This window comes from Exiguobacterium sp. s59 (genome assembly GCF_018617475.1).
GTDB classification, from domain to species: domain Bacteria; phylum Bacillota; class Bacilli; order Exiguobacteriales; family Exiguobacteriaceae; genus Exiguobacterium; species Exiguobacterium aestuarii.
Map to the genome: position 1 here is coordinate 115,344 of NZ_JACSKG010000003.1, position 115,343 is coordinate 230,686.

Below are 115,343 nucleotides of genomic sequence, written 5' to 3' on the forward strand. Positions count from 1 at the left end.
TGCGTTTGATCAACGAATCGTTCAACAAGGAAGCGTGAATAATTCGGTCACGCGTCCCTTTTTTAGCAGGATACTTCTCAAGTAGGCTGACAAACTGTTCGACGGCTGCATCCCCAATGACGTGGGCCGCGACATTCATCCCGTATGTTCGCGCCTTTTTCACGAGAGCCTCTAGATGATCCGGTCGGTGGACTTCGATTCCACGCTGTCCCCGGTCGTCTGCGTATGGAGCGGACAAGAGGGCAGTGCGACCACCAAATGAACCATCCACGAACAACTTCATCGCCCCAAAATCAAATCGCTTTCGCTTTGTCATCGCGTCATGTTGAATCACACGGTCCACGACTTGCTCATGAACGAGAAGGTGCGCTTGGAATGGCGTTTCACCCAGTACATCCTCATACGCTTGAATCGTTTCAAGTGGGTCTCCATGATAGAACAAGTCTTCGGTATGGGCTCCGACGATACCGTGCGCGAACAACGAGTCGATCGCCCGTCGCAGCGACGCCGCATTTTTCTTTCGGTTTCCACTCAACTCTTTATATAAGAGGTCGAGCGCAGCATCATATAAGACACCATTCAACTTCCCTTCGTCGTCCCGACCAAGTTTTCCACCTTCGATGACCGTGTGATGGATCAAACCAAGTCGCTCAAGTCCTTTCGAGTTCACGACGGCCACATGTCGGCACACACGCTTCAAAACGACAGGACGATCCGAAATGACTTCGTCAATCATGTCACGCGTCGGCATTTCACCAAGTAACCGATCATCAAATCCTTCAGCCACCACCCAGTCGTCATCCGACCCTTGTTGTTTCATCGTCTCAAGTAATTCTCGAAGGTTGGTCGCCTCGCTTGCATCGACACGATCTAGCGCTTCTCCGTAGCCGACGAGGTGAATGTGTGAGTCTGTGAAGGCAGGATAGACACTCTTTCCTTCTAAGTTCACAATCTCCTCAATTCGACCGGCGTATGTACGACGGAGATGTCCTTCTTCCCCCATTTTTAATATACGACCATGTTCTACAAACATGGCACGCATCATCTCACCCGGTTTATTCAACGTATAGATGTTTCCATTAACCCATAACGTACCCATCTGACGATTCCTCCTCGATTGAAAAAAGATTGACGTCTACGTTTTTCCCGTTTCCGTCAATCTTCATGCATTGTTTATTTTTTTAGCAACTCTTGCTGTTCCAATCCTTGATCGACACGGCGACGAATCTCGTGCGCGCCTTCCTCTTCGAATCGACCAAGCACACGCTCACCGATTTCAACGGCAGTTCCGTACTCACCATGCAAAAACTTGTTTTCTGCAAGTGTCAAAGCGATGTGTACTTCGTTGTCACGACGACGGAATCGGTTGGCGTATTGTAACAACTGTTCAGCATACGTCACTTGACGAATGAGCGCATGGACACGGTCGCGGAAATGATCCATCATTTCTTCCACATCATGACTGAGCCCTACAATATAAGTCATATTGAATGGCGCTTTGTCGAACTGTTCATCTAACGACTGGACACCTTTTTGCAGTTGGCGTAAGTCGTTGGATAAGTCATTCGGGACGACAGGCATCGCACTTTTCGCCAAGAGGCGTCGATGCGCTGACAATTCTTTCTTCCATGTTTCGAGCTTATGTCGTACTTCGAGTTCTTCTTTTCGTAACGAATTCGTATCCTCGATGAATCGTTCATGCATGGCATTGAATTGATCGAGCGAACGTTTCGCTTCTTGGACTTTCGATTTAATCATGCTGAACGGTAACATTTGGGCGACAAGCGCTTGTTCGATATCAAGTACGTTCGCAGTGAGTGTCGTCCGCTCGCGCTCGAGCTGTTCAAACTCTTCACCGACGCGAGCGTTAATCTCATAGTTACTGACGAGTCGAGACATTTCCGATTGCAGGTTGTTCATGACTTCAGCAGACTGACGCTCACGCTCCTGAATCGTTGCAAATTCTTTTTTCACGTATTGGCGTGCATCGACTTCCGTTCGGAACGCTTCAAACAGCTGGTCGATATCGGAACTCAACTGCTGCATATCCTCTTCAAAGTGATCGAACTCCAATCGTTCGATTCGAGCCATCAGTTCTTCACGACGCTCTTCCGCTTGATCGATTTCATCCATCAACCCGAGCGGTTCGAGCGCGTACCCATCCATTTGCATTTCCTTATGTCCAGACCGTAACTGTTGAAGCTGTTGCTTTAACTCCACTTGTACCGTACGTACGAATTGTGGAATGATTCGAATCAATTCACGAATGTGACCGACTTGATCTGACAAGGATTGTCCAGTCTCAAACGCTTCAGATACTTGACCGATTTGTTTCAAGTTGATCATTTCACTGCGTTTCGCCTCGGCGGCGGCAATTTCTTGTTCAACAAGTGTATATGTCGGTCCGAACGCATGATTTTGTGAATTCAATGTTTTGCGGAACTGATACAATTCCTTTTCGTCTTGCTTCACAATGTCCATAAGCGAAGTGTGGTGTGTCGTGAATTCATCCATCTCATCGAGCATGGCGTGTACCATCGTCTCGAGTTCTTCGATGAGTTGCTCTGTCGCATTCAAGTCTGCCTTCACTTTCATAAAGCGATATTTATCCAAGTCTTCCTCGGCCCGGTATAACGCTTCATCGATTTGACCTGCATGCACACTGACCAACTCATCCCAAGATTGATGCCAACGATCAAACTTTTCTTTCGTTTCCCCTTCCATTGGCCACTGCTTGAACTTTTGAAGTTCAACCGGTATGCTCGCGCTGAGCACACTTTGTTTCCTCATATCCAAGTCATCGATTTTTTGGTAAAAATTCCTTCGAATGAGCATACTCCCCAACATACCGCCTAATACGACGACGATGATTCCAATGATTAATCCATAAATTCCGTAATCCATCTTTGTCACAACCTCCAAGCCGCTTTCGTGGACTTATGTACCTTATATAAAAAAGAAGTATTTTATAAGAATAGATATACCTAATCATATTATAGAACCAATGATTTGCATAGGTTTTCCAATGGTTTCAGTGGAGATTGTTCATTTTTTCGGAACTTTCAGGCAAGACAAATCCGAAATTTGCGTGTACCATAATGCTAAATTCTAAAAACAAGAAAGATGGAGGGGATTCAACATGTTCCAAACGACATCCTATTCTGGCGATTTAGCGGCCGGTTATGAACTCTTAAATAAACAACTCGCTGCTTTATTAGAAGGCGAAACAAATACGGTTGCCAACCTTGCCAACGCTAGTGCTTTATTGAATCAATTTTTAGACCGAATCAACTGGGTCGGCTTTTACGTAACAAACTCTGAGGATAGCTTGATTCTCGGTCCTTTCCAAGGTCTTCCAGCTTGTGTGCATATCGCATTCGGAAAAGGCGTGTGCGGAACAGCCGCGGCTACACAAGAAACGCAACTCGTCGCTGACGTCCATCAATTCCCGGGACACATCGCTTGTGATGCGGCTTCGAACTCTGAAATTGTAGTCCCGCTTGTACGCGATGGGAAAACAATCGGCGTCCTCGATATCGACAGTCCAGAATTTGACCGCTTCTCTGAAGTCGACCGTGAAGGCCTCGAGCGTTTTTGTGAGACGTTACTTCGCTTTATTTGATTGACAAGCGATTACTTTCATCGTATACTCATCTTTGTGCATGAAATGACGATAGCAGTCATTGACAAACGTATCCACCTTTCGGGCCTCGACTTTTGTCGGAGGGGCATCTCGTAGCTTCGCTATCAAGTGAAGGTGCTTGCACCTTGAAAGGGGCGTTACTCGTCTTTGACACCGTTGTTCTTTTGTGCAAAATACATGAACAACAAGGAGGAGTCCAATCATGGCTCGTTACACAGGTCCAGCTTGGAAACTCTCGCGTCGCTTAGGCATCTCGCTTAGCGAAACGGGTAAAGAATTAGTAAAACGTCCTTACGCACCAGGTCAACACGGAAATGGTCGTAAGAAAATCTCAGAATACGGTCTTCAGCTTCAAGCGAAGCAAGCACTTCGTCACATGTACGGAGTGAACGAGAAGCAATTCCGCCGCATCTTCAACGATGCTGGTAAAATGCCAGGCATCCACGGTGAGAACTTCATGTTCTTGCTCGAATCACGCCTTGACAACCTCGTTTACCGTTTCGGTCTCGCTCGCACACGTCGTGGAGCACGCCAACTCGTCAACCACGGTCACATCACAGTTGACGGATCACGCGTAGACATCGCGTCTTACCGCGTAAAACCAGGTCAAGTTATCGCAGTTCGCGAAAAGTCGAAAAACGTTAAAGCAATCGCTGAAGCTCTTGAAGTAGCACCAGCTACAAAAGACTTCGTATCGTTTGACGCTGAGAAACTCGAAGGTACATTCGTACGTCTCCCAGAACGCGCTGAACTTAACGACCAAATCAAAGAGCAATTGATCGTCGAGTACTACTCACGTTAATGCTTTTAATCCCCTTCTTCCGAAGGGGATTTTTTTATTTCTTTAATATCTCATGTCGAATGCGTCCCATCTGTGTATCGAGGGCATCTGCCATAAGTGCTGCCTCTATTAACTCTTCTTTAGATGATTCCGGTACGTCATGCTGGTATTTATATTGAAGCTTATGTTCCGTCGCTGCCCAAAAATCCATGGCGAGCGTACGAATTTGAATCTCAGCCGGTACCCAGATGATTCGTTCCGCCAAATAGACTTTCGTCTTCACAATCAGATGTAAACTCCGATATCCGCTCGGCTTCGGATGTTCGATATAATCTTTGACTTCGATGATGTCTAAATCATCTCGTGCCTCAAGATGTCTCAAAATCTCATAAATATCATCACGGAAGCTCGTGACAATTCGGATTCCTGCCACATCGTGTACATGTTCCCAAAGTGCAGAAACCTCTAACGGTAAATCTTTTCGCTTCATTTTGCGCACGATGGACGGTAACGTCTTCATTCTGGTCTTCACGTGTTCAATCGGTGAATAACCGAGTCTCGTCTGCCAATCCAAGTCGATGATTCCAAGGTCGCTCTCGAGCTCCGTGATTGCCATTTCGTAATAGCGGAAGTGCTCGCGCCATTGCTGGAATTGATCGCCGAAAAATTCTTCGATTTCCATCTTCAGCCCTCCTCTTTCTCCATTTTATCAAATTCATCCTGCTCGTCATGCATCAAAAAACGTCCATTCCTCAACAAATGAGGAACGGACGTAGTCATCATACGTGACGAATCACAAAGTATTTCTTCTTACCGCGACGAATGATTGTAAATTCACCGAGCGTGTCTTCGCGTGTCACGACTTTATCGAGCGCTTGTTCACGTTCACCGTTCAAGTAAATCGCTCCGTTCGTCACGTCTTCACGTGCTTGACGTTTCGATGGTGAGATTTTCGCTTCGACGAGGAGGTCGACAATATTGCGCTCTCCGTCGAGTTCGAATTGTGGCATTCCTTTAAATGCGTCTTCCATGTCTTCCGGTTGGAGCGACGTCAAATCTCCGCTAAAGAACGCTTTCGTGATGCGTTCCGCTTGCTCAAGTCCCGCTTCTCTGTGGACGAGTTTCGTCATTTCTTCTGCAAGACGGCGCTGTGCCACGCGTTTCTCAGGCGCTTCTGCCACTTCAGCCGCGAGCGCTTCAATCTCTTCATGCGACATGAACGTGAAGTATTTGATGAACTTGATAACATCCGCATCGTCGACGTTGATCCAAAACTGGTAGAACTCGTATGGTGATGTCTTGTCAGCGTCTAACCAAACCGCACCGCCAGCCGTCTTCCCGAACTTTTGTCCGTCTGACTTTGTGACAAGCGGAACCGTAAGACCGAACGCTTTTTCTGAATGGCCAAAACGACGAATCAATTCAAGACCTGCCGTAATGTTTCCCCATTGGTCACTTCCGCCGACTTGAAGACGGCATTTCTCTGTCTCGTATAATTTCAGGAAGTCGTAAGATTGAAGCAACATGTATGAGAATTCTGTGTAAGAAATTCCGTTCTCCATACGCGAGTCGACCGAATCTTTCGCAAGCATGTAACTGATCGGGAAGTGCTTTCCGATGTCGCGGAGGAAGTCGATGATTGACATCTCTTCTGTCCATTCGTAGTTGTTGCGAATCGTGATTGGGTTTTCCCCTTCAAGTGGAAGGAATCGGCTCAACTGATCCTTGATGCGATCTGAGAAAAGTTTGACCGTATCCAATGTGTTCAATGAACGTTCATCCGAACGACCAGACGGGTCTCCAATCATACCTGTCGCCCCACCGACGAGCGCGATGACCTGATGGCCTGCTTGCTGGAAACGTTTTAGCGTCAAAATCGGGAGCAAGTGCCCGATATGAAGCGAGTCTGCCGTCGGGTCAAACCCCGTGTACAACGTCGTTGGTTGTTTCAATTGTTCTTTTAAACCTTCTTCATCTGTCATTTGGTTGACAAGCCCTCGAAACTCTAAATCTTTTAATAGTTCCATCTGTTCCACTCCTTCAATTGACATAAAAAAACGTCCCTTCTCATATGAGAAGGGACGGAGATTCCGCGGTACCACCCTACTTGTCGCAATTTGCGACCGCTTGAGCGAGAGATAACGGTCTCGAACCGGCCCGAAGGCACGCTCTGAAAGTGTAATTCATCGTTTGGCATTGGCTAGTTCACAGCAACCACTAGCTTTCTGGACAAGAGGCCCACCGACTACTTCGCTTTCTTCATTGCGTCATCATATCGTTGACTATGCTATTCATTTTATAAGCATCGTTTTCAACTTGTCAACTCCCATATCGAAACTTGCACGATACATCCGTTTCACGATAAGGTGTAGATTGAAATTGTGCTATAATCGAATATATTACTGTCTAAAATAGTTTTACACCATATTAAGGAGGCTGTCATGCTGCAGAAGATTCGAGACTTATGGAATAATCCGACGTCCATGAAAACACGTCGTTATGCCAATGTGATTTATGATGTGTCGTGGAACGTTTTACTCCTCACCATCATTTCTGTTGTACTAATCGGATTTTTAGGTGCCGGAATCGGTGTCGGATATTTCGCATCCCTTGTTAAAGATATGCCGACCCCTGCCTATAAAACGATGACGTCACAAATTAATACGTATACGTCGACGTCGAATATTTATTTTGGGAGCGGAGAACGAATCGGGAACTACACGACCGATGAAGTCCGAGTTCCAATCCCAATGGAAAAAGTATCACCATATGTCGTTGACGCGCTTCTCGCGACAGAGGACGTCGAGTTCTATGAACACGACGGAGTCGTGCCGAAAGCAACACTACGCGCAATCTTACAAGAAGCGACAGGGTCAGAGGATCGTACTGGTGGTTCGACCTTGACGCAACAATTGATCAAAAACCAAATGCTGACGAACGAAGTATCATTCGAACGCAAAGCAAAAGAAATTTTACTTGCCCTCCGTCTTGAAAAAGCGATGGATAAAGATGAAATTTTAAATGCCTACTTGAACGTCGTCTCATTCGGTCGTAACTCGATGGGACGCAACATTTCAGGAATCGAAGCCGCTGCGAACGGCGTCTTCAACACTTCTGCTGAGAAATTGACGCTTCCACAAGCAGCATTTTTAGCAGGTATTCCAAAAAACCCGTTCTTCTATACGCCTTACTACCAAGGCGGAGTCATTAAAGAAGATGTGTCAGGTGCGGTCAACCGAATGAAGACCGTCTTGAACCGGATGTACGTCGCAGGGAAGATTACGCAAGAAGAGTATGACGCCGCTTATAACTATGACATTACGCAAGATTTCATGAAGACGCAGTCGAAGCCGCGGGATAAGTATCCGTATGTCGTGCAGTGGGCGGAAGATGAAGCTCGCTTGATTGTACGTGATCACTTGTTGGCACAAGACGGGGTAGACGTCAGCGAATTGAACGCTGACGACCGACAAGAAGTACTCAGCACATATGCTCGTCGTGCGCATAATGCCCTACGTCAAGGCGGTTACAACATCAAGTTGACGCTAGATAAAGGAATTTATGAGGCAATGCAAAAACCGGCGAAAAACGATGGAAACTTTGGTCCAAACAATGTGAAAGACCCTGAAAACGGACCCGAACAAACATCGTCAATCATGCTTGAGAATAAAACCGGAAAAATTCTCGGGTTTGTTGGTGGACGCTATATAAATGGTAAGACAGATGATTTTAACCGCGCTTACCAAATGGAACGCCAAATCGGTTCTACTGCGAAATCAATTCTTGTATATCCAAACGCAATCGAACAAGGATTAGTCACGCCAGCAACAGTTGTCGTAGACGAAGAATATAAGTACCAACATGGATCTGAACCAAATACAGTTTCTGTCGGTAACTACTATTTTAATCCCCCTTATCGCGGTGCGATGACTGTTCGCGAAGCGCTTAAAATTTCTAGTAACGTACCGGCTGTAAAAATTTATGAAGAACGAGCTGCCTTTAGACAAGATACTGAAAAGCTGATCCAAATGGGGATCGATGTACCTGACGAAATGCGTGATGCTCCGTCAATGGCACTTGGTGTTAACTCAGTGAAGCTTAAAGATCTTGCTTCTGGTTATGCCATGCTTGCAAACCTTGGTGAACACGTCGAACCTTACATGGTTGAGAGTGTCGAGTATCAAGGCGAAGTCATTTATCAACATGAACAGAAAAAGACAAGAATTTATCAAGATCGAACCGCTTACCTCGTTGTAGACATGCTTCGGGATGTCTTTAAATCAGGTACAGCAACTTACGCAAATTCATTGTTAAACGTACCAGGAGACTGGATGGGTAAAACCGGTACAACACAGGATGTACGTGATTCTTATTTTGTCGCTTCGACTCCAGGTATTACACTCGCAGTGTGGACAGGATACGATCAAGAAGCTAGATTAAACGAAAAGTATCCATATGGCGGAGCGTATCAACGTACACAGAATATGTGGTCGCAACTTATTAATAATGCTTACGGTGCAAATCCTGAAGTGTTCGAAACGGATGCTCGTTATAAACAACCTTCTAGCGTAACTGCGAAAGACTTCAAAGATTCTGGTTCATTCTCTGAGAAGAAGAAAGTAGAAGAGAAAGAAAAAGAAGAGGAAGAGAAGAAGAAGAAGGAAGAAGAAGAGAAGAAACGAGAAGCGGAGGAAGCGAAGGAAGAGGCTGAAGAGAAGAAACAAGAAGCCGCTGATGATGCTGCCGCTAAGAAAAAAGCTGAGGAAGAGGCGAAGAAGAAAGCTGAAGCCGAAGCTGCCGCTAAGAAAAAGGCCGAGGAAGAAGCGAAGAAGAAAGCTGAAGAAGAAGCTCAACAAGAAGCCGATCAACCAGCTGAAGATAACGCCGATTCGGACGGTGCATAAACAAAAGGTCGACACATCGCGTGTCGACCTTTTTCATATCTCAATCTTCCATCGTCGAGAGGTCACCTGTCTCGAGGTTCAACTCCCAAGCCTTCAAGACACGACGCATGATCTTACCACTTCGTGTTTTTGGAAGCTTGTCTTTGAATTCGATTTCACGTGGTGCCGCATGGGCAGCTAATCCTTCTTTGACGAATTGCTGAATTTCTTGTTTCAATTCATCCGACGGCTCATAGCCTTTTCGAAGCGCGATGAACGCTTTGATGATTTCGCCTCGGATCGGGTCCGGTTTCCCGATGACACCCGCCTCAGCGACAGCCGGATGTTCCACGAGTCGACTCTCCACTTCAAATGGTCCGACGCGTTCTCCAGCCGTCATGATGACGTCATCCACACGTCCTTGGAACCAGAAGTATCCGTCTTCATCCATGTAAGCCGAGTCGCCCGATACGTACCAATCTCCCCAGAAATAGCTCTCATACTTCGCATCATTCTTCCAAATCTTCCGCATCATCGAAGGCCAAGGCGTTTTGAGTGCCAAGTTCCCCATTCGGTGCGGCGGAAGTGGTTGACCCCGATCGTCTAAAATGGCAGCTTCGCATCCCGGAATCGGTTTCCCCATTGAACCCGGTTTGATGTCCATCGTCGGGTAGTTACAAATCATCATCGCACCCGTTTCTGTCATCCACCACGTATCATGGATTCGGAGGTCGAACGCCTCGTGTCCCCAACGAATGACTTCAGGGTTCAACGGCTCACCGACCGATAAAATATGACGCAATGACGACAAATCATACTTTTCAAACGCCTCATCCCCCGCACCCATGAGCATGCGGAACGCCGTCGGTGCACTATACCAGACCGTCACACTGAATCGTTCAATGACCGAATACCAAAATTCTGGATTGAATCGTCCCCCGACGATAACGTTCGTCGCCCCGTTCAAGAACGGTGCAAAAATACCATAGCTTGTCCCTGTCACCCAGCCTGGGTCAGCGGTGCACCAATAGATATCGTCTGGCTGAAGGTCGAGCACCCATTTACCTGTCATCATATGTTGAATCATGGCGTTATGAACGTGGAGAACCCCTTTTGGCTTCCCTGTCGAACCTGATGTATAGTGTAAAATCAGACCGTCTTCTCGGTCGACCCATGTCAATTCAAGATCTGTCGTCGCATCGTTCGCCAGTTTGCGATAGTCGAGCACTTTCCCCGACTCTTCGACATCGTCACCGACGAGTAAAATCGTCTCAAGGTGTGGCAACTGGTCGACCGGTACACGTGGTAACAGTTCTTTCGTCGTCACGATCACTTTTGCTTCAGAGTCGAGCAATCGATCATGTACCGCCTGTTCCATGAACGCCTCAAATAACGGCCCTACGATTGCACCGAGTTTGATGGCACCGAGTAAAATAAAATAAAGTTCTGGCTGACGTGGCATAAAGATAAAGACGCGGTCGCCTTTCTCCACACCAATCGACTTCAGAACATTACCAGAACGATTACTTTCTTGCTTCATATCTGCATACGTGTAGCGCTCTTCCCGATCCCCATCGAAATAGAGCAATGCCACTTTTGTCGCCAATTCACTTTCTGCATGGCGATCGATTGCTTCGTACGCCAAATTGACTTTCCCCGTCAAGTTCCAAGAAAATAAAGCTTCTGCTTGTGTCCATTCAAACGACTGACAAGCCTCTTCATACGACGCTAATTGATGTTCCCCTGTTAACGCTTTCAATTTTTCCATCGTTAAAGATTCGCCTCCCCTGTAAAGATTGGTATAACCACTTTCAGTATAGTGTTAAAATTATGACAAATCAATGAATTTCCAATTTCATCAAAACAGGATGATTCCTACTTGATGAAAGCGCTATAATAAGAGGTGGAAAAGGTGGTGACCCTATGGAAAAACAATATCATTCAAAAGTGTGGCAGACCTCACAAGGTGACGTCACGATTGACGGTCCGGTGGCACCTGACGTGTTGCGGACGTATCGTCTTGATGAAGGATTGACAGCTTTTCGTGAACCGGAAGATCAGCACGAGGCACTCGTCGATATTGCTGGGTTAAAAGAAGGAAGAATCATCGTCGCCAGGCAAGACGACCTCGTGATTGGATACGTGACGTTCCTCTACCCCGACCCTTATGAGCGTTGGAGTGAAGGAAACGACCCATACATCCTTGAACTCGGGGCAATCGAGGTGAGTCCTCGCTTCCGTGGTCAACGAATCGGCAAACAATTACTCGAAGTATCGATGATGGACCCACATATGGATGACTTTTTAATTTTGACGACCGAATATTATTGGCACTGGGACTTGAAGGGTAGCGGACTCTCGATTTGGGATTATCGCAAAGTCATGGAGAAGATGATGAATCACGGTGGACTTGTTTTCTTCCCGACAGACGATCCTGAGATTGCCTCCCATCCTGCCAACTGTTTAATGGCTCGTATCGGAAAAAACGTGCGCCAAGAATCAATCGACCATTTTGATTCACTTCGTCTTCGCCGACGATTTATGTACGACTAAGGAGGGGATTTCATGTTAATCGAACAAATGATGAATCGACATGTCGTGACGATTCAACCGACCAATACGATTGCCCATGCCGCAAAATTGATGCGTGAACATCGTGTCCGACATTTGATTGTGACAAATCCTGCTCGACAAGTCGTTGGGATTGTCGGGCAATTCGAGATGAGTGGCGCGACGAGCGTCTTTCATCCAGAAAGTGAAAATGCGGACTTTCAAAATCCTGTATCGAGTATCATGCGGTCCGAGGTACCGACCGCGCATCCTTTTGATTTCTTTGAAGATGCAGCTGCGTTATTTTATGAAAACCGACTAACCTGTCTCCCAATCGTCGAACAAGGGAAACTCGTCGGTGTGTTGACGGAGACCGATTTATTGCGTTATTTCGTACAATTGACCGGCGCACTCGAACCGAGTTCGCAAATCGAGATTCTCGTCGAAAATACGACCGGCACACTCGAAAAAGTGACCCGACTCCTCGCCAAAACGAACGTCAATATCATCAATGTCTTCGTTCATCCGACGAGCGATCCGTATAAACGTATCATCTCATTCCGTGTCCAGACGATGAACCCACTCCGAATCATCGAACGCTTGAAACGTGAAGGTTATGATGTACTCGGTCCGGAGATGTCGCGATGAGACCGATTTACATATTTGGCGAAGACGAGACGTCTTATCGCTTTCATGAGGATCATCCGTTCAATCCGTTACGACTGGAATTGACGACATCCCTTCTGATTGCAGCCGGAAAACTTTCCAAATCGGAATGCGTGCCCCCTCCACTCGCTTCGGTGGATGAGTTAGCGCTCGTTCATGACCTCGACTACATCGAAGCCGTCCAAGCTGCGGCAGCAGGAGAACTCTCTACATTGAAAGCAAATAAGTTTGGTCTTGGCACGGAAGACACACCCATTTTTCCGAGCATTCATGAGGGCGCGGCCCGTCTTGTCGGCGGGACGATTCATGCGCTCGATCTCGTGGCGAGCGGGAAAGCAGAGCGGGCCTTTCACGTCGGAGGCGGGTTACATCATGGTATGCGACGCAAAGCATCAGGATTTTGTGTATACAACGACGCAGCCGTCGCGATTGCACATGTCAGGAAACAATACGGGTCTCGCGTCCTTTATGTCGATACCGATGCGCATCATGGAGACGGCGTCCAGTGGCTCTTCTATGACGATGATGACGTGATGACACTATCGATTCACGAGACGGGACGTTACCTCTTCCCCGGTACCGGAATGGTGACAGAACGGGGGAACGGCAAAGGATATGGCTACAGTTGGAACGTACCGGTCGATGCGTTCACCCAAGATGATTCGTTCTTGAAATGCTATGAAACGGTTTTACGAGAGGCGTGCGAATGGTTCAAACCCGATATCATTCTGACCCAAAATGGTGCCGATGCCCATGTCTTTGATCCGCTCACCCATTTGGCGTCGTCAATTCGGACATTCGAACAAATTCCGCAGATTGCCTCACGCCTAGCCGATGAATATACAGAAGGTCGCCTCGTCGCGCTCGGTGGTGGCGGCTATGATTGGTACCGTGCCGTACCGCGCGCATGGGCACAAGTATGGGCCGGTCTGACGAGAGAGGCACCCTACTCTGGAGATATTCCGCGCGAGTGGATTGAGAAGTGGTCAGGTATCGCTGGTCAACCGTTGCCTACTCGGTGGGACGACTCTCTATATTCGTTTGACCATATCCCGCGACGTCAACAAATCGAAGAAAAGAATTGGGAAGTCACGAAGCGTGCCTTCTGGCCATTCATCTCAAATGATCGAAAATCAATTTACCTATAAAAATAAGCCTCCCCTTCCACACATGTTGTGACGGATGGGGAGGCTTTCTTTTAGTCTTGGCGAAGGGAGTCACGACGTTCGATTCGGTGAGGAAGAACGACGTTTTTCTCTTCAATTTCTTCCGCGTTCAAGATTTTCGTCAAGAGACGCATCGCGACGGCTCCGATGTCGTACATCGGTTGAACGACTGTCGTCAATTTCGGACGAATCATCGTCGCGAGACGCGTATTATCGTGACCGACGACTTCAAAGTCGTTCGGAACTGAATAGCCAGCATCTTGAATCGCGTGGATGACACCGAGGGCCATCTCATCTGTCCCAGCAAAGATGGCTTTCGGGCAATCATCTCGTTGCAACATTTTTTGCATCGCTTCGAGACCTGATGCGTACGTGTAATTCCCAAGAATCATATCGTTGTCGTGGAATGGAAGACCTGCATCTTCAAGGGCACGACGATATCCCGCGAATTTCTTCTCGCCATTAATCTGTTGCTCGAGTGGTCCCGTGATAAATCCAACACGGTCATGTCCGTGGTTGATCAACATCTGTGTCGCGTCATAAGCCGCTTGTTCATAATCGATGTTGACGGCCGGGAGATCATATCCTTGGTTCAACGTCGCTGCGAGAACGATTGGAACCGGCGATTTTTTAAACTCTTCGACGAGATCCTCATGCAAACGTCCACCCATAAAGATGATGCCGTCCACTTGTTTTCCTAACAGCGTATTCAGTAAATGCACTTCTTTGTCACGACTTGAATCCGAGTTTCCAAGGATGATGTTGTATTTGTACATCGTCGCTACATCTTCAATCCCTCGCGCTAAGTCAGCGAAGAAAATGTTCGAGATATCCGGTACGATGACACCGACCGTTGTCGTTTTCTTGCTTGCTAGTCCACGCGCGACGGCGTTCGGACGATAACCAAGGCGATCAATCGCATCTTGTACTTTCTTACGTGTCGTCGGTTTGACGTTCGGGTTTCCGTTGACGACACGAGAGACGGTCGCCATAGACACCCCGGCTTCTCGTGCGACATCGTAAATCGTTACGTTATTACTATTCATAAACTACTCCTCCTACAAGTCCTGATTTTCAAAAAGTTTTCATAAAACGTCTTAAAAAAGGAAGACAGGTATCTGTCATCCATTTACCCTGTCTTCATGCGATATAAAACGTTTCCATTTGGAAAGCTTACTTTTTCACCAAATCAAGTTGGGGAAACTGGACCGTTAGTCCTTCCACAAATTGATCGAATTGATCGAAGTCCAATTGTTGTTGCGCATCCGATAATGCGATGGCAGGATTCGGGTGCACCTCGACCATGACACCGTCCGCCCCGATGGCAAGCGCTGCTTTCGCAGCCGGCAACAACAAGTCACGACGACCTGTCGAATGGGTGACGTCTACCATAACCGGTAAATGCGTCTCTTGCTTCAAAATCGGCACCGCCGTGATATCTAACGTATTGCGTGTCGCACGCTCATAGGTCCGAATTCCTCGCTCGCACAAGATGACTTGGCTGTTCCCACTCGCCATGATGTACTCTGCCGCATAAATGAACTCTTCGATTGTAGCGGATAATCCACGCTTCAACAAGACCGGCTTGTCTGTCTTACCGACTTCTTTCAACAAATCAAAGTTTTGCATATTCCGGGCACCGACTTGAATGATATCGACATATGGCAATGCCGACTCTACGGCACCCGGGGTCATGATTTCCGTGATGACGCGTAAATCATGACGGTCCGCTGCTGCCTTCAACAATTTCAATCCTTCAAATCCTAATCCTTGGAAGTCATATGGTGATGTACGTGGCTTGTATGCTCCGCCTCGCATCACTTTCACACCCGACAAGGCTAGCTTCTCTGCGACCGCGTTCACTTGTTCGAACGATTCGACGGCACAAGGTCCCGCAATAAGCTGCGGTCGCCCGTTCCCAATCGTCACGTCCTTCACATGGACCAACGTATCTTCCGGTTGACGTTTACGTGAAACAAGTAACGTCTTATCCCGGTCTTCGCCTTGAAGTTCAGCAGACGCTTTAAATACTTCTTTAAAAATATGTTGAAGACGTGACGTTTCGAACGGTCCTTGATTCGAAGCTGCGATGAAATCGAGCATCTCTCGTTCCCGGACCGGATCGTATCGTTCGACGCCTTGAAGACGTTTGATTTTTCCAATTTCGACGGCAAGTGCACCACGCCGACTCAGCAAGTCGAGCATTTCATGGTTCAATTCATCCATTTCTCGACGTAATCGATTCAATTGATCTTGTGGACTCATTCGTTTCCCTCACATTCTTAAGCCGTTCTTTCCAGAAACCTAATTATATCGAACTTTGTGCACTTTGTCATAAGGAAACCTTCTACGTCACAAAATCACCAAAAAAAGGACCGAACGTATTCGGTCCTTCTGTATTACTCTTCTTTCTTAAGGTCTTTCTTCAACTCATCGAGTTCTTCTTTCGATTCATCATCGAGCATCTCATTGACAGGTGCTTCGAGTGAATCGTCTGACTCAGACTCAAGCGATGAGTCCATCGTCTCTTCTTCAGCCGCACGGTCCATCTGTTCTTTCACTTCAGATTCCGCTTCCGCGACGAGTTGATCGGCTTTCTCCATCGCCTCTTCAATCGAGAGGTCATCCTCGTCCATCTGTTGTTTCAATTCGGCCGCTTCACGCGCCTTATCTTTTACGATATTGAGGACCGGTGCCGCTTTATCGCTCGCCACTTTAATCCATTCACCGACGACTGGTTCTGCCTTCTCACGCATTTCTTTCGATTTGACAGTCAATCGTTCACGCGATGTAGATGTCTTTTCGTCTAGGTACGTTCGCACTTCACGTCCGCTTTTCGGTGATGTCAACAATGCGACAGCCGCTCCGACAATCCCTCCGAGAATGACACCCGTCAAAAATCCACTGCTTGATTGATTCTGTTCTGTTGGTTGCTTTTGGTCTGTCATGTGTGAGTTCCTCCCCGATGTATCGTTATTTGATTGTATCGTCCGTGTTAATCATGTCGGGCGATACAGGTGTTTCCTCTTTCTTTTCGCGTCGTGTACGACGACGTGGACGTTCTTTCGTAGTTGATGATTCTGGTTTGTTTTTCTTGAACAATTCTACCGCGACCGATCCCCATCGAACCGCTTGAGCAATCTGTTCTTTGTTTTCGTCAGCTGCCGAGTGGACAGAAGTCGAGACGGTACGGACCGATTCGGTTACCTCGTTCAGTGAAGTTCCTAATTCATCGAGTGCATGGGCAACAGGTGCGAGCAACTCTGTCTTTTCTTCCACATTGTCGACGAGACGGTTCGTCTTATGTAAGAGCGCCGTCACTTCCATTGTGATTCCGTCGAGCTGGCGTTCTAAGTTTTCTGTCGTATTGGCGACGCTACCGAGTGTACGGTTTACATTCGATAAGACACGTGCCAAGAAGATGACGAGTACGACAAACGCGAGGGCCGCAATCAGGCCAGCGATGCCTCCTAATGTGATCTCCATTCAATCCATTCCTCCTATTCAATCGTTTCTTGTTTCATTATAGCACCATTATGACTGAAAAGATTTGCTACAACCGTTTTCGCCATTCGGTCTGATTATTCCTTTACCCGTTTTTATGTTTTCGATTACACTAAAATAGAAATTCATAAAAATAATTAGGGGTGGTCGTGTGAGAGATCCAAGAATTACACAATTAGCAGACGGTTTAATCAATTATTCCGTCAAGTTACAACCGGGGGAAAACGTCCTGATCGAGAATTTTGGTGTAGAGGAATCGCTCGTCGAGGCACTCGTTGAGAAAGCATATGAGGCAGGTGGTCATCCGTTCGTCTTACTAAAAGAAAGCCGGATTTTACGAAAATTGTACACAGGCGCAAGCCGTGAACAACTCGAACTCATGGCCGACATCGAACGGAAACAGATGCAGGCAATGGATGCGTACATCGGGTTACGTGCCGGTGATAACATCAACGAACTCTCTGACGTCCCGAGTGAGCAACAAAAACTCGTCGGCGCCACACTCGGCAAAATGCATACAGAGGACCGTGTCAAAGGGACGAAATGGGTCGTACTTCGTTACCCTTCTCCATCAATGGCACAACTCGCAGGTAAATCGACAGAAGCGTTCGAAGACTTTTACTTCAACGTATGTACACTCGACTACGGCAAAATGGACCGTGCGATGGACGCATTGGTCGAACTGATGAACAAGACGGACCGTGTCACATTGAAAGGTCCAGGAACGGACCTCTCGTTCTCAATCAAAGATATTCCGGCGATCAAGTGCTCTGGTCAAATGAACATCCCAGACGGGGAAGTGTTCACGGCACCGGTAAAAGATTCGGTCAATGGTGTGATCACGTATAACACACCATCTCCATACCAAGGGTTTACGTTCGAAAATGTGAAGTTGACGTTCAAAGACGGTAAGATCGTGGACGCGACGGCCAATGATACAGAGCGGATCAATGAAGTGTTCAACACAGATGAAGGGGCTCGATATGTCGGTGAGTTCGCGATCGGTGTGAACCCATACATCCAGCATCCGATGAAAGATATCCTCTTCGATGAGAAAATTGACGGTAGCTTCCACTTCACGCCAGGTCAAGCGTATGATGATGCTTATAATGGCAACAACTCATCTGTCCATTGGGACCTCGTCAACATCCAACGCCCGGATTACGGCGGTGGTGAGATCTGGTTTGACGATCAACTCATCCGAAAAGACGGACGTTTCGTCATCGATTCATTGCAACCACTTAATCCAGAAAACTTGAAATAACATAAAAATGGTGTGCCTTCATCAGGCGCACCATTTTTATGTTTATAATTTTGTTTTTTTGCCGAGTGCGGCAGACATCATCCAAATCTCTTTCTCGAGTCGCTCGATATGAGAGACGAACGTATCTTCAATTGCCTCATCCCCGTCTTCGAAGTTTTCCATCGCATCTTGCATTTCTTGGCGAATTTGTTTGAAGTCGTTGATAATATCTTTAATCATTTGATCCGTTTCCGCATGACGATCGCCTTCATTTAGCGTCGAGTGTTCCAAGTACTCTTTCATCGTCGCGAACGGTTCCCCGTCGTTCATGAGAAGTCTCTCTGCCACGTCATCGTAGAGTTCCGCCACTAAGTTATAGAGCTCTTCGAGTTTCTCATGATACGTAAAGAAGTGAGGACCACTAATATACCAGTGGTAATTATGAAGTTTCACAAACAATAGACCATAGTTTGCGACTTCCTTATTTAACGTATTGAGTGCACCTTGACTAGCCATTCCAAACATCTCCTTTGTCTTATTCATCGATACTACTATTACCGAGATTTTGGATCGCTAAACATAAAAAAGGAGAGACATTCGTCCCTCCCCTGTCTTATGCTTCAAGTTTTACGATTTCTTCATATTCACGTTGATACGTTTGGATATCCCCCGCACCCATGAACAAAAGTACTGCCTTGTCATGGTTACGTAAGACACTCGTCCCACCACGTTTCAAAATATGTGCACCGTCGATTCGTGACTGAAGGTCCTCGATTGTGACAGTCCCTTCTTGTTCACGTGCTGAACCGAAAATATCACAAAGATAGACCGTGTCTGCTTCAGCCAATGCCGTTGCAAAGTCATCCATGAATGATTTTAGACGTGTGTACGTATGCGGTTGGAAAATCGCAACAACTTCCCGCTCTCCATACTTCTTCCGAGCCGCTTCGACCGTTGCACTAATCTCACGTGGATGGTGTGCATAATCGTCAACGAGTACTTGATTGTTAAGCGTTGATTCACTAAAACGACGCTTCACCCCGTTAAATGATGCAAGACGTTCTTTTACCAACTCTTTTGGTAAGTTCTCATAATCACACGTAGCGATTACAGCAAGAGCGTTCAACACGCTATGGTCGCCGTATCCAGGAATGCGGAATGTTCCATAGAAATCGTCACGTAAGAAGACGTCAAACGTCGTTCCGTTTTCTGTCGACGTAACGTTTTCCGCACGAAAATCGTTATGCGTTCCGAATCCATAATAGACGAGTGGAACGTTCGCTTGAATGTGCTGAAGGTTTTCATCATCGCCACAGGCAATGATACCTTTCTTCACTTGCTTCGCCATCTCCTGGAACGCATCGATGACATCGTCTAGACCAGAGAAATAGTCTGAATGGTCGAAGTCGATATTCGTCATGATGGCATAGTCTGGTCGGTAATATAAGAAGTGACGCTTATATTCGCAAGCCTCGAAGACAAAGTTCTTCGAATCAGCGACACCTTCACCTGTCCCATCACCAATCAAGAATGATGTCGGCTCGATTCCACGCATGACATGTGCAAGCAACCCAGTTGTCGATGTTTTACCGTGTGACCCCGTAATGGCGACACTTGTGTAATGGTTTGCGAGCTCACCTAAAAACTCATAGTACTTATAAATCGTTAATCCAAGTTCACGCGCGCGTACGATTTCTGGATGATCGTCGCTGAACGCGTTTCCTTGTACGACGATTTGATCTTCAGAAATATTTTCAGGGTCGAATGGCAAAATTTCAATCCCTTTGCGTTTCAATGCTTCTTCTGTAAAAAATGCTTTTTCAACGTCCGATCCACGGACCTCATTATTCATATCAAATAAAATTTGAGCTAAAGGACTCATGCCCGTTCCTTTAATTCCGACGAAGTGATAACGGTTCATCTGTAAATAGCCCCCCTAATTCATTGCGGCTCGTCAAAATGCGACAAACCTTTGTCATTATAGCAAAACTCACTGAGTCGTGCTATTACAGATTATTGTTTTTTTGTGCAAGTCGTCGGCTACGGTACATCGCCATGCGATCTTTTGGCGTCATCATCACGTTTACGGGCGGTTGATCGGCTTTAAACGAAACGTGAACAGCCGGTGTCAAATCGGTGTCAACCGGTAATTCTTGTTGTTCAGATGGCGTTTGTAATTTTTCTGCAATCTGCTCAATCGATTCCCCGATTTGTTCTACAGACCCATCGATGTCTAAATCTTCACCTGGCGCTGCATGTTGATGAACTTCCACGACTTCTTCTTTTTTCGATCCGGAGAGATCCGTCGATTGCATAAAGACGGACGAAAAACCGTTATCTAGAATCGAAACCTGACCAAGAATTGATTTTTCTTCTTCGATTGTTTCCTCGGAAATTTCTTCGACATGTTCGTCCTCTACTTCAGGAATAGGGCTCGATTCGTTCTCATCCTCTTGAAGTGACTCTTCTGTCAAGACCACTTCAGGCTCTGTGCTCATTTCGAACGGTTCTCTCGTTTCAGGAGAATGCTCGACCGGTAGTGCAATCTTCGGTTTTGGACGAGCATATCCGTAAATCGGTGAAGGGACATCAGTCGGGATGAATTCATCTGTGATATCTACCTTCGGGGGTGGTGAGACCGTCTGTCCTTCTCTTGAAAGCTCTCGCTTGATTCGATCTGCTTGTTGTTTCAGTGAACGTTCATATGCATCCATACTTGATTCCTCGCTTTTTCACTCAATCCATATTTAACAAAAAATCGGTCGAGTTTAGCGACCGATTTCAAATGCTGTACCTACTTCATATTCGTTATCTAATACTAAAATTCCTTTTTCTTGCGGGGCATTCGGAAGATTTAATTCACGCGCCGAACAAATCATTCCATGCGAGCTCTCCCCACGAAGTGCGGACGGACGAATAATCAAACCGGTCGGCATAACCGCTCCTGGTTTTGCTACGACTACCTTTTGTCCCGTTGCCACGTTTGGTGCGCCACACACGATTTGAACTGTGCCTTGGTCGATTTGAACTTGGCAAACCGACAACTTGTCAGCATCCGGATGTTTTTCCGCACTTTCGACATACCCAACGACAAACTTCGGTGTCACATCTACCCATGAGAAGTCTTCTTCAATTCCATGTTTTTTCAAAACAGTTCGAATCTGTTCAACCAATTCTGTTGTCAAATCAACTGGTCCATTCCAACCTGTGACGTCAAAGTGCTCACTTGCTTGGAACAAGTTGTATCCGTTGACGCTTCCGTCTTCAGACTTGACGATGGCCACGTCACCTGTCCGCTCTACAGATTGATGGTGACGTTCTCCCTCTTTTAATAACACCATGAGTACATCGCCGATTCCTTCTTGGTTATAAAACACATTCATTTGCATACGTTCCTACGTCCCTTCTTTCAAACTCATCTCACTTATTTTATCAGATTATGTGTTCGATGGCGGGGTCTTTTTTCCGACAATAAAAATCGGTTCAAGTTGCCCTGCCTCATAATGAAAGGCGAGTGCAGTCACCGGGACACGACCATTCGTAAAGAAATCAAACATCAATTGTTGCATCGCATCATAGCCTTGGTCGTTTCGGATATCAGCGATAATCATGACATCCTGATGCGGAACACCGACGAGCATGTCCCCTTCGACTCGGCGCTCCATCATTCGAAGAAAGTCATCATTTAGGATACGCGACGCCTCATAGCCGTCTCGCGTCGACAAAAAGTAAAACGGGTTTCCGGCAACCTCATCTTGCTTCATCTCGGTCGGGAGTTTTTTGACATTCTCACGAGCGATGCGCTCAATCGTCTCAAGGTTCAGCTCACCTGATACATGTTTTTCCTCGATTAAACGATAACCATTTCCACGATCTAATGCATAAAAGATGGCCGTTTCCGCCGTATGAGGAGTAAAAATAAGCGGTTCACCGCTTTTCGTCGTTTTAGCAAACGAGTTCGAACGAATGACTGGATAGATCGCATCTAACTTTCCGGCGAGTGAAATATCATCATCTGCCTTCATTGCCGACTCGATGTACTCGATTACTTCATCGACAGCCACTTTGCCTCGCGTTTTCGCTTTTGCGACAATCGGCGCGAGACGAATATTCACACCGAAGCGGTCTGACTTTCGTTCGACGCGCAACACCTCATTCTCACGGTCGTAAGATGTGCGATAATCTTCTTTAAAATTCGCCTCTAAATAGCGTCTCAATTCATTCCGTTCCATAAAGGTCACCCTAATCCGTTCAAAAAGGCTTCGACCTGTTCTGGTGTTTTACGTTCACGACCAACGTACCGATCGATTTCTTTACCGTTTTCAAATGCGACAAAGCTTGGGATTCCGAAAATATCAAGTTCTTGCGCGAGTTCCATAAACTCGTCACGATCGACGTAATAAAACGTCCAGTCTTCAAATTTCTGTTCGATTTCTGGCATGAACGGGTCGAGGAAACGGCAATCCCCACACCATGTTGCCGAGAACATGAAAATACTTTTCGCTTCTTTCGCTTCCATATATTCTGTCGTTGTTGATAGTTGTTTCATGATTGACCACTCCTGTTCGTTTTTTCCTCACTTATAATAGCATAAGTCTAGTCACACATTCTGCTCTGCTGTTTGTTATAATCAAAGCCGAAACTAGTTGAAACAGGTGAAACCAAATGAAATTGACACGAGAAAAATTAAACCCTGAAATGAAACATCCGCTCGAACAGATGGTAGGCGTTTTCGGTATGCTCGCCATTTTGCGCTATGGATATTTGTTTATTGATACGGATAAGACGAGACTTGAAATTTTGATTTGGCTTGTTGTCGGCTTTGCCGTCATTTATGTTCTCGAGAAGTGGCTCAAGCAACTAGCCCGACACTTACCGATTGTACGAAAACGATATTTAATCCCAATTTACGTGATTGTTCTCTTACTGTTCCTCATTAGCTTCCGTGTGCCCCGCGAAACGGTAGATTCCGTCAAAGTATTTTTCGGAATCGGATGACGATGAAAAAGCGCCGTTTTCTCCAAACGGCGCTCTTTTTAATAGTCAATTTTCATGTCATTCGGCTGAATTCGTCCAGTCCTTGTCAATACAGCATAGACCGCATAACTTAACAAAGCAGGTCCGATGATCAAGAACCCGAGGACAACCATGAGTGTATACCAACTAAAGCCCATCGTTTCAAGCATCACAATCGGACCGACAAGACCGCTCGTTCCCATCCCTGCACCAGCTGCCACACTTTCTAGGTTAAACAATAAGATGGAAATAGGTGCTAAAACCGCTCCTGCCAGCGTTGGCGGTAAAAGAATCCACGGATTTTTCACGATATTCCCGACTTGAAGCATCGATGTGCCAATACCTTGGGCAATCGCCCCACCGACTCCGTTATCACGATAACTCGTAATTGCAAATCCAATCATCTGAGCCGCACATCCGACCGTCGCGGCACCAGCCGCAATACCGTTCAATCCAAGCATTAAAGCGATGGCAGCACTTGAAATCGGTGCGGTCAATGCCAACCCCATGAGTGTCGCCACGACGACTCCCATGAACAACGGTTGTTGCTCAGTCCCCCATTCAATCCAACTGCCGAGCTGCGTCATGAACAACCCGACATATTTTCCGATATATGTGGCGCTAAAGAAACCGACTGCGATTGTCGTAAATGGCGTCACCAAGATATCAAGCTTCGTCGATTTCGATACAAGTTTTGATACCTCCACTGCTAAAAGTGTGGCAACGTAACTTCCAGCAGGTCCAAACTCATATCCAAACGTGCCGACAACGAGTGCAGAAAACAAAATAAGAGGCGGCGCCTCGAGAGCGTACGCAATCGCAATCCCGATGGCAGGACCCGTCAGGCTCATCGCGACTTCTCCAATTTGAATGAGCGTGCCGCTTACTCCTGCGAGCGCCGTCCCGTCAAGTTGTCCACCAATCGTTTTCATAATCAGACCAATAATCAACGTGCTGAACAATCCGAGCGCCATATAACTAAGAGCCGTCACGAAATAAATAGACGGGCTAAGTGAGATTCCTTTTTTCTTGAACATGTCATATCCTCCCTACACTTATACAGGTGTCTTGTCATAAGTAAATAACGTGTATAAACACCTCTATCAGTATAAGGCGTTTTTTTGAAATAGCAAGAACAACTAGACAAAAAACCGTCCACTCATGACCATGAGTGAACGGCACGTTCAAATTATCGGGAAGGACGAAGCGTTTCGAGCGTCGAACGGTCAAGTCGTTTGACCAACGCTTTGAGTAACGCTTTCGCCGCATCGTAATCGTCTGTATGAAGAATGGAAGCATGTGTATGAATGTAACGTGATGCGACACCGATGACGGCAGTCGGAACACCTTCACCGCTCATATGCACACGTCCTGCATCCGTACCACCTGGCGAGACGAAGTATTGAGTTTTAATGTTTTCGTCAGAAGCCGTGTCAAGCAAGAAATCACGCATCTCAGGCGACATGACCATGACCCGATCTAAAATTCGAATCAAGGCACCCTCACCGAGCTGTCCAAATTCCGTCTTGCTTCCTGAAGCGTCGTTCGCTGGTGAAGCATCGAGAACGAGTGCAACATCTGGTTGAATCAATTCAGATGCCGTCTGCGCTCCACGCAATCCGACTTCTTCTTGTACTGTGGCGCCCGAGAATAAAATGTTCGGATGGTCCGCTTTAGTCGTCTCTTCTAACAATTCGACAGCAAGACCGACCCCGTAACGGTTGTCCCATGCTTTCGCCATAATCTTTTTCGGGTGGTGAAGTGGTGTGAATGCGCTCGATGGTACCGCAGGAACTCCTGGACGCACTCCCCATGATTCCGCCTCTTCTTTTGAATCGGCTCCGATATCGATGAACATTTGTTTGATGTCCATCGGTTTACTCATCGCATCTGGTCCGAGTAAGTGAGGCGGTGTCGAAGCGACGACGCCTGGAATTTTCCCGTTCGATGTGATGATGTCAAAGCGTTGTGCCATGAGCACTTGGCTCCACCAGCCGCCGAGCGGTTGTATGTATAGCATTCCGTTTTCCGTGATACGCGTCACCATGAAGGCAACTTCATCCATGTGACCGGCTACCATTACTTTAGGTCCCGCTTCGTCCCCGACACGCTTCCCAAAAATTGATCCGATGCCATCCGTGACGATTTCATCTGAGTGTGGTTCGATTCGTCCACGAACGAACTGACGAACTTCTGACTCGAACCCAGGAGCTCCTGGTAGTTCTGTTAACGTCTTGAATAAATCTCTCGTCTTTTGATCCATCTTTTATCATCCCTTCTTAACCGTTCTTGTCTCATTATATACAAAAGTTTTGACAGGATGCGAATGCTTTTCATTCCATTCGGGTACAGGTTTTGGTACGATGTACATGATAGCCATAGTTCAAGGGGAGGTAGTCATATGAAAAAAAGGTATTGGTTTATTGGAATCGGGGTTGCCGTCATTGCCGCACTTATGACGAAAAAGGCTTTAGATGAACGTAGCTTATCTGCAGAAAACGCGTTGGAATATACAAAACGTGCTTTCTCAGCGAAAGGTCATGTCCAAGGGGCATGGATTTCGGCATCACCTGAGATTTACACGTACGATGGTCGTGAATACGATGTCTACAAAGGTGGAATCTCAGTGCTTGAGAACGATGAAGAGAAAACGTATGAGTTCACAGTCGACTCTGAGACTGGCGCTTTACTCGAATATGCATGACACGAAACCGACGAATGATTCGTCGGTTTTTTTGTTTAGTTACCGCGAAAGAGTGGAAAATTGAAATTGGTAGTTTTCAATTTAAAAAAGGAGTGATCTCGCGTGAAAAAGCTAATCGGTGAGGCAAGTGAACTCGTATCGCAAATGGTTGAAGGAATGGTCCATGCCCATCCTGAACTGTATGGTCGTGTTGAAGGTGTCAATGTCATCTGTCGGGCAAACGGAGCGAAATCTGGTAAGGTCGGCCTCGTCTCAGGTGGCGGTAGCGGACACGAACCCGCACACGCTGGCTATGTCGGAGACGGCATGCTCGATGCGGCAGTTTGCGGAGAAGTCTTTACATCCCCTACTCCAGATATGGTGCTTGAAGGAATCAAAGCAGCTGACGGTGGCAACGGGGTCTTGTTGATCGTGAAAAATTACTCGGGGGATGTTATGAACTTCGAACTCGCCGCTGAGCTTGCTGAAGGAGATGGAATCAAAGTCGACCATGTCGTCGTCGCTGATGATGTCGCGATTTCAAATAAGGAAGACCGTCGTGGTGTTGCCGGTACCGTCTTTGTTCATAAAATCGCAGGTGCCGCCGCCGCTAGCGGTAAATCACTCGAGGAAGTTAAATCGATTGCTGAAAAAGTCGCTTCACATGTCCGCTCGATGGGGATGGCGGTAGAGCCTTGCTACATGCCAGTGAGTGGAAAGCCTGGTTTCGACTTGAATGAGGAAGAGATGGAAATCGGGATCGGGATTCATGGGGAGCGCGGTGTCGAACGTAAACCGACGAGCGATGTCGACCAAATCGTCGATGATCTTCTCAGCCATTTGAAAAAAGAAGTTGAGCCTGGTGAAGTCGCCGTCATGGTAAACGGAATGGGGGGAACCCCACTATCCGAACTATACGTGACATACCATTTCGTCGCTCAAAAACTCGAAGCTGCAGGATATACGCTGAAACGGAAATATGTCGGTAACTATATGACATCACTCGAGATGCACGGATTCTCGATTACCCTATTACCGCTTGATGATGAGATGACCAGTTACCTAGATGCGCCATCGGAAGCACTTGGATTTAAACTTTGATGAATGAGGTGTTTGGTTTATGTTGACGATTGATCGGATGAAGCAAGCATTACGTGACACACAAGTTGGGATTGAAGACCAAAAAGACACGCTGACAGATTTAGACCGGGCCATCGGGGATGGAGATCACGGAATCAACATGTCGCGTGGTTTCGACGCGGTCTCTTCCATTTTAGATGAGGAGTATGACTCCCTTGGCGCCCTCAGTAAAAAAGTTGGTATGACACTTATGTCAAAAGTCGGCGGAGCGGCTGGTCCATTATATGGTTCTGCTTTCGTCAAGATGGCGACCAAGTTCGGGGATGCGACCGAAGCTGACTTTGACCTTCTCAAAGAAGCACTCCAAGAAGGTTCCAATTCGATTAAAGCGCGAGGAAAGTCAGAAGTCGGTCAAAAAACGATGGTCGATGTCTGGGACCCGTTCCTTGAACATGTAAAAAAAGGGGACGACTACAAACAACAGTTAGACGAACTCGTGCAAAAAACGGAAGATATGGTGGCGACGAAAGGTCGGGCTTCTTATTTCGGTGAGAATTCGCGTGGAACGGTCGACCCGGGCGCACTCTCCAGTTCGATTCTGTTAGCCGCGATTATGAAGGAGGTCGATTGACATCGTTGAATTGATTATCGTCTCGCATAGTGCAAAAATTGCGGAAGGTATCCAAGACCTCATGAAGGAGATGGCGCCATCCGTCCCCATTCATTTAGCTGGCGGTCTTGAAGACGGTTCGATTGGAACAGACGTCACCCGCATCTTAGCGGCACTCGACCAAGTTGAAGGGGAAGCGCTTCTTCTCAGCGATATCGGTTCGGCGACGATGAATGCCGAACTCGCCATCGATATGTACGAAGGAAGTAAAGAGGTCGCATTTTTCGACGGTCCGATTGTCGAAAGTGCCTTCATCGCTTCGGTCTCCTCAGGAAATGACATGTCTCTCACAGACATCGTCGAACAGTTGAAGCAACAGTGAAAAAGCACCCCGTTCAGGAGAACGGGGTGCTTTTATGTCTTAACGTGGGTTGTCATTCTTTTCATATACAGCGTTCATATATGAGCTTGTTGAATAGAAACGTGGTACGACCAAGAACAAAATGAGTGCTGGAATCGCAATCAATAGAAGCAATACCAATACCGGCAACCAGTAGACAATTTCATGACCGAGCATATCGATGTTCGCATCTGCGAATTCGGCTGCTCCTTCAACTTCTACGAGGTCTGCTGATGAGAGGATCTTGTTGTCTGTCGCATCAAAGTAATGGTACTCGGTTTTACGTGTGATGAAGATCCCATCACGAATCGTATCGAGTTCTACGACAGCCGCGATCACTTCGTTGCCATTTGAATGGCGAAGCGTCTCTTCTTTGATGATTTCAGCTGTTCCTTCTTTATAATCGTAATGCGTCGCTTTCAAATCCTCTTCGAGTGCGTCTAAGAACGCTTCGTTCGCTGAGGTATTCATTGGTGCGATTGTTAGAATGAAGATTACTGCAAGCAGGCTTGCCCATGCTTTTTTCAACATCCCCATGTTCCCCCTTCTCTTATTCCAGTTTAGCGTCATTCCTATTGTACCAAGAAGAAAGAAAAAAGTGTGAAGAAAATACTATTAAAATAAGAAAAAAGCGTGTCAATTTTTCGGACGGAATACAGCTTCCATTCGATAGATTGGCTGACCGAGTGCGCTAAAGCGCTCTTCATACTCTGTTCGAATATTATCTTCCGGTTCATTTACATGCAAATCAAGTGAAATTTCTGTGAAGAACATCCCGTATTGGCTCATGCTTTGAAGAGAATATTCAAAGAGTCCGCGGTTGTCCGTCTTGAAATGAATCTCCCCTGCTTTCGGAAGAATCGCTTCATATGTCGCTAAAAATGTCTTATACGTCAAGCGACGTTTCGCATGGCGTGTCTTCGGCCATGGGTCTGAGAAGTTTAAGTATACGCGGTCGACTTCTCCTGCTTCGAAATAATCGACAAGTCGTTTCGCATCAACCGTCAACACTCTCACGTTCGGCATCGGTGTTTCGACGAGCTTTTGAACGATTGAGACGGCTACGCTTTCAAATAGTTCGATTGCGATAAAGTTCACGTCCGGATGTTGTTTCGCCATTCCTAAAATGAATTGGCCTTTCCCTGAACCGACTTCGATAAAGAGTGGGTGATCATTGCCAAACTCTTCGCCCCACTTCCCTTTCAGTTGTTCAGGATGTTGAATAAATACGTGTTCTTGGGCTTCCATATATCCTTTTGCCCAAGGCTTATGTCGTAAACGCATGAAAATCCTACCTTTCGTTCATCAAATGTTCAAGTTTAATGGGAATATGCACGTTACGTACGAGCAGTCCTCTTGCGATTATACACGAAATCATAGTTTAATGAACGTGAATCATCCTTCACAAGGAGGTTATATACGATGAGTACATTAGATCAATTCCTTATTTTTTATGCGGCTCCACTTACGTTTTTCGCAGGCGTCATCGCAACGTTCGTTTGGGCTTACTTCATGAATCCAGACGACATTTAAACACATTCAAAAAGGGGTGGCGCACAGCCATCCCTTTTAATTGATTCGTTCATACGCCTCGTCGATCAATTCGCGTAATACATGAAAACCTTCTGTTCGCGCTGCAGCGTTCTGCTCCCCATAGATTGTTAAAATCGTCTGGGCAATCGCATACCAATGCATTCGATTATGAAGCTCACTCGAAACCTCAACTCCATAATGCGTGAACCAACGCTCCCATTCCGCTTCTTCGACATAGCTATAGACTACCATCGCCAAATCAAACGCACGGTCCGCGATGATGGCATCATCCCAATCCGTCAAATAGAGAAGACCGTTTTCATCTTCAATCCAATTGTTATGATTTAAATCAGAGTGACATACGACAAATTCCTGCTCGTCGACTTTCGGTAAATGGTGTTTTAACCATTGAATCGCTTCACCAATCGTCGGGTCCGTCTCATCTTGTTCATATGCCTCACACTGACGGAGCAATAGATGCGGTGTCATCGGTGTGTGATTTAATTGTTGTAACATGAATAATAGCTCTTTCGAATCATGAATCTTTCCGAGTTGTGCCGCGACATCTGGTCGCTTCATATCTTCTGGTGAAAGTTCGCGGCTCTCAATGAATTGTTGGGCACTTAATACGTCCCCGTTAAACATCCGCTTTGTCCAAAGAAGTTTCGGAACAATCCCTTCTGCTGAAAGAATCGCCAAGAATGGAGAAGAGTTCCGTTTCACAAAAATCTTCTGTTGGCGCGTCGTCGCTACATACGCTTCGCCCGTAATACCTCCGGCAGAAGCGACTGTCCACTCTTTACCGAGCGCACCGACTATATCTGAATACATATTCATCACGCTCAAATCTTACTTGAAATTAAAGAGATACAATCAACATCTTAACACGCGAGAATCGTCATTGACAACGACTCGACTTGAATGTGTGACGGGTTTCTTTCGAGCGGAACGAGGCTGGCCGTTTTGCCTTGCACGTAGACGTTCCATTTCGCATCGCTCTCAAAGGATAGATTTTCAAACGTTCCATTCACATATACACGTACTCGCTGCCATGCATCATACGAGTGACTTGCCGTCAGTTCGTAAATAATGACGCCAGGCGGCGACGGTAGGAATGTGAAATGGTCGATGACCTCTTGACGAGAATCGTAGCGGAAACATGTATGCAGTCGTCGCAGTTTCAAAAGCGTCTTCACATACTCGATCTCATTCATTCGCGCATCGCGTAAATCCCAATCAAAGTGATTGATATGGTCTGGTGAGTTATAGCTATTCTCAACACCATGCTTTGTTCGACCGAACTCTTGACCCGCATGGATAAACGGGATTCCTTGGGACGTGATGACGACCGCATTGGCTAGTCGCTGCATCGCGAGGCGCGTTTCTTCATCGATTCCTTCGCAAGACAACTGTAATTTATCATAAATCGTGTAATTGTCGTGGGCTTCGGCATAGTTGATGGAATAGGTCGGGCTCGGGAACCGTCCGACCGTCACGTTCGGGATATGGACGGCTCCGGTGAGGCACTCACGTAGTTCCCATTCTCGCCACTCATTTCCTGATATGAATCCGCGTTCCCGGTCATTAAAGGTCGAGCCTTTCAGGGCATCTCGAATCATATCGTTAAAGTGCCCGATTCGAGGCATTCGGGCAGCATTTTGTGAAGTCGCCTTTAACGACTGACCGAGCGGTGTCGCCAAGTCCCACCCTTCTCCATAAACAAGGATAGAAGGGTCAACTTTATCGAGAGCGGCTCGTACTTGATTCATCGTCTCGACGTCATGGATGCCCATCAAGTCGAAACGGAACCCGTCCACTCGGTAAGTCGTCGCAAAATACGAAACGAAGTCAACAATCATCCGTCGCATCATATAACGTTCCGAAGCGGTATCGTTCCCGACACCTGTCCCGTTCGCGACCGTCCCGTCATGCTCATAACGAAAATAATAATAAGGGACGAGCGCCTCGAGCGGTGAATGTTCGCGGATATAGATGTGATTCATCACGACGTCTGTTACGACGCGAAGACCTGCCTGATGAAGGTCCGCAACAAGTGACGCGTATTCGAACACCCGACTCATCGGCACATCTGGACTCGAGGCGTAACTGCCTTCAAGACTGAACCAATGAATGGGATCGTACCCCCAGTTATATGGCATTCGTGTCGCTTCATCGACACTTCCAAAATCATGGACCGGCAATAACTGGACATGCGTCACACCGAGTTCTTTCAAATAATCAAGTCCGGCACTATGACCTTCCTTCGTCTGAACGCCTTTTTCCGTCACCCCTCCGTACAGACCTTTCAGTCTACTCTTCGACGAAGGATGGCTCGTAAAGTCCCGAATGTGCAGTTCATAGATGACGGCATCGGTCGCTTTCCAGAGAGCGGGACGCGGAGCCTGTTCGACTTGTTCATTCACAAATCTTTCTACGTCCATCAACACCCCGTACTCTCCGTTCAAGCTAACCGCTCTTGCATAAGGATCAACGACTTGTCTCGTATCGACGGGCGTCTTGACTTCCAAACGATAAAGCATTCCTTCGAACGCTTTTGGTACCTCCCCATTCCACTCCCCGCGAGAACCTCGATGCATATGGAATCGTTCAAGTTCACGATGGTTCGTGTCGTCATGTACGGTAATCCACATCGAGAGTGCGACTGGTGACCAGACCGTCACTTCCATCCCGTGTGGCGTAAAAGATACACCGAGTGGTCCGTCATAGGAGAACCGACGCTCGAACTCTTCGGAGCGCACAATCTCTCGTGGAACGATCACCGTCGTCTTTTGTCCTGGGTGGAACACCGTATACATCGTCTCTAGAGATATTGGTTCATATAATCGTAGAATTTGTTCGATCATCCCTGATTCAGTCACATGTTGTTGTTCGACCATGTAGTCGATCGGGCGTCCATTCTGTTCGATTTGTACTGGAACGGATTCATATTCGCGCACAATCTCAAGTTGTATAGTCTCAAATGATACGAAAGACGCGCTTTCAATGGTTATATGCGAGGCGGTCTTTTGATCTGGTGTGTGATGCATATGCGTCCCTTCCTCTCAATCATTGGTCCATAAATTGACGAAACGGCATCTTGGCAGTCACTTCTAATAATGTAGCGACATCGCGGATTTGCTGCGCTTTAACAATCGGCGCACGTCCATTCACTTGTTTCATCCATTCTTTATACTCATTTCGTCCCACATAATGCGTCGTTCGAACGCTCGGGACGTTATCAAAGTAACCATCTGCTGCAATGACGACCTTTTGGAGTACACCCGCATAGTTCGGTACAATTTGACGAACGAGTTCTTCGGTTCGTGTCAACGCGATGAGCGGGTTCACTACACGAGTATTTTCCCCTTTCAGCGGTTGATGAACCCACGTCTTCTCTTTCGATATGTGATAGATGCTTCGATCCCCCTCAAGCCACTCCACGATATAGAGATGCGTCGGACCGACGAGGACATGACTTAATTCAACGGTCGCACCGTTCCACTCGATGACAGGACGATAAAAGAAGAAGTGTCGTTCATTCCATTCGGAACGCATCACGCGATATGCAAAATCGCGAGTGAACGCCAAATGCGGTAAATCTGCCTCAAGCACCCCTTCGCAAGCAAACTGAAGCTTTTGAATGTGTCGGCGCTCTCGAAGTAGCTTTTGATATTGTGATTCGGCGAGCGGTTTCGGTTCTAGTTCAATCCGTTCCGACTTCGCCCAAAATTTCCACCACGGGCGGTCGATCTCAAGCACTTCGACCGGGCTCAGTCGATTGTTTTCATGAAGACGCTGCAGACGAGCCGTATCGGATTCTACATATTCTAAATAACGATTATATTGGTCTAATACATCTCGTTCATATTTTGAAATTACGTCAAAAATTTTAACCGGGATTGCCATATGTCCTCCTCTGGCCGTCTTAACGGAAATACTTCAACCGCCCGATAGGACGGTGTATGATTCGGCTGCACTTCATACAGAACGACCTCTTCTACCGATTCGGTTATGTTGAACTCAGGTGGAACGTAATCGATTGGTTCCCCTGTGTCCCACTTTTTAGCGAGTGTCACATGAGGGACAAACGCTTTTCGGTCCAGCCTTGGAATCAATTCGACGAGCTCTTGACGGAGCGCCACCGCCAATCGTTGAAGAGAATCTGACGCATCAGGTACAATCGTCAAGACACGTGGACGGTCCGCTCTTCCGAAATGATCGATTGTGCGAAAGGTCAAGGTGAACGGCGAGATGTCCTGACAGATTCTTCGTGTGATTTCTTTCACTTCATCGAGTTCTTCTCCATCGATATCTCCTAAAAATTGAATCGTTAAATGGAACTCGTCGGGTCGATAAATCCGCCGATACGAGTAATACGGTAAGATGGCTTGTTGCACAGCGACGAGTTCGGTCGCCTCGATCGGAATCGCAATAAAATAATGCGTGCTCATCTCATTCATCCTTTCATAGCGCGACGTGACATACTACCCCAAATAAACGCCCCGATTGCGGTGACGACAGTATACATCCAAAATACACCTAAGATGTCATCAAGCTCGATGATTTTACCACTCAACATGTTGAATCCTGCTGTCGCAAGTCCTGAAGTCAATGCCATATAGACGCCGATTGCCGTTGAAGAAACTTGGCGATCGACGAGTGTCCGGACGAATTGAAGCGCGACCGGGATTAAGAGTCCGACGACAAGTCCTTGTGCGATGGCGAGAAGCCAAACGACCCAAATCGGTGGTTCTAAAGCTAAGATTCCATTTCGCACGGCTGAGATGACTGCCGCCCCGACGAGTACAGGAACACTACCGAAGCGCTCTACAAGTTGTGACGCCACTTTCATAAATGGGATTTCAAACAATACCGCGACAAGAAATAATGTTCCGACCAATGTCGTCGAGCCCCCACTATTTGTCACGTACAGCCCAAAATAATAATTGTTCGCATAAATTGGTCCGAAGACGAGCATGCCCCCGAGCAGGAAGAATAAGAACGACCTATTCCATACAGCCGTCCATGAGAGTGGGGCTAACGTGACGTCACGAATCGAGCTCTTTTCCGGAATCATTCGAACGAACACACTTCCGATGATCAGAATAACCGCACTCAACACGAACGTACTGGCTAATCCCCACGTTGTGTCGGAAATCCGTCCCATCGCGAATACCGCAATGGCGAAACCTGCCGATCCGTATAGACGAATCGCACCGTAATCAACTTTCGAACGTGCCGTAAAGTCAAGTGTCATCATATCGACGAGAGGAATGTGCGCGCATTGGAACACAGACCAAATCACCATGAGTACCACAATCCAAATATATGAGGTTGCCACTAAAAAGGTGAACGAAATGAGAGCGGCGCTTAACATCGCTAAAATGAGCCATGCCCGAACCCGCCCGGTCCGATCAGTCAACATTCCCCAAAGTGGTTGCACCCCAATCGATAGAATCGGAAGGATGGCTACAATAATCCCCACCTGACTCGGAGTGAGTCCAAATTGATCTTGCGAAAAATATAAAGTCATATAAGGGATCAATGCCCCTTGTGCGAAGAAAATAGCGACGTACACAGATTGAAACAATCTTTTTTGCGAATCCAATGATAACTTCCTTCCTAAAGGACAGAGAGCCGACTACATCAGTCAGCTCTCCTCATTTCTTATTTAGCGAGCTCGTAAATCGCTTCAGCATAAATGGCTGCTGCGCGTAATAAATCTTCTATCTCCATATATTCATCGACCTGATGCGCCACATCTTTAGCTCCTGGGAACAATGCACCAAATGCGACACCGGCTTCGAGCGAACGGGCATATGTCCCCCCGCCAATCGCCATCAAGTTCGCATGTTCTCCCGTTTGACGTTCGTACACACTAGCAAGCGTCTTCACGAGTGGATGATCTTCAGCCACGTGATGTGGTGGCATATGTTGACGCGTCTTCAATTCAAATCCGAACGACAATGCGATTTCACGTAAGTTTTGCAACCGTTCTTCGAATTTCGCCGTATATGGATAGCGAATGTTAACCGTAGCCGTACGCTCGTCGTCATTGTAACGGAACACACCACCATTGATCGTCAAATCACCTGTCTCGTCACTCGCCTCAATCCCGAGCGAAATTCCACGAGAATCGGCAAATACGTGACGAACGAATTCAATATAGCGCTCCCCTTGAATATCAAGAGGAAGGTGCAACAAGAATCCAGCGAGGACATAGGCCGCATTGATCCCATTGTCCGGTTCCATCGCGTGCGCCGCTTTCCCTTTCATGGTAAACGTATACGTTCCGCGGTCATACACACACGTCCCGTCCGCTTCATACTTTGCTAGATATGCCTCAAACTTCTCTTCAAGCACTTCGTCTGTCTTCAGTTCAGCTTTCGCGAAGTCCGGCACCATATTCGGACGCTCCCCACTCGTGAACGAAAGGAGATGGTATGCAGACTCTGGTGCGCGTTGAATCGGTAGTTGCGTCAACACGCCGTCATATAGCCCTTTCTCCGCGTTAATGATTGGGAAGTCAGCGTCAGGTGCGAAGCCATATGTCGGCATCTGTTCTTGTTTAAAGTATTCGCGGACACAGCGCCATTCGCTCTCCTCGTCGCAACCCGCGATCAGGCGGACACGTTTCGAGAGCGGTAACCCGAGTTCTTTGACGATGCGTAAACCATAGTAAGCAGCCATCGATGGTCCTTTATCATCATTGCTTCCGCGAGCGACGATTTTTCCGTCTGTCGTAATCGTCGGATTGAACGCACCATACGTCCACCCTTCGCCTGCAGGAACGACGTCCAGGTGACATAAGATCCCGACGATTTCCTCACCATCCCCATATTCCAAGTGTCCGGCATATCCACCGACGTCTTTCGTTTTAAAGCCATCTCGCTCACCAAGTTCAAACATGTAGTCGAGCGCTTTTCGGACCTCTGGCCCGAACGGCATGTTCGGTGCGGCATTTGATTCATCGAGCACGCTAGGGATTTGTAATAATCCTTTTAAATCCTCTAAAAATGCATCTTTACGATTGTCGACTTCTTGTCTCCAATTCATGTTCATCTCCCCTTTTGCGAATGTTCTCTCCCTTACTAGTATATCCAAATGAATGAAAGACGAACATTCATTTAGAAAAGTTTTTTTCGTTCGTGTTTGAGCCTGATTTAAATCAAAAAAAACATTCCTCATTCGATATTTACGTTCATAATCAAATCTTTACAAACAGATTGTTCGTGCTTTCTACTTGCATTTTTGTACAGGAGCGGTATACTAAAGGTGTAATTTTAGAAAATAACAATTTTATATTTCATTTTGTCGTCTGTAGGTATGGTTTGTCATTATTCTACGCATTGGGAGGTTATCCAATGAAAGGCTCAACAGATCGGATGTTAACGCGCATCAAGTCCATTTATTTGTTCATCAATGAAAGGGAGACAGTTACCACTTCAGAACTAGTAGAAGAGTTCGGCATCACGTCGCGTACCGTGCAACGTGATTTGAACGTACTTGAGTACAATAATCTTGTGGAGAGCCCTAGCCGTGGCACGTGGACTTCATCAAAACGTTCACTCAAGACGGCAAATTGAAACGTATATGTATATCCAAGAGACCTGGCGTTCAGGTCTCTTTTTTCTTACTTAACAAAAAAGAATCCGCCCTATCGGACAGATTCTCTCATCTTACTCATGATTGAACAAACAGTTGAACTTCTTCCTCGGTCAATTCACGATATGCACCGAGTTCAAGCGTCTCATCGAGTTCAAGTTCCCCGATTTGCACACGCTCTAATCGCTCGACGTGTTTGCCTACCGCCGCGACCATTCGCTTCACTTGGTGATATTTTCCTTCAGACAACGTCAGCCGGATGACAGACCGACGCCCGCTCCGGCTCAAAATCTCGAGTCGGGCCGGCTTCGTCGTATATCCATCCTCTAATTCGACTCCGTTCGCGAACGTTTTGATGTCCTCAGCCGTCATCTCTCCATCGACTTCGGCGATATATACCTTGTCGACATGTTTACGAGGTGACATGAGCGCATGATTGAACGCGCCGTCGTTCGTGATGAGGAGAAGTCCCGTCGTATCTTTGTCGAGACGTCCGACCGGAAAGAGGTCATAATGGGCGTACTCCGGATCAATCAATTCGATGACTGTCGTCTCGACTTGGTCTTCCGTCGCACTGACGACCCCTTCCGGCTTGTTCATCATGAAATAGATGTATGGACGATATTCAACGACTTCCCCGAACACGGTCACCCGCTCGGATTCTGGGTCGACGTGACGTTTCGCATCTTTTACAGGTGCATCGTCGACTCGGACTGCACCTTGTTTTAATAGGATTTTCACATCTTTTCGTGAACCATATCCCATGTTCGATAACAATTTATCAATTCGCATTACACGTTCCTCCGATATTCAAAGCGTTTCCCTAATAATTTCCCTGCGAGATGACTCCGCCAGCCGAGATATCCATACACGATCATCCCGACCATGACACCGACGATCGTCGCGAAGATGTCATTCCCCCAACTCGATTCTTCTTGTAACGTGACGAGAAGAGAAAGATAAACAGCCGCAAACATCGCCGCTCCCATCAAGAACATCAAGATGGTCCGACGAAGCAATTGCTTGTATGGGAAATGAAGAGACCGCTGAATCATCCATACCATGAGAACAATGGCCACGATATACCCGGCAATCGTCGCATAACCTGCACCGATACCACCGAGCCAATACACGAACGGTACGTTCAAGGCAAGTTTCGCCAAGAGCCCCATCGATGTGGCAAAGATCGTGAAGTACTGACGGTTAATCCCTTGAAGAATGGCAGCTGCGACCGAGTAATACGCCAAGAAGAAAGCACTCGGTGCATAGTGTAGTAAATACACCCATCCTTCACGGTCTCCCGGGAACAACGTCCCAAATAGCGGTTCTGCGAGAGCGACGAGTCCAATGACGGCAGGAATCGTCACGAAGAACGAGACTTGGAAAATATGATTGACTTGATTCCGTACCTTCTGCATGTCTCCCGTCGTAAATGAACGGGTCACGAGTGGGATGGTCGCCATCGAGACACTCGCTGCAATCGAAACCGGGATCAATACAATTTTATGGGCGTTTCCGGTCAAGAATCCATAAGCTGAAGTCGCTTCGGACACGGTCGCACCAGAGCTGAGTAACGTGTTGACCATCGTCAACTGATCAATCAACTGATAGAGAGGGGTCGATACCCCGACCATCACGATTGGGATCGAGTAACTGAGCAACTCAAGTAACAGCGATTTCATCGAACGGACAGGTGTGCCCGCCGGATTATCGGTCTGACGATGAATGTCTTTTCGACGTTTCCAGTACATCATAAGAACCACGAAACTACCGATTGCCCCGACGAATGCACTGAACGTCGCAATCGTGACGGCGATGACTTTCAATCCATTCAATTCAGTCGTCTCGACAGATTGTGTCCCTCCGAGAGCGTTTGCGATTGGTCGAATGAAGTCAGAGTCCGCAAAGACGAACAAGACGAGCATCGTCCCGCTGAGGAGGAATAGAATACGTACGATTTGTTCGACGACTTGTGAGATTGCCGTCGGAGCCATGTCTTGATGTCCTTGGAAATAACCACGAACCATACTCATCGCAGGGATGAGCAGTAACGCAAAACTGACACTTCTCGTCACGAGTGTGAGCGAGTCAATGTATTGCTGATTGTTCTCCGAGTTTCGCACCATCAGCTCGGATAACCATGGTGCCGCAAAAAAGAGTAATAAAAAAGCGACGACACCGGTCGCAAGCATCAGCTTCATTCCTTGTCGGAACAATCGTTGACTCGTTCCGTACTCCCCTAGCGCATTGTATTTGGCGATAAATTTCGAGACGGCAACAGGAATCCCTGCCGTCGATATGGAGATCATGATTGCGTAATACGTATATGCGGCTTGATACAACGTCACTCCGGCAATCCCGACCATCGCTTGGAACGGGAATGTGTACAATAGCCCTAACATTCGAGAAATCAAGTTTCCCGCCGATAAAAGAAGCGTTCCTTTGACGAAGGAGGCTCTTCCAGAATCTTGTTTGGCGCTTGATGACATGAGGCACCTCCATCTATAAATCAACTATTCAAATGAATTCGGTTTTACAAAACAACCGCTTCTCATTATACTCTTACTGTTACGGATAATAAAGTTACGATAATTTTACTAATCATATAGATGAAGAAATGAGGAGATTTTACATGAAAGATGTCATCGTCATCGGCGGAGGTCCAAGCGGACTTATGGCAACGTATGCAGCTGCGAAGAGTGGCGCATCGACCTTGTTGATCGATAAAGGATCCAAACTCGGTCGGAAATTAGCGATTTCAGGTGGTGGACGTTGTAACGTCACGAACCGAAAACCAATCGATGAATTGATTCAGTTCATCCCCGGGAACGGTCGCTTTTTATATAGCGCCCTCGCCCAGTTCGATAACCAATCCATCATCGACCTCTTTACGGGATTTGGCATCCCGCTAAAAGAAGAGGACAACGGGCGCATGTTCCCAGTGACGGATAAGGCACAGGACGTGGTCAACACGTTGCTTCGTGCAATCGAAGACCTCGGTGTCGAGATTCGAAAAAAGGCAGAAGTCAAAACGCTACATTTTAATGAAGAAAACGAGTTTCACGCGGTCGAGTTGATGGACGGTGAAATGATTGAAGCCAAAGCTTGTGTCGTCGCGGTCGGTGGACAATCTGTTCCTCATACCGGTTCGACAGGTGACGGCTATCCATGGGCACAAAAAGCGGGACACACGATCACGGAACTATTCCCAACAGAGGTACCGATCAAGTTGAATGATGGATTCATCGGAACGAAACAACTTCAAGGACTATCGTTACGTGATGTCGCATTGACGGTACACGGTAAAAAAGGGAAGGCAATCAAGACGCACCAAGGGGACATGATCTTTACCCATTTCGGGATCTCGGGTCCGATCGCACTCCGTTGCAGCCAGTACACGATCAAAGAGCGGAAGCGCAGCAAAGAACAAGTCGTCCTCCTATCACTCGACTTCTTCCCGGACACGGCACGAGATGCGCTCGTTCAGGAACTGTGGAACCAAGTTCAGAGCCAACCGAAGCGTGCCGTCAAAAACGTATGGAAAGGCTATATCCCAGAGCGACTTCTTGACTTGTTGCTCGAAGAACTCGCATTTGGCGAGGAAGACGCGAGTCAATTGAAAAGACAATCCGTCATCGATTTCGCAAGCCGTTTGAAAATGTTCGAGATGCACGCCGTCGGGACACTCGACTTTGACAAGGCGTTCGTCACGGGAGGCGGCGTTTCCGTGAAAGAAGTTGCGCCACAGACAATGATGTCAAAGAAAGCACCCGGTCTCTTCTTCGCAGGTGAAGTGCTCGACATCCATGGATATACGGGTGGCTACAACATCACGGCCGCCTTCACAACAGGACATTGCGCCGGTTCACACGCAGCCGAACTGGCCACAGAACGTTAAAAAGCATGGTCGCAACGGCGACCATGCTTCATTTTATTTCCCTGCAATTTGACGACGCACTTCTTTTTCGAGCTCCGGTTCGGGTGGCATCCAACCCTCAGGCTTCATGACTTTATTGTCCGACTCGCGTAAGATTGGCTTCCCGTCTGGTCCGAGTTTCGCCATGTTGGCGCGTTGAACGATTTCAAACAATGGGACCGGATCGAGTCCAAGTTCGACGAAACTGCCCATCACGAAGTATAAAGCATCTGTCAACGCATCCCCTTGTCCGACGAGTCGCTCTACTTCATTTGTAGGTGGTGCGTCTTGTAACGATTTTTGAACGGCTTTCTGGAATCCCTGTTGGAATTGCTCGATCGCCTGTAAAAACTCGTCTTCTGATTGAGACGATTGATGTAAAAATTCGACGACCGCTTCTTCCGCCGTCCAAACCGACCGCTTCGTCGCACGATCAAGCGTTAACGGTTGCGGCGTTGCCGCTCCCGGATGTCCAAATGTTTCATGAAACTGTTTCACTTCTTCAAAAAAGTAACGTTTACTCATCTGTCTTTCCCCCATTGTCAGTCCACAGAAACGAACGCATCCAAATCGAATACTTCCGGGTGGACGATTGCAAAGATTTCATTGTCTTGTAAAAACATGCCGGTCGAGTCATACACACGCGGCGTCACCATTTGACCGTTAATCGTACCTTCTTCCGGGTTGACCGTATAAAGGACGAGTTCTTCTGAGTCGAGTACATAGATGCGTCCCTGTCGCTCGACAAGACCGACACCCTCGAACCGTTCAAATTTTTGTTGGATCGAGGCGCTCATCCCGTCAGCAGACAACGCTTGACGTGAATCAAGCACCCACTCGGTTTCAGGCTCTTTTTCTTCGACTTCCTCTTCTGGCACATCCTGCTCATTCTCAGGTGTCTCTTTTTCCGAAACGGCTGTTTCACTAGAGGTATCATCACTCGTCGATACATTTTCTGTCGTTGTTTCTTCTGTTGCTTCTTCCGTACCTTCCACATTTTCTTCCGGTTCAGTTGCTTCTTCTGTCTCGTTATCTGCAGGCTTTTCCGGCTCGATTTCGCGCTCCTCGATATAGAGGAGCTCAAGGTCCGGTGTGTCTGCCAATCGGTTCATCATGAAGAGACGATTCGATTCACGGTCATATCCGAGGCCAAAGATTCGGTCTTCCGACACGAGACCTTTGATTTGTTTACGCGGTCGTTCGACCCATCGTCCTTCTTCCCGCTCGATGGTGATGAGCGTCCCGCTCACTGTCACCGCATACACCAAGTCTTCTTCGACCATTCGTAAGCCGATAAAATCATCGAGTCGTGCTTGTCCCGTATTCTCGAGTTGGAGCACCGAGTTGACGCGCGTCCCGTTCCCACTCACTTCGAAAAATTCAGCTTGCTCGGTCAACACGAGATAGGCTCCGATTGTGTCGCTGTAGTACACTTCATCAATTTGGTTAATCTGTTCGAGCGCATCAGTCGTATCAATATCTTCGTCATCTTGCGCTGCCTCCACGGGTGGGAGGGATGCCGTTTGATGACTCGTTTGAATGTCGATTTTTTCAAATGTCGAGGCGACTTGTCGCTGAATCTCTTCGTCGGAAAAGACGAAGACATAGCAAAGAATCACACCGACCACGACTGCACAAAGTGTCGTGTATAGCACATATGATCGTTTCATGGACATGTCGTCCCCTTCTACTTCAGTATCGCCCTTTAGTGTATCAAAACCGACCGTAAAAGAAAATGACCTCACCAAAAAGAAAAGAATGTGCGACAATGTCACACATTCTTTCGATTATCCAACTACAATATTGACGAGTTTTCCAGGAACGACAATGACTTTACGAACCGTCTTGCCTTCTGTGAACTCTTGTACGCGCTCGTTGCCGAGTGCTTCCGCTTCAAGTGCTTCTTTTGATGCGTCACGCGAAACGTGCATTTTCGCACGGAGTTTCCCGTTCACCTGGATGACGACTTCAATCGTGTCACTCACAAGTTTTGACTCATCGTAAGTTGGCCAAGCGGCATACGTCAACTCTTCTGTCATACCCATCTTCTCCCACAACTCTTCAGACAAGTGTGGAGCGACTGGTGAGAGCATCTTGATGAAGTCGACCATTTGCGATGTTGGCAACGTCTCTTGTTTGTTCGCTTCATTGACGAAGACCATCAATTGCGAAATCGCCGTGTTGAAGCGAAGTGCTTCATAGTCTTCTGTGACCTTTTTCACCGTCTGATGATACGTGCGTTCAAAGTCAGCAGTCGGCGCCACGTCCGCAAAGTTCGTTTGGTCGAACAAGCGCCATACGCGGTCGAGGAAACGACGAGCCCCGTCAAGTCCGTTTGTTGACCACGCGATTGCAGCATCAAGCGGTCCCATGAACATTTCGTAGAGGCGAAGTGTATCTGCCCCGTGCGACTTCACGATATCATCTGGGTTGACGACGTTTCCACGAGATTTCGACATCTTCTCATTGTTCTCGCCGAGGATCATCCCTTGGTTGTAGAGCTTTTGGAACGGCTCGTTCGTTGGGACAACGCCGATATCGAAGAGGACTTTATGCCAGAAACGTGCATAGAGCAAGTGAAGAACGGCATGTTCTGTACCACCGATATACAAGTCGACTGGAAGCCAACGCTTAAGTTTCTCAGGGTCCGCAATCATTTCTTCGTTATCTGGATCGATGTAACGGATGTAGTACCAGCAGCTACCTGCCCATTGTGGCATCGTGTTCGTTTCGCGACGACCCTTTTCCCCTGTGACAGGATCTGTGTACGTCAACCATTCTTCTGCGTTCGCGAGCGGCGACTCACCCGTACCAGATGGTTTGATTTCATCGATGATCGGAAGTTCGAGCGGAAGCTCTTCGACCGGTACTGTCTTCATCGTTCCGTCTTCCATATGGACGACCGGAATCGGCTCTCCCCAGTAACGTTGACGACTGAACAACCAGTCACGAAGACGGTATGTCGTCTTCGCACGACCTGTGCCAGCAGCTTCAAGCTCTTCAATGATCGTCTTGATCGCATCTGCCTTATTGAGTCCGTTCAAGCTACCTGAGTTGACGTGTTCCCCGTCTTCGATGTAAGCCGCTTCTTCCACGTTTCCACCTTTGACGACTTCACGAATCGGAAGATCGAACGTCTTCGCGAACTCGTAATCGCGCTCATCGTGTCCAGGAACAGCCATGACCGCGCCTGTACCGTATGTCGAGAGGACATAGTCTGCTGTCCAAATCGGAAGCTTCTCGCCGTTTACCGGGTTGATCGCATAAGCGCCTGTGAAGACACCCGTCTTCTCTTTCGCGAGGTCCGTACGCTCAAGGTCCGTCTTCTTCGACACTTCCTCGATGTAGGCTTCGACCGCTGTCGATTGCTCAGGTGTTGTGATCACTTTTGTGAACGGATGCTCCGGTGCAAGTGTCACATATGTCGCTCCGTGAAGCGTATCCGGACGTGTCGTAAAGACCGTGACGATCTTATCGTGACCGTCGACTTTGAAATCGACCTCGGCACCGACCGATTTACCAATCCAGTTTCGTTGCATCTCTTTGACGCTCTCCGGCCAGTCAAGACCTTCCAAGTCTTCAAGCAAACGCTCTGCGTATTCTGTGATGCGGAGCACCCACTGTTTCATCGGCACACGGTATACCGGGTGGTTCCCACGCTCTGACAAGCCGTCGATGACTTCTTCGTTCGCAAGAACCGTACCGAGTGCCGGGCACCAGTTGACGGCAACTTCATCGACGTAAGCGAGTCCACGCTCGAAGAGTTGCGTGAAGATCCATTGTGTCCATTTATAATATTTCGGGTCTGTCGTGCTGATTTCACGAGCCCAGTCATACGAGAAACCAAGTTCCTTCAACTGACGGCGGAACGTCTCGATGTTACGTGCTGTGAATTCGCGCGGGTCATTTCCCGTATCAAGTGCGTACTGCTCGGCAGGAAGACCGAACGCATCCCAACCGATTGGGTGAAGCACGTTATATCCTTGCATCCGTTTCATACGGGCGATGATGTCCGTCGCCGTATATCCTTCCGGGTGACCGACGTGAAGGCCTGCACCTGATGGGTACGGGAACATATCAAGGACGTAGAAACAATCCTTCTCCGGGTCTTCTGTCGTTTTGAATGCGTCTTTCTCTTCCCAACGCTTTTGCCATTTCGGCTCGATTTCTTGATGTTTAAAATAGCTCAACATTCTTCCTCCTCTGCATAATAAAAAGCCTTCCGTCCCCGAAAATGGGACGAAAGGCTTGAAAGCTCTCCGCGGTACCACCCATGTTGCATTACTGCCACTTGAGACGCCGATAACGAGGCGTAACCCCGGTTTTCCCTACTCGATTCAGGAAAACAGCTCCAAGGCGAGTTCACGACCTCCATTTATCGATTCACACCAACCATCGACTCTCTTTGAAACGGAACGTTCGCTACTAATCCTCTTCATCGCTTGCTATTCATCGTAGTCTATTTTAGCCCATTCTGAAATTCAACGTCAACTTGATTTTTCAGCGACGCGAATGTCTTTCATGATGACAAATAGAGTAAGGGCAAACGTAGCGAGTAGAAGAAGCATGCCGAATACCGCTGTAATACCAAACATGTCATAGACAAATCCAGACAATGTCGGTCCAATCATTCGACCGACAGATGCTGCGATATTGACTAGCCCCTGATATTGTCCCGCCTTACCAGGAGGGGCAAGTTTCGCTGCAATTGTTGGGACTGCTGGCCAGACGAACATTTCCCCGATTGTCATGACGACCATGGCAACCATGAACATGCCGAATCCGCCAGCGAACGGCACAATCAAGAAGGCACCGAGGAAAATCGACGCGCCGATAATCAATTGACGTTTTAAATCGTCCTCAAACTGTCGCAAGACGCGGTTGAGGAGTGGTTGTGCAAATACGATCATCGCCCCGTTCACCGTCCAAAGTAGTGAATATTGACTGATTGTGACACCGAGGTCTTTTGAATGGACCGCAATTGTCCCTTGCCACTGAACATAGACGAACCAAAGCACGGCATAACCGACTGCGACATACCACATCGACTTCATCGTCGCGCTCGAGAGCGTCGTGGCTGCTGCCTCTAGTTGTGACTGAACGACCGGACGTGCCGGATTTTTCAAATAACGAAGTCCAAACAATAAGACCACGACAAATAAGACCGACAAGAAGAAGTTCGCATAAAAGATCCACTCGATGTTCAACCGCGCGATTTGACCACTCATGGCCGTTCCGAGTGCGACACCGACGTTTTGTGCAACGTAAATCGCATTGAACGAACGACGTCCCCCTTCTGGCCAAATCAGTCCCGCAAATGCATAGACGGTCGGAAAGACGAGTCCACCTGAGAATCCGATTAGACCAAGCCACACCAAATAACCGAAGAACGTGGCGTGGAACAGTAAAAAACCGAGTGAGCTCGCAAGCAACAACCCGACAGAAATCATGAGTGTCATCTTTCCACCGATTCGGTCGAATAATGTCCCTCCGATGTAGTTTCCGACAATCGCGAGTGCAGAGTTCACAAGTAGTGCCACCCCAGCAAGTGTCATCGACTCACCTAAAAAATCATGAATATACAGTGTGTTAAATGGCCATAAAAAAGACGCCGCCGTTGTATTGAGCGCCATCGCAATGACTAGAATCCATACCGAGATTGGCATTTTATTGTTCACACCAAGTCCTCCTTTCATTCCTCTTTCACATCAAAAAAAATCGGCACGAATGGCCGAATCGACAAGATTTCCTTATCAAACCTAAACGAATGCCAAAGAAGTGTCAAGAAAAATTACTTATTATGAAGTTTTGACATTTTTCATTTGTGATAGCATGAGCAAGGAAGGAGAGATGCTGAATGAATCCATTTGGTCAAAACCGATATCATACGTTGAATGAAGCGTATCGCCGAGAATATGGAGGAAAGGTTTTCAAGGTCCCGCTTGATGGCGGCTTCACCTGTCCGAATCGTGACGGCCGTGTTTCAAAAGGAGGATGTACGTTCTGTTCAGACGATGGGAGTGGTGATTTCGCGGGAAATGCTTGTGATCCGATTCCCGTCCAGTTTGCCGAAGTGAAGGCACGTCTTCACCGAAAATGGAAGAATGCGAACTACATCGCGTATTTTCAAGCATTCAGTAATACGTACGCCCCGGTCGAACGGTTACGTGAGTTGTATGAACCGGCACTTCAAGAAGATGGTGTCGTCGGTCTCTCGATTGCGACACGACCGGACTGTTTGCCAGATGACGTCGTCGCCTATTTGGCGGAGTTAAATGAACGGACTTCACTCTGGGTCGAACTTGGCCTTCAGACCATTCACGACACGACGGCGAAAAAGATCAATCGAGGGCATGATTACGAGACGTTTTTGACCGGACTTGCGAAACTCCGACGCCATAACATCCGCGTCTGTGTCCATATTATCAACGGCTTGCCAGGGGAGACATGTGAGATGATGCTCGACACAGCCCGTGAAGTTGCTAAAATGGACATACAAGGAATCAAGATTCACTTACTCCACGTCTTGAAACACACACCTCTCGCCCGTCAATATGAGAAAGGGTTACTCGAGTTGATGGAGGAAGACGCCTATGTCTCTCTCGTCTGCGATCAACTCGAATGTATTCCTCCCGACGTTATCGTCCATCGCTTGACAGGAGACGGTCCACCCGACTTATTGATCGGCCCGTTATGGAGTCGTCACAAGATGCAGGTGTTAAACAAGATCCGTGCAGAATTGGAACGACGAGATTCTTTCCAAGGAAAAAAGAAGGATGAGATATATGGGATTAATGAGAGTTCTACCGTTTGCAAAACAATTACTACATGACCACCTCGAGGAAGGGCATGTCGCCATCGACATGACCGCCGGGAACGGTCATGATACGCTATTCTTAGCGAATGCAGTTGGAGAGACAGGTCACGTGTACGCTTTCGATATCCAATCAGAAGCGGTCGCATCGACCCGCGCACGCATCGAAGAAGCCGATGTCGTTGAACGGGTGACCGTCATTCATGATAGTCACGATACGGTGCAAGCGGTCGTCGCAAACGAGACACGCCCTATCACCGCTGCCGTCTTCAATTTAGGTTATTTACCGGGGAGCGACAAATCCATCACGACGCATGGCAATACAACGATTGCCGCATTGTCTCAATTGTTAGAGGTCATGACCATCGGTGGCGTCATCGTCATTGTCATCTATCACGGACATGAGAGCGGAAAAGTCGAACGAGATGAGGTGCTCCATTATGTGGAGTCGCTTGATCAAAAACAGGCAGGCGTCCTCCGTTACGGTTTTATCAACCAAATCAACCATCCCCCATTCATCGTGGCGATCGAGAAACGGGCATAAGCAAAAGGCGGCTCTTTTAAGAGTCGCCTTTTTGTCACTCCTGAATCAATTCATAAAACGTCATCAACGTTTCCGCAAATTTAGTGTTTAAGCGTTCATATCCAAAATGCGGGAAACCTTCCAATCGACGGATATACACTTGGTCCCCACCAATCTTCCGACAGACGTTCAACGTCAACTTCACGTCCGCGAATTGATCGTCCGGAGCGTAGAAACAAGCGAGCGGAAGTCGTGGTAGGTGCTTCTTCTCCTCTTGATGCTCTACAATCTCTTCTTCAATCTCGCGATATTGCGCATACGTGATTTCACCGAAGCGGGACGATTCCTCGCCGCCACCGGTGAATGTCATCATCCCGAGCGGTAAGTCTGGACGAAAACGGTCGACAGCACTCGCGACGACTTGTTTCAACCCGCCGATTTGGCGAGTGGCATGCCAATCAAATAAAGGACAGATATACGTCAAACTCCCTAGCGGCACATCATACTCCTGTAAGAGCCGGTTCGTGAAAAGTGCTCCGAGACTAAATGCCACCACGTGAATCGGTAGCTTGTACTCCCCTGCCTCACGTAATGCTCGCTTGATGAGCTGTTTATGGTCATCTGCCGTCAATCCGACCGACTGGTCCCGAACGACAAGGACTTCATACTCCTCTTGGAGACGTCGAATAAAGTTTTCGCTAATCCGAGACGTGAACTGTAGCGGATACACGATGACGATGACCCCTTTTCGTGCTTCTTCATATGTCATGCTGCCGTCACCTCATTTATCAAAAATAATCGAGAATACTCCCACTTCTAAACGTTCAGGGCAAAGCCCTAGTGAAAGTGGGAGATGAATCGCCTTCGGGCAAGGTGTGTCTTGAGACACATCAATTGTCCGACGATCTTGGCTTAAAAATACTCGGAATCGGGAATGAAACTACGTCATGTTCTTTGAAAACTGAAGATATAGGGTTGTGACAGGAAGTTCGTCTGTCACGTAAAATCTTCAACGTTCACCTTGCGGATGACCGAAGTAGCGAAAACCAAGCAGAGTAGGCATCCGCGGAAAAGAAACTGACAAGATTGACTTTCAACCGCCGGCACGACGGGGTTAGCCTGATCAGGTTCCGAACGCTAGGTCGGATAACTCAGGAATCCTCCATCTCTAAGCAAAGCATAGGTGGAGGTAGTTCAAAGACTATGTGTATTGTATCAAAAAAACATCAGCCGCAACTGATGTTTGAAGAAAATCCGTCTGGAGGCTTAGCTTGGGTCGTATCGTAAATGAATCAGCTCCATCGGCTGGTCGTACACCTCTTCTTGGATACGATTCACTTCTTTAAACGATTGATGCAAGAGGAAAGCGATTGCTTGATCATTTGAATTTTCAACGTACACTTCCATCGGTTGTGTTTTTTTTGATTGGAAATAGTTCAAAAAAGCCGCTCCATACCCGTTTCGGTGATAATCGGGGTGAAGATAGAGACGAAGCATCTCCCACATGTCACCGCGATCGATGGCATGACAAAATCCGATGACATCTTCTTCGAACTCGCCCACGATAAAATATTGTTCTCGTGCTTCTTCACTTGAACTGATTGCTCGTACAATTTCTTCTTGTCGATAGGCACGCTCCATTGCTTTCAACCGATTGAAATCATCCTCTGAAATCGTTGCAAGTGCAATTGTCCGAATCAATGCTGCATCTTCTGGAACTGCTTCCCTCATGTTCATGACAGCTTCCCCCTTTTAGCCAATCTATTTGTATCATTCCCTATCACAGCGTTTTTATCCTGCTCCTTCATTTCTTTTTCATGACGATTCATAAGAAAACGTTATGTCCGGATTCGACTAGGGTATAACACTATCAATGCCAATCACATGAAGGAGTGGAACAACATGGAACCAAAATTAGAGCATGACCCGAAAGTTGAACAAACAGAGAATCCAAATCGTCAATTCGACCAAATGGATGCAGGGAGTCCAAAAATCAGCGTTGTGACCGGAATGTTACTCGGTGCGCTCGTCGGTGGTCTCCTCGCCTTACTTAGCTCCTCGAATCGGGAGCAGACGAAACAATCTCTTACAAATGCAAAATCCTCGGTCGGCGGCATCGTCAATGAAGTTAAACAAGATCCAGCCGGAAAAGCATCTCAAGTGATTGAACAGGTGAAGACCGCTTCCGGCAAGATTCAGGAAGTCTCTACAGACGTTCAAAACGTATATGAAAAAGTTGTCGGAGAAGTCGATACGGTCAAAGAAGACGTCAATAAAATCGTCGAGACGGCCCAAGAAGCAAAATCTGATTTACAAGACATCGGTGAAAAAGTCGTCGATGCGAAAGATACCGCACTTGGACAAGAAACAACTTCCACTGATTCGACTTCGAATGACAATAAACAGACGCCACCAACGACTTAACCTAAAAAAACCGACCTTTCCGTGGAAAGGTCGGTTTTTTTGATTATGCGAAACGCTTCGCGCCTTCTTCAAGAACTGCTGCTTTATCTGTTTGCTCCCATGGGAGTTCGATATCTGTACGACCGAAGTGACCGTAAGCTGCTGTTTGCTTGTAGATTGGACGGCGAAGGTCAAGCATCTTGATGATGCCTGCTGGACGGAGGTCGAAGTTCTCACGAACGAGTTCAACGAGCTCTGTTTCGCTCAATTTACCAGTGCCGAACGTATCGACAGCGATTGATACTGGATGTGCTACCCCAATCGCGTAAGCGAGTTGAACTTCTGCTTTATCCGCAAGTCCTGCTGCAACGATGTTTTTCGCTACATAACGAGCTGCGTACGCCGCTGAACGGTCAACTTTTGTAGGATCTTTACCAGAGAACGCGCCACCGCCGTGACGAGCGTAACCACCGTACGTATCGACGATGATTTTACGTCCTGTAAGACCTGCATCCCCTTGTGGTCCACCGATTACGAAGCGACCAGTCGGGTTAATGAAGTATTTCGTTTCAGCATCGATGAGTTCAGCCGGGATGACTGCTTCGATGACATGTTTTTTCAAGTCTTCTTGAATTTGCTCAAGTGTGATTTCTTCAGCGTGTTGTGTCGAGATGACGATTGTATCGATACGAACAGGGTTGTTGTCCTCATCGTACTCGACCGTCACTTGCGTCTTACCATCCGGACGGAGGTATTCAAGCGTACCGTTCTTACGAACTTCAGCAAGGCGACGTGACAACTTGTGCGCCAATGAGATTGGGAGCGGCATGAGCTCAGGTGTCTCGTTTGTCGCATATCCGAACATGAGACCTTGGTCACCTGCACCGATTGCATCAAGTTCCTCTTCAGTCATCTGACCTTCACGTGCTTCAAGAGCCTGGTCAACACCTTGCGCGATGTCTACTGACTGCTCGTCAATCGACGTCAAGACCGCACATGTTTCTGCGTCGAAACCATATTTCGCACGTGTGTATCCGATTTCACGGATTGTTTCACGGACAACTTTCGGGATATCCACGTAAGTTGACGTTGTGATTTCACCAGCTACGAGTACAAGACCTGTTGTGACAGACGTTTCTGCCGCAACACGGGCATTCGGGTCTTCCGCTAAAATGGCATCCAAAATCGAGTCAGAGATCTGATCACAAATTTTATCTGGATGTCCTTCAGTAACCGACTCTGAAGTAAAAAGTCGACGGTTCAATTTTGACATTCAAAAAACCTCCTATAATAAGGGTGATATGTGGACGGTACTCGTTCCCCTTACGCGTTGCTTTGGGACGGTAATGAAAAAAACCTCCCCCGATGACATACATGGGGAAAGGTTGAATCGTTCTTCCTTACCCTCTTATCGTTCGAAGCTAATGGCTTCGCTTCAGGATAGCACCTTTTCCGCACAAGACTTCATGTCGGACGGTTGCTGGGCTTCGTAGGGCCTTGTTCCCTCCACCGCTCAGAATAAGAGTATCCGTTACGAAAACCATCATATAAATGACGCTCGATTATGTCAAGGGAATCAGACGAATTCGTAAAAGTTTTCACTGACTTGCAAAACATTTCTGTTTGTGAATCGTCAAACATTTTTTAATTCGTTTCTGTTTTTTAACACCTTGTGATAAGAGAATGTGATAAACTGTCTTTGTAAGAAAGCGCTTACTTAGAGAGAAGAAACGCTTGTTTTTAATTAGTGTGTCACATATAATTAAAAATGTCATACTGATTAATCGTAATCGCGGAAGTATGCGGATTTCATCCACATCTATTTAGGGGAAAGGTGGGATTCAGGATGGCGACAACGCTCCTGAAAATCGAAGAATTAATTAATGGTGCCGACATGAAACGGAACTTGACGGTTCCAGAACTGGTGGAAGAAGCCATTCAAAACGGTGAAGGTGTACTGACAAAAGACGGGGCTTTATCTGTCAGCACCGGTGCTTTTACCGGACGGTCACCGAAAGACAAATTCGTCGTACAAGATGAAGTCAGCAACAACCTTGTTGATTGGGGAAAAGTGAACCAACCAATCGCAGAAGAGAAGTTTTCAGCACTTCTCGACAAAGTACTCGATCATTTAGAAAAGAAAGATAAGCTTTATTACCTCGAAGCGTCTGCAGGTGCCGATGAGCACTATACGCTACCGGTTCGTGCGATCACAGAATATGCATGGCACAGCCTGTTCGCGAAGCAATTATTCTTACGTGAATGGCCGACGAAAGGTGCGTTCGATCCGTTCACGGTCATCTATGCACCGAGTTATAAAGCAGACCCTGCAGTCGATGGTACGAACTCAGAGACGTTCATTCTCGTTTCATTCGCCAAGCGCACGATTCTGATCGGGGGAACAGAATACGGTGGCGAAATTAAAAAGTCAATTTTCTCCGTCATGAACTTCTTGTTGCCTGAGCAAAACGTATTATCGATGCACTGCTCGGCAAACGTCAATGATGCAAACGAAACGGCCCTCTTCTTTGGATTGTCGGGAACTGGAAAGACGACACTCTCGGCAGATCCGGAGCGCCATTTGATTGGAGACGACGAGCACGGATGGTCACCGGATGGGGTCTTCAACATCGAGGGTGGTTGCTACGCGAAGACGATCAACCTGTCACGTGAGAACGAACCACAAATCTATGATGCGATCCGATTCGGTTCATTGATCGAAAACGTCGTATTAAACGAAGATCGTACGCCTGACTATAAGAACATTTCCTTGACGGAAAATACACGTGCGGCGTATCCGATCGAGTTCATCGACAACGCCTTACTTCCATCACGTGCCGGTCATCCGAATACAATCGTCTTCTTGACGGCAGATGCGTACGGTGTCTTACCTCCAATCAGCAAACTAACGAAAGAACAGGCGATGTATCATTTCTTGTCTGGTTATACGTCTAAACTTGCTGGTACGGAGCGTGGGGTCACAGAACCACAAGCGACGTTCTCGACTTGCTTCGGTTCACCGTTCCTCCCGCTCGCTCCTGAGCGTTATGCGGATATGCTCGGTCAGTTAATTGAAGAACACGATGTGGATGTCTACCTTGTCAACACAGGTTGGACAGGTGGGGCATACGGCGAAGGTTCGCGTATGAAACTCGCCTATACACGTGCAATGGTCAATGCCGCGGTCAATGGTCAACTCCGCGACGTCGAGACGATGAAGCATGACATTTTCAATGTCGAGATCCCTGTAGCCATCGATGGCGTACCGAGTGACGTACTCAACCCACGAGATACGTGGAGCGACCCAGCCCGTTACGACGTAGAGGCAAAAGCACTCGCCATGAAATTTAAAGAGAACTTCAATCGATTCACGAAAGCGAGTGAGTCGATCATCGCAGCCGGACCACTCGTCATCTGACACAAAAAGCACTGACTCGATTTTTAACGAGTCAGTGCTTTTTCTTGTCGCAACATCCAATCCATCGCCTGTTCAGTCGTCTCCCATTTATCCCAAAACGGGAGCTGGTGACCAAACGGAAGCACCCAAAACTCCGCTTGCTCTCCTAGTTTTTCAGCGACGGCTGTCGCATGACGCAAGCGAACTTGTTCATCGTCCGTACCGTGGATGAGAAGCGTCGGGGCCACCCACTCCTTATAGAGTGGAGAACGGTCGACATACGCAGATTCTGCCGATTCCGGGTCGCCACCTGTCATGCGCCGTAACATCTTCCGCATCGAGCGTTGCTCCTCATATGTCCATTCGAGATTTGTCACGCCAGCCCAGGAAGTAACCGTTGTGACCGGTCGTTCGGAAGCGAGCGAGAGGGCCATCATACCCCCTCTCGAAAAGCCGAGCACATGGATCGGTCGTCCGCTCATGTGGACACGGTCGAATAGCGAAAGCACGTCCTCTAAGTCTTCTCCACCGAAATCCTCTTTTCCAGTCCCACCATGGTTGCCACGATAGACCGGTGCCACGACATGAAAGCCGCGCGAAGCAAACTGCATGAGACGTGGCAAACGAACATCCCCTATCCGTGCTGTTCCGCCTCGTAAGTACATCAACACTTGGCCGTTTGAACGTTTCGGTTCAATCGAATACGCTACGACCTCTTCCCCATCTGTCGTCGTGTACCACCCCCGTGTCACGCGATAACCCGCATATGGTGGGAGGACATCGATTCGATCAAACCAATTTCTGATCATATAGAACCCTCATCGTTTCTGGTAGGACACGATCTTTCATCATGAAGCTGTAGCGTGGATTGCGCAATAAATTGTCCGGCAAGGCATCGATCAAGACAGCCCCGTCTGTCTCATCAATGGCAGGATGATCCTCGAATCGCTCAATCTCCGCATAGTAAATGTTTTTGATGACCGTGTCGCCACGACCTAGCACACGATACTGTCCCAGATACCGTAACGTTTTGACGATTCCACCAGTCTCTTCATAGACTTCCCGAATGGCGGCATCGTCCTCGTGTTCTCCAGGTTCGACTTTCCCACCTGGAAACTCGAGCCCCCGTTGTTTATGCTTCGTCAATACCCATTTGTCTTCAAAGCGGGCGACGACCCAGACGTGGAGCGGTGTGTCTGAGAACGGATAATGGGTGAAGCTTAACTCGACTTGATTATGATAGTAGTCCTTGAATGTCTTCATAGTCCATCCCTTTCTTTCCCATGTCTACTCTCACTTTACCTTGTCTTCACCCAGTTTCAAACAAAAAAATCGGTCCGACGCGCGGACCGATTCGTTTTCTTATTGATTCAAGCGTTTTTCAAGCTCTGCTTTTTGCTCTTCATAACCCGGTTTACCGAGTAACGCGAACATGTTCGCTTTGTAAGCTTCGACGCCTGGCTGGTTGAACGGGTTCACTCCGAGGATGTATCCGCTCATCGCACATGCTTTTTCGAAGAAGTAGAACAAGTAACCGAGGTGATACGGTGTCATCTCCGGCAATTCGACGACCAAGTTCGGTACATCGCCGTCAGTATGCGCGAGAAGCGTTCCTTCTGTCGCCTTGTCGTTCACGAACTGAATCGTTTCGCCTGCGAGGAAGTTCAAACCGTCTAAATCTTGAGCGTCTTCTGGAACGTTCATCGAATGACGGACTTCTTTCACACGGATAACCGTCTCGAACAAGTCACGACGACCTTCTTGGATATATTGTCCCATCGAGTGGAGGTCTGTCGAGAAGTCGACAGCCGCTGGGAAGATCCCTTTGTTGTCTTTCCCTTCTGATTCACCGTAAAGCTGTTTCCACCACTCTGACACATAATGAAGAGCTGGCTCGTAGTTGACGAGCATCTCGATCGATTTGCCTTTTGCGTAAAGGGCGTTACGGACGACCGCATATTGATATGCTTCGTTCTCAGCCAACTCTGGTGAGCTGTAAGCATTTTGCGCGTCACGTGCACCTTCCATCAAAGCATCGATATCGATCCCTGCAGCTGCAATCGGAAGAAGTCCGACTGGAGTGAGGACAGAGAAACGTCCACCGACATCATCTGGGATAACGAACGTCTCGTATCCTTCTGCGTCCGCGAGCGTCTTGAGTGCACCACGGGCACGGTCTGTCGTTGCATAGATACGCTCACGCGCTCCATCTTGACCATACTTGTCTTCCATGAACTGCTTGAGAACACGGAATGCAATCGCAGGTTCAGTCGTCGTTCCTGATTTCGAGATGACGTTGATTGAGACTTCTTTTCCTTCAAGCACTTGAAGCAACTCTCTCATGTACGTTGAAGAGATATTGTGGCCCGCATAGAATACTTGTGGTGCCTTACGCTCTTCTTTTGACAATACGTTGAAGAACGAATGTTGAAGCATTTCGATCGCTGCACGGGCACCGAGGTATGATCCTCCGATTCCGACGACGACGAGAACGTCTGAATTCTCGCGAATTCGTTCCGCCGCAGCTTTGATTCGTGCGAACTCATCTTGATCGTATTCGGTCGGAAGGTCGACCCACCCAAGAAAATCACTTCCGGCTCCGCTCCGCTCATGAATCACCGAGTGAAGAGTTTTTACCGTTTCTTGCATTTGGTCGATTTCGTGCTTCCCTACGAATGAGAGCGCGTTTGAATAATCGAAACGTACAGTTGACATGTCATTTCCTCCTTTAAATCGCTCGTAAAAGAGCCATACATGACCCATCATAAACGGAAACGCTAGATTCGTTCAATCATTATTGCAAAATAGGCAAGAATTCGCCTTATTTACTCAATTCAAGAATATGAGCGACATCTTCCCGTTCGAGTGTACGGAAACGACCGAACGCGCCTCGTTTCATCGCTGAATCAAGAATTGCGTCGAACGTTGATTCATCAATATCATAGTCACGGAGTGAGTTTGGTGCGCCGAGTTGGTCGAAGAATGCACGAATCGCTTCGATTGTACGCTTCCCAGTCTCCAAGTCGTTTTCGCCTGGCTCCACATCGAATACTTCTGTACCGAGTCGAGCGAAACGTGCGGCATTGTCTTCATCCAATACGTGCTCCATCCAACGTGGGAAGAGGATTGCGAGACCTCCTGCATGCGGGATGTCATGGACAGCAGACACTGCGTGTTCAATGTTGTGCGATGCCCAGTCACCAGCAGCACCCATCTGGAGGACACCATTCAATGCCATCGTACCCGAGAATAAGATGATGGCGCGAAGGTCTACGTTTTCCAAATCGTTCACGAGTTTCGGTGCCGATTCAACGATCGCTTTTAACACACCTTCTGTCATGCGCTCTTGTACCGGTGCATGGTTCGGGTGGAAGTATTGTTCGAAACAGTGGCTCATCATATCGACAATCCCGTAAATTGTCTGGTCTTTTGGAACCGAGACTGTATAACGTGGATCAAGGATTGAGAATGTTGGGAAGACGAGTGGGTGACCCCAACCGAACTTTTCTTGTGTCTCCCAGTTCGTGATGACAGACCCTGAGTTCATTTCTGAACCAGTTGCCGCAAGTGTGAGGACCGTCCCGAATGGTACTGCCTCTGTCGGGATGTGTTCACGGAGAACGATGTCCCAAGCATCCCCATCATACGGAATAGCCGCTGAAATCAGTTTCGTACAGTCGATGACTGACCCTCCGCCGACCGCAAGCAACGCATCGACGTTTTCTTCGCGTGCAAATTTGACTGCACGACGTACCGTCTCGATGCGTGGGTTCGGTTCAACGCCTGAAAAATCAACGTATGAGATGCCAGCCTTGTCTAGCTCAGCCACGACTTCGTCGTACGTCCCATTCTTTTTGATGCTTCCGCCACCATAGACGAGCATCACTTTCTTCGCGTCGAGCGCATCGAGTTCCCCAGCTAATTTATCAACCTGATGTGTACCAAAAATCAGTTTTGTCGGGTTTTTGTATTCAAAGTTGTGCATGATTCATCCTCCTCATAGAAATATGTAACACCTACACTATATACCCTGTTTTCAAAGAATGAAAAGTATCGTGCTTACGCGTATATTCGATCGATGATGCGATGAAGAATGACTGCTTCCTCTGCTTGGCGGTAGTTCGGTTTCTCTCGGCATGCTTCGAGAAACAGCTGAATTTGACGTTCGTATGGATTATGCTCCGTCAAATAAGCAGGTCGCTCGTCAAACAGCGCCCCATATTTTTCAGTATGAAGGGTGAGTGGAAACAGGCTTGCCCCAGCGTTCGTCCCCCGGCACTCGACCCGCATCGTGTCTTCCACCTCTACATTGGCCATGTAGCTGACATCGAGCACCAAGGACGCTCCCGTCTCGAACGTGATCATCGCCCTTGCCGTGTCTTCGACCGATAACGATTCATGGTCCCATTCGCCCATCAAACCAACACCCGGTCGGTTCCCTAAATATTGTCCGACATGACCGACAATCGCTTCTGGTTCAGGATAATCCATCAAGTAGAGTGCAAGGTCTAACATATGAACACCGATATCGAGTAGCGCCCCTCCGCCCTGAAGCTCCTTGTTCGTGAACACACCCCATCCTGGAATGCCGCGACGACGTAGCGCAAGTGCCGTGCCCGCATAGATATCCCCAAGTTCTCCCGCATCAATCATTCGCTTTAAGAGAACCGCATCGGCGCGGTGACGATAATGAAACCCATAGTGGAGCGTTTTTTCGGCTCGTTTTGCAGCTTCTAACATCTCGATCGCTTCGTTCTCTGAGATGCCTGGTGGCTTCTCGCAGAGGACGTGACACCCTGCTTCAAGTGCTAGAATCACCTGCTCTTTATGTAAGGCGTTCGGTGTACAGATGCTGACGGCATCGAGCTGTTCCTTTGAAAGCATCTCCTCGACCGTCTCATAGACGTTCGGGATCCCAAACTCCCGTGCGACACGTTCCCCGTTCGCCCGTGTCCGGTTCATGACCGCTACCACATCCATTCCTGCTTTTACATAATTCGGAATGTGGGCACTCGTCGCAATCCCGCCCGTCCCGATGATGCCAATCTTCATATGATCTCCTCCTGTTCGGTTTACAGTTTCGTCACACGGTCTGTCGATTCCTGTAAAACACAAAAAAGGTGACCCGTTTAGAACGGGTCACCTTCGAACACTTACTTCTTGAAGTTTGTGTTTTTGATCCAGTCTTCAAGTTTGTCTTTGAGGACTGTGAATCCTGGAGCTTCTTCTTGCTTGAAGTTTGAAGATGCTTCGTTGCGGCGTGGCGCACGACGAGCTGGCTTCGCAGACTTCTCGCGTTTTGGAGCTTCTTGAGTCGCTTTCATTGAAAGCTTGATCTTTTTAGAAGCTTCGTCCACTTCAAGGATTTTCACTTCAACTTCTTGACCAACTTGAACGTAATCGTTTACGTCTTTTACGTAGTCGTGTGAGATTTCTGAAATGTGTACAAGACCTTGAGTCTCGTCATCGAGTGCTACGAAAGCACCGAAAGGTTGAATTCCTGTTACTTTACCTGTTAATACTTGATCTTTTTCGTATTTTGCCATTACAAACAACTCCTATGCTAAATTCATCAACTTACTATAACATACTTTTTTCGATAAAGTGTACAAATTAGTAAAAAAGATTATTTTTGACGTGTTGTCATGTTTTAAAGTCGAAGTGCGGGGTAAATACAAATCAAGCAAGACTTCAAGTATTCCCCCCTGATTCCGCTAGGCGACTCGCCTAGCCCTTTTTTTGTTCAAAATGTCGTGAACGGCTTTTGATGGCGAATCGGATAGACCGTTTCCCCAGCCATCTCGTTCAACATCACCGCATTTCGGTATACGGCCATCCCTAGATTCGTCGCAGCGGGTCCATGGGAATGTTCCAAATTCGTATGCGTGAACAATTTCCCCTTCAGCGACTCGCTCATGACCACCTCGTACGTATCATGAACAGCCCACTCACCCTCTGCTTCCCATACAATCGGGAGCTTCTCGACCCAAGTCGGAATCACTGGACGGTATCCCGTTGCCACGACAACAAGGTCATACTCCTTCTCAACCACTTCTCCTGTATATCGTTGCGTCCCCTTCAAGTGATGCTTCAACCAATCATAGGAAATGGATTCTACTTCGACTTGCGTTAGCATCTCTGCTCGCTTCGGTTCACCTTCTGAAGTCCGGTGATAGAGCGCCTCATAAATCGAAGTCATCGTTTCCGGGTTGACACCGTGACGGAAGCGTTCAAATGTCTGAAGTAATTGCTGACGCGATGCGTACGACAGACCATGAAAATATTCGACATAGTCCACACTAAAAATCTCGTCCCCGAGCTTCCCTGCCTCAAGTGACTCGAAATGATCAGAACGCGTGATCCAATCAACGCGTTGTTCATCCGTTGCTTCACGGAATAGATCAAGGAATACCTCTGCAGCACTCTGCCCACTGCCTACAACCGCAACACGATATCGGTCTCGAAGCACGTCTCGATATGTCAAATAATCGCTCGTATGGATGACTTGTTCAAAACCGTCTGGTACGAACGGTGCGGCCCCTGTACCAAGAACGATGTGCGTCGCGCGTACGTGAGTCGTTTCACCATTCGATTCGATCGTCACGAGAAATCCATCTGGTTCGACTTTCACATCCGTTACTTCGTGATCGAAGTGGATGGTCGATAAGCGTTCGGTCACCCATCGCAAGTAGCGATTGTACTCTGTCCGAGGAATCTTATCTTGTTCTTGCGTGATGAACGTCTGAAGACGCCCCGTCTCATTCAAGTAATTCAGAAAACTCGATGGATTTGTCGGATCCGCGAGCGTGACGAGATCTTGCAAGTAATGTGTCTGCATCGTCATCCCTTCGATGAGCATTCCTTCATGCCACATCATTTCTTCTCGCTTTTCAAAGCAAATCCCACGTAACGTCGTCTTTTCGGCAAGGGCCATTAAACCAAGATTATAAGGCCCACATCCGATTGCAACAAAGTCAACTTGTTTCATCTTCTTCACCTCGCCCGTCTTTTCCCCTTCATTATATCGCTAAAACGCCAAAAGACTCTCACGAATGAGAGTCCTTGACCGCTGCGACTTCGAATTGTTGCATAAATCGATGAATACGACGAATCGCTTCTTGCAACTGCTCGAGCGATGTCGCATAGCTCGCCCGAACGAATCCTTCACCGCTTTCACCAAAGGCGTTCCCTGGAACGACGGCGACGCGTTCTTCAAGCAAGAGACGTTCCGCAAATTCCTCACTCGTCAATCCAGTATGGCGAATCGACGGGAACGCGTAGAAGGCACCACCCGGCACGTGTGTCGGAAGACCGGCCTCATTCAGCGCCTGGATGAAATAGTTCCGTCGTTGACGATAGCTCTTCACCATGTTCGGCACATGTTGATGACGCGAACGAAGTGCCTCGAGTCCACCGAATTGAACGAGCGTCGGTGCACACATCATCCCATATTGATGAACCTTCAACATTTCCCGCGTCACGACTTCAGGCGCACAGGTGAAACCGAGGCGCCATCCGGTCATCGCGAACGCTTTCGAGAATCCGTTGATGACGATTGTCCGGTCCCGCATATCGTGAAGTGTCGCAAAGCTTGTAAATGCTTCGTCATAGCAGAGTTCCGCATAAATCTCGTCACTGACGACCCAAAGGTCATATTTGGTCGCGAGCTCTGCGATTTGAGCGAGCTCATCGCCGTTCATCGTCGCCCCCGTCGGATTCGATGGGAAGCAGAGAAGAATCGCCTTTGTCCGTTCGGTGATGACACGTTCAACGTCATCCCGGTCGAGACGAAAACCATTTTCCGGGCGACAAGCGACAGGAACGACTTTCCCGCCTGCCATCTCGATGAGCGGACCGTATGATACGAAGGCCGGTTCGACGACGATGACCTCATCCCCTGGGTTCAAGAGGGAACGGAACGCGATATCGAGCGCTTGTGAAGCACCTGTCGTCACAATCAATTCCGTCGTCGGATCGTATTCGACTGAGAACCGTTCTTTCATATAAATCGCAATCTCTTCTCGCAATTCGATGAGTCCCGCATTGGCGCTGTATGCTGTATACCCTTGTTCAAGGGCGGCATAGCTTGCTTCTCGAACGTTCCATGGCGTGATGAAATCCGGTTCTCCCACCCCGAGAGAGACCACGTTTTCCATCGTCTGTGCCAAATCAAAGAAACGACGAATGCCTGATGGTTTCATCGAGACGACTTGATTCGATAATGACTTCATGGCGTGATGTTCAACCGTTTGTCATCAGTTTGTGGGGTGAACAATATCCCGTCGTGCTTGTACGTCTTCAACTTAAAGTGTGTCGTCGTCGATAAGACCGAGTCAAGCGGTGACAACTTGTCAGAGACGAACGAAGCCACGTCTTGGAGCGAATTCGCCTGGATGACGACTTGGAGATCGTAAGCACCTGACATCAAATAAAGGGCCGTCACTTCCGGGAAACGATAAATACGCTCGGCCACATCGTCGAATCCACGCCCCCGTTTCGGCGCAACTTTGACGTCAATAAACGCCGTGACATCGTGCCGATTGATTTTTTGCCAATTGACCATTGCTCGGAATCCAAGTAAGATCCCGTCTTGTTTGAACTTCTCGAGCATCGACTCAATCGTCTCTTCATCGAGCGCCAACAAATCAGCCAACAGTTTCGTCTCCAGGTAGCCCTTCTCTTCCAACAGCTCTAATAGTTCTAGTTCTTTTGATGAATACATACTTAATCTCCTTCCGTCCGACCAGGTAACTCGCCTGTGAACGTTCTCTCTGTTTGTCTCACATATGGACGCCGCTCTTCTTGGACCATATGGAAATTCTTCATTCCCATGTCTGTCAGTCGATGCTTCTGACAAAAACGGTCAAAGTAACGACGTCTCGTCTCATCTTGTTTTGCCGATAGGTTGTCTGTCCCATTGAATGCATAGAGAACCGTCGCGCGAGCGGGATGGGACACGGTGAACTTCTCCATGACCCTCAAGAAAAAATCCCAGTCCCAATAATTGTAGACATCCTCATCAAAGAGACCGATTGTCTCGTGGATTGATTTTCGATACATCGTGCCGGACGGAATGAACGTCGAGTCTTTTCGCATCCGCACACGATCGAAGTCATATGCGAATGGTTCCCAGTCAGTCACGGTCCGTCGACCCTCTTTCCATTCAAAACGGAACAACTCAGCATCTGTATAGACGAAATCTGCTTCTTGAAGGTCACGCAAACCATCTTCGATATGCGTTGGCATCAATAAATCATCGTCGTCTAACAATAGGATGACGTCGCCTTTCGCTTCAAGAACGCCACGATTTCGCGCACGGACATGGTGGTTCTCACCGACCTCAAGCACACGCACATCCAATTGATTCAAAAAAGGCGCCAAAATATGCTGTTTTGGCGGCCCTTCATTATTCATGACCAAGACTTCGAACTGCTGAAACGTTTGGACCGTTAAGCTTTCGAGCAGCTCCGTCAATTCCGTCTCACGTTTGTAAGCCGGGATGACGATCGTGACAATCGGGTTCATCCGCGATATGCCGTCTCGACCTGTGGAAGAATTGCTTCCCAGCTCACACCGTTCTCTTTGGAAACAGTCACGAAATCGCCGTATGCGAATACGCTCTCGACGCCTTCAATCTCGACAAGTTTCGCAAGTAGCGGCTGATCTGTCGCTTCTCCCGCTTTCACACTTTGGCTCTTTGCGCCGAATACGTTTTCTGGAAGTGTAACTTTCATCGCATTTGGGTTTGGTGTTGGATCAATTCGTAACATCATTATTCCTCCTTATAGTTGGCAAGATGACGACGCAAGTAGTCGCTGCGCCATCTTGAAGATCTCTTGTTCAGGTGGACACTCATCGAACGCCTCAAGAAACGTACGGTGAATCACCTCGGTCAATTGTTCCGCGGATTCGACATAGGTTAATGCCATCATCACCTCATCGAACTCTGGTCCGTATGAACCTGGTCCATAACCGAGCGGGTCCCATGATAATAATATGTTTTCTGTACGCACTTGTTAAACCCTTCTTTTCGTTGAAATCCATGTCCTACTCCATCAATCTACCTTACTTTTTGTTCGGATACCAGCCTTGACAAATCGATTCACGCATCACGATTTCGTGAAACACTATATCTAGTATTGATTGATTCATGCAGGTATTTCGTTAATCGACGTCAAATACAATACATTCGTGCTTAAATCGAGGTCCAAACAAACCTTTTCCGATGATGAAATCGAATTCATCTTGTTGTGAAAGAACGAGCAAATAGCGTCACTAAATATTTTTTATCTCAGATCTCTGTCTCAAATTGGGTCATGAAGCCCTTTTTGAACAAAAGCAAAAGAACGTCTCGCACATTCGAGAATGTCAAGGATTGAAAAACTAAATATAGGTGTTTTATGATTAAAAAGATAAAAATGTGTCAATATATAGTTAACAGCTATTTTGAGCGTTGATACATTATTGTGACAGGTTAGGAAGTTCTTATTATACTTTCATAACGTCTACATCTATTAAAGGAGTGATCGATTTTGACATCCCCTATCCATCACGAGACGATGCTACCAGCGGCACCAACGCTTGCTGACGTCGCTTCTCTTATTCAATCTATCCAAACACGGTATCCTCATTTAAGTGTACAGCGTTACGAGGAACGCGCGATTCGGGCGCTCGAGACGAAGACGCTAACACAAGATGTAGTATATGACTTATTGACGATGCATGCGCTCGATATGTTGAAAGCCGAAGAACCGGACTGGACGTTCGTGGCGACCGAGATGTATTTGAACCGTCTCTATCTCGAGGCGGCACGCAATCGTGGCTATGATGCGTCGATGCGCTACGGCAACTTCTATCATTTGATTGAGACGTTGACGTCAAAACGCATCTTCACTTCAGCACTGCTCGATACGTATTCAAAAGAAGATATGGACCACCTCGAGACATTGATTGATCCGTCTCGCGACCGTCTCTTCACGTATATCGGACTTCGCACACTATCAGACCGTTATCTCGGTCGCGATCATGTAAAGAACTTGTACGAGCTCCCACAAGAGCGGTTCATGGTCATCGCGATGACCCTCATGCAAAAAGAGGATGAAAAGACTCGCCTCAAACTCGTGGAAGAAGCGTACTGGGCGCTCTCAAATCTTTACATGACCGTCGCAACGCCGACGTTATCAAATGCTGGTAAATCATACGGTCAGCTCAGTTCTTGCTTTATCGATACAGTCGATGACTCGCTTCGCGGAATTTACGATTCCAACACGGACGTGGCGACACTTTCAAAAGGTGGCGGCGGAATCGGTGTCTATCTCGGTAAAATCCGCTCACGTGGAAGTGACATCAAAGGATTTAAAGGCGTCTCAAGCGGAGCCCTCCCTTGGATGAAACAACTGAACAATACGGCCGTCTCCGTTGACCAGCTCGGTATGCGCCAAGGTTCGATTGCTGTATATCTAGACATTTGGCACAAAGATATCTTTGAATTTCTAGATGCGAAGTTAAATAACGGCGATGAGCGTCTTCGGACACACGACTTGTTCACGGGTGTCTGCTTACCGGACCTCTTCATGCGGACGGTCGAAGCGCGTGGTGAATGGCACTTGTTCGACCCACATGAGATTCGCACGGTAATGGGCTACAGCCTCGAAGACTACTTTGACGAAACGGAGAACGGGGGTAGCTTCACTGAGAAGTATATGGAGTGTGTCAACACGCCAGAATTGTCTCGCGTAACTGTCCCTGCCATCGACCTCGTGAAACGTTACATGCGTTCGCAGCTTGAGACGGGAACACCGTATATGTTCTTCCGTGACGCCGTGAACCGTGCCAACCCGAACAAACACGCGGGTATGATTTATAGTTCGAACCTCTGCTCAGAGATCGCACAAAACATGTCGGCAACGACAATTGAAGAAGAGTACACACAAGACGGGAAAATCGTCATCACAAAAACTCCAGGTGATTTCGTCGTCTGTAACTTGAGTTCAATCGCACTCGCCCGTGCGGTGAAAGCAGACGTGCTCGAACGCCTCATCCCGGTTCAAATGCGTATGCTCGACAATGTCATCGACTTGAACACCATTGAAGTGCCACAAGCGATGATCACGAACCAAAAATATCGTGCTGTCGGTCTTGGTACATTCGGATGGCATCATTTGCTCGCTCTCGAAGGAATCCGCTGGGAGTCGGTCGACGCCGTACAGTATGCGGAAAAACTCTACGAAAAGATTGCTTATCTCACGATTCAAGCATCGATGGAACTCGCTAAGGAAAAAGGTGCATTCGGTGTCTTCGAAGGATCGGAATGGCACACAGGTGAGTACTTCAAACGCCGTAACTATCGTTCGCACGACGACTTGGATTGGGACGGCCTCGCTGAAGCCGTTCATCAAAATGGTGTCCGTAACGCCTATATGATGGCTGTCGCGCCGAACTCTTCGACTGCAATCATCGCCGGTAGTACTGCTTCGATTGACCCGGTTTACAAGAAAGTCTATTCGGAAGAGAAGAAGAACTATAAAATCCCGGTCACAGTGCCTGATTTGACACCTGAGACGAACTGGTTCTATAAATCTGCTTTCGAAGTCGATCAATTGTGGAGCATCCGTCAGAACGCATCGCGTCAACGCCACATCGACCAAGCAATCAGCTTTAACTTGTACGTCAAGAACGATGTGAAAGCGACAGAGCTTCTTGCGATGCACCTAGAAGCTTGGTCTCTCGGCATGAAATCGATTTACTACACACGTTCAACGACCGTTGAAGTAGATGAATGTGAGTCTTGTGCCTCATAAACAGATTGGATAACGAATTTGTCCGTTTTTAAGAAAGGTGGTTTACGACATGAACATTGCAATCATTTGTCATTCGATGAGCGGAAACACGGAAGAAGTGGCAACGCTCATCGAGTCGACCCACCATCATCGCGGCGACCACGTCGTCCGCTACGATGCCGATCGGGTCGGGTATCGGGAAGCTCGGTCTCTCGCTTCGTGCGACCTCGTCTATTTCGGGTCCTACACATGGGCAGACGGTATCCTACCGGACGAAATGAAAGACACGTTCCGCCTCGTCCTGAAGGAATTGAATATACCGATTCGTCAGGCAGCGGTATTTGGGACGGGTGACAAAATGTTTGTTCACTTCTGCCGAGCTGTCGACGAGATGGCGTACCACCTTTCAAAATACGGAATCCCGCTCGCCGGTGAATTGCTCAAAATCGAGCAGTCACCTCGTAACCAACCGTTCAACGTCCAGCACTGGGCAGAACGGATGGCTCAGAATGTAGAAGAAGGAGTCATGCACCATGTCGATTCAGAAAATCAAATTATTGTCGCCCAAACATCCTAACCGGGCAACGGCCATCATCGGTGGCGAAACAAGTTCAATCGTGAACTGGAACGATATCGCGTATCCTCAGTTCTATACGATTTACAAACAATTGCTTTCAAACTTTTGGATCCCAGATGAGATCTCGATGTCTAAAGATATGCAACAGTGGCCACAACTGACGGAACGTGAGCAAGACGCGTTCAAACGGATCATCGGCCTCTTATCGATTCTCGATTCTGTCCAGACACGATACATTCTCGAATCGTCGATGTTCTCATCAGATTCATCCGTGCACGCGGTACTCGCCGTCATCGCACAACAGGAAGTCGTACACAACCAATCGTATAGTTACGTTCTTTCGAGCCTTGTGCCGCTCGCCGAACAAAATCGCATCTTTGACATTGCGAAAGATGACGAGATGGTCATGAAACGCAACCAATTCATCCTGGACTTATATGAAGAGTTCCGCGACACGCCAAATGCGGAGAATTTCGCTAAATCACTCGTTGCCTCAGTTATTTTAGAAGGCATCAACTTCTATTCCGGATTCGCCTACTTCTATAACCTTGCCCGTCATCAAAAGATGGTCGGTACGTCAACGATGATCAGTTACATTCAGCGTGACGAGATGCAACACTCATACTTCATTAGCCAGTTGCTCCGTGCCGTGTTGACGGAAAATCCAAAGATCGATGCAGACGGGCAGTTCAGCCAGTTCGTATACGATACGATGGCAGAGGCCGTCGACCTCGAGATCGAATGGTGCGAGTACGTACTTCGCGACCTCGACGGACTCGACGTTAGTGAGATGCGTGATTACGTTAAATACTTGGCAAACAAACGCTTACGCGTAATCGGTCTGAATGACTTGTATGAAGGATACGATGAAGATGTCATGCCATGGATTCGTGCGTATTCAGACGACTCCCTCAACGCAACGAAATCTGATTTCTTTGAACAGAAATCGCGTTCGTATGCGAAAGTGACAGACGCGAACGGTTTCGACGACTTGTAAGATCATCTGTAAACCGAACCTTTACGAGGTTCGGTTTTTTTGATGCAACAAAAAAACCTTAGACAGGATCGTCTAAGGTTCTCGAATCAATGGTATGTTTGTACGTATTTGGCGATTCCTTCCGCAACACCTTCTGCCATACGCTGGCGAGATGCGTCACTGCGAAGATATGTCAAATCCGTAGGAGAAGAGATGAATCCAAGTTCAACGAGCGCAGATGGCATCGTATTATACGTGATGACGTAATAGTTTGCCGTCTTCACACCTCGGTTCGACATCCCGCTCATTTTTCCAGCTAAATTACTTTGAATGTTTGAGGCCAACACGCTGCTGCGCGCACTGTGGGCTGAACGTGTCGAGTAGAATGTTTCCACCCCTTTCGCTGCTGATGAACCCGCCGCGTTGACGTGCATGCTCACGAATAAGTCACCACGCAATGACTTCGCTGCAGCGACACGTTGATCAAGTGTCAAGTAGACATCTGTCGAACGTGTAAGGCGAACCGTATAACCGTATTTCGAACGAAGATATGCTTCCACACGTTGTGTGACATCTAGTACAATCGTCTTTTCATAGAGCGAACCGTTCACAGCTCCCGGGTCTTTCCCACCATGTCCAGGATCTAGCACAATGACAGCTCCAGAAGATTCACTTGGTTTTGACGACGAGACGAAAGCTGAAGAAACGTAAGCATCTTTACCATTGTATTTGATTTTGTGGAAACCATTAATTGTCCCATAGTGAGGAACGGCCGTACCGTGATCGAGCTTCCCTACTACATTCGAGTTAAGACTAGCTTGAGAACGTACATTTAACACATCACCTGGTGTATTAATATATACTGTTCCTTTTGGCGCTGCTTCAGGTGCAGCCGGAGCTTTTCCAGCAGTCAACCATGAGCTTGCCGTGTAGTAGACTTTCGACCCGATATGAACCGTCGACCAGCTTGCATTATACGACTTGTATGATACCGCTGTGTATTTCGGAAGAACAAGTTGAACTGGCGAACTTTGATGCGTTCTTCCGAACAAGTTGACGTTTCGGTTTGCGTATCCTTCAGTCAATCCGTCGTTTGGTTCCGTTGTTGTAGGTGGCTGTATTTCCGTTTTAGAAGTTGAGATCCAAGCTGTCGGTGTATAGTATGTCTCATTCCCGATATACACCGTCGACCAACTTGAATTGTACTTGCTTGAAACGACTGCAGTATTGATTGGCAATACTTTAGCTACGCTAGAACTTTGGCTCCGCATCACGAATAGTTTTAAATCTCGGTTTGCGTAACCATTCTCTTTGACAATCTGTGGCTTGAGTGACCCAGGTGTGATCCACGAAGTTGGCGTATAGTATGTCGAGCTTCCAATATAAACGGTTGACCAGCTTGAGTTGTACTTGCTCGACGTGACGACCGTATGTTTCGGCAATACTTTTTGGACAGGCGAACTTTGACTCCGCATCGCAAACAATTTCATCTCGCGGTTTGCGTAACCTTCTGTTCGGTTCACAGTTGCATCAGGCAACTTTGGTGCGATATACATCTTCGCAGCATAGTACGTCTTACCGTTCAAGTAAACTTTCGCCCATGAAGAATTATGAACGGCATACTTTACTTCAGTCCCTTTTTTCAACGTCGTGACAATACTGGCTGCACGATGTGATGTGACACGGATATTCAAATTGACGGTTGTCACACCGGTTGAAGTTGCCGACTGAGTCGTCAACGAACTAGACGAAGAAGAAAGTTTGCGAATGTACTGTGCCGATGCATAATATGTACGACTATCGACATACACCTTATGCCAGGACTGATTATATGTCCCGTATTTCACTTTCGTGCCTTTCGGCAATGTCTTGACGACTGCTCCGCTCAAACTTGGTGTTGAACGAATATTCAAATTCACAGTGGTCTCCCCATCGTACGTTGCGGCTTCAACTGAAGGAAGTTGCATTCCAAATAAGAGAACCGTTAAGATGAGTGCGATTTTTACGAGCTTCATTTTCATCCAAAATATTCCTTTCTTCTAGCGGCATTTCCTACTAACAACAATTTCATATTAGCATAATGCTTTTTTAAAAAAAGTAAATATTTGAAAATAAGATGAATGTTTTTGATAAAAAGGTAAATGTTTTTATTATTGGGGTTTGACGACTAAAAAATGATGCTTCCCGTAAGTTTCTTCTACAATATGAAAGCTTTCAGGAATCTTATATTGTTGATCTCGATCATATAAAAGACCATCAGTTGGTTGTGGAATCACAAACCCATCTAGTCCCTCGATATGAGCAATTTTTATAAAGCGTGCTAAATGTTTCTCTCTCTCCATATATCGGTCGAATCGCTCAAAAGGTTTAGGTTCAATCCCACCCCAATAGCGACCAAATTGATAAGCAATATACGTTCTGACCGAATCTTCAGTAATCGGATCTGGCGTATGATCGAATCGCCCGAAGTCACGTGTCGACTTTTCATCAATCAACGCATATAACGAGTCAAACAATTCATAGTTGCATTGTTCCCCTAAAGAAATCACGGCACGTTGTAATTGTTCGATATGCAGTTGCAATGACTCGCCATGACGATTCGGCTTTAGCTTTTTATCCCCTTCGTACGCATTCAATATCCGCGCCACTTCGCCCGCCTCTTCTACGATTTGGAAATATAGCTGTTCTTTCGTCACTTCCCCTCCATTCACTTCTGGTTGTTGGAGTGAGATGGCATACTGGTTTGCGAGACACGTGGAAATGACAAGGACATCGAGCAACTCCTCTTTTAGCTCATCCGCTGTTCCTTTCCGCATCGCTCCCCCGACTTCCCCGACTTCTTCTAACAATCTTGCCAGACCCGATAATGGCCTCCAGTAGCCTCCCAAATGAAGAATCATCGCATCAATTTTTTGTTGAATCTCTCTCATGTTCATTCACCTATCTTTCTGCTTTATTTACCGTCTACATGATATACTATGCTCAATCTAACTGTCCGGAAAGGGTGGGTTTTTCATGTCTTCGGTAAGACTTTGGCAACTGCTTCGGTTCGTGCTCGTCGTGATCGGCTTATTTTTGGTTACGTGGGTATTGAACATCCTCTTCGAATATACGTACCCGTTCGTCTTTGCCTTACTCTTATCTCTCTTGACGGTCCCACTCGTCAATTTTTTTGAGCGAAAAACCAATATGCCACGAGCTCTCGGGACACTTATTTCTTTATTGTTCGTCCTCAGCATCGTCATCGGCATCATCACTATCGTCATCATCCAATTGATCCATTATGCGACGATCGCAGCGGAGCGACTTCCTGAACAAATCCAAACGTTCACCGAATACGTCCAACGGCTATTCAATGAAAAAATTGCACCACTCGTCAATGACGCGTACGAGAGCTATCAACAGTTGAATCCCGGTCAGACGACATCACTAGAAGGCGGCATTACAGAAATCGGCGTTCAACTTGCAGCAGCAATCGGGGTGTTATCCCGTGGTGTGGCTAGTGTGCTACAAAACATGTTGGCAGCACTACCACTTGTCCTGCTGCTCGTTGTCGTCATTGTGCTCGCCTGGTTCTTTATTACAAAAGATTGGCCGTCTTACGTGACCTCACTCAATCGACTTAATGAACGTAAAGGCTTTAAAGAGTTTGAGGAAGTGATGATCAACTTGAAGTCCGCACTATTCGGTTACGTCCGAGCACAACTTACACTCATCTCCATCACGTTCGGGATCGTATTGGTCGGTATGTTTATTCTCCGAGTCGACAACCCGCTTTCGTTCGCTTTACTCGCGGGATTCTTCGACCTCTTGCCCTATTTAGGCGTCGGGACGCTCCTTATTCCATGGGCCGCCTATGCTGCAGTTTCAGGTGATTGGTTCGTCGCCATTGGGTTGGTTGTGCTATATATCATTGTCATCGTTCAGCGAAACTTAGCCGAACCAAAGATTGTCGGTTCCCATATCGGGTTGAACCCGCTTGCCGCACTCATCTCGATTTTTGTCGGTCTAAAACTATTCGGTGTATTCGGCTTTATCTTAGGCCCAGTGCTCGCCGTACTATTAAAGGCTGTCTACAACGCCAAAGTCTTTCATTATATGTGGCGGTTCATCGTCGGACCGTCTGCCACGACAACAAAAGAGCGATGAAATCAATATTTCATCGCTCTTTTTTCATTTGAGGTACAGCCACTATCGGTTCATTTGCCTCTTCAGGGTGTAACGAAAGACCACTTGTTCCCGCTTCATAGGCGGCTACCGCCAGAATACAGGCATCGATTATGTCGTCTACTTGGACGTTCGACATCTTCCATTTCCACGGAGAACTCTTCGAGTACTTTCGAAGTAACTCGATTCGCTCCTCCTGACCTTCGGCTGTCTTTTTCGAATGACTTGCCTCACGCCCCATCATGACCGAGAAACAGACCTCCGGATGAGATTCATAAACGTTCTCAGCCTCCACTTGTTGGAACTCACGGATACGCGGGACTAAATTCCACGCCTGTTTGCTGATCCCTTTACTGATTAGCGTCCGACTTTTTTCGTTCGCTTCCTCGTATGTCGCTTCATGAAGGACTTCTTGAATCGGCGGGGTAAAGACGGAAGACTTCCGCTCTACAAGTTGACTCCGCATCCAAGCGTCGCATGCTCGACTCGATTGGTCGACCGTCCCTAAATCTTTTGGCATATCTACAAAATGCATGGCACCGTCAATAAACAACTCTTCTAGCGATTCTGAAATCGTCAAGCATAAAGAAATGCTATCGTATGTGATGCGTACCCAGCCACCACGTGCGCCATCAATTCCTACTCCTACCATGTCGTACCTCCTGTAACATCATCAACACGCCGAACACGGCGAAAAATACTGTAGATCCTAACCAAATTCGGTTCGGCCAAACTGTGTAGGCAAAGCCACACAGAATCGCCAAACCGATTAAGAGGAGCGCTCTTAACGCTCCCACGTTTCAATCATCCGGGCAAGCGTTCGAACCATTACGCCAGTCGGGCCTTTCGGACCGAGGTCGTTCGCTGCCGCACGCTCGCTCGTGCCCGCGATATCAAGATGAAGCCACGGTGTGTCGCCGACAAATTCGCCGACAAACGCTCCACCGAAAATCATGTGTCCGAATCGACCTGGCGAGTTGTTCAAGTCGGCCACTTCTGACTTTCTAACTTTGTCGATGAAGACATCAAAGTAAGGCATTTGCCAAACGAGCTCATTCGTCTCGCGGCTCGCTTCTTCAAGTGCCCGATAGAGTGTATCATCGTTCGTCAGACAGCCTGTGACGTCCGTACCGAGCGCGACGAGTACCCCACCTGTAAGCGTAGCTACGTCGATGATGGCTTTCGGTTCATACGTTTTCGCAAACGTGACGGCATCTGCTAGGACAAGTCGTCCTTCTGCGTCCGTATTCAACACTTCAATCGTTTTTCCGTTCATTGCCGTGATGACATCATCCGGTTTGAAAGCATCGCCTGAGATCATGTTGTCGGTCGCACCGATGATCCCGATGACGTTTTTATTCGGGCGTGTGCGTCCGAGTGTCTCGAATAATCCGAGAACGGTAGCCGCACCACCCATATCCCCTTTCATCCCAACGATGCCATCTTTCGGTTTAATCGAATAGCCACCTGTATCGAATGTGACACCTTTGCCGACAACCGCAATCGGAGCTTCTTCATCTGCGCCACGATATTCTAACACGATCAACTTTGGCGGGATTGTCGAGCCTTGGTTCACAGCGAGCAACGCCCCCATTCCGAGGCCTTCCATTTCTTCTTTTTCTAAAACTCGGTATTTGAAATCATGACGTTTCGCTAACTCCACTGCATAATCCGCCAAACTTTCTGCTGTTAAGATGTTAGCCGGCATCATTGTCAACGTTCGTGCGACGTTGACCCCTTTTCCATAAGCAACACCTGCGTCGATATCCTCTTGCAACACATCGCCAAGGAGCGTGATTGTCGGTTCTTCGATTGTTTGTTTCGGCTCTGACTTGTATGTAGGATGGGCATACGTCGCCATTTCAAATGCTTCTGTGAACGTGCGAGCCGCGTCGTTCGTGAACGTGTCGAGTGCGACCGCAACGTCCTTCAAACCACGTGCGTGGACGAGTTTTGACACTTTCCCGAACCAGTTTCGAACATTCTCCGTCGTAATATCGTTGCGTTGACCGAGCCCGACAAATAAGACACGTGCCGTTTCCCCAGCGAACGTTGGCAATAATGTCACTTCTCCTGTTTTCGTAGAGAGGTCTCCTGATTGAATGAGTGCTTTCACACGTCCACCGAACAATGTGTCGAGCCCTTCATCGATTGAATCAGCCGCTCCGATTCCGACGACCATCGTGTCATATGAATCTGTCCAATTTAATTGAGCAATTTGATACATGTTGCCACTTCCCTTCTTTATATATGGTAAGCATAGCGAACTTCTCCAAAATAATGAAATAGTATGCGTAAGAGTCAAGAAATCTTCGAATTCATGGGCTATCTCCTCGTTGTGACGTTGTTTTATTTTATGATAGGATAAGAAAGTACGCAATCGGGCTTCTCTTCATCGTGAAGTGAGGCCAATTTGACTGGTCGAGGCTTCCCCTAGTCGTAGACCGTTGCTACTTTAACTTTCTCCGTTCTCGTTAATTCTTTTTTCTTTTCGGGTATGAAGTAACGAGGCAGGAAAGTACACTATTTCTTTGAAAAGAGGGACTACGCTTATGTCACACATTAAAGGTATTGGTGCATCTGCAGGAATCGCAGTTGCAAAAGCATTCGTCATGGAGACACCTTCATTCGATATCCCATCACACAAGGTTGAAGATGTCGCTGCAGAAAAGGCACGTTTCCAAGATGCAATCGCACAATCTAAAACGGAGCTTGAAGAAATCCGCGAACACACGCTTCGTGAACTTGGTCCAGACAAAGCCGAGATTTTCTCAGCTCACCTTTTAATCGTTGAGGACCCAGAAATCGTTTCGCAAGTGAACGATAAAATTGAAAGCGAAAACATGAACGCTGCGAAAGCACTCGACGAAGTCGCACAAACAATGATCATGATTTTCGAATCGATGGACAACGAGTACATGCGCGAGCGTGCAGCTGACGTTCGTGACGTGACAAAACGTGTTTTGGCTCATATTCTCGGGGTGACATTCGTGACACCTGCATCGATCTCTGAAGAAGTCATCATCATCGCCGAAGACTTGACACCTTCAGACACGGCGCAACTTAACCGTAAATACGTCAAAGGGTTCGCGACAAACATCGGTGGACGTACATCACACTCTGCCATCATGTCACGTTCACTTGAAATTCCAGCGGTCGTTGGAACGAAAGTGGCCCTTGAAGAAATCAAAAATGGTGACCTCGTCATCATCGACGGTACGGAAGGTGACGTTTTCGTCAACCCTTCAGAAGACCTCGTCAAAGAGTACGAAGGCAAACGTGCTGATTTCGAAGCTTACAAAGAAGAGTTGAAGCAACTCGTCAATGAAGAGTCTGTCACAGCAGACGGTCATAAAGTGAAGCTCGCAGCGAACATCGGTACGCCAAACGACTTAGAAGGCGTCTTGAAAAACGGTTCAGACGCAATCGGTCTTTATCGTACAGAGTTCTTATACATGGACTCTGAGACATTCCCGACAGAAGAAGAGCAGTACACAGCATACAAAACGGTTCTTGAAGGTATGGAAGGCAAGCAAGTCGTCATCCGTACACTCGACATCGGTGGCGACAAAGAATTGTCTTACCTCGACCTCCCGAAAGAGATGAACCCGTTCCTCGGCTATCGTGCGATTCGCCTTTGCCTCGAGGAAACTGATTTGTTCCGCACACAACTTCGTGCCCTTCTCCGCGCGTCAGCTCACGGTAACCTCGCGATCATGTTCCCAATGATTGCGACACTTGAAGAGTTCCGCGCAGCGAAAGCCCTTCTTCTTGAAGAAGAAGCGAAGTTGAAAGAAGAAGGAATCGAAGTCGGTCAATATGAAACAGGGATGATGGTTGAGATTCCATCAACGGCTGTCATGGCGAAACAATTCGCAAAAGAAGTCGACTTCTTCTCAGTCGGTACAAACGACTTGATTCAATACACGATGGCGGCTGACCGCATGAACGAAAAAGTATCTTACTTGTACCAACCGTTCAACCCTGCCATCTTGAACCTTCTCCACAATGTCATCACAGAAGCACACAAAGCTGGCAAATGGGTCGGTATGTGTGGAGAGATGGCCGGAGAAGAGCTCGCGATTCCAATCCTTCTCGGTCTCGGACTCGATGAATTCTCAATGTCTGCTTCAAGCGTCCTTCGTGCACGTAGCCTCGTGAAACGCTTGACGAAGACAGAGACAGAATCAATCGTCAACGAAGTCCTCAACATGGATACAGCTGAAGAAGTCGTGAACTTCCTTAGCGAAAAGTTCGACATTAAAAAATAATGTCAAAAATCCTTCTCTCGCCCGAGAGAAGGATTTTTTTACATACCTATTCAGAAATCGAAATCGTCTGGGTCCGGACCGACACGTTTATGCTGATCGAGTGCATCGATTCGTTTCATTTGCTCATCACTCAACTCAAAGTCATATAAGTTAAAGTTTTCTTCGATACGATGTGATTTGACGGATTTCGGAATGATGACCCATCCTGTCTGAAGATGCCAGCGCAAGATCACTTGGGCGACAGAACGCTCCACTTCTTTCGCAATCTCTACTAACATCGGTTCTTCAAACAACCCACCTTGCATGAGCGGTGCCCAAGCGACCGGTACGATTCCATGCTCGCTCATATACGAGAACAACTCGGTTTGACGAAGCAGTGGATGCCGCTCGACTTGGTTCACTGCTGGAACAAGTGCACTGTTCGCAGCCAACGTCTCAAGGTGATGTGTCTGGAAGTTACTCACTCCGACCGCTCCGACACGTCCGTCTCGATACAATTGTTCAAGCGCACGCCAAGAGTCAACGATTTTGTCTTCCACCGGCCAATGGATCAAATACAAATCCAATTGTTCTAGGCCGAGGCGTTCGAGTGAAGCTTCATACGCAGCGATAGCAGCATCATATCCTTGATCTGCATTCCATAGCTTCGACGTGATGAACAAATCATCCCGGGAAATATTCGCAATCTCCATCCCTTTCCGAATTCCGATTCCGACACCTTCCTCGTTCTCGTAGACGGCTGCCGTATCGATATGACGGTAGCCTTGACGAATCGCTTCCACGACGGCATCGATGACCGTATCCCCGTCTTCTACTTTGAAGACACCAAGTCCAATAGCAGGAATGGCTTTCTGACCGTGATTTAACTGTATCGATTGTTTCATTCGTACCCCTTCTTTCGTGAGAATTCTCCTCCACTATAAATGGGATTCTCACTTTCTGGAATAAGGCACATTGAGGTAACTACAAAAAAAACCGCCCCATTGCTGGAGCGGCGTGTAACACATGTTTATTCTGGACCTCTGTCATCGGCTCTAAAATCGAGCGCTTCACCTGCGACGACTGTCTCACCAAACGGTACGACGACAACTTTTCCGTCTCCGTTTGTCCAAATGATTGGTGTGATGAGTGATGGTACTTTATCGCGAATTGCGCTGAGATCGACTTCAAGAAGTACGTCTCCTGCTTCGACCCGTGCGCCCTCCTCTACTTTCGCAGTGAATCCTTCCCCTTTCAGGTTGACCGTATCGAGACCGACGTGAATCAACAGTTCGCGTCCATCGTCAGCCAAGATACCGATCGCGTGTTTCGTCGGGAAGAATGTCGTGATTTGACCGGTCACCGGTGAAACGACCTGACCTGAGCTTGGTTCAATCGCAAATCCTTCTCCCATCATGCGACCCGAGAAGACTTGGTCCGGTACATCATCGAGTGAGAGCAATACACCTGACATTGGAGCGAGGAAGCGATGATCGGCTTGTTCAGCCGCTTCCGGTGTGATCACAGCTTTCTCAACTTTTTCTTTCGGTTTATACTCGCCACCTTCGATGATGGTTGCGATTTGTGATTTGAGCGTATCCGATTTCGGTCCAAAGATGGCCTGAATGTTATCCCCTACCTCAAGGACACCGGCAGCACCGAGTGTTTTCAGTAGGTCTTTGTCAACTTGCTTCACGTCATTTACGGTGACACGAAGTCGCGTGATACAAGCATCCAAATGTTTGATGTTTTCAGGTCCACCAAGTCCGACGAGCACTTCATATGGCAAGTCGTCTCCAATGCCTGCTTTGTCCCCTTTCGTGCCGGTCTGAACGTCACGTCCAGGGATTTTCAGATCGAATTTCGTAATGGCGAATCGGAATCCAAAGTAATAGATGACCGCAAAGACGAGCCCGACCGGAATGACGAGCCACCAGGCCGTCCGGTTCGGCAAGACACCGAAGAGAAGATAGTCAATGAGACCGCCCGAGAAGGTCATCCCAATCTTGACGTTCAGTAAATGCATCGTCATGAAGGAGAGCCCAGCAAAGACGGCGTGAATTCCGAAGAGAAGTGGTGCTACGAAAACAAATGAGAATTCGACTGGTTCTGTGATCCCAGTCAAGAATGATGTGAGGGCAGCTGAGAAATAGAGACCTTCGACATCTTTCCGACGTTCTTTCGGAACCGTATGGAACATGGCGAGACAGGCAGCTGGCAATCCGAACATCATGAACGGGAATTTCCCGGTCATGTACGTACCGGCAGTGAACTCGACGCCGTCACGTAGTTGCGCGAAGAAGATCCGCTGGTCCCCTTGTACGAGATCACCCGCTTGGTTCGTGTATTCACCGAACTGGAACCAGAACGGAGAATACCAAATATGGTGAAGACCGAACGGAATCAAGGAACGTTCTACCAATCCAAAGATAAATGCTGATAAGGCAACGTTTGCCTCAATGACCGTACTTGAGAACGTATTGATCGCATTCCCGATCGGTGGCCATATATACGCGAGCGCAATCCCGATAATCAAACTGAATGCGGCCGTCGCAATTGGGACGAACCGCTTCCCGGCAAAGAATCCTAAGAAATCTGGCAACTTGATATTGAAATACTTGTTGTACGCATATGCTGCAACAAGACCTGCGATAATACCCCCGAATACCCCCATTTGGAGTGTCGGAATCCCGAGAACGGTTGCATACTGCGGGTCGCCCTGAGCGATTTCCGCGGTAATCCCGTTCCACGTGCTAATAACTTTGTTCATGATCAAATAACCGACAATGGCTGCTAGACCAGCAACCCCATCACCGTTCGCAAGGCCGATTGCGACCCCGACGGCAAACAGTAACCCTAAGTTTGCGAAGACGATGTCCCCGGCATCTGTCATGACTTGCCAAATCAGGACAAGTGAGTCATTCGCCAGAAACGGGAGCAATTCAACGAGGTCCGGGTTTTGGAATGCGGTACCAAACGCCAAGAGAAGACCGGCTGCCGGTAAGATCGCAACCGGAAGCATGAGTGCTTTCCCGACCCGTTGTAAAACGCCAAACACTTTCTTCCACATCATGGTTCCCTCCTTTGTCAGAATACTTACTTTTTCCCTCTAACGTTTGGATGAAACCGTTTCACAAAGAAAAAGACCAACCCCGAAGGATTGGTCTCAATGATCATTAGTTTGCTTTCTTTTCGTTACCTGAAGCGATAACCGCTTGGATTTCTGATTTCAATGCATCCGAACGTGGTCCGAAGATTGCTTGAATGTTGTTACCAACTTCAAGGACACCAGATGCGCCAAGGCGTTTCAACTCATCTTTGTTGACTTGGTTCTTGTCTTTTACTTCGACACGAAGACGTGTGATACATGCATCGAGGTGCTTGATGTTTTGTGAGCCACCAAGACCAACGAGGATATCTTGTGCAAGTTCCGAACCAGTAGCTGTTGATTGTTCAACAACCTCATCTTCACGACCTGGTGTTTTAAGGTTGAACTTGCGGATAACGAAACGGAATCCGAAGTAGTAAACAACCGCGAACACGAGACCGACTGGAATAACGAGCCACCAAGCCGTACGACCTGGAAGAACACCGAAGAGCAAGAAGTCGATCAAACCACCTGAGAACGTCATCCCGATCTTAACGTTCAAGAGGTGCATCGTCATGAATGAAAGACCTGCGAATACTGCGTGTACTGCGAAGAGAAGTGGTGCTACGAACAAGAATGAGAACTCGATTGGTTCTGTGATACCAGTCAAGAACGATGTAAGGGCAGCAGAAGCCAAGAGACCACCGACAACCGCTTTACGCTCAGGACGTGCTTCGTGGTACATTGCGAGTGCTGCTGCAGGAAGACCGAACATCATGAACGGGAATTTACCAGTCATGAACGTACCTGCTGTCAACTCAGCGCCGTCACGAATTTGTGCGAAGAAGATCGCTTGGTCACCACGAACGACGTTACCCGCTGCATCTGTGTATGAACCGAATTCAAACCAGAACGGTGAGTAGAAGATGTGGTGAAGACCGAATGGAATCAATGAACGTTCGATCAAACCGAAGACGAACGCTGCGAATGTGCGATTCTCTTCCAACATGATTTTAGAGAATGCGTTCAAACCATCTTGTACTGGCGGCCAAATTAAAAGCATGACGAAACCAGCAAATACTGCTGCTACTGCTGTTACGATTGGAACGAAACGTTTACCAGCGAAGAAACCAAGGAATTGTGGCAATTCGATATTGAAATACTTGTTATAGGCCCATGCTGCGATGAGACCCATGATGATCCCTCCGAATACCCCAGTTTGGAGTGTTGGGATACCGAGTACGTTCGCGTAAGCTGGGTCACCTTGTGCTAACACTTCAGGTGTGAGTTCGAGCCAAACACCCATTACTTTGTTCATGATCAAGAATCCAACGATTGCTGCAAGTCCGGCAACCCCGTCACCGGCTAAACCGATGGCGACACCGACTGCGAACAAGAGCGCCAAGTTCGAGAAGATGATTCCACCTGCTTGCTCCATCAATTGAGCGAATTTCACGATGCCTTCGTTTGTTAACCAACCAGCGCGTGATGTAAGTTGTGGGTTTTGCATTGCGTTACCGAATGCAAGAAGAAGACCGGCTGCCGGTAGGATTGCAACAGGAAGCATAAGTGCTTTACCGACTTTTTGAAGAACACCAAAGATCTGCTTAAACATCAACATTTCCTCCTTTTTTTTAAGTACGTATAAACAATATGATAGCGGTGTAGATGTCAGACAACCGACGTATCTAAACGTTTTCATAAATCACGTTTATAAAAACAGAAAAGGCATGAATAAGGATAGAACGTAGACCTCTCCCAATGGAGAAATCACATAACGTTCCACTCCTTACTCATGCCTGATCGAATCAGTAACACGTAAGACACGTGGTATCATTTATCTACTTGTTAGGCGCTGGAGATGCATCGTCAAATATGTCGCTTCACCTCGTGGGACGGGACGCTTTAATTCGCGTTCCATGATACCCATCAGCTCCCAAGCAGTACTATAGCATAGCGGATATTCGTCGCGCAACACCTTTTCAATTTTTTGTGGGGCCTCGACCATCTCACCCGTCGCAACCCGCTCAACGGCGTACCTTAAGTGCCGAAGTAAGCGCTTATAATCGAGTGAAGTCCGGTCCATTTTTACGTTCAAACGACTCTCAATCGTCTGGACGATTTGCCCAATGATTTGGTTATGACGATTCACTTCAAGGACATTTTTGAACGTCGTTGCCGAGTGAATATGGAGGGCGATGAATCCAGTCTCCGCATCCGGTAGGAGTACGTTCAATCGTTCATGAAACATATCGACAATCCGTTCCGCGAGCGCAAACTCGTTTGGATAAAGCGATTCTGTTTCAAGTAAAAACGGATTCGTCACTTCCATTCCTTGCTCGATTCGTTTCATCGTAAAGAACAAATGGTCGGTCAAACCGATGTGAATATGTTCATCGACTTTCTTACCCGTACTCGTTTCGATGAAGCCGACAATCTCTTGCATGAACGCAATAAAATCCTCATCGACATGTTTGACGAGTTCTTGGTATTGCGACTGTTCTTCTTTATCTGTCAGTTGATACACTTTCTCCGGGACGCTGGCCGGGTCGACGAGGTCGCCTGGTTTTTTACCAAAGCCAATTCCCTTCCCGAGTAGAATGACTTCCGGATCCGTATCATGTTGACAAATGACAACGCTATTATTCAACACTTTTTTGATCGTATACATCGGTAATGTCATTCGCATCGCATCCCTTACTAAAATCGTTTCGCTATCTAGTATATCGGTTCATGCCCTAAAAAAGTAGGGACAAAACAAAAATGGCGAACATTTCTGTCGCCATTTAGAACATTGAATAACCGCTCTTCCGTAAGAAACGAATCGTCACGCCAGCTAAGATTGCACCGAGCAATCCGAAACCAAGCATGAACAAATCGAGAAGCTGCAATCCGACGAGTCCTTCATAGATCCCCGTGAGTGCAGTTGACGTCTCGGTCACGTAACTCGAAAGTTTGACATTATCAATCATCATGATGACAAAAATTGGATAAATGAACACAAGTGTCCATGTCTTTTTAAGTAACATATTCAAGATGAAGCCGATACTGAAAAAAATCGTCATATATAAGACGGCCCCAATGACTGCTTGGATAATATGCATGTGATGTCCCCCTTGTCCGCTCTCCATTATACAAAATTTCGACCAACGTGGTCAAAGAACTTCCTATGACAATTTCTAAAGAAAACAGCTCGTTCTGAATGAGAACGAGCCGTACGTGAATCGCGAATTAGAACTTCCCTTTTTTGAGGACGAGTCCGTATTTTTTCAATTCGATGAAGTGTTTGTTGTCGATGACTTTCTTCATGAATGAAGCGTTGCGACCGAAGATTTTTTTACCCATGACGATTCCGATTCCATCGTTATGACCGAGCGAAGCGACTGTTCCTTTGCTCTCGTAAGTGAACTTCGAAGTCGATTTGCCGTTGATAAGCGCCGCGATGTTTTTCGCAACGTTGTGCGCTTGTTGCGTCGCGATTTGTGCCGTCGGTGGGTATGGACGGTTTGATGCAGGGTCCATGACTGCTGAGCAGTCACCGATGATGAAGACGTTGTCGTGACCTGGTGCACGGTTGTCCGCTTCCACCATGACACGGTTGCGAACCGCTTCAAATCCTGATTTTTCGATGATTGGGCTACCACTTACGCCACCTGTCCAAATGATTGTGTTGGCACGGATTGTCTCCGTTGTGTCACCTTGGAGTGGACCGAATGTGACGACACCTGGTTCGACGCCTTTGATTCCGTTACCGAGTTTCATCTCGACACCGTTACGCTCCAACCATTTCTGTGCGTATGTTGTGAGTTCCGGATCGAATCCTGGAAGAACTGTTGGCGCTGCTTCAATGTTGACGATGCGAACCGCTTCGCGTGGAACGTCATACTGTTTGCAAAGCTCAGGGATTCGGTTGACGATTTCACCGAGGAATTCGATTCCTGTGAATCCAGCACCACCGACCACGATCGTGACGAACGAGTTGTCAGAAGAACCGTTTGTTTTATATTGAGCGAATGAGTACTCGATGTGCTCTTTGATTTTACGAACACTGTTCAACGAGCTGATTGTCATCGCGTTTTCTTTCAAGCCTGGGATACCGAATGTTTCAGGAACACCACCGAGACCGATGACAACGTAGTCGTATTCGACGACAGAACCATCTTCGAGCGTCACTTGTTTCGCAGCAGTATCGACGCGATCGACGATCCCTTTGACAAGTTTCACACGTGACGGGTTCACAATGTCGTTAATGTAAATGCGTGCTTGGTCTGGGTTCATCGTTCCAGCAGCTGGTTCGTGAAGCCATGTCGTTTGGTAGTGATAATCATGCTTGTTGATGAGCGTGATGTTCGCATCACCTGCAGCGAGTGTCTTTTGAAGGTTGACAGCTGTAATAAGTCCGCCAAAGCCCGCGCCAAGAATAACAATGTTAGGTCGTTTCATGTTCATTTCCACCTTGTTTAAAGTTTTGTTTTTTTGAACAACTATGTTGTGTGTTTCTTCACATAGATGTTCACAATAAAGCCCATTCTTGTTCAACATCTGTTCACAATTGCTTCTGCTTTATTGTACGCTCTTTAAATTGAATTCTCAATGGAAAAGCTTATCTTCTTGAATTTTTTTTGAAAGTGTTGCATGTTTGTACTGAATGGATTTAATTCAATAAACTCTCTATAATAGATGTATACGCTTTGAGGAGGAATTCGATGAAGACGACGAAAGATGTAATCATCATCGGTGGCGGCCCGGTCGGACTGTTCACCGCATTTTACGCAGGCATGCGCCAACTCGATACGACGTTGATTGAAAGCTTACCGCAACTCGGCGGTCAGTTGTCAACGCTCTATCCTGAAAAATATATCTATGATATCGCTGGTTTCCCGAAAGTGAAAGCACAGGACTTGATCGATCAATTGAAAGCGCAAGCTGATCAATTCGAGCAAGACTACCGCCTCGGCGAAACGGTTGAAACGGTGGAACGTCTTGAGGACGGCACATTTGTTTTGACGACAAATAAAGAAGAATATCATACGAAAGCCATCATCATCACTGCAGGAAACGGTGCCTTCTCGGCTCGTCCACTCGGTCTTGACGGCTGTGAAGATTACGCAAACCTTCATTACTTCGTCGACAACATGGAGAAATTCCGTGATCGCCGTGTCATGATTGCAGGTGGCGGAGATTCAGCCGTCGACTGGGCGCTCATGCTCGAAGGGATTGCGAAAGAAGTACACATCGTCCACCGTCGCGACCGTTTCCGTGCTCACGAACATACGGTCGAACAGATGAGAGCATCGACGATTAACGTCCTTACCCCATACAACATCGAGTCACTTTCAGGTGAGACACATATCGAATCTGTCGAACTGACAGATAAAGACGGTGAGTCGAAAATCGTTGAAATTGATGATTTGATTTGTAACTACGGATTCGTTTCATCTCTTGGTCCAATCAAGAACTGGGGAATGGAATTTGAGAAGAACACAATCCGCGTCGACTCACGTATGGAAACGACAGTCGCCGGCATCTTCGCTTGTGGTGATATCGCCACATACGAAGGAAAAGTGAAGTTGATTGCAACAGGTTTCGGTGAAGCCCCAATCGCCATCAACCAAGTAAAACAACTTGTGGACCCGACTGCTCGTCACCCACAACACTCGACATCTGTATTTGCCGGGAAATAATCATCAATCCTCTGTGGACCGTATCCACAGAGGATTTTTTTATTTCCGCATCGTCTGAATGATGACCCGGTCAATCCAGTCATCCAACTGCGTGAAGACGTAGCCTGCTTTCTTCGCTTCAGCGATTGACATGTAATAGTCGACATCCGAATCATATGGGGACGACTCCCCGTCTTTTATAATATGGACCGGTTTTCCGACGTGATGACCGATCCGTTCCATCAGAGCACCCATGGAGATGAGACCGTCACTTGCCGCGTTGAATGGACCCGTCACGTTCGCGCGTCCTACCCATTCTAAAAATGCCGCTGCTTCCGCACTCGAGATGAAGCCCATCTTCGCTTCCGGATGATGCAAGACAACCGGTTCCTCGTTACGAATCGCATCCACATAAAATTTGAGTCGATCTGTATAATCGTCCGGCCCTAAGACAATCGGCAGGCGAACGGTCGCGACCGGGAACGAGGCCCGGTGGAAGAAGAACGATTCTGCCTCTCGCTTTCCTTGTCCGTAATCATGCTCAGCTTCTAAGTGGTATTCATAATGGAGCGGATTGAAGTCACTCTCTTTTAAGTCAGGACCCGGAGCATACACCGACATCGTAGACGTCAATACATATTTCCCCACTTTGTCCATGAACGCGTCCGACGCAATCTTTGCCTGATACGGCGTAAAACAAATATTGTCGTAGACGAGGTCGTACCGTTCGCGTGCCAAGTCTTTCATCGTTGCGACCGATTGCCGATCTCCTTTGATTGACCGTATCCCTTCGGCTTCTGGCACTTGCAGTTGCCCTCTCGTCACAATCGTCACATCGTCCCCCGCCTCCGCGAGTCGCAAGGCAAGTCGCTTCCCGAAATAGCGTGACCCTCCGAATATCAATACTTTTCTCATCACCCTAGCCCCCTTCTCATCTTTCTGTATCCAATATTCCCGTTCATTTCCTACATGTAACCTTTGCCAATTTTATTTTCTAACAACATAACTGTCCTTCCTTTTTTAATTTATTTATTAGATAATTTAATGAACTAAACGATTATCGGAGAGATGGATATGAAATTGATGCTTACTTCAAAAGGACTTTCAAATAAGAAACTCACGCGATCATTTTTAAAGTTACTCGATAAAAAACCTGAAGACACTTCAGTGTGTATCATTACTACTGCAGCGACAAATCAAAAATCAACTCATCCACGGATTAAGCAAGCAAAAGAGATATTTCTTCAATTAGGTATTCAACAAGTTGATTATCTAGATGTTGAAATGGATGACCCTATTCATTTATTGAATTACAAATGCATTTATATCGCTGGAGGAAATCCAGTTTTCCTTTTAAAACACATTCATCGTAGTGGAGCTCACGTTATTCTTAAAGAAATTGCCGAACGAAACATTCTTATAATCGGCGTCAGTGCAGGAACAATCGCCCTCGGACCTCATTTGAAAATTATCAATCATTTTACACCTGATTTGTTCGTGACCGAGGCCGACTTTTCATTGGATGGGGTCGGTCTATTTGATTTCCCGATTATGCCTCATGCTGATAGAGAGGATATTTTCCCTAGCAATCATACGATTTCGGAGCGAATCGAGCAGTACGAGCAAAAATTTAATGAACAAGTTGTTCTACTACCGGATGATGAAGTCATCATTACGGATTCGGTCAATAAGACCTTCTATCGTTTAAATTAATCGCACAAAAAAAGACTATGGCGCGCCATAGTCTAACGTGATTAACATTCTCCAGGTGTACCGGCGTTCGTTGCCGTACGGAAACTTGAGCCGCATCCACACGTGGCGATCGCATTCGGGTTTTTAATCGTAAAGCCTCCGCCGAGCATCGACTGCTTATAGTCGATCTCAAGTCCATCGACGACACCATGATCCACTTCAGCGACGATGACGCGGACACCATGGTGATCAAATTGAACATCTTTGTCCGTTTTCTCTTCATCAAAGCCCATTCCATATGAAAGTCCTGTACATCCGCCACCTTGGACCTTTACTCGCAAATATTGTGCATCCGGGCGTTCGGTCTGTTTTATCATCTCTTGTACTTGAAGTGCTGCTGATTCTGTCAAATGAATCATCTGAACTCCTCCTCATTTTATCTTCATTTCAAGTCAATTGACTTGTAGTTTTGTGCATTATCTTGTATAACTAAACTGTAACAAAAAAAATTAAATCGTTCCATCTTCGGGGCAGGGTGAAATTCCCGACCGGCGGTATTGAAGAATTTATTCTTCTCAGCCCGTGAGCGAGCAAGGCGTTGCTTGCTGATTTCGTGAGATTCGAAAGCCGACAGTATAGTCTGGATGGGAGAAGATGGCGGCATCCGACCGATATCCGGATGTTTTCTTTGACGTGGACTCTTCCACCTCGGAAAACATCTATTTCGTATGCGCGTAAACTCTCCCGATTGTCTTCTTTGCAATCGGGTTTTTATATGCTACGGGTGCCATTCATCGAGGAGCGACCTAAAGGAGAGATTCTGATGAAAACTACGCGCAACAAACGACTGACAACAATGGTGACTTTGGCGATGCTCGGGACGATTTCGTTCGTACTCATGCTATTCAACTTCCCGCTCCCATTTTTACCGCCATTCCTCAAAGTGGACTTTAGCGACATTCCTGCACTCATTGCCGGGATTGTCTTTTCACCACTCGCAGGTGTCGTGGTCGTCGGATTGAAAAACGTCTTGTATTATGTCTTTAACGGTGGCGGTGTCCCGGTTGGAGAAGTCGCAAACTTCTTCGCAGGTGTCGCATTCATGTACCCGGTCGCATGGTTCTATCACAAACGGAAGACGAACAAAGCACTCGCTTCTGGACTACTCGCCGGTACAATCACAATGGCACTCAGCCTCGCCATCTTAAACTATCTCGTCATCTTGCCAGCCTATGCTTTCTTCTTCGGAATGGCAGACATGGCCGACCCGGCCGTGAAGACGGACCTCGTCCTTTACGGGATTTTACCGTTCAACTTGATTAAAGCGATCTTGATCAGCGCACTCTTCGTTCCACTCTTCTTGAAATTGAAGCCGTGGATCGAACGTCAACGTGTACAGCTTCAAGCGTAATCGATATACAAGCATCTAGGCATTGCCTAGATGCTTTTTTCATCATATGATTTGGAGGATATTGATTGATGGAACATGAACAGGACTTGATTCATTTCTTACAGCAAGATGCAGAACTCATGAAGCACCTCCGTACCGTCGCTACTCTTCATCTACCAGACTGGTGGATTTGCGCGGGCTATATCCGCGCAAAAATATGGGACCATCTCCACGGATATGATACTCCGACACAAACGGACGATGTGGATGTGATTTATTTCGACCCTACCCAGCCAGAAGAATCAATCGAGAAAGAAATAGAGCAAACGTTGTATCAATTGAACCCAAACGTACCGTGGTCTGTCAAAAACCAAGCGAGAATGCATCATGTGAACCATCTGCCTCCGTATACCTCATCGATGGATGCACTAGCCCATTTCCCCGAAACTGTGACAGCAATCGGGGTACGTCTAAATTCAAACGGTGATTTCATCTTCGCCGCGCCATATGGAATTCAAGATTTGCTCAGTCTACAAGTGAAGCCAACGCCTCTCTTTGAAGCAAACTCTTCAAAGCATTCAATCTACTTAAAGCGAATGGCTCAAAAAAATTGGCCAGCTCAATGGCCGAACGTCAAATTGTATACATAATTCCTACGTTAAAAAACGCGACCACCGAAGTGATCGCGTTTTCTTATATCGATTAAAGAAGAAGTCCAGCCAATGTAGCTGACATCAAGTTTGCAAGCGTACCTGCGAGAATCGCGAGAACACCCATACGTGCGATGTCACCACGACGGTTTGGCGCCATACCACCAAGACCACCGAGAAGGATCGCGAGTGACGAGATGTTTGCGAAACCACAAAGTGCAAATGCGATCATCGCTTCTGTACGAGCTGACAAATCACCAGAACCGATGATTGGTGCGAACTCAGAGAATGCAACGAATTCGTTCAATACCAACTTTTGACCGAGGAAGCTACCGAATTGTACAGCATCTGCCCACGGCACACCAATGACAAACGCGAGTGGCGCGAACACATAACCAAGAATCAATTCGAGTGACAAGCTATCGAATCCGAAGAGTCCACCGACTGAACCGAGGATCAAGTTGACAAGCGCAATCAATGAAACGAACGCGAGAAGCATTGCACCGACGTTCAAGGCAAGGAAGAGACCGTCAGAAGCACCACGTGCCGCTGCATCGACGAAGTTCGCCGCTCTGTCTTCTTCTTCCTCTGCAATCTCGATGTCATCATCGTACTCTTCTGTTTCTGGCACGATGATTTTAGCAAATAAGAGACCAGCTGGTGCTGCCATGAAGCTTGCTGCGAGCAAGTATTCGAGCGGTACACCAAGTGCTGCGTATCCAGCAAGTACAGAACCGGCAACCGATGCGAGACCACCGACCATGACTGCGAAGAGCTCAGATTGTGTCATCGTAGGAAGGTAAGGCTTGATGACAAGCGGTGCTTCCGTTTGACCAACGAAGATGTTTGCTGTTGCTGAAAGTGACTCTTTACGTGACGTTCCTAATGCTTTTGCAAGTGCCGTACCGAGGATACGGATGACCCACTGCATGACGCCAAGATAGTAAAGTAACGCGATTAATGATGACATGAAAACGATAATCGGAAGAACTTGGAATGCGAAGACGAAGTTGTCGCCGCCGACTGCTGTTCCGAATACGAACGCAATCCCGTCACCCGCCGTGTTCAAGATGGCTTGAACCCCGCTCGAGATCCATTCAAGTGCCGAACGTCCCCAAGACGTATACAACACGAGGAAAGCAAACGCGAATTGAACAGCGAACGCTGCCAAGACCGTGCGCCATTTGATGGCTTTACGGTTGGTAGAGAAGATGTAAGCGATTGCAATTAGTGCCAAAATACCAACCACACTCATGATTTTCATTGATGTTGTGCTCCTTTCATATTAAACAAAGCTATTATATGTGTCATACCCGAAAAGAGATGTGCCCTACCGTTTGAAACGCTTTCTTTTTCTCGTTGTTAAACGTCAGACAACCTACATTCGAACCTCTTAGAATATAACATCCCTCTTTTTAAAATGCAACGGGTGAAATAAAAAAGTTTGAGGTCATCCCCCAAACTTTTTACCATGCCATCTCTTCTATTTTTTCATACACCTTCGTCACTAATTCATCCGGTGTTTCACCGGTCACAACTTCCCCATCGACAAGGCAGAACAAATCGAGGGAACAGACGCCACAGTAGCCCGTACAGCCGTATTCGACTACATCGAGGTCCGGGTCGGACTCCAATTTTGCTCGGGCAACCTGTGAGCCCATCGCTAAATTCGAGGCACAAAATTCGATGATTGGATTCATCATATATGTCACCGTCTTTCTTTACGTGAATTATCGGAAAATGGTTCTTCTACGGCAGATTATAACATGATACAGTTGAAGAGTAACAAAGGGGGATTATTATGCGCAAATTAGTCGTCTTAGGGGGCGGTTATGGGGGAATGCGTGTCATCGAAAGAGTTCTTGGGCACCAGTTGAAGGACGTCTCGGTCACGCTCGTCGATCGCTTACCTTATCATGGATTAAAAACAGAGTATTATGCGCTCGCTGCAGGAACGGTCTCGGACCGCGATATTCGCATCGACTTTCCGGAAGAAATTGACTACATATACGGACAAGTCACGGATATCGATACCGAAGACAAGATGGTTCTGCTCGCGAGTGGAGAAAAGGTACCGTATGATGACCTCGTCATCGGATTAGGCTGTGAGGACAAGTATCATAACGTCCAAGGTGCAGCGGAATTCACGTACAGCATTCAAACACTTGAAGAATCGCGTAAAACGCAGCAAGCGATCAACGGGTTACGACCTGGCTCGGTCGTTTCAGTCGTTGGAGCAGGATTATCCGGTGTCGAACTCGCAAGCGAACTACGCGAGAGTCGTCCTGATTTGACGGTTCGCTTGTTTGACCGTGGACCTTCCGTGCTATCGTTCTTATCAAATCGTGTCTCGATGTATGTCCAATCTTGGTTCGAAGAGCATGGGGTCGAAGTCATTAACAACGCCAACATTACGCGCGTCGATGCCGATGGTTTATGGAACCATGAAGATTTGTTCCCTTCTGACTTGACCGTATGGACAGCTGGGATTCAACCGGTCGCTGTCGTACGCAACCAAGGATGGGAGCTCGATGGAGGCGGACGTGTCAAACTGACGGAACATCATTTCGTACCAGGCTTACCGGACGTGTTCGTCGTTGGAGACAACGCTAGCTTGCCGTACGCACCGTCTGGACAACTCGCCGAAGCTCAGGCAGAACAAATCGTTCAAGTGCTCCTCTGTAAGTGGAAGGGGCTCGCCTATCCAGAGTTACCTGACATCAAATTGAAAGGGACGCTCGGTTCCCTCGGGAAGAAAGCAGGCTTTGGGGTGTTTATGGGGAAACAATCGCTCACCGGAAAAGTCGCTCGCCTATTGAAGTCCGGTATTCTTTGGAAACATAAAGTCATCAAATAACCGATTGCGAATTGACCTGACTGGTCGATTCGCTTTTTTTATAAATCCGATCATCGATTATTCATTCAACCACCGTCTTATTGAGTCAAAAGTCTTGTATCTTAATCCCCTCTATCCTTATCTAAATATTCAGATTTTTAATGCCTACGACATATTCTATACGTTGGAAAAACTTGTTACTCTATGAACACGGCAGCCCGACATCCTGTCATCTTGCCTACTATCCTAAAGGAGGAAACAAGTTGAAAAAAATCTGTAGCACCGTCCTCGCATCATTGCTCGTCTTATCAACCGTACCTGGAGGCGCAGAAGCTGCCCCGAACAAAGAGAAAGAACGCGTCCTCGTCGTCTTCAAAGAATCGGCAAAGAAAATCCCGCTCTCGATTGAAGGCATGGAAGTTCGTCAACAGTATTCGAATATTCCAGCAGCGGCACTCGAAGTTCCGAAGTCTGCCCTGAACGGACTGAAGAATAACCCGCATGTCGCACACGTGGAAGTGGATCAAACGGTACATATCGAGAACCAAAGCCAAGATTGGGGAATTCCTAAATTACAAGCTCCTTCCGCTTGGCAGAGCGGATTCACTGGTAAAGGTGTCAAAGTATCCGTCGTCGATACCGGGATCTCCGCTCACCCGGACTTAACGATTGCCGGTGGTGCCTCATTTAGTACGGTGACGAGTTCTTATGCCGATGACAACGGTCACGGGACGCACGTCGCTGGGATTATTGGAGCCCGTAACAACAGTATCGGGACCGTCGGAATCGCACACGAGGCAAGTATTTATGCCGTCAAAGCACTCGAGGCAAACGGAAGTGGTAGTCTATCGAGTATTATTGCCGGGATTGACTGGTCGATTACGAACGACATGGACATCATCAACTTGAGCCTTGGAACGACAAGTCCTTCGACGACACTCCAACAAGTCGTGGATCGTGCGAATAACGCAGGGATTCTCGTCGTTGCAGCAGCCGGTAACAATGGACGTACCGATGGATCAGGAGACCTCGTCAACTACCCGGCTCGTTACAACTCGGCAATCGCCGTCGCTGCGACAGATATCAATAACAACCGCGCCTCATTCTCAGCAACAGGTAGCACAGTCGAAGTCGCGGCTCCTGGAGTCAGCATCAATTCAACACTCTCTAATGGCGGCTACGGTCAAATGAGTGGGACATCGATGGCGACACCTTACGTCGCAGGTAACCTTGCGCTCATGAAGCAAGCCTTCCCAACGTTATCGAGCACGCAACTACGTACGAAATTATCGCAAGATTCGATTGACCTCGGTACGGCAGGTCGTGACACTTGGTTCGGAAATGGACTCGTCCAAGCCCCTACTTCTGGTGGTACGACACAACCGGTACAAGCACTTACGACGACGGTATCGACGTCGAAGTCATACTACTACGCGGGTGAAGTCGTCTCAATCTCTTCGACGGTGCGCAATTCGAATGGACAAGCAGTCGCAAACGCTGATGTCCGTGTGACGGTCACACAACCGAACGGTGCGACACTCGTCGGCACAGGGAAGACGAATGCTTCCGGTGCGATCACATTCACGCTCTCTACAAATTCTTGGTCACAACGCGGTACGTATCAAGTGAAGTCAGACGCGACACTAACTGGTTACACAGCGGGTTCGGCGACATCTTCGTTCCAACTTCTCTAACCGAAAAAGGTCGAGCGAATCGCTCGACCTTTTCTATAAAACGAATCAAGTCGTTCGAAGCGACTCGGTTCGTTTTTTACGTTGATTCCATACTTCTATAAACGTTGCGCCGTATCCATCAGCTGTGTCGAAGACGTCGCTATCTGCGTCGTCGCCCGCTTTAGCTCGGCAATCGACTCGACAATCTCATCGATATCCCCGGCGAGGCTACCCATCTGTCCGTCCGCATGTTCAGAGTCCCCCGAGATTTGCAGGAAGGCGTCCGTCACTTGATTGATTCGCCCCATCGTCTGTTTCATCTCTTGCTCGGTTGAGAGGACACGGGTCGACGTCTCTTCCATTTGATTCGTGAGTCGCTTCACCAAGTCCTCGACTTCTTCCGCCGCTTGTTTGGACTGACTCGCAAGCGTCCGTACCTCGGAAGCGACGACCTGGAATCCTTTTCCTTGCTCCCCCGCTCGTGCAGCTTCGATGGCCGCGTTCAAACTGAGCAAGTTCGTCTGATTTGCGATTTGTTTCACTGAGTCCGCAATCGTCATAATTTCATTCATCAACTTTTCAAGTGCTTTGATTTCTTGAGCGGAATCCGAAAGGTCACGCGTAATCTCGTCGAGGCGGCCCGTCTCGGACAAGATGGCGTCTTTTCCACTTACCGAAGAATGAAGTACCGTCCTCAGCTTTGTCTGGGTGAGTGAACTCGAATGCTTCATATCATCTGCCCGCTCGTTCATCGATTGAAAGCTGGCCATGACTTCTTGAGAGAGCGCCGCTAAGTCTTCACTTGCCTGTTGGATTGTCTGACCAATCTCGTCTTTTACGAGTTGCATCTGGTCACGAACGACCTCGGCCTCATCATCAAACATTTCGAGCACGATCTGTTGCTCGAAATTAAAGATTTTAGAGACGGCCATCATCAACTTCATTTTTGATTCCGCATCAAGTCGTTCATCTTGGATGGATAAGACGAGCGTCTCAAATATTTTTTGAAACGCAGCCATATACCACTTCCCCTTTAGACCGATCAAGTAGTGACGTTTGGCGATGGCAAGACGTCTGTTAATATACGACTCATTCAATTTCCCTTCAAACATCTCCATGATGTGATTCGAGAGGGTGAGTTTCAGTTTGTCCGAGGACGAATGTTGCCGAATCAACTCTTTCATCTCATCAATTTTTTCGAGCTCCTCGTAAAATACATCCACTAAACGCGGCGTCAATTGACGTAGTTCATGTTGATACGCACGTAAATATGCGAGATCTTCACGTTCGAGGCGAATCAACTGACGTTGACGTTCTAACTCATCCGGTAAAGCGATCAACAGGTGCTCCATTTGTGACGAGATGTCTAAATGGATTGGTGTATTCCGTTTTCGAGCAAACATTGAACAGTCCTCCTCAATGAATGGATTCGTATAATTTTCAAAATATTATAAAAATAATGCAAGTTATGTTCAGTTTATCCCGATAGACAAAAGTTGTAAAATTGTTTTCAAAAGAATAGGTAAACAAAAAAACGAACCTTGCGCTCGCACGGTCCGCCTGTTGTCTTCATTGTATTATACTTGCTTCGCCTCAATCGCCGCGTATACTTTCCGCAACTGAACCACGCCCTCGTCAATCACTTCCCCGTCGAGCAAGACGAGCGGATAAAACCATTCGTCTTCTTTGAGCGCCTGGGCGAACTCATCTTCGCTCTGTTCGAAATCGATGTATTCGAACGAAAAGGATTTCTCCGGATACTTCCGTCCGAGCGCACTTTGCAACCATTCATACGTTTCGGTCGAGCTCGGTGCACCGACACAACTTGCACATTGAACTTCTGCCCCATATACCGTAATTTTCATCTTTATTCCCCCTCAAATCTATTATACAAAAATTCTTCGATTTCCCGATGATGAAACGCTCAGTGTAAATGATTGAGAAACACTCTCAAACTTGCTAGAATAAAGTAGAACGAGAAAGGGGTAGATACCATGGAAATGTTTGATCAAGTCCAAGAAGTGCTCGATAAATTGCGTCCGTTCTTGCTTCGTGACGGCGGAGACGTCGAACTCGTTGATGTCGAAGAAGGCATCGTCAAGCTCCGTTTGATGGGTGCTTGCGGCAGCTGCCCGTCTTCAACAATCACGTTAAAAGCCGGTATTGAGCGTGCGCTCATCGAAGAAGTACCAGGCATCGTCGAAGTAGAACAAGTATTCTAAGCAAAAAGGGAGACATTCGTCATCCCTTTTTTTCGTGCTTCCATTCATCTAAACTCTCGACCATATAGGTTGGGAGTTTTTCTTGTTCTTGGATAAACGCCGGTCCATGCACACCTGAGTTGACATGGAGCGTACGAATGCCACCATTGATCCCAAACAAAATATCCGTATGGTAGTTATCCCCGACCATGACGACATCCTCTTTATTTAGTCCAATCATGTCGAGTGCGATGTCGATCATGACCGGTTCCGGTTTTCCGATGAAGAAAGGATCCTTCTCCGTCGTCACGGTCAATACAGACGTGAGCGACCCGTTCCCCGGTAGAAATCCACGTTCAGTCGGAATCGCGATATCCCCATTTGTCGAGATGAATCGAGCTCCCGAACGGATGGCGATTGCGCCACGTGCCAACTTCTCATATGTGATGTGTCGGTCAAGGCCGATGACCACATAGTCCGCTTTCGGTTCGTCCGTGACATGAAAACCACGAGATTCTAACGCAAGACGAAGTCCATCTTCCCCAATCATATAGACAGTTGCCCCCGGAGACATCTTTTCAATATAAAAAGCCGTTGCCATCGCGCTCGTCAAAACGTTCTCCGCTTTCACGTTCGCCCCCATCGCAATCAACTTGTCAGCAATCTGCTGTTGCGTCATCGATGCGTTATTTGTAACGAACAAATATGGGACGCCTTTCGCTTCTAGTTCGTTGACGAAATCGACAGCTGCCTGTACGGGCTCCGTACCGGCATACATCGTACCGTCTAAATCAAACAAATATCCTTTAATCGGTTCCATCCAATCACTCGCTTTCAGGTAAGAATGCGGACACTGGTCCAAGCTCGACTTCTAAGTAGCGACGAACTTGTGCGGAAAATGCCGTGAAGTCTTGTTTCGACGTCTTCACCCATTCGTCAAACTTTGATGCGTCAGCGTGCACAAACTCACGAACGTAGTAGGCACGTAATCCAACGAGTGCTTTTGTCGCTTTCGCCGTCGTTTCATCGAGCACGCGCTCATCGAGTAAGATATCGACAATGTCTTCATAACTTCCAGGATCTCGCATAATGAACCCATCAATCATCGAGTTCCCAACATCGATGACTCCTTCCATAAGAAGGACGGCCATTCGCTGTTTCGCAAGATCTACCGTGAACGCATCCCCATTCAATTGATCGGTATGCGCTAACATCGTCTCCATCTGTTCCAGTGTCTGATTAATCTTCTCTCTATTCACAAAATACATGATAATCCCCCCTGCTGTTAATACTAATGCTTTTTCGGTCAGGAGAAAAGAATCTGTCCTATTTACATCATTTATAACATTGTGATACACTAATCAACGGATTTAAGCCGTAAAAAGTATAACACATTGAATAGAGATAACGTGGAGGGTACAACACTATGGAACGTGAATTAGCATTAGAAATCGTACGGGCAACAGAGGCAGCAGCACTCGCATCATCGAAATGGATCGGACGCGGCCAAAAGAACGAGGCCGATGATGCAGCTACGTCAGCGATGCGAGAAGTTCTTGGAACGGTCAATATGGACGCGACCGTTGTCATCGGAGAAGGTGAACTCGATGAGGCACCGATGCTCTACATCGGGGAAAAACTCGGAACGACATTCGGTCCGAAAGTTGACATCGCTGTCGATCCACTCGAAGGAACATCCATTGTCGCAAAAGGCCTTGGAGATGCGATGGTCGTCATCGCCGTTGCGGATGAAGGTGCCCTCCTCCACGCACCAGATATGTACATGGACAAGCTTGTCGTCGGTCCAAACTTAAAAGGGAAAGTCTCCCTCGACGAACCGCTCGAGTCAATCATTGAAAAAGCTGCGAAATATAATAACAAGCGCATCGAGGAAGTAACGGTCATCATGCAAGACCGTGACCGCCACGAACATCTTCGTCAAGCCGTCATGAATGTCGGCGCACGCGTCAAGCTATTCGAAGATGGCGATGTGTCTGCTGGAATCGCTGCTGCCGTCAAATCGAACCCGATTGATATTTTCATCAGTACAGGTGGAGCTCCTGAAGGAGTCATCACAGCTGCCGCTGTCAAAGCGCTTGGCGGAGACATGCAGGCTCGTCTACATCCGATGAACGAAGAGGAATCAGCTCGCGTCATCTCAATGGGAATTGAAGATCCACTCCAACTCCTCTCGCTCGACGACCTCGTCAAGAGCGATGACTGCATCTTCGCCGCGACGGGTGTCACGTCTGGTGAGTTGCTCGATGGTGTCAAGTTCTTGACGGATGATATCGTCGAGACGACGTCACTCGTCATGCGCTCGAAGACACGCACGATTCGTAAAGTCGTGGCTGAACATCACTTGTCATTGAAGCCATACTTACAAAAAACTGAAGTCAACGCCTAAAAAAACGCCTTGCTCAATGAAATGAGCGAGGCGTTTGTTTGATTAAAACCCTTGTTCCGTTCCGTGCACTGGCTCGTCCGAACCAACTTGATTGTCGCGAATCGAGTCATAGAACGTCGCATACGTTGTCGAGAAGTAAGGACCGATGAAGAAGAATCCAATTCCGAGCGTCAAAATCCCGACGAGGAACCATCCGAAGAACGACAAGAAGAGCATGAATGCTTCCATCTTATGCCCGTCCATGAGACGCCGCGATTCCGTAATCGACTCGAGTGCCGAAAGCTCAGGCTGATCGCGTAAGATATACGGCGTAAGCGAGTACGAGAATCCTTTGATGATTCCAGGTACGATGAGCAATAACGTCCACAATACAAGGAACACACCCATCACGAAAGACGTGATGACATGTTTCACATAACGTTTTTGGAACGGTTTGAACAATGTCGAGAGTGATGCGCCATTTCCGCGTGATACGTTAAGCGCGAGCCATGACCAACCGATGGCAAGTGGTGCAATCAAGATTTGAAGAATTGTCGACACGAAACTTAGCGTGGCGTCTGTCGAAGTGAACGCTTCCGGTGAGTTAGGATCCATTTCAGGAGCGAACCACTGTGGAATCCCGTTGACGATGACGAACAAAAGCGCCAATCCGGCCATGAGCCACCATTTTCCTTTCAATGCTTGTCGTGCATGTTGTTTCCATTCAGATCTCATTGTAACCCATCCTTTTTTATAGTCTTCACTTCAGTGTACGTGAAAAGTTTGCAACACGTTTCAAAAAAACATAAAAAAAGGGAAAGGATTTTTTCCTTTCCACTTACCGAATCATGACATTGCCTAAAAAGAACTGAGACATGGATAAAATCAATAAGAACACGCCGAGCGAAAACGCAAGGTGAGATGTAACTTTGAATACGCGGCTCCGTAAAAAAGAGTGCCCATATTCAAAGCGACGGACGATCAACACATGAATAAGTTCAAAAAGAATGACTGCCGCCGTAAAATAGAAGGTCATCATGATATGAAAGCCGAAAAAGAACATGGCCAGTATCCCTAGTCCAAGATTATGGATTCGATTATGGACGTCATCCCGATCCCCGACGGTCGTTTGTACATGTTGCATCCAATCACCTCACTCTAAAAACCAAAACTACGTAGCTATCCTTAATGACAATTTATCACATTTTTCCAACCCTTAAACTCTAAGTCATGACTTTTTACCTAAACGAAATATTTGGAAATTAACTGTAATAAAAAAGTGCTGATTGCTCAGCACTTTACGCGTTCGTCTCTTCAGCCTTGTTGAACTTCCGCTTCAACTTCAATTTCTGCTTCGTTCCACCAAAGACAGGACCACTCTCTTCTTCGTTAATGTCCGTCTCCTTCTTCAGAACGAAATAAGGACATCCGAAATTGCAATACTCGTATACATAGTCCATCACGTGATCAATCCGGTTCTCATACGTCGCTAACTTCGATTGCGGTTCATAGAACCCTTTCAAACGTAGCTGTCCGTGTCCCCAGTCCCCGACGATATAGTCGTATTTATCAAGCACGTCACTATATCGGGCGATAAACGCTTCTTCATCAAAGCCGTCGCGCTTCTCTTCTAAGACGGTATATCCGTGGTGATTCACTCGAATCATTGCTCCCACCTCCACTCTTGTATCATAGCATGTCCCGCTATGACGGCTCTATCCTTTTCGAATGACCTCATGACGAGCAACGATTGTCTCTCGCAGCACATCCCTTAATAATTCGGGCATGAAATATCGTTTCGGCTGGTCTGCTAAGTATGGAAGGAGCGGACCAAACGTCAACATATCGACCGTTGCGACACGATACGTCCGGTTCGGTTCAAGCTTTTCTCCCATGACATAGTATTGACCGTCCCGCTGTTCGATTTGATACAAACTTGGTTCACCAAGCACAGTGCCTCTGAATCCTAAGCCTCTGACGTGCATATTCGTGAACGTTTCCTCGTTTACGTCATGTAAGAAGCGTTCGAGCGTGTTACCGTCAAGTGTCAGGACACATGGATTGATTGGATGTGGACAGATCCGATGCAACATATTCAACGTAACGTTTCCTGGAGCGAGACCGTCTAAGACGACACCTGACGGGATGATCCCGACATCTGCCGCACACCAATCGACCATTCCTTCCACAAGCAATTCACCGAGCGGGGAATGCCCGAACCAATCGGATGCATACCCTTCCGTCTCTGCGATGGTGATATCGAGGAGACGTTCGGCTTCAGCCCCTTCTGAGCGCAGCAACGCCAGCGTATCTGTACTTTCGGCTTGATGGGATAATTCATGAAGTCGTGCTTCCTTCTCGACAACCTCGGCGCCGTCAAGTATCAGCGTCACTTCCCCGACATACTGTCCGTATTTCCCGGCTTGTGCGATCAGTACCCCGTTCGTCATGACGCCTTCATCTAAAACGTGATGCGTGTGGGCACCAAGGATGACGTCAATTTCAGGATACATGTCCGCCAATCGCTCATCCCCGAAGAAACCGAGGTGACTGAGTGCGATGATGACATCACAATGTGCCAACTGCTCCAACGCACGCTTTGTCGCTTCGTAAGGCGATTCGATTTGCCAACCAAGTTCCGGATACAACTCTTCATAAGGGGCTGTGACTCCAAATAAGCCGATTTTCAAACCATCTCGCTCGAGGACAAGCGTCTCCTCGACCCAATCTGGTCGTGAACCGTCCGCTTCATACACATTCCCAAGTAAAATCGGAAACGTCGCCTCCTCATATAATTCGGCTAACCAGTCGTGCGGGAACGTGATCCCTTCGTTGTTCCCGATGGTGACGGCCGTAGGTTGGAGTCGCTCGAGTAATCGAACGTTCAACTTTCCGCGTGTCACTTCTGTCGCGGGATGTGTACGATCAGCATGATCACCTAAGTCAAAATAAAGCGTATTGTCCGTACGATGTTCCTCTAAAAATGAAACAAGTTTCGGCCATTGGTCGAACTTTGAGTGAAGATCATTGTAGTGAAAAATAGTAAGTTTCGTCACGGCCATCCCTTCCTTCTAAAACAGACTGATTTGTCTAGGTGCAAGCTCGTATTCGAGCCCAAGAATGTCAATCAAACGTTTGGCGTTCGGAGCCGCATCTCCGTCCGAGTTGTTGTTAAAGTATACATACACGTCTTTCGCTTCACGGTCAATCTCCCGGAGCGAGGTAGCGAGTTCTTGAAGTTCTTCCTCACTATAGCGATACAGACAACGGACGTGTCGCCATTCCTGGCTGGTCATTCCCGGTTTTTTGAGCCATCCTGACGTATTGCGTCCATGCAATCGAACGACGGCTACCTCGGGGTGCGTCACGACCGGCACGAACGGGATGCTACTCTCTTTCGTCTGCGGCTCATCACAAATCGTGTTGATGAATCGTTGCTCCTTTAAAAATTGAAGCGTACGGTCTCGGAACGCTTCAGAGAACCAAGTCGGGTTACGAAACTCGATGGCAATCTCATAATCAGAGAGTTCGGCTCGAAGCGTTCGCAAATAGTCGAGATGCGGTTTTGATACATCGAACCAAGGAGGGAGCTGGACGAGCACGGCACGTAACTTCCCAGCCTGCTTTAATGGCTCGACAGAAACGCGATAACGCTCAAACAACTCAATAAGTGGTGTTTTCGGTTCACGATCATGTCCGCTCATTTCCCGGGAAACTTTGACGACAAATTGGAAATGGTCGGGCGTCTCAGCATCCCATTTTTCAAAGTTCTTTACAGGTTGTATCGCATAAAATGTTGAGTCGACTTCGACGGTCGGGAAATGTCCCGCGTACGTCGATAGTTTATGTTTTCGTTCCTCTGGGGTCGTATATAATAGATCATGGTCACCCCATCCAGTCACACCAACGTAGATCATAGCGTCCTCCTTTTATGACTCTGAAATGACGGTCGCTTTCCGTTTCGACCAGTTCCATGTGCCTGTATACGTAATGAGTAGTAAAACAAGACCCATGATGAACGGATAGCGCATATCGATATCAAATGCAATGCCAGCGAGTGTCGGTCCCAAAATGTTCCCGATGCTCATATAGGCGTTGTTCATCCCCATCGCGAGTCCCTGCTCGTTCCCGGCCAACTTTGAGACAAGCGTGTTCAATACCGGACGCAAAATAGACGTCGACAAGAAAATGACAAGTGTCACCGCAAAGAACAACATATACGTTCCTGCAAACAGTGATAATAAGAAACCAAACGCCGCGAGCGCGATGAAGGCGAGGACGACTTTGACCTCTCCCATCAGCTCAACGAGACGGTCTACCGCGAACAATTGGACGATGACGCTGACGACACCCGTCCCTGTCACCATGATGGCAATCTCTTGTGGTGTCGCGCTGAACATTTCACTGACATATAGTCCGAGCACCGACTCATATGCCATGAGCCCGAATGCCATAACCAAGTTGATCAGCAACACGAAGAAGTATGGTTTCCGTGTCGACATGACCAATTGAGTCGGTAATGATTCTTTTATTTTCGGTGCCACATAAGGAGCACGGTCCGGCTCTTTTAACAGAAGCACTGAGGAAATAACGGCGATGAAGGAGACGATTGCTGAGACGAGTAACGGTGTCTTTAACCCAAACTCGGCAAAAAATCCTCCAATCCCTGGTCCAACGACAATTCCTAGCGACATTGCCGCGGAAATATAACTATTCCCTCGCGCTCGCTGTTCGAGTGTCGTGATATCCGCGACATAGGCGAAGATGGCCGGAATCAATAATGCAGCCCCGACTCCACCAATCGCACGCGAGACGAGCAGGATCGTCAAGTTATCCGATAGATAGAAGACGCCCATCGAAATGGTAAATCCGATGAGGCCTAAAATAATCATCAATCGACGACCATACACGTCTGCCCATTTCCCGGCAATCGGTGACATGACGAGCTGAGCCCCCGCAAATACGGAAATCATCAGTCCTGCGGCGGTTCCCCCTTCGCCAATCATCTTTAAGTAATCCGGAATAATCGGGATGATAATCCCGAAGCCGGCGACGGCAATAAACATATTCAACATGAGAATCGCCAATTGATTTTTTTGTTTTGTTGTCAACGCATGTCACTCCCTTTTCATCCTTCCATTTTACTGTTTGAGCTCACATATGGGCAAACAATAAGACAGAAAAAAGCCCATCCTTGACCAAAGGATGGGCTCGACTTATGAGATGCGTGATTGAGCAAGTGATTCTTGTGACGTGCCCTTCGGAAGAAGGAGCGTGATCACATAGACGATCATCGTTGGAACTGCCCAAGCAAGACCAATTTCCGCCATCGGCAAGCTCGAGATCCAAGAAGTGACCGCTGACGGCTGGATGCCGTTCCACGTTTCAAACAACGAGAGAACGAGCGCCGTGTAGATGGTAGCCTTCATCGCCACACCAGGGTTGCGCTGAAGACGCTCTGTCACAGACACGAGCACGAGCGCGATCATGACCGGATAGAGAAGTGTGAGAAGTGGAACCGCGATCTGAATCAACGTTCCCAATCCGACGAGTGAGATTAAATAGCCGAACAATGTAGTCGCGATGACGACATGATGGTATTTGAGTGATTCAAACTGATTGCTGATGAAGCGTGAGAACTCTGAGATGAGTCCGACCGCTGTTGTCAAACAAGCGAGGAAGACCGCTAACCCGAGAGCGAGCATTCCGACTTGTCCGTAAGACGTCCCAGCGAACGCTTGGAGAAGGCTTGCGCCACTCGTTGTACCTTCTGCGACCGTCATATTCGCACCGATTGACCCGAGCGAGATGTAGACGAGCATCAAACAGGTAACCGCGAGCATTCCTGCAGAACGTAGGAGTGAAGACGCTTCTTTTTGGTCACTCAATCCATTGGCTTTCAACGTGACGAGGACGATTGCCCCAAAGACGAGGGCCCCGAATACATCCATCGTCAAATAACCTTGTTGGAAACCTTGTCCGAGTGCGCCGACCCATGTCTCAAATCCTTCAGCTGGAGCTCCTGGCTCTCCGAGTGGAGCGACAAGGTTCGTGATTCCAATCGCTGCGAGCAAGAACAAGAGAATTGGTGTGATGATTCGTCCGATCACTTCAATCAACTTTTGAGCACGGAGCGTCAAGAAGAACGTCAACCCGAAAAAGACGGTCGAACTCATCGCAAGTGTCAAAGTAGAAGGTGCATCGAGAAACGGGACAAGCCCCATCTCATAAGTGACAGCGGCCGTACGTGGGATTCCGAAGAATGGCCCGATGGCTACATACATCAATCCCGTCAAGACGAGCGCGAGACGTTTTGGAATGTAACGAGCAATTTGATCTGTCCCGCCGCCTACCCGAGCGACTGCGAACAAAGCAAGAAGCGGTAAACCGACACCCGTAATGACGAACCCGATCATCGCCGGTACGAGGTTTTCCCCCGCCAAGGCGCCGAGCTCTGGTGGGAACAGCAAGTTCCCGGCCCCAAAGAATAAAGCAAAAATCGTAAACGCTAACGGGAACAATGTCGATTTTTTCATACAACTACCTCCATACACTTGATATTCCGAACGAATTAACAAAAAAATAATAACTAAATTTTCTGACAATACATCGCTTGGTCTATTTCATTATACACACTTCAAATCTTTTGACCACCCCATCTCTAAAATTTGAGGTTTAATTTTTAGAAATGTAGATTTCACAAAAAATCTCCCTTCCATGTGAAGGAAGATGTAAGCGTTTAATAACGAATGTCGAACGATCGAAAAGCTTGATCCTCCGCTTCCGTCTCTTGGATTCGTTCGACGCCGACAAAGCGATTGCCATCTTTCAACGCCTGTTTGAAAGCATCAAACTCCTTATCGGTTCCTTCTGCATGCAGCTCGACTGTCCCGTCATTCAAGTTTCGTACCCACCCTTTGATTCCGTATTGTCGAGCGGTCTCTTGAGAAAAATAACGAAACCCAACGCCTTGGACACGTCCAGATACAATTAAATGTTTAGCGACTCTCATTCTATATTCCTCCTTTATTTTGCCAAAGATGTTTAGAGGTCCTTACTTTAGGAAACAGTATTTAAGTAAAATAATGGAATTGGAGTGGTTATATGAATGCAATTATCGATATCGTCACGAGTTTTTCGAATTGGCTTTGGGGCGTGCCGATCATCTCGTTACTCGTCTTGTCCGGTGTGTTTCTCACCATTAAACTTGGTTTCTTTCAGTTTCGCTATCCCATCTACATATTCAAGCAAACATTCGGCAGCATCTTTAAAAAGCCGAAAGGCGAAGGCGACATAAGCCCGAGACAGGCGTTAACATCAGCCCTCTCTTCAACAGTCGGGGCCGCGAACATCATCGGTGTACCTGCAGCGATCATGTTCGGGGGACCGGGTGCCATCTTCTGGATGTGGGTCATCGCCATCATCGGCATGGCCATCAAGTTCTCAGAGAGCGTGCTAGCCGTTCACTATCGTGAAAAGAATGATGCCGGTGAATTCGTCGGGGGACCTGTTTATTACATATCAAAAGGACTTCGTTGGAAATGGCTCGCGACTTGGTTCGCTTTTGCGCTCATGATCGAGCTCATACCGAGTATCATGGTGCAGGGGAACGCTGTCAGCTCCGCAGTACGTGAAACGTTCAACGGAAACACGCTCATCACCGGCATTCTCGTCGCCGGACTTGTCGGGATCATCGTCTTCGGTGGTCTGAAACGAATCGCGAAAGTGACGGAGATTGTCGTTCCAGGTATGGCGCTCGTCTACGTTGGAGCCGGACTCGTCATCGTGTTGATGAACTTGTCTGAAATTCCAAACGTGCTCAGTCTCATCTTCTCTTACGCGTTCGAGCCGATAGCCGCGTTCGGTGGTTTCGCCGGAGCTGCAGTCGCTGAGACGATTCGTTGGGGGTTTGCCCGCGGACTATACTCGAATGAAGCAGGTCTCGGGACGGCACCAATCGCTCACGCCGCTGCACAGACGGATCATCCGGTGCGCCAAGGGTTCTGGGCGGTCATCGGAATCGTAATCGATACGTTGATCATTTGTAGCACGACCGCATTCGTCGTCTTGTCTTCCGGTGTCTGGACGGCGGATGGGGCGATGGAAGACCCTGCGGCGTTGACGACGATCGCCTTCCGTGAATACTTTGGGTATACGGGAAGCTTACTCGTCACCATCTCGCTCATTTTCTTCGTACTCTCGACAATCATCGTCATCATCTTTTACGGCTCACGTCAGGCCGAGTACTTGTTCGGTTTGACGGCAGGGAAGATCATGAAGGCCGTTTATATTGTCTCGATTGTCATCGGTTCGATTGGAGGCGCCCAAATGATCTGGAACTTCCTCGACTTGATGCTCGCGATGATTCTCATCCCGAACATGATTGCCGTCTTACTACTCAGCGGTGAAGTGAAACGATTGACGACTGAGTTCTTCACCTCAGAGAAATATTATAAGAAAGATATCGCCGAAGAAGAGGCGTCTTAATCAACAATCCGACTGCTTGCGCAGTCGGATCTTTTTTTAGGATGCCGGTTCGACCTTCTCGATTCCCGCCTTGATGGCTTGTACCGAAGCATCAAATCTTTGTTGTTCTTCGTTCGTCAATTCGATTTCGATGATTTTGCGAATGCCGCTCCGGTCAATCAAGGCCGGTACGCCGATATGAACGTCACTTGCCCCGTACTCGCCGTCTAAATGAGCGCCAATCGTGACGACCGAGTTTTCATTTCGAACAATCGCTCGAATAATGCGAAGCAAGCCGACCCCAATCGCATAATAGGCGGCGTTCTTGTGCTCGATGATTTGGTAAGCGGCGTCACGCACATCAGCATAAATCGCTTCCAAGTCTTCGAACTGATATTTCTCATTCTCCGCCAATAGTTCTTCGATACTCTTCCCATAGATGCGGGCGTTGTTCCATGCGACAAATCCTGTATCCCCATGTTCCCCCATATAGTAAGCGTGGCAGTTCCGCGGCGATAGTTCGAAGTAGTCTCCGAGCTTGTAACGGAGTCGCGCCGTATCGAGGACAGTCCCTGAACCGATGACGCGTTCTTTCGGTAAGCCCGATGCTTTCCAAGCGACGTGGGCCATCACATCGACCGGGTTCGTGGCGACGACTAAGATGCCGTCAAACCCACTCTTCATCAAATCTTGTGTCACGGTGCGAACGACTTTCGCGTTTTGTTCGACGAGATCCATCCGTGTCTGGCCGAGTTTTTGCGCCGCACCTGCTGTGATGACGACGATGTCTGCATCTTTACAATCCGTGTAATCGCCTGCCCAAATCCGGACCGGTGTCGGGGCGAAGGAGATGCCGTGATTCAGGTCCATCGCCTCTCCTTCTGCCTTGGCGTGATTTGAGTCGATTAAGACGAGCTCTTCACAAAGGGCCGCCGTCGATAATTGATAGGCAAAGCTAACCCCGACCCAACCGGCACCGATCACGGCGATGCGGGTGATGTCTTTCGGGTCAATATCATCTTTATGCGGAATACGTGTCATATAAATCCTTCCTTTCTATGAATCATTCTCTTTTTAGCATACCCTACATACGGCATGGACATAACAAAAAAACGGACCCCTTTTTACAGGGAGTCCGTCATTCAGGCAATTATCCAATCGAACCTTCCATCTCGAACTTGATGAGACGGTTCATTTCGACCGCATATTCCATTGGCAATTCTTTTGTGAATGGCTCGATGAAGCCCATAACGATCATTTCTGTCGCTTCTTCTTCCGAGATCCCACGGCTCATGAGGTAGAAGAGTTGCTCTTCTGACACTTTTGAGACTTTCGCTTCGTGCTCGAGCGACACTTGGTCGTTCAAGATTTCGTTGTACGGAATTGTATCTGACGTCGACTCGTTGTCCATGATGAGCGTGTCACACTCGATGTTCGAGCGAGCACCCTTCGCCTTACGGCCGAAGTGGACGATTCCGCGGTACGATACTTTTCCGCCTTGTTTCGAAATCGATTTCGAGACGATTGACGACGACGTGTTCGGCGCGAGGTGAATCATTTTCGCTCCAGCGTCTTGGTGCTGTCCTTTACCAGCGAGGGCGATCGAGAGTGTCATCCCACGTGCGCCTTCCCCTTTCAAGATGACAGCCGGGTATTTCATCGTGAGTTTCGATCCGATGTTTCCATCGATCCACTCCATCGATCCACCCGCTTCACAGACTGCACGTTTCGTTACCAAGTTGTAGACGTTGTTCGCCCAGTTTTGGATTGTCGTGTAACGGCAGTATGCATCTTTGTTGACGAAGATCTCAACGACCGCTGAGTGAAGCGAGTTCGTTGTGTAAACCGGTGCTGTACATCCTTCGACGTAATGAACCGATGCGCCTTCGTCGACGATGATGAGCGTACGCTCGAACTGACCCATGTTTTCCGAGTTGATGCGGAAGTAGGCTTGAAGCGGTTGCTCGAGTTTCACGCCTTTTGGTACGTAGATGAACGAGCCACCCGACCAAACTGCTGAGTTGAGGGCCGCGAACTTGTTGTCCGTCGGCGGGATCAACTTCCCGAAGTACTCTTTGAAGATTTCTTCGTCTTCTTTGAGTGCAGTGTCTGTATCTTTGAAGATGACACCTTTTTCTTCGAAGTCTTCTTGCATGCTGTGGTAGACAACCTCAGACTCATACTGAGCCGAGACACCTGCCAAGTATTTTTGCTCTGCTTCTGGGATACCGAGCTTGTCAAACGTACGTTTGATTTCTTCTGGTACCTCGTCCCATGAGCGTTCTGTCTTCTCAGATGGTTTGACATAGTAAGTGATTTCGTCGAAATCAAGTGCCGAGAGGTCTCCGCCCCATGTCGGCATCGCCATCTTGTTAAAGTGATCCAACGACTTCAAACGGAAGTCGAGCATCCATTGTGGCTCTTCTTTCATGCGCGAGATCGTCTCTACGATTTCTGTCGTCAAGCCGCGGCCTGAACGGAAAATCGAAACGTCCCGATCATGGAAGCCGTATTTATAATCGCCAATTTCCGGCATGTTCTTTGCCATATCGGTCTCCTCCTTCTCCTTACGCGTCCTCGTCTACTCCTTTTTCAAGCGCCTTCCACGCGAGCGTGGCACACTTGATTCGAGCCGGGAATTTCGATACGCCTGAGAGCGCCTCGATATCACCGAGGTCAAACGTATCCGTGTCGTACTCTTTGCCTTGAACCATTTCAGAGAAGATGTTAGCGAGTTGAAGCGCCTCTTCCACTGTTTTCCCTTTGACGATCTGGGTCATCATCGATGCCGAGGCGAGACTGATCGAGCAGCCTTCCCCTTCAAACTTCGCATCTTTGACGATGTCGTCTTCGACTTGTAGTTGAAGACGAAGTGAGTCCCCACACGTCGGGTTGTTCAAGTCCACCGTCACGCCATCTTCGATGACGCCACGGTTTCTTGGGTTTTTATAGTGATCCATGATGACCTGGCGGTACAACATGTCGAGATTATTAAAACTCATAATTGAAATACTCCTTCGTTTGACGTAATCCCTCGATGAAACGGTCGACCTCTTCTTTTGTGTTGTACAAATAGAAGCTCGCCCGTGCCGTCGATGATTGCTTCAAAAGACGCATGAGTGGTTGTGCACAGTGGTGACCGGCACGAACCGCGATGCCTTGCATATCGAGAACGGTCGCAAGGTCGTGCGCATGCACGTCCTTCAAGTTGAACGTGACGAGACCGACGCGATCTTCAGGACCGTAAATCTCAATCCCTTCAATCGTTTTCATCTGCTCGATCGCGTAAGACGCGAGTTCACGTTCGTGTGCTTCGACGTTCTCCAGACCGATTTCTTCTAAGAAATCGATGGCTGCCGCAAGACCGACTGCTCCAGCGATAATCGGTGTACCCGCTTCGAAACGATACGGGATGTCTTTCCACGTCGATTCATACAAATCGACATAATCGATCATCTCGCCACCGAACTCGACCGGCTCCATGTTTTTGAGGAGTTGTTTCTTCCCGTATAAGACACCGATTCCAGTCGGTCCGAGCATCTTATGTCCAGAAAAGGCAAGGAAGTCACAGTCGAGTGCTTGGACGTCCAATTTTCGATGCGGTGCACTTTGTGCGGCATCGACGACCATGACGGCACCCAACTCATGCGCGAGTTGAGCGACTTCGGCAATCGGGTTAATCGTACCGAGCACGTTTGAGACGTGACTCATCGCGACGATTTTCGTACGATCCGATAACACCGCTTGAACCGCATCGAGTGTGACACGTCCGTCCGGCGTGAGCTCGACGTATCGAAGCGTCGCGCCTTTTCGCTTGGCGAGTTGTTGCCATGGGATTAAGTTCGCGTGGTGTTCCATCGGAGTGAGGACGATTTCGTCGCCTTCACCGACATTCGCATCTCCGTAGCTCGACGCAACCAAGTTGATGGCCGTCGTCGTTCCACGTGTGAAAATGATTTCTTCAGGAACCGCCGCATGGATGAAAGAGCGGACGCGTTCGCGTGCTCCCTCATACGCATCCGTCGCTTGCGTCCCGAGCGTATGGACGCCACGATGCACGTTCGAATGGTTGCGACGATAATAGTCCTCGATCGCCTCGATGACAGCGAGCGGCTTTTGTGAGCTCGCCGCGCTATCAAGATAAACGAGCGGGTGTCCATTGATTTCCTGATCTAAAATCGGAAACTGTTCACGAATCGAGGCGTTCAACATCTTAACGTACTTTCCCTTCGATGACTTCGCGGAGACGGTCTTTGACCGAATCGATTGCGAGTTCTTCGACGACAGGCGTCAAGAATCCGTGGATGATTAAACGCTCTGCCTCTTGGCGAGACAAACCACGGCTCATCAAGTAGTACAATTGAACATCATCGACACGACCGACCGATGCCGCGTGACCTGCCATAACGTCATCTTCATCGATAAGAAGAATCGGGTTGGCATCCCCACGTGCTTTTTCAGAGAGCATCAAGACGCGCTCTGTCTGAACACCGTTCGATTTTGACGCACCGTGGTGAATCATCGATGTCCCGCTGAAGATCGCAGTAGCTGCGTCTTTTTGGACACCGTGAATCAAGATGAACCCTTCAGATGCTTTTCCGAAGTGGTCGGTACGAATGTTGAAGTTTTGTTTTTGTGCACCGCGACCGATTGTCACAGCTTTTGTATCCGAATACGTGTTGTCTCCGACGAGGTGAGTCTTCGTCTCAACGACCGAGTTCCCGTCGTTCATGTGACCGAGCGCCCAATCAAGGCGACCGTTCGCATAGACGACACCGCGACGGTTCATGAACGTGAGTGCTGATTCAGCGAGCTGATCGACACCACCGAAGACGACTTTCGCGTTCTCTCCAGCGAATACTTCCGTCACGACGTTGACCGTGTGCGGTTCGTTCGTGCCAGAAAGGAAGTTTTCGATGTATGTCACTTCACTACCTTCGTCTGCGACGAGGATCGTGTGGTGATAGAGGGCGCCGTTCGCCTGTTCCATCGTGAAGATCGCTTGAAGCGGATCTTTCAATTGCGTGTTTTTCGGTACATAGATGAACGCACCACCGTTTGTGAGGGCAGCATTCAACGCCGAAAGACGCTCTTCATCGACACGTACGCCTTCCGTCATGAAGTATTTCTCAACGAGCTCTGGATGTTGCTCCATCGCTTCTTTGATTCCCATGAACAAGACGCCTTCTGGCATCGACAATTCGTTATAGACGACATGACCGTTGCGTTCAACGAGCACGTTTGTCCGGTGGTCTCCGAGAAGTGATTCAATGTCAGCCGTCAAACCATCTTTTGGTTCGAGATTGACATCACCCGCTGCGAAGTCCCATTTATCAATCTTAATCTTTTCAACTTTTGGCAAAGCAAGTGTCGGCGCAAGTTCTGCTGCCTCTTTACGACGGTTGACCATCCATGCTGGTCCGCCGAGCGCTTCTGCACGTGCCGACAACGCTTGTGCATCCAATTCAAATTGTACGGTCATCGTACAGCCTCCTTACGCTTCTGTGTCTACTGTCATTCCGAGTTCTTGCTTCACCCAGTCGTAACCTTCTGCTTCGAGTCGCTGTGCGAGCTCTTTGCCACCAGACATGACGATTTTACCGTCCATCATGATGTGTACGAAGTCTGGTTCGATATAGTTGAGGAGACGTTGGTAGTGCGTGATGATCAAGCAGCCAAACTCTTCTGAACGCATTTCGTTGACACCTTTTGCGACAACTTTGAGTGCATCGATATCAAGACCTGAGTCGATTTCATCCAAGATGGCGATGTTCGGTTGGATCATCATCATTTGAAGAATTTCGTTACGTTTCTTCTCACCACCTGAGAATCCTTCGTTTAAGTAACGGTGTGCCATTTCTGAAGGGATTTCGAGAAGTTCCATCTTCGCATCGAGTTCACGGATGAACTTCATGAGCGAGATTTCTTGACCTTCTTCACGACGGGAGTTGATTGCTGAACGCAAGAAGTCTGCGTTTGTAACACCGCTGATTTCAGCCGGGTACTGCATCGCAAGGAACATCCCTGCTTGTGCACGCTCGTCGACTTCCATCTCGAGGACATCTTCGCCGTTTAATTCGACGCTTCCCCCAGTGACCTCATAAAGTGGATGACCCATGAGTGCTGATGCGAGTGTTGATTTACCAGTCCCGTTTGGACCCATGATGGCATGAATTTCGCCACCTTTAATTTCTAGGTTAAGACCTTTAACAATCTCTTTTCCTTCGATTGAGACGCGGAGGTCATCAATTTTCATTTGTGGTACGTTAGACATTCGGATACCCCTTCCGTATTTTCTCGCCATAGTGAATGGCGTAGATTAGATATATTCTAATCTTAGACTAGTAATTTTTTTATTTCAAGCGACTCACCTTAGAATTTATTCTCAATAGAATGATAAAAGTTGAGAATGCTAATAGTAGGAAATCAAGACATTATCCGGCATTCTCCTCGACGAGTGCGAGAACGGCTTTCCGCTCTCGTACGGCGGCAGCGAAGAAGAAGGCACCACACCCCGTCAACACCGCCAAGCTTCCGAATACCGGAAGTGATGATTGGCCGAACGTATCGAGTAAAACGCCTCCGATAATCGGCCCAATCGTCTGACCGAGTGACGTCAACCCCATCGCCCCAAAATAAGTTCCCCGCAAATGTTCTGGCGCCAGTTCGTCCGTCAACACGTCCGTCATCGTGAACATCAACACCTCCCCGACCGTGAAAATGGCCATCGCGACAAAAAGAACCCACTCCACCGTCGCAAATCCGATGAGCAGAAGTCCGAACGACAATGTCGAGATTCCAAAAAAGAGTGATTTGATAGGAGAGACACGAATCCCGAAACGCATAATCGGATACTGGACGATGAGCACCGTGATGGCGTTCGTCGTCAATAAGTAAGCGAACAATCTTGAACCGTCTTCCAACCCATCGCTTAGCGCGATAAATTGAGGAAGCGTCGAATTGAACTGACTGTAACCGATAATCGCAAAGATCATCCCGATGATGACCGCACGAAACGTCCGGTCGTCTCCTAAAACGCGAAACGTCTCCGTCAAGCGCGGGCGTGCCTTGACCCCGTCCCCTTCTTCAAACGGATATTTGTAAAACAAGATCGAGATGATGATTCCATACACGATGTAGACAGCCGTCACGACGAAGAACGCGGTTTTCACACCGGTGAGTGATAAGACAACCGCCAAGAGTGGTCCGATGGCCGCGGCGATGTTGATCATGAAGTACCGGACGTTATAGACGATGACCCTCTGATCTGCCTGCGTCGTGTCACTAATGAGAGCACGTGAAGCCGGTTCTAAGAAAGATCGCGACATTCCCATCAACATGGATAGCATGTAAAACCAAAACAGTTCGGTCGCAAGCGCGAGGCCAGCGAACGTAACGGCATTGAGCACGATCCCGATCAGCATGAGCTGTTTTCGCCCATATCGGTCAGAGAGTGTCCCCCCAAAGAAGCTCATGAACAGACCCGAAAGTGCCGTCACGGCAAAAATCGTTCCAATCACACTCGCTGAAAACCCGAGTGTGGCCAAATAGATCGCAAAAAACGGCATGACAAAAAACGTTGCCAGTCGTGCAAAAAACGTCCCGAACAGGACGCCCCACGTCAGCGGATGAATCTGTGTGAGCTTCATCCAAATCCCCCCTTTTCTTTCATATATAGTGTACTTCTCTTCATGAAAGAACACTAGACAAAAAAAGACTCAGGAGAGTGTCCCCTGAGTCGAGATTGCTTATTGTTGTACCGGTACGACCGCACCTTTGTATTCGTCCAAGATCCACTGTTGTGTTTCTTCAGAAGTCAATACTTCGAGAAGTGCCTTGACGCGCTCATCTTCTTCGTCTCCTTCACGTGTGACGATCAAGTTGACGTATGGTGAGTCTTCGCCTTCGAGTGCGATGGCATCTTCAAGTGGGTTGAGACCTGCATCGATCGCGTAGTTCGTGTTGATGAGGACCGCATCGCCTTCTCCGTTGTTGTAAGCTGTCGGAAGAAGCGCTGCTTCAACGTCCGTCTTAAATTTCAAGTCTTTCGGGTTGTCGACGATGTCAGAGACTGTCGCATCGACTGTCTTGCCTTCAGCAAGTGTGATGAGACCTTCTGATTGGAGCATCGTG

The 115,343-nt window shown here is 47.7% G+C and carries 112 protein-coding genes, 1 pseudogene, 2 riboswitches and 2 other annotated features (2 of these 117 cut by a window edge); of the genes and pseudogenes, 33 read left to right on the top strand and 80 right to left on the bottom strand.

Annotated features, from left to right (window positions below; genetic code table 11):
- A protein-coding gene (locus KNO91_RS06570; protein WP_214795635.1) for an amidohydrolase crosses the window boundary here: on the bottom strand, positions 1-1,099 show its 5' portion. It extends 473 nt beyond the left edge of the window; the window shows 1,099 of its 1,572 coding nt (coding positions 1-1,099); its start codon is at positions 1,097-1,099; the stop codon falls past the left edge of the window.
- A gap of 74 nt (positions 1,100-1,173) precedes the next feature.
- Positions 1,174-2,904: a septation ring formation regulator EzrA gene (gene ezrA, locus KNO91_RS06575; RefSeq protein ID WP_214795633.1), complete on the bottom strand. Its 1,731-nt coding sequence runs from the start codon at positions 2,902-2,904 to the stop codon at positions 1,174-1,176.
- Between the two features lie 235 nt (positions 2,905-3,139).
- Here ezrA and KNO91_RS06580 point away from each other — a divergent pair, with 235 nt between their 5' ends.
- Both KNO91_RS06580 and rpsD read left to right on the top strand, forming a co-directional pair.
- Positions 3,140-3,622, top strand: coding sequence for a GAF domain-containing protein (locus KNO91_RS06580; RefSeq protein ID WP_214795631.1), 483 nt, complete (start codon positions 3,140-3,142; stop codon positions 3,620-3,622).
- A 223-nt stretch (positions 3,623-3,845) separates the two neighbouring features.
- On the top strand, positions 3,846-4,445 hold the full coding sequence (rpsD, locus tag KNO91_RS06585; protein WP_074033444.1) for a 30S ribosomal protein S4: 600 nt from the start codon (positions 3,846-3,848) through the stop codon (positions 4,443-4,445).
- A gap of 34 nt (positions 4,446-4,479) precedes the next feature.
- On the opposite strand, the gene KNO91_RS06590 is transcribed toward rpsD, so the two are convergent.
- A complete protein-coding gene (locus KNO91_RS06590) occupies positions 4,480-5,106 on the bottom strand; it encodes a GTP pyrophosphokinase (RefSeq protein ID WP_214787269.1) in 627 nt (208 codons plus the stop codon).
- 97 nt (positions 5,107-5,203) lie between these two features.
- On the bottom strand, positions 5,204-6,451 hold the full coding sequence (gene tyrS, locus KNO91_RS06595; protein WP_214817082.1) for a tyrosine--tRNA ligase: 1,248 nt from the start codon (positions 6,449-6,451) through the stop codon (positions 5,204-5,206).
- A 47-nt stretch (positions 6,452-6,498) separates the two neighbouring features.
- Positions 6,499-6,696, bottom strand: a binding site (T-box leader).
- 169 nt (positions 6,697-6,865) lie between these two features.
- Between tyrS and KNO91_RS06600 the strand changes: the two genes are divergently transcribed.
- The gene (locus KNO91_RS06600) at positions 6,866-9,328 is read left to right on the top strand and encodes a transglycosylase domain-containing protein (RefSeq protein WP_214817085.1); all 2,463 of its coding nucleotides are present in this window, start codon (positions 6,866-6,868) and stop codon (positions 9,326-9,328) included.
- A 40-nt stretch (positions 9,329-9,368) separates the two neighbouring features.
- On the opposite strand, the gene acsA is transcribed toward KNO91_RS06600, so the two are convergent.
- Positions 9,369-11,075, bottom strand: a complete 1,707-nt coding sequence (acsA, locus tag KNO91_RS06605) for an acetate--CoA ligase (RefSeq protein ID WP_214817088.1) — start codon at positions 11,073-11,075, stop codon at positions 9,369-9,371.
- 155 nt (positions 11,076-11,230) lie between these two features.
- Here acsA and KNO91_RS06610 point away from each other — a divergent pair, with 155 nt between their 5' ends.
- The 3 genes from KNO91_RS06610 to KNO91_RS06620 are packed head-to-tail and all read left to right on the top strand — an operon-like array spanning position 11,231 to position 13,671.
- Positions 11,231-11,860, top strand: a complete 630-nt coding sequence (locus KNO91_RS06610) for a GNAT family N-acetyltransferase (RefSeq protein WP_078147204.1) — start codon at positions 11,231-11,233, stop codon at positions 11,858-11,860.
- A gap of 12 nt (positions 11,861-11,872) precedes the next feature.
- Positions 11,873-12,505, top strand: a complete 633-nt coding sequence (locus tag KNO91_RS06615) for an acetoin utilization AcuB family protein (protein ID WP_012726747.1) — start codon at positions 11,873-11,875, stop codon at positions 12,503-12,505.
- A complete protein-coding gene (locus tag KNO91_RS06620) occupies positions 12,502-13,671 on the top strand; it encodes an acetoin utilization protein AcuC (RefSeq protein ID WP_214817091.1) in 1,170 nt (389 codons plus the stop codon). The genes KNO91_RS06615 and KNO91_RS06620 overlap by 4 nt, the downstream gene beginning before the upstream one ends.
- A 50-nt stretch (positions 13,672-13,721) precedes the next feature.
- Here the strand turns inward: KNO91_RS06620 and ccpA are convergent, their stop codons facing one another.
- The 4 genes from ccpA to KNO91_RS06640 all read right to left on the bottom strand — a co-directional run bounded on the left by ccpA (position 13,722) and on the right by KNO91_RS06640 (position 17,175).
- The gene (gene ccpA, locus KNO91_RS06625) at positions 13,722-14,735 is read right to left on the bottom strand and encodes a catabolite control protein A (RefSeq protein WP_074033452.1); all 1,014 of its coding nucleotides are present in this window, start codon (positions 14,733-14,735) and stop codon (positions 13,722-13,724) included.
- Between the two features lie 127 nt (positions 14,736-14,862).
- Positions 14,863-15,954, bottom strand: a complete 1,092-nt coding sequence (locus KNO91_RS06630; RefSeq protein ID WP_214817093.1) for a bifunctional 3-deoxy-7-phosphoheptulonate synthase/chorismate mutase — start codon at positions 15,952-15,954, stop codon at positions 14,863-14,865.
- A gap of 134 nt (positions 15,955-16,088) precedes the next feature.
- Positions 16,089-16,637, bottom strand: coding sequence for a YtxH domain-containing protein (locus tag KNO91_RS06635; RefSeq protein WP_214787257.1), 549 nt, complete (start codon positions 16,635-16,637; stop codon positions 16,089-16,091).
- A gap of 25 nt (positions 16,638-16,662) precedes the next feature.
- A complete protein-coding gene (locus tag KNO91_RS06640; RefSeq protein WP_074033455.1) occupies positions 16,663-17,175 on the bottom strand; it encodes a DUF948 domain-containing protein in 513 nt (170 codons plus the stop codon).
- A 169-nt stretch (positions 17,176-17,344) separates the two neighbouring features.
- Between KNO91_RS06640 and KNO91_RS06645 the strand changes: the two genes are divergently transcribed.
- Entirely contained in the window at positions 17,345-18,457 is a 1,113-nt protein-coding gene (locus KNO91_RS06645; protein WP_214787255.1) for an aminopeptidase, read from the top strand.
- A 42-nt stretch (positions 18,458-18,499) separates the two neighbouring features.
- On the opposite strand, the gene KNO91_RS06650 is transcribed toward KNO91_RS06645, so the two are convergent.
- The 6 genes from KNO91_RS06650 to KNO91_RS06675 all read right to left on the bottom strand — a co-directional run bounded on the left by KNO91_RS06650 (position 18,500) and on the right by KNO91_RS06675 (position 22,985).
- The gene (locus tag KNO91_RS06650; protein ID WP_214787254.1) at positions 18,500-18,952 is read right to left on the bottom strand and encodes a Dps family protein; all 453 of its coding nucleotides are present in this window, start codon (positions 18,950-18,952) and stop codon (positions 18,500-18,502) included.
- A 97-nt stretch (positions 18,953-19,049) separates the two neighbouring features.
- Complete coding sequence (gene murC / locus KNO91_RS06655; protein ID WP_214746404.1) at positions 19,050-20,357, bottom strand: UDP-N-acetylmuramate--L-alanine ligase; 1,308 nt, start codon at positions 20,355-20,357, stop codon at positions 19,050-19,052.
- 85 nt (positions 20,358-20,442) lie between these two features.
- Positions 20,443-21,150 (bottom strand): hypothetical protein, encoded by a 708-nt coding sequence (locus KNO91_RS06660; RefSeq protein ID WP_214817095.1) that lies wholly within the window; start codon positions 21,148-21,150, stop codon positions 20,443-20,445.
- A 54-nt stretch (positions 21,151-21,204) separates the two neighbouring features.
- Complete coding sequence (gene ytpR, locus KNO91_RS06665; protein ID WP_214795616.1) at positions 21,205-21,819, bottom strand: YtpR family tRNA-binding protein; 615 nt, start codon at positions 21,817-21,819, stop codon at positions 21,205-21,207.
- Between the two features lie 54 nt (positions 21,820-21,873).
- Complete coding sequence (locus KNO91_RS06670; protein WP_214787249.1) at positions 21,874-22,668, bottom strand: DUF1444 family protein; 795 nt, start codon at positions 22,666-22,668, stop codon at positions 21,874-21,876.
- Between the two features lie 5 nt (positions 22,669-22,673).
- The gene (locus KNO91_RS06675; RefSeq protein ID WP_214795614.1) at positions 22,674-22,985 is read right to left on the bottom strand and encodes a thioredoxin family protein; all 312 of its coding nucleotides are present in this window, start codon (positions 22,983-22,985) and stop codon (positions 22,674-22,676) included.
- Positions 22,986-23,101: 116 nt separating this feature from the next.
- Here KNO91_RS06675 and KNO91_RS06680 point away from each other — a divergent pair, with 116 nt between their 5' ends.
- Positions 23,102-23,434 (top strand): hypothetical protein, encoded by a 333-nt coding sequence (locus KNO91_RS06680; protein ID WP_214787245.1) that lies wholly within the window; start codon positions 23,102-23,104, stop codon positions 23,432-23,434.
- A 38-nt stretch (positions 23,435-23,472) separates the two neighbouring features.
- Here the strand turns inward: KNO91_RS06680 and KNO91_RS06685 are convergent, their stop codons facing one another.
- Both KNO91_RS06685 and KNO91_RS06690 read right to left on the bottom strand, forming a co-directional pair.
- Positions 23,473-24,489 (bottom strand): PTS sugar transporter subunit IIC, encoded by a 1,017-nt coding sequence (locus tag KNO91_RS06685; RefSeq protein ID WP_214817097.1) that lies wholly within the window; start codon positions 24,487-24,489, stop codon positions 23,473-23,475.
- A 152-nt stretch (positions 24,490-24,641) separates the two neighbouring features.
- Complete coding sequence (locus KNO91_RS06690; RefSeq protein WP_214817099.1) at positions 24,642-25,715, bottom strand: M42 family metallopeptidase; 1,074 nt, start codon at positions 25,713-25,715, stop codon at positions 24,642-24,644.
- 138 nt (positions 25,716-25,853) lie between these two features.
- Here KNO91_RS06690 and KNO91_RS06695 point away from each other — a divergent pair, with 138 nt between their 5' ends.
- From KNO91_RS06695 to dhaM, 4 genes are all read left to right on the top strand, one after another.
- Positions 25,854-26,156: a PepSY domain-containing protein gene (locus tag KNO91_RS06695; RefSeq protein WP_012726763.1), complete on the top strand. Its 303-nt coding sequence runs from the start codon at positions 25,854-25,856 to the stop codon at positions 26,154-26,156.
- A gap of 102 nt (positions 26,157-26,258) precedes the next feature.
- Positions 26,259-27,236 (top strand): dihydroxyacetone kinase subunit DhaK, encoded by a 978-nt coding sequence (dhaK, locus tag KNO91_RS06700; protein WP_214787238.1) that lies wholly within the window; start codon positions 26,259-26,261, stop codon positions 27,234-27,236.
- Positions 27,237-27,258: 22 nt separating this feature from the next.
- Positions 27,259-27,846 carry a dihydroxyacetone kinase subunit DhaL gene (gene dhaL, locus KNO91_RS06705; protein WP_371816655.1) on the top strand — a complete coding sequence of 196 codons (588 nt, stop codon included), beginning with the start codon at positions 27,259-27,261 and terminating at the stop codon, positions 27,844-27,846.
- Between the two features lie 10 nt (positions 27,847-27,856).
- Complete coding sequence (gene dhaM / locus KNO91_RS06710; protein WP_256441814.1) at positions 27,857-28,207, top strand: dihydroxyacetone kinase phosphoryl donor subunit DhaM; 351 nt, start codon at positions 27,857-27,859, stop codon at positions 28,205-28,207.
- Positions 28,208-28,246: 39 nt separating this feature from the next.
- Here dhaM and KNO91_RS06715 read toward each other — a convergent pair whose 3' ends face one another.
- Together KNO91_RS06715 and trmB are read right to left on the bottom strand one after the other, a co-directional pair.
- Complete coding sequence (locus tag KNO91_RS06715) at positions 28,247-28,756, bottom strand: hypothetical protein (RefSeq protein ID WP_251126055.1); 510 nt, start codon at positions 28,754-28,756, stop codon at positions 28,247-28,249.
- A 105-nt stretch (positions 28,757-28,861) separates the two neighbouring features.
- On the bottom strand, positions 28,862-29,509 hold the full coding sequence (gene trmB, locus KNO91_RS06720; RefSeq protein ID WP_214817103.1) for a tRNA (guanosine(46)-N7)-methyltransferase TrmB: 648 nt from the start codon (positions 29,507-29,509) through the stop codon (positions 28,862-28,864).
- Between the two features lie 138 nt (positions 29,510-29,647).
- Here trmB and KNO91_RS15505 point away from each other — a divergent pair, with 138 nt between their 5' ends.
- Positions 29,648-29,758, top strand: coding sequence for a hypothetical protein (locus KNO91_RS15505; RefSeq protein WP_012726769.1), 111 nt, complete (start codon positions 29,648-29,650; stop codon positions 29,756-29,758).
- A gap of 36 nt (positions 29,759-29,794) precedes the next feature.
- Here KNO91_RS15505 and KNO91_RS06725 read toward each other — a convergent pair whose 3' ends face one another.
- From KNO91_RS06725 to pepV, 6 genes are read right to left on the bottom strand one after another with little or no spacing between them, the layout of a single operon-like run.
- Complete coding sequence (locus tag KNO91_RS06725) at positions 29,795-30,589, bottom strand: phosphotransferase family protein (protein ID WP_214817105.1); 795 nt, start codon at positions 30,587-30,589, stop codon at positions 29,795-29,797.
- Between the two features lie 50 nt (positions 30,590-30,639).
- Positions 30,640-32,805 (bottom strand): type I pullulanase, encoded by a 2,166-nt coding sequence (pulA, locus tag KNO91_RS06730; protein WP_214817108.1) that lies wholly within the window; start codon positions 32,803-32,805, stop codon positions 30,640-30,642.
- A gap of 19 nt (positions 32,806-32,824) precedes the next feature.
- Entirely contained in the window at positions 32,825-33,664 is an 840-nt protein-coding gene (locus KNO91_RS06735) for an NERD domain-containing protein (RefSeq protein WP_214795602.1), read from the bottom strand.
- The gene (gene thpR / locus KNO91_RS06740; protein WP_214817111.1) at positions 33,634-34,209 is read right to left on the bottom strand and encodes an RNA 2',3'-cyclic phosphodiesterase; all 576 of its coding nucleotides are present in this window, start codon (positions 34,207-34,209) and stop codon (positions 33,634-33,636) included. The genes KNO91_RS06735 and thpR overlap by 31 nt, the downstream gene beginning before the upstream one ends.
- Positions 34,210-34,214: 5 nt before the next feature.
- On the bottom strand, positions 34,215-35,366 hold the full coding sequence (locus KNO91_RS06745) for an MFS transporter (RefSeq protein ID WP_214817114.1): 1,152 nt from the start codon (positions 35,364-35,366) through the stop codon (positions 34,215-34,217).
- 59 nt (positions 35,367-35,425) lie between these two features.
- Positions 35,426-36,814, bottom strand: coding sequence for a dipeptidase PepV (gene pepV / locus KNO91_RS06750; RefSeq protein ID WP_371816646.1), 1,389 nt, complete (start codon positions 36,812-36,814; stop codon positions 35,426-35,428).
- Between the two features lie 308 nt (positions 36,815-37,122).
- Between pepV and KNO91_RS06755 the strand changes: the two genes are divergently transcribed.
- On the top strand, positions 37,123-37,344 hold the full coding sequence (locus KNO91_RS06755; protein WP_074033475.1) for a DeoR family transcriptional regulator: 222 nt from the start codon (positions 37,123-37,125) through the stop codon (positions 37,342-37,344).
- 97 nt (positions 37,345-37,441) lie between these two features.
- Here the strand turns inward: KNO91_RS06755 and KNO91_RS06760 are convergent, their stop codons facing one another.
- Both KNO91_RS06760 and KNO91_RS06765 read right to left on the bottom strand, forming a co-directional pair.
- Positions 37,442-38,155: a pseudouridine synthase gene (locus tag KNO91_RS06760; RefSeq protein ID WP_214817117.1), complete on the bottom strand. Its 714-nt coding sequence runs from the start codon at positions 38,153-38,155 to the stop codon at positions 37,442-37,444.
- Positions 38,155-39,852: a putative polysaccharide biosynthesis protein gene (locus tag KNO91_RS06765; protein WP_214817120.1), complete on the bottom strand. Its 1,698-nt coding sequence runs from the start codon at positions 39,850-39,852 to the stop codon at positions 38,155-38,157. Before KNO91_RS06765 ends, KNO91_RS06760 begins: the two co-directional genes overlap by 1 nt.
- Before the next feature lie 143 nt (positions 39,853-39,995).
- On the opposite strand from KNO91_RS06765, the gene KNO91_RS06770 reads away from it, so the two are divergent.
- Complete coding sequence (locus KNO91_RS06770; protein ID WP_214817123.1) at positions 39,996-41,261, top strand: BaiN/RdsA family NAD(P)/FAD-dependent oxidoreductase; 1,266 nt, start codon at positions 39,996-39,998, stop codon at positions 41,259-41,261.
- Positions 41,262-41,294: 33 nt separating this feature from the next.
- Here the strand turns inward: KNO91_RS06770 and KNO91_RS06775 are convergent, their stop codons facing one another.
- From KNO91_RS06775 to KNO91_RS06790, 4 genes are all read right to left on the bottom strand, one after another.
- Entirely contained in the window at positions 41,295-41,804 is a 510-nt protein-coding gene (locus KNO91_RS06775; RefSeq protein WP_214787218.1) for a pyrophosphohydrolase domain-containing protein, read from the bottom strand.
- Positions 41,805-41,821: 17 nt separating this feature from the next.
- Complete coding sequence (locus tag KNO91_RS06780; protein ID WP_251126567.1) at positions 41,822-42,949, bottom strand: hypothetical protein; 1,128 nt, start codon at positions 42,947-42,949, stop codon at positions 41,822-41,824.
- Positions 42,950-43,066: 117 nt separating this feature from the next.
- Complete coding sequence (gene leuS, locus KNO91_RS06785) at positions 43,067-45,472, bottom strand: leucine--tRNA ligase (protein WP_214817129.1); 2,406 nt, start codon at positions 45,470-45,472, stop codon at positions 43,067-43,069.
- Positions 45,473-45,511: 39 nt separating this feature from the next.
- Positions 45,512-45,727: a binding site (T-box leader), on the bottom strand.
- Between the two features lie 39 nt (positions 45,728-45,766).
- Complete coding sequence (locus KNO91_RS06790; protein ID WP_260569828.1) at positions 45,767-46,957, bottom strand: MDR family MFS transporter; 1,191 nt, start codon at positions 46,955-46,957, stop codon at positions 45,767-45,769.
- 179 nt (positions 46,958-47,136) lie between these two features.
- Here KNO91_RS06790 and mnmL point away from each other — a divergent pair, with 179 nt between their 5' ends.
- Positions 47,137-48,111: a tRNA modification radical SAM protein MnmL/YtqA gene (gene mnmL, locus KNO91_RS06795; RefSeq protein ID WP_214817133.1), complete on the top strand. Its 975-nt coding sequence runs from the start codon at positions 47,137-47,139 to the stop codon at positions 48,109-48,111.
- Positions 48,065-48,637: a tRNA 5-(aminomethyl)-2-thiouridylate-methyltransferase MnmM gene (mnmM, locus tag KNO91_RS06800; RefSeq protein WP_214817135.1), complete on the top strand. Its 573-nt coding sequence runs from the start codon at positions 48,065-48,067 to the stop codon at positions 48,635-48,637. The genes mnmL and mnmM overlap by 47 nt, the downstream gene beginning before the upstream one ends.
- 34 nt (positions 48,638-48,671) lie before the next feature.
- On the opposite strand, the gene KNO91_RS06805 is transcribed toward mnmM, so the two are convergent.
- Positions 48,672-49,385 (bottom strand): alpha/beta hydrolase, encoded by a 714-nt coding sequence (locus tag KNO91_RS06805; protein WP_214817139.1) that lies wholly within the window; start codon positions 49,383-49,385, stop codon positions 48,672-48,674.
- A 497-nt stretch (positions 49,386-49,882) separates the two neighbouring features.
- Positions 49,883-50,353 carry a GNAT family N-acetyltransferase gene (locus KNO91_RS06810; protein ID WP_214817142.1) on the bottom strand — a complete coding sequence of 157 codons (471 nt, stop codon included), beginning with the start codon at positions 50,351-50,353 and terminating at the stop codon, positions 49,883-49,885.
- A gap of 165 nt (positions 50,354-50,518) precedes the next feature.
- On the opposite strand from KNO91_RS06810, the gene KNO91_RS06815 reads away from it, so the two are divergent.
- Positions 50,519-51,040: a hypothetical protein gene (locus KNO91_RS06815; RefSeq protein WP_214795582.1), complete on the top strand. Its 522-nt coding sequence runs from the start codon at positions 50,519-50,521 to the stop codon at positions 51,038-51,040.
- Positions 51,041-51,083: 43 nt separating this feature from the next.
- On the opposite strand, the gene metK is transcribed toward KNO91_RS06815, so the two are convergent.
- Positions 51,084-52,292 (bottom strand): methionine adenosyltransferase, encoded by a 1,209-nt coding sequence (gene metK / locus KNO91_RS06820; protein ID WP_214787204.1) that lies wholly within the window; start codon positions 52,290-52,292, stop codon positions 51,084-51,086.
- 132 nt (positions 52,293-52,424) lie between these two features.
- Positions 52,425-52,544, bottom strand: a riboswitch (SAM riboswitch).
- A gap of 321 nt (positions 52,545-52,865) precedes the next feature.
- On the opposite strand from metK, the gene pckA reads away from it, so the two are divergent.
- Entirely contained in the window at positions 52,866-54,437 is a 1,572-nt protein-coding gene (gene pckA, locus KNO91_RS06825; protein ID WP_214817145.1) for a phosphoenolpyruvate carboxykinase (ATP), read from the top strand.
- Between the two features lie 23 nt (positions 54,438-54,460).
- On the opposite strand, the gene KNO91_RS06830 is transcribed toward pckA, so the two are convergent.
- The 12 genes from KNO91_RS06830 to KNO91_RS06885 form a co-directional block, all read right to left on the bottom strand.
- Positions 54,461-55,225 (bottom strand): alpha/beta hydrolase family protein, encoded by a 765-nt coding sequence (locus KNO91_RS06830; protein WP_214787201.1) that lies wholly within the window; start codon positions 55,223-55,225, stop codon positions 54,461-54,463.
- Entirely contained in the window at positions 55,206-55,679 is a 474-nt protein-coding gene (gene ytkD, locus KNO91_RS06835; RefSeq protein WP_214817147.1) for an RNA deprotection pyrophosphohydrolase, read from the bottom strand. The genes KNO91_RS06830 and ytkD overlap by 20 nt, the downstream gene beginning before the upstream one ends.
- Positions 55,680-55,778: 99 nt before the next feature.
- On the bottom strand, positions 55,779-57,131 hold the full coding sequence (locus KNO91_RS06840) for a glucose-6-phosphate isomerase (RefSeq protein ID WP_074033493.1): 1,353 nt from the start codon (positions 57,129-57,131) through the stop codon (positions 55,779-55,781).
- A gap of 106 nt (positions 57,132-57,237) precedes the next feature.
- The gene (locus tag KNO91_RS06845; RefSeq protein WP_214817149.1) at positions 57,238-58,401 is read right to left on the bottom strand and encodes an iron-containing alcohol dehydrogenase; all 1,164 of its coding nucleotides are present in this window, start codon (positions 58,399-58,401) and stop codon (positions 57,238-57,240) included.
- A 74-nt stretch (positions 58,402-58,475) separates the two neighbouring features.
- On the bottom strand, positions 58,476-59,468 hold the full coding sequence (locus KNO91_RS06850) for a Gfo/Idh/MocA family protein (RefSeq protein ID WP_214817151.1): 993 nt from the start codon (positions 59,466-59,468) through the stop codon (positions 58,476-58,478).
- Between the two features lie 101 nt (positions 59,469-59,569).
- Positions 59,570-59,962, bottom strand: coding sequence for a S1 domain-containing post-transcriptional regulator GSP13 (gene yugI / locus KNO91_RS06855; RefSeq protein WP_074033496.1), 393 nt, complete (start codon positions 59,960-59,962; stop codon positions 59,570-59,572).
- Between the two features lie 197 nt (positions 59,963-60,159).
- A complete protein-coding gene (locus KNO91_RS06860) occupies positions 60,160-61,404 on the bottom strand; it encodes a lysine N(6)-hydroxylase/L-ornithine N(5)-oxygenase family protein (RefSeq protein WP_214817153.1) in 1,245 nt (414 codons plus the stop codon).
- A gap of 58 nt (positions 61,405-61,462) precedes the next feature.
- On the bottom strand, positions 61,463-62,647 hold the full coding sequence (locus tag KNO91_RS06865) for an aminotransferase (RefSeq protein ID WP_214787191.1): 1,185 nt from the start codon (positions 62,645-62,647) through the stop codon (positions 61,463-61,465).
- Positions 62,644-63,138, bottom strand: a complete 495-nt coding sequence (locus tag KNO91_RS06870; protein ID WP_214817155.1) for an Lrp/AsnC family transcriptional regulator — start codon at positions 63,136-63,138, stop codon at positions 62,644-62,646. Before KNO91_RS06870 ends, KNO91_RS06865 begins: the two co-directional genes overlap by 4 nt.
- 2 nt (positions 63,139-63,140) lie before the next feature.
- Positions 63,141-63,941 carry a glycosyltransferase family 2 protein gene (locus KNO91_RS06875; RefSeq protein ID WP_214795572.1) on the bottom strand — a complete coding sequence of 267 codons (801 nt, stop codon included), beginning with the start codon at positions 63,939-63,941 and terminating at the stop codon, positions 63,141-63,143.
- Positions 63,938-64,186 (bottom strand): NifU N-terminal domain-containing protein, encoded by a 249-nt coding sequence (locus KNO91_RS06880; RefSeq protein ID WP_026825527.1) that lies wholly within the window; start codon positions 64,184-64,186, stop codon positions 63,938-63,940. The genes KNO91_RS06875 and KNO91_RS06880 overlap by 4 nt, the downstream gene beginning before the upstream one ends.
- Before the next feature lie 12 nt (positions 64,187-64,198).
- On the bottom strand, positions 64,199-64,429 hold the full coding sequence (locus tag KNO91_RS06885) for a DUF1871 family protein (RefSeq protein ID WP_214787185.1): 231 nt from the start codon (positions 64,427-64,429) through the stop codon (positions 64,199-64,201).
- Between the two features lie 519 nt (positions 64,430-64,948).
- On the opposite strand from KNO91_RS06885, the gene KNO91_RS06890 reads away from it, so the two are divergent.
- The 3 genes from KNO91_RS06890 to KNO91_RS06900 are packed head-to-tail and all read left to right on the top strand — an operon-like array spanning position 64,949 to position 68,769.
- Positions 64,949-67,216, top strand: a complete 2,268-nt coding sequence (locus KNO91_RS06890; RefSeq protein ID WP_256441815.1) for a ribonucleoside-diphosphate reductase subunit alpha — start codon at positions 64,949-64,951, stop codon at positions 67,214-67,216.
- A gap of 49 nt (positions 67,217-67,265) precedes the next feature.
- Positions 67,266-67,772: a flavodoxin domain-containing protein gene (locus KNO91_RS06895; protein WP_214817158.1), complete on the top strand. Its 507-nt coding sequence runs from the start codon at positions 67,266-67,268 to the stop codon at positions 67,770-67,772.
- On the top strand, positions 67,729-68,769 hold the full coding sequence (locus KNO91_RS06900) for a ribonucleotide-diphosphate reductase subunit beta (protein WP_074033504.1): 1,041 nt from the start codon (positions 67,729-67,731) through the stop codon (positions 68,767-68,769). Before KNO91_RS06895 ends, KNO91_RS06900 begins: the two co-directional genes overlap by 44 nt.
- 86 nt (positions 68,770-68,855) lie before the next feature.
- On the opposite strand, the gene KNO91_RS06905 is transcribed toward KNO91_RS06900, so the two are convergent.
- Both KNO91_RS06905 and KNO91_RS06910 read right to left on the bottom strand, forming a co-directional pair.
- A complete protein-coding gene (locus tag KNO91_RS06905; protein ID WP_214817163.1) occupies positions 68,856-70,769 on the bottom strand; it encodes an N-acetylmuramoyl-L-alanine amidase family protein in 1,914 nt (637 codons plus the stop codon).
- A 129-nt stretch (positions 70,770-70,898) separates the two neighbouring features.
- The gene (locus KNO91_RS06910; RefSeq protein WP_251126568.1) at positions 70,899-71,678 is read right to left on the bottom strand and encodes a MazG nucleotide pyrophosphohydrolase domain-containing protein; all 780 of its coding nucleotides are present in this window, start codon (positions 71,676-71,678) and stop codon (positions 70,899-70,901) included.
- Positions 71,679-71,763: 85 nt separating this feature from the next.
- Here KNO91_RS06910 and ytvI point away from each other — a divergent pair, with 85 nt between their 5' ends.
- The gene (gene ytvI / locus KNO91_RS06915; RefSeq protein ID WP_214795564.1) at positions 71,764-72,897 is read left to right on the top strand and encodes a sporulation integral membrane protein YtvI; all 1,134 of its coding nucleotides are present in this window, start codon (positions 71,764-71,766) and stop codon (positions 72,895-72,897) included.
- Between the two features lie 10 nt (positions 72,898-72,907).
- On the opposite strand, the gene KNO91_RS06920 is transcribed toward ytvI, so the two are convergent.
- Positions 72,908-73,567 carry a DUF429 domain-containing protein gene (locus KNO91_RS06920; RefSeq protein WP_214795562.1) on the bottom strand — a complete coding sequence of 220 codons (660 nt, stop codon included), beginning with the start codon at positions 73,565-73,567 and terminating at the stop codon, positions 72,908-72,910.
- Between the two features lie 132 nt (positions 73,568-73,699).
- On the bottom strand, positions 73,700-75,142 hold the full coding sequence (locus KNO91_RS06925) for a leucyl aminopeptidase (RefSeq protein ID WP_214787173.1): 1,443 nt from the start codon (positions 75,140-75,142) through the stop codon (positions 73,700-73,702).
- Between the two features lie 325 nt (positions 75,143-75,467).
- Between KNO91_RS06925 and ptsP the strand changes: the two genes are divergently transcribed.
- The gene (ptsP, locus tag KNO91_RS06930; protein WP_214787171.1) at positions 75,468-77,186 is read left to right on the top strand and encodes a phosphoenolpyruvate--protein phosphotransferase; all 1,719 of its coding nucleotides are present in this window, start codon (positions 75,468-75,470) and stop codon (positions 77,184-77,186) included.
- A gap of 50 nt (positions 77,187-77,236) precedes the next feature.
- Here ptsP and KNO91_RS06935 read toward each other — a convergent pair whose 3' ends face one another.
- The 6 genes and pseudogenes from KNO91_RS06935 to KNO91_RS06960 form a co-directional block, all read right to left on the bottom strand.
- Positions 77,237-78,070 (bottom strand): aldo/keto reductase, encoded by an 834-nt coding sequence (locus tag KNO91_RS06935; protein ID WP_214817168.1) that lies wholly within the window; start codon positions 78,068-78,070, stop codon positions 77,237-77,239.
- Positions 78,071-78,195: 125 nt separating this feature from the next.
- Entirely contained in the window at positions 78,196-80,235 is a 2,040-nt protein-coding gene (ptsG, locus tag KNO91_RS06940) for a glucose-specific PTS transporter subunit IIBC (protein WP_196430953.1), read from the bottom strand.
- A gap of 133 nt (positions 80,236-80,368) precedes the next feature.
- Positions 80,369-81,868, bottom strand: a pseudogene (gene ptsG / locus KNO91_RS06945) (glucose-specific PTS transporter subunit IIBC); the annotation flags it as partial.
- A gap of 222 nt (positions 81,869-82,090) precedes the next feature.
- Positions 82,091-82,924, bottom strand: coding sequence for a glucose PTS transporter transcription antiterminator GlcT (gene glcT / locus KNO91_RS06950; RefSeq protein WP_371816647.1), 834 nt, complete (start codon positions 82,922-82,924; stop codon positions 82,091-82,093).
- A gap of 115 nt (positions 82,925-83,039) precedes the next feature.
- Positions 83,040-83,357 carry a YuiB family protein gene (locus KNO91_RS06955; RefSeq protein WP_012726819.1) on the bottom strand — a complete coding sequence of 106 codons (318 nt, stop codon included), beginning with the start codon at positions 83,355-83,357 and terminating at the stop codon, positions 83,040-83,042.
- Positions 83,358-83,484: 127 nt separating this feature from the next.
- Positions 83,485-84,696 (bottom strand): NAD(P)/FAD-dependent oxidoreductase, encoded by a 1,212-nt coding sequence (locus KNO91_RS06960; RefSeq protein ID WP_074033515.1) that lies wholly within the window; start codon positions 84,694-84,696, stop codon positions 83,485-83,487.
- 263 nt (positions 84,697-84,959) lie between these two features.
- Between KNO91_RS06960 and KNO91_RS06965 the strand changes: the two genes are divergently transcribed.
- Positions 84,960-85,937 (top strand): NAD(P)/FAD-dependent oxidoreductase, encoded by a 978-nt coding sequence (locus KNO91_RS06965; protein ID WP_214787165.1) that lies wholly within the window; start codon positions 84,960-84,962, stop codon positions 85,935-85,937.
- Positions 85,938-85,976: 39 nt separating this feature from the next.
- On the opposite strand, the gene KNO91_RS06970 is transcribed toward KNO91_RS06965, so the two are convergent.
- Positions 85,977-86,831, bottom strand: coding sequence for an NAD-dependent epimerase/dehydratase family protein (locus KNO91_RS06970; RefSeq protein WP_214787163.1), 855 nt, complete (start codon positions 86,829-86,831; stop codon positions 85,977-85,979).
- A 159-nt stretch (positions 86,832-86,990) separates the two neighbouring features.
- Here KNO91_RS06970 and KNO91_RS06975 point away from each other — a divergent pair, with 159 nt between their 5' ends.
- Positions 86,991-87,629 carry a Type 1 glutamine amidotransferase-like domain-containing protein gene (locus KNO91_RS06975; protein ID WP_214817169.1) on the top strand — a complete coding sequence of 213 codons (639 nt, stop codon included), beginning with the start codon at positions 86,991-86,993 and terminating at the stop codon, positions 87,627-87,629.
- Positions 87,630-87,670: 41 nt separating this feature from the next.
- On the opposite strand, the gene KNO91_RS06980 is transcribed toward KNO91_RS06975, so the two are convergent.
- Positions 87,671-88,027: a HesB/IscA family protein gene (locus KNO91_RS06980; protein ID WP_214817171.1), complete on the bottom strand. Its 357-nt coding sequence runs from the start codon at positions 88,025-88,027 to the stop codon at positions 87,671-87,673.
- 98 nt (positions 88,028-88,125) lie between these two features.
- Positions 88,126-88,268: riboswitch (FMN riboswitch) on the top strand.
- Positions 88,269-88,431: 163 nt separating this feature from the next.
- Between KNO91_RS06980 and KNO91_RS06985 the strand changes: the two genes are divergently transcribed.
- Both KNO91_RS06985 and KNO91_RS06990 read left to right on the top strand, forming a co-directional pair.
- The gene (locus KNO91_RS06985) at positions 88,432-89,019 is read left to right on the top strand and encodes an ECF transporter S component (protein ID WP_214693438.1); all 588 of its coding nucleotides are present in this window, start codon (positions 88,432-88,434) and stop codon (positions 89,017-89,019) included.
- Positions 89,020-89,087: 68 nt separating this feature from the next.
- The gene (locus tag KNO91_RS06990) at positions 89,088-89,648 is read left to right on the top strand and encodes a nucleotidyltransferase family protein (protein ID WP_214817173.1); all 561 of its coding nucleotides are present in this window, start codon (positions 89,088-89,090) and stop codon (positions 89,646-89,648) included.
- A 52-nt stretch (positions 89,649-89,700) separates the two neighbouring features.
- On the opposite strand, the gene KNO91_RS06995 is transcribed toward KNO91_RS06990, so the two are convergent.
- Both KNO91_RS06995 and KNO91_RS07000 read right to left on the bottom strand, forming a co-directional pair.
- The gene (locus tag KNO91_RS06995) at positions 89,701-90,912 is read right to left on the bottom strand and encodes a NupC/NupG family nucleoside CNT transporter (RefSeq protein WP_214795554.1); all 1,212 of its coding nucleotides are present in this window, start codon (positions 90,910-90,912) and stop codon (positions 89,701-89,703) included.
- 202 nt (positions 90,913-91,114) lie between these two features.
- Positions 91,115-91,351, bottom strand: coding sequence for a YuzB family protein (locus KNO91_RS07000; RefSeq protein WP_074033523.1), 237 nt, complete (start codon positions 91,349-91,351; stop codon positions 91,115-91,117).
- A gap of 98 nt (positions 91,352-91,449) precedes the next feature.
- Here KNO91_RS07000 and KNO91_RS07005 point away from each other — a divergent pair, with 98 nt between their 5' ends.
- Both KNO91_RS07005 and KNO91_RS07010 read left to right on the top strand, forming a co-directional pair.
- Positions 91,450-92,505, top strand: coding sequence for an NAD(P)/FAD-dependent oxidoreductase (locus KNO91_RS07005; RefSeq protein ID WP_214746262.1), 1,056 nt, complete (start codon positions 91,450-91,452; stop codon positions 92,503-92,505).
- Positions 92,506-92,747: 242 nt separating this feature from the next.
- The gene (locus tag KNO91_RS07010; RefSeq protein ID WP_214817176.1) at positions 92,748-94,178 is read left to right on the top strand and encodes a S8 family serine peptidase; all 1,431 of its coding nucleotides are present in this window, start codon (positions 92,748-92,750) and stop codon (positions 94,176-94,178) included.
- A gap of 95 nt (positions 94,179-94,273) precedes the next feature.
- Here the strand turns inward: KNO91_RS07010 and KNO91_RS07015 are convergent, their stop codons facing one another.
- Entirely contained in the window at positions 94,274-95,560 is a 1,287-nt protein-coding gene (locus tag KNO91_RS07015; protein ID WP_214817179.1) for a globin-coupled sensor protein, read from the bottom strand.
- A 174-nt stretch (positions 95,561-95,734) separates the two neighbouring features.
- Positions 95,735-96,022 (bottom strand): YuzD family protein, encoded by a 288-nt coding sequence (locus tag KNO91_RS07020; protein ID WP_214817182.1) that lies wholly within the window; start codon positions 96,020-96,022, stop codon positions 95,735-95,737.
- A 129-nt stretch (positions 96,023-96,151) separates the two neighbouring features.
- Between KNO91_RS07020 and KNO91_RS07025 the strand changes: the two genes are divergently transcribed.
- Positions 96,152-96,379, top strand: coding sequence for a NifU family protein (locus KNO91_RS07025; protein WP_012726833.1), 228 nt, complete (start codon positions 96,152-96,154; stop codon positions 96,377-96,379).
- 19 nt (positions 96,380-96,398) lie between these two features.
- Here the strand turns inward: KNO91_RS07025 and KNO91_RS07030 are convergent, their stop codons facing one another.
- Together KNO91_RS07030 and KNO91_RS07035 are read right to left on the bottom strand one after the other, a co-directional pair.
- Complete coding sequence (locus KNO91_RS07030; protein WP_214817185.1) at positions 96,399-97,178, bottom strand: TIGR01457 family HAD-type hydrolase; 780 nt, start codon at positions 97,176-97,178, stop codon at positions 96,399-96,401.
- A 4-nt stretch (positions 97,179-97,182) separates the two neighbouring features.
- Positions 97,183-97,626, bottom strand: coding sequence for a DUF86 domain-containing protein (locus KNO91_RS07035; RefSeq protein ID WP_214817187.1), 444 nt, complete (start codon positions 97,624-97,626; stop codon positions 97,183-97,185).
- A 158-nt stretch (positions 97,627-97,784) separates the two neighbouring features.
- On the opposite strand from KNO91_RS07035, the gene glpX reads away from it, so the two are divergent.
- Entirely contained in the window at positions 97,785-98,765 is a 981-nt protein-coding gene (glpX, locus tag KNO91_RS07040; protein ID WP_214817189.1) for a class II fructose-bisphosphatase, read from the top strand.
- 42 nt (positions 98,766-98,807) lie between these two features.
- Here glpX and KNO91_RS07045 read toward each other — a convergent pair whose 3' ends face one another.
- The 8 genes from KNO91_RS07045 to KNO91_RS07080 form a co-directional block, all read right to left on the bottom strand.
- Positions 98,808-99,479 (bottom strand): DUF975 family protein, encoded by a 672-nt coding sequence (locus KNO91_RS07045; RefSeq protein ID WP_214817191.1) that lies wholly within the window; start codon positions 99,477-99,479, stop codon positions 98,808-98,810.
- A gap of 103 nt (positions 99,480-99,582) precedes the next feature.
- Positions 99,583-99,888 carry a hypothetical protein gene (locus KNO91_RS07050; protein ID WP_214795544.1) on the bottom strand — a complete coding sequence of 102 codons (306 nt, stop codon included), beginning with the start codon at positions 99,886-99,888 and terminating at the stop codon, positions 99,583-99,585.
- A 154-nt stretch (positions 99,889-100,042) separates the two neighbouring features.
- Entirely contained in the window at positions 100,043-100,411 is a 369-nt protein-coding gene (locus KNO91_RS07055; protein WP_214817193.1) for a YutD family protein, read from the bottom strand.
- Between the two features lie 48 nt (positions 100,412-100,459).
- Positions 100,460-101,806 (bottom strand): bifunctional metallophosphatase/5'-nucleotidase, encoded by a 1,347-nt coding sequence (locus tag KNO91_RS07060; protein ID WP_214817195.1) that lies wholly within the window; start codon positions 101,804-101,806, stop codon positions 100,460-100,462.
- Between the two features lie 9 nt (positions 101,807-101,815).
- Positions 101,816-102,661, bottom strand: a complete 846-nt coding sequence (locus KNO91_RS07065; protein WP_214787130.1) for a DUF72 domain-containing protein — start codon at positions 102,659-102,661, stop codon at positions 101,816-101,818.
- A gap of 12 nt (positions 102,662-102,673) precedes the next feature.
- On the bottom strand, positions 102,674-103,855 hold the full coding sequence (locus KNO91_RS07070) for an MFS transporter (RefSeq protein ID WP_214782026.1): 1,182 nt from the start codon (positions 103,853-103,855) through the stop codon (positions 102,674-102,676).
- 105 nt (positions 103,856-103,960) lie between these two features.
- Positions 103,961-105,280, bottom strand: a complete 1,320-nt coding sequence (brnQ, locus tag KNO91_RS07075) for a branched-chain amino acid transport system II carrier protein (RefSeq protein ID WP_214795536.1) — start codon at positions 105,278-105,280, stop codon at positions 103,961-103,963.
- Positions 105,281-105,483: 203 nt separating this feature from the next.
- On the bottom strand, positions 105,484-105,756 hold the full coding sequence (locus tag KNO91_RS07080) for an acylphosphatase (RefSeq protein ID WP_214795535.1): 273 nt from the start codon (positions 105,754-105,756) through the stop codon (positions 105,484-105,486).
- A gap of 92 nt (positions 105,757-105,848) precedes the next feature.
- On the opposite strand from KNO91_RS07080, the gene KNO91_RS07085 reads away from it, so the two are divergent.
- Complete coding sequence (locus KNO91_RS07085) at positions 105,849-107,231, top strand: alanine/glycine:cation symporter family protein (RefSeq protein ID WP_214817197.1); 1,383 nt, start codon at positions 105,849-105,851, stop codon at positions 107,229-107,231.
- A 36-nt stretch (positions 107,232-107,267) separates the two neighbouring features.
- Here the strand turns inward: KNO91_RS07085 and KNO91_RS07090 are convergent, their stop codons facing one another.
- The 8 genes from KNO91_RS07090 to KNO91_RS07125 all read right to left on the bottom strand — a co-directional run.
- Positions 107,268-108,251: an L-lactate dehydrogenase gene (locus tag KNO91_RS07090; RefSeq protein ID WP_214817200.1), complete on the bottom strand. Its 984-nt coding sequence runs from the start codon at positions 108,249-108,251 to the stop codon at positions 107,268-107,270.
- Between the two features lie 109 nt (positions 108,252-108,360).
- Positions 108,361-109,758, bottom strand: a complete 1,398-nt coding sequence (sufB, locus tag KNO91_RS07095) for a Fe-S cluster assembly protein SufB (RefSeq protein ID WP_012726850.1) — start codon at positions 109,756-109,758, stop codon at positions 108,361-108,363.
- 19 nt (positions 109,759-109,777) lie between these two features.
- A complete protein-coding gene (gene sufU / locus KNO91_RS07100; protein ID WP_026825487.1) occupies positions 109,778-110,212 on the bottom strand; it encodes a Fe-S cluster assembly sulfur transfer protein SufU in 435 nt (144 codons plus the stop codon).
- The gene (locus KNO91_RS07105; protein ID WP_214817202.1) at positions 110,202-111,422 is read right to left on the bottom strand and encodes a cysteine desulfurase; all 1,221 of its coding nucleotides are present in this window, start codon (positions 111,420-111,422) and stop codon (positions 110,202-110,204) included. Before KNO91_RS07105 ends, sufU begins: the two co-directional genes overlap by 11 nt.
- Position 111,423: 1 nt before the next feature.
- A complete protein-coding gene (gene sufD / locus KNO91_RS07110) occupies positions 111,424-112,692 on the bottom strand; it encodes a Fe-S cluster assembly protein SufD (protein ID WP_214693478.1) in 1,269 nt (422 codons plus the stop codon).
- A gap of 12 nt (positions 112,693-112,704) precedes the next feature.
- Entirely contained in the window at positions 112,705-113,466 is a 762-nt protein-coding gene (gene sufC, locus KNO91_RS07115) for a Fe-S cluster assembly ATPase SufC (RefSeq protein ID WP_143180266.1), read from the bottom strand.
- Positions 113,467-113,644: 178 nt separating this feature from the next.
- Positions 113,645-114,859, bottom strand: a complete 1,215-nt coding sequence (locus KNO91_RS07120) for an MDR family MFS transporter (protein WP_214817205.1) — start codon at positions 114,857-114,859, stop codon at positions 113,645-113,647.
- A gap of 99 nt (positions 114,860-114,958) precedes the next feature.
- On the bottom strand, positions 114,959-115,343 hold the 3' portion of the coding sequence (locus tag KNO91_RS07125; protein ID WP_214817208.1) for a MetQ/NlpA family ABC transporter substrate-binding protein. 449 nt of this gene lie beyond the right edge of the window; only the last 385 of its 834 coding nucleotides appear in the window; its start codon lies off the right edge, out of view; it ends in the stop codon at positions 114,959-114,961.

Coding starts and splice junctions, on each gene's coding strand:
- KNO91_RS06765 (WP_214817120.1), bottom strand. CDS start 39,852: ATGTCATCAAGCGCCAAACAAGATTCTGGAAGAGCCTCCTTCGTCAAA.
- ccpA (WP_074033452.1), bottom strand. CDS start 14,735: ATGAATAGTAATAACGTAACGATTTACGATGTCGCACGAGAAGCCGGG.
- KNO91_RS07045 (WP_214817191.1), bottom strand. CDS start 99,479: ATGAGATCTGAATGGAAACAACATGCACGACAAGCATTGAAAGGAAAA.
- KNO91_RS06810 (WP_214817142.1), bottom strand. CDS start 50,353: ATGAACATGAGGGAAGCAGTTCCAGAAGATGCAGCATTGATTCGGACA.
- KNO91_RS06600 (WP_214817085.1), top strand. CDS start 6,866: ATGCTGCAGAAGATTCGAGACTTATGGAATAATCCGACGTCCATGAAA.
- thpR (WP_214817111.1), bottom strand. CDS start 34,209: ATGAGCACGCATTATTTTATTGCGATTCCGATCGAGGCGACCGAACTC.
- KNO91_RS15505 (WP_012726769.1), top strand. CDS start 29,648: ATGAGTACATTAGATCAATTCCTTATTTTTTATGCGGCTCCACTTACG.
- KNO91_RS06630 (WP_214817093.1), bottom strand. CDS start 15,954: ATGAGTCCACAAGATCAATTGAATCGATTACGTCGAGAAATGGATGAA.
- KNO91_RS06815 (WP_214795582.1), top strand. CDS start 50,519: ATGGAACCAAAATTAGAGCATGACCCGAAAGTTGAACAAACAGAGAAT.
- KNO91_RS06660 (WP_214817095.1), bottom strand. CDS start 21,150: ATGGATGCATATGAACGTTCACTGAAACAACAAGCAGATCGAATCAAG.
- KNO91_RS06880 (WP_026825527.1), bottom strand. CDS start 64,186: ATGTTACGAATTGATCCAACACCAAACCCAAATGCGATGAAAGTTACA.
- KNO91_RS07020 (WP_214817182.1), bottom strand. CDS start 96,022: ATGAAAATTACGGTATATGGGGCAGAAGTTCAATGTGCAAGTTGTGTC.
- KNO91_RS06975 (WP_214817169.1), top strand. CDS start 86,991: ATGAAATTGATGCTTACTTCAAAAGGACTTTCAAATAAGAAACTCACG.
- KNO91_RS06935 (WP_214817168.1), bottom strand. CDS start 78,070: ATGAAACAATCGATACAGTTAAATCACGGTCAGAAAGCCATTCCTGCT.
- KNO91_RS06755 (WP_074033475.1), top strand. CDS start 37,123: ATGAAAGGCTCAACAGATCGGATGTTAACGCGCATCAAGTCCATTTAT.
- KNO91_RS07080 (WP_214795535.1), bottom strand. CDS start 105,756: ATGAGAGTCGCTAAACATTTAATTGTATCTGGACGTGTCCAAGGCGTT.
- rpsD (WP_074033444.1), top strand. CDS start 3,846: ATGGCTCGTTACACAGGTCCAGCTTGGAAACTCTCGCGTCGCTTAGGC.
- KNO91_RS06830 (WP_214787201.1), bottom strand. CDS start 55,225: ATGATCAGAAATTGGTTTGATCGAATCGATGTCCTCCCACCATATGCG.
- sufB (WP_012726850.1), bottom strand. CDS start 109,758: ATGGCAAAGAACATGCCGGAAATTGGCGATTATAAATACGGCTTCCAT.
- KNO91_RS06900 (WP_074033504.1), top strand. CDS start 67,729: ATGTCGATTCAGAAAATCAAATTATTGTCGCCCAAACATCCTAACCGG.
- KNO91_RS06620 (WP_214817091.1), top strand. CDS start 12,502: ATGAGACCGATTTACATATTTGGCGAAGACGAGACGTCTTATCGCTTT.
- ytvI (WP_214795564.1), top strand. CDS start 71,764: ATGTCTTCGGTAAGACTTTGGCAACTGCTTCGGTTCGTGCTCGTCGTG.
- sufU (WP_026825487.1), bottom strand. CDS start 110,212: ATGAGTTTTAATAATCTCGACATGTTGTACCGCCAGGTCATCATGGAT.
- KNO91_RS06845 (WP_214817149.1), bottom strand. CDS start 58,401: ATGCACAACTTTGAATACAAAAACCCGACAAAACTGATTTTTGGTACA.
- KNO91_RS06990 (WP_214817173.1), top strand. CDS start 89,088: ATGGAACATGAACAGGACTTGATTCATTTCTTACAGCAAGATGCAGAA.
- KNO91_RS07105 (WP_214817202.1), bottom strand. CDS start 111,422: ATGTTGAACGCCTCGATTCGTGAACAGTTTCCGATTTTAGATCAGGAA.
- KNO91_RS06905 (WP_214817163.1), bottom strand. CDS start 70,769: ATGAAAATGAAGCTCGTAAAAATCGCACTCATCTTAACGGTTCTCTTA.
- KNO91_RS06580 (WP_214795631.1), top strand. CDS start 3,140: ATGTTCCAAACGACATCCTATTCTGGCGATTTAGCGGCCGGTTATGAA.
- sufD (WP_214693478.1), bottom strand. CDS start 112,692: ATGACCGTACAATTTGAATTGGATGCACAAGCGTTGTCGGCACGTGCA.
- KNO91_RS07000 (WP_074033523.1), bottom strand. CDS start 91,351: ATGATGAATCCAATCATCGAATTTTGTGCCTCGAATTTAGCGATGGGC.
- KNO91_RS06925 (WP_214787173.1), bottom strand. CDS start 75,142: ATGTATCAAATTGCTCAATTAAATTGGACAGATTCATATGACACGATG.
- KNO91_RS06840 (WP_074033493.1), bottom strand. CDS start 57,131: ATGTCAACTGTACGTTTCGATTATTCAAACGCGCTCTCATTCGTAGGG.
- KNO91_RS07035 (WP_214817187.1), bottom strand. CDS start 97,626: ATGTATTTTGTGAATAGAGAGAAGATTAATCAGACACTGGAACAGATG.
- trmB (WP_214817103.1), bottom strand. CDS start 29,509: ATGCGTTTACGACATAAGCCTTGGGCAAAAGGATATATGGAAGCCCAA.
- KNO91_RS06860 (WP_214817153.1), bottom strand. CDS start 61,404: ATGAAACAAGTTGACTTTGTTGCAATCGGATGTGGGCCTTATAATCTT.
- murC (WP_214746404.1), bottom strand. CDS start 20,357: ATGAACCGTTATCACTTCGTCGGAATTAAAGGAACGGGCATGAGTCCT.
- ytpR (WP_214795616.1), bottom strand. CDS start 21,819: ATGAATGTGTTTTATAACCAAGAAGGAATCGGCGATGTACTCATGGTG.
- KNO91_RS07050 (WP_214795544.1), bottom strand. CDS start 99,888: ATGCAACATGTACAAACGACCGTCGGGGATCGGGATGACGTCCATAAT.
- KNO91_RS07090 (WP_214817200.1), bottom strand. CDS start 108,251: ATGACACGTATTCCGCATAAAGATGATATTGACCCGAAAGACATCACC.
- KNO91_RS06675 (WP_214795614.1), bottom strand. CDS start 22,985: ATGAAACAACTATCAACAACGACAGAATATATGGAAGCGAAAGAAGCG.
- pckA (WP_214817145.1), top strand. CDS start 52,866: ATGGCGACAACGCTCCTGAAAATCGAAGAATTAATTAATGGTGCCGAC.
- yugI (WP_074033496.1), bottom strand. CDS start 59,962: ATGGCAAAATACGAAAAAGATCAAGTATTAACAGGTAAAGTAACAGGA.
- KNO91_RS07065 (WP_214787130.1), bottom strand. CDS start 102,661: ATGATCTACGTTGGTGTGACTGGATGGGGTGACCATGATCTATTATAT.
- ptsG (WP_196430953.1), bottom strand. CDS start 80,235: ATGTGGAAGAAAGTGTTTGGCGTTTTACAACGGGTCGGGAAAGCACTC.
- brnQ (WP_214795536.1), bottom strand. CDS start 105,280: ATGAAAAAATCGACATTGTTCCCGTTAGCGTTTACGATTTTTGCTTTA.
- KNO91_RS06870 (WP_214817155.1), bottom strand. CDS start 63,138: ATGTATTCATCAAAAGAACTAGAACTATTAGAGCTGTTGGAAGAGAAG.
- pepV (WP_371816646.1), bottom strand. CDS start 36,814: ATGAATTGGAGACAAGAAGTCGACAATCGTAAAGATGCATTTTTAGAG.
- KNO91_RS07060 (WP_214817195.1), bottom strand. CDS start 101,806: ATGGCCGTGACGAAACTTACTATTTTTCACTACAATGATCTTCACTCA.
- KNO91_RS07005 (WP_214746262.1), top strand. CDS start 91,450: ATGCGCAAATTAGTCGTCTTAGGGGGCGGTTATGGGGGAATGCGTGTC.
- KNO91_RS06970 (WP_214787163.1), bottom strand. CDS start 86,831: ATGAGAAAAGTATTGATATTCGGAGGGTCACGCTATTTCGGGAAGCGA.
- ytkD (WP_214817147.1), bottom strand. CDS start 55,679: ATGAAGACATTCAAGGACTACTATCATAATCAAGTCGAGTTAAGCTTC.
- ptsP (WP_214787171.1), top strand. CDS start 75,468: ATGTCACACATTAAAGGTATTGGTGCATCTGCAGGAATCGCAGTTGCA.
- KNO91_RS06955 (WP_012726819.1), bottom strand. CDS start 83,357: ATGCATATTATCCAAGCAGTCATTGGGGCCGTCTTATATATGACGATT.
- KNO91_RS06735 (WP_214795602.1), bottom strand. CDS start 33,664: ATGGCAATCCCGGTTAAAATTTTTGACGTAATTTCAAAATATGAACGA.
- ezrA (WP_214795633.1), bottom strand. CDS start 2,904: ATGGATTACGGAATTTATGGATTAATCATTGGAATCATCGTCGTCGTA.
- KNO91_RS06875 (WP_214795572.1), bottom strand. CDS start 63,941: ATGAACCCGATTGTCACGATCGTCATCCCGGCTTACAAACGTGAGACG.
- KNO91_RS06680 (WP_214787245.1), top strand. CDS start 23,102: ATGAAATTGACACGAGAAAAATTAAACCCTGAAATGAAACATCCGCTC.
- KNO91_RS06640 (WP_074033455.1), bottom strand. CDS start 17,175: ATGGAGATCACATTAGGAGGCATCGCTGGCCTGATTGCGGCCCTCGCG.
- mnmM (WP_214817135.1), top strand. CDS start 48,065: ATGGGATTAATGAGAGTTCTACCGTTTGCAAAACAATTACTACATGAC.
- KNO91_RS07030 (WP_214817185.1), bottom strand. CDS start 97,178: ATGGAACCGATTAAAGGATATTTGTTTGATTTAGACGGTACGATGTAT.
- KNO91_RS06725 (WP_214817105.1), bottom strand. CDS start 30,589: ATGTATTCAGATATAGTCGGTGCGCTCGGTAAAGAGTGGACAGTCGCT.
- KNO91_RS06590 (WP_214787269.1), bottom strand. CDS start 5,106: ATGGAAATCGAAGAATTTTTCGGCGATCAATTCCAGCAATGGCGCGAG.
- leuS (WP_214817129.1), bottom strand. CDS start 45,472: ATGTTGAGCTATTTTAAACATCAAGAAATCGAGCCGAAATGGCAAAAG.
- KNO91_RS06895 (WP_214817158.1), top strand. CDS start 67,266: ATGAACATTGCAATCATTTGTCATTCGATGAGCGGAAACACGGAAGAA.
- KNO91_RS06805 (WP_214817139.1), bottom strand. CDS start 49,385: ATGACATATGAAGAAGCACGAAAAGGGGTCATCGTCATCGTGTATCCG.
- KNO91_RS06985 (WP_214693438.1), top strand. CDS start 88,432: ATGAAAACTACGCGCAACAAACGACTGACAACAATGGTGACTTTGGCG.
- metK (WP_214787204.1), bottom strand. CDS start 52,292: ATGTCAAAATTGAACCGTCGACTTTTTACTTCAGAGTCGGTTACTGAA.
- sufC (WP_143180266.1), bottom strand. CDS start 113,466: ATGAAAATTGATGACCTCCGCGTCTCAATCGAAGGAAAAGAGATTGTT.
- KNO91_RS06695 (WP_012726763.1), top strand. CDS start 25,854: ATGAAAAAAAGGTATTGGTTTATTGGAATCGGGGTTGCCGTCATTGCC.
- KNO91_RS06715 (WP_251126055.1), bottom strand. CDS start 28,756: ATGTTGAAAAAAGCATGGGCAAGCCTGCTTGCAGTAATCTTCATTCTA.
- KNO91_RS07025 (WP_012726833.1), top strand. CDS start 96,152: ATGGAAATGTTTGATCAAGTCCAAGAAGTGCTCGATAAATTGCGTCCG.
- KNO91_RS06920 (WP_214795562.1), bottom strand. CDS start 73,567: ATGGTAGGAGTAGGAATTGATGGCGCACGTGGTGGCTGGGTACGCATC.
- KNO91_RS06910 (WP_251126568.1), bottom strand. CDS start 71,678: ATGAGAGAGATTCAACAAAAAATTGATGCGATGATTCTTCATTTGGGA.
- tyrS (WP_214817082.1), bottom strand. CDS start 6,451: ATGGAACTATTAAAAGATTTAGAGTTTCGAGGGCTTGTCAACCAAATG.
- KNO91_RS07015 (WP_214817179.1), bottom strand. CDS start 95,560: ATGTTTGCTCGAAAACGGAATACACCAATCCATTTAGACATCTCGTCA.
- KNO91_RS06965 (WP_214787165.1), top strand. CDS start 84,960: ATGAAGACGACGAAAGATGTAATCATCATCGGTGGCGGCCCGGTCGGA.
- glcT (WP_371816647.1), bottom strand. CDS start 82,924: ATGTATACGATCAAAAAAGTGTTGAATAATAGCGTTGTCATTTGTCAA.
- KNO91_RS07120 (WP_214817205.1), bottom strand. CDS start 114,859: ATGAAGCTCACACAGATTCATCCGCTGACGTGGGGCGTCCTGTTCGGG.
- KNO91_RS07055 (WP_214817193.1), bottom strand. CDS start 100,411: ATGATTCGAGTGAATCACCACGGATATACCGTCTTAGAAGAGAAGCGC.
- KNO91_RS06850 (WP_214817151.1), bottom strand. CDS start 59,468: ATGAAGATTGGCATCATCGGGACGGGCGGGATTGCGACGAGTGCCCAC.
- KNO91_RS06770 (WP_214817123.1), top strand. CDS start 39,996: ATGAAAGATGTCATCGTCATCGGCGGAGGTCCAAGCGGACTTATGGCA.
- KNO91_RS06780 (WP_251126567.1), bottom strand. CDS start 42,949: ATGAAACGATCATATGTGCTATACACGACACTTTGTGCAGTCGTGGTC.
- KNO91_RS06610 (WP_078147204.1), top strand. CDS start 11,231: ATGGAAAAACAATATCATTCAAAAGTGTGGCAGACCTCACAAGGTGAC.
- KNO91_RS06670 (WP_214787249.1), bottom strand. CDS start 22,668: ATGGAACGGAATGAATTGAGACGCTATTTAGAGGCGAATTTTAAAGAA.
- KNO91_RS06980 (WP_214817171.1), bottom strand. CDS start 88,027: ATGATTCATTTGACAGAATCAGCAGCACTTCAAGTACAAGAGATGATA.
- pulA (WP_214817108.1), bottom strand. CDS start 32,805: ATGCATCACACACCAGATCAAAAGACCGCCTCGCATATAACCATTGAA.
- KNO91_RS06635 (WP_214787257.1), bottom strand. CDS start 16,637: ATGACAGACCAAAAGCAACCAACAGAACAGAATCAATCAAGCAGTGGA.
- KNO91_RS06690 (WP_214817099.1), bottom strand. CDS start 25,715: ATGGATCAAAAGACGAGAGATTTATTCAAGACGTTAACAGAACTACCA.
- KNO91_RS07085 (WP_214817197.1), top strand. CDS start 105,849: ATGAATGCAATTATCGATATCGTCACGAGTTTTTCGAATTGGCTTTGG.
- KNO91_RS06650 (WP_214787254.1), bottom strand. CDS start 18,952: ATGGCTAGTCAAGGTGCACTCAATACGTTAAATAAGGAAGTCGCAAAC.
- acsA (WP_214817088.1), bottom strand. CDS start 11,075: ATGGAAAAATTGAAAGCGTTAACAGGGGAACATCAATTAGCGTCGTAT.
- KNO91_RS06685 (WP_214817097.1), bottom strand. CDS start 24,489: ATGTTCAAGAAAAAAGGAATCTCACTTAGCCCGTCTATTTATTTCGTG.
- mnmL (WP_214817133.1), top strand. CDS start 47,137: ATGAATCCATTTGGTCAAAACCGATATCATACGTTGAATGAAGCGTAT.
- KNO91_RS06995 (WP_214795554.1), bottom strand. CDS start 90,912: ATGAAAATCATGAGTGTGGTTGGTATTTTGGCACTAATTGCAATCGCT.
- KNO91_RS06865 (WP_214787191.1), bottom strand. CDS start 62,647: ATGAAGTCATTATCGAATCAAGTCGTCTCGATGAAACCATCAGGCATT.
- KNO91_RS06960 (WP_074033515.1), bottom strand. CDS start 84,696: ATGAAACGACCTAACATTGTTATTCTTGGCGCGGGCTTTGGCGGACTT.
- KNO91_RS06760 (WP_214817117.1), bottom strand. CDS start 38,155: ATGCGAATTGATAAATTGTTATCGAACATGGGATATGGTTCACGAAAA.
- KNO91_RS06615 (WP_012726747.1), top strand. CDS start 11,873: ATGTTAATCGAACAAATGATGAATCGACATGTCGTGACGATTCAACCG.
- KNO91_RS06775 (WP_214787218.1), bottom strand. CDS start 41,804: ATGAGTAAACGTTACTTTTTTGAAGAAGTGAAACAGTTTCATGAAACA.
- glpX (WP_214817189.1), top strand. CDS start 97,785: ATGGAACGTGAATTAGCATTAGAAATCGTACGGGCAACAGAGGCAGCA.